The 112,636-nt window shown below is 71.3% G+C and carries 99 protein-coding genes and 1 riboswitch (2 of these 100 only partly in view); of the genes, 45 read left to right on the forward strand and 54 right to left on the reverse strand.

The annotated features are described in order from the left end of the window. Window positions 1–679, forward strand: partial view of a HAMP domain-containing sensor histidine kinase gene (locus tag ACTOQ3_RS28625; RefSeq protein WP_440086506.1) — the 3' portion only. It extends 380 nt beyond the left edge of the window; the window shows 679 of its 1,059 coding nt (coding positions 381–1,059); its start codon lies off the left edge, out of view; its stop codon occupies window positions 677–679. 29 nt (window positions 680–708) lie between these two features. On the opposite strand, the gene ACTOQ3_RS28630 is transcribed toward ACTOQ3_RS28625, so the two are convergent. Both ACTOQ3_RS28630 and ACTOQ3_RS28635 read right to left on the reverse strand, forming a co-directional pair. Then, a complete protein-coding gene (locus ACTOQ3_RS28630; RefSeq protein ID WP_440086507.1) occupies window positions 709–1,896 on the reverse strand; it encodes a DUF6716 putative glycosyltransferase in 1,188 nt (395 codons plus the stop codon). A 139-nt stretch (window positions 1,897–2,035) separates the two neighbouring features. Continuing rightward, window positions 2,036–3,076, reverse strand: coding sequence for a hypothetical protein (locus ACTOQ3_RS28635; protein WP_440086508.1), 1,041 nt, complete (start codon window positions 3,074–3,076; stop codon window positions 2,036–2,038). A 167-nt stretch (window positions 3,077–3,243) separates the two neighbouring features. Between ACTOQ3_RS28635 and ACTOQ3_RS28640 the strand changes: the two genes are divergently transcribed. The 9 genes from ACTOQ3_RS28640 (at window position 3,244) to ACTOQ3_RS28680 (ending at window position 13,522) form a co-directional block, all read left to right on the forward strand. Next, complete coding sequence (locus ACTOQ3_RS28640; RefSeq protein WP_440086509.1) at window positions 3,244–4,125, forward strand: oxidoreductase; 882 nt, start codon at window positions 3,244–3,246, stop codon at window positions 4,123–4,125. A gap of 15 nt (window positions 4,126–4,140) precedes the next feature. Continuing rightward, a complete protein-coding gene (locus tag ACTOQ3_RS28645) occupies window positions 4,141–4,719 on the forward strand; it encodes a TetR/AcrR family transcriptional regulator (protein ID WP_440086511.1) in 579 nt (192 codons plus the stop codon). A gap of 709 nt (window positions 4,720–5,428) precedes the next feature. After that, window positions 5,429–5,567, forward strand: a riboswitch (cyclic di-AMP (ydaO/yuaA leader). A gap of 18 nt (window positions 5,568–5,585) precedes the next feature. After that, on the forward strand, window positions 5,586–6,281 hold the full coding sequence (locus tag ACTOQ3_RS28650; RefSeq protein ID WP_440086512.1) for a CHAP domain-containing protein: 696 nt from the start codon (window positions 5,586–5,588) through the stop codon (window positions 6,279–6,281). Window positions 6,282–6,683: 402 nt separating this feature from the next. After that, window positions 6,684–8,036, forward strand: a complete 1,353-nt coding sequence (locus ACTOQ3_RS28655) for an ABC transporter substrate-binding protein (RefSeq protein ID WP_440086513.1) — start codon at window positions 6,684–6,686, stop codon at window positions 8,034–8,036. Window positions 8,037–8,119: 83 nt separating this feature from the next. Next, window positions 8,120–9,064 (forward strand): carbohydrate ABC transporter permease, encoded by a 945-nt coding sequence (locus tag ACTOQ3_RS28660; protein ID WP_440086514.1) that lies wholly within the window; start codon window positions 8,120–8,122, stop codon window positions 9,062–9,064. A gap of 95 nt (window positions 9,065–9,159) precedes the next feature. After that, complete coding sequence (locus ACTOQ3_RS28665; RefSeq protein ID WP_440086515.1) at window positions 9,160–9,966, forward strand: carbohydrate ABC transporter permease; 807 nt, start codon at window positions 9,160–9,162, stop codon at window positions 9,964–9,966. Continuing rightward, a complete protein-coding gene (locus ACTOQ3_RS28670) occupies window positions 9,963–11,387 on the forward strand; it encodes a GH1 family beta-glucosidase (RefSeq protein WP_440086516.1) in 1,425 nt (474 codons plus the stop codon). Before ACTOQ3_RS28665 ends, ACTOQ3_RS28670 begins: the two co-directional genes overlap by 4 nt. Before the next feature lie 34 nt (window positions 11,388–11,421). After that, complete coding sequence (locus ACTOQ3_RS28675; RefSeq protein WP_440086517.1) at window positions 11,422–12,429, forward strand: LacI family DNA-binding transcriptional regulator; 1,008 nt, start codon at window positions 11,422–11,424, stop codon at window positions 12,427–12,429. Between the two features lie 103 nt (window positions 12,430–12,532). Then, window positions 12,533–13,522, forward strand: coding sequence for a phosphotransferase family protein (locus ACTOQ3_RS28680; RefSeq protein WP_440086518.1), 990 nt, complete (start codon window positions 12,533–12,535; stop codon window positions 13,520–13,522). Between the two features lie 17 nt (window positions 13,523–13,539). On the opposite strand, the gene ACTOQ3_RS28685 is transcribed toward ACTOQ3_RS28680, so the two are convergent. Then, window positions 13,540–13,983 (reverse strand): YkvA family protein, encoded by a 444-nt coding sequence (locus ACTOQ3_RS28685; RefSeq protein ID WP_440086520.1) that lies wholly within the window; start codon window positions 13,981–13,983, stop codon window positions 13,540–13,542. A gap of 36 nt (window positions 13,984–14,019) precedes the next feature. Beyond that, window positions 14,020–14,628 (reverse strand): TetR/AcrR family transcriptional regulator, encoded by a 609-nt coding sequence (locus ACTOQ3_RS28690; protein ID WP_440086521.1) that lies wholly within the window; start codon window positions 14,626–14,628, stop codon window positions 14,020–14,022. A 226-nt stretch (window positions 14,629–14,854) separates the two neighbouring features. Here ACTOQ3_RS28690 and ACTOQ3_RS28695 point away from each other — a divergent pair, with 226 nt between their 5' ends. Continuing rightward, window positions 14,855–16,072 carry an FAD-dependent oxidoreductase gene (locus ACTOQ3_RS28695; RefSeq protein ID WP_440086522.1) on the forward strand — a complete coding sequence of 406 codons (1,218 nt, stop codon included), beginning with the start codon at window positions 14,855–14,857 and terminating at the stop codon, window positions 16,070–16,072. Between the two features lie 65 nt (window positions 16,073–16,137). Continuing rightward, the gene (locus tag ACTOQ3_RS28700) at window positions 16,138–17,469 is read left to right on the forward strand and encodes a class II 3-deoxy-7-phosphoheptulonate synthase (RefSeq protein ID WP_440086523.1); all 1,332 of its coding nucleotides are present in this window, start codon (window positions 16,138–16,140) and stop codon (window positions 17,467–17,469) included. Window positions 17,470–17,557: 88 nt separating this feature from the next. On the opposite strand, the gene trxA is transcribed toward ACTOQ3_RS28700, so the two are convergent. Then, complete coding sequence (gene trxA, locus ACTOQ3_RS28705; RefSeq protein WP_329083319.1) at window positions 17,558–17,929, reverse strand: thioredoxin; 372 nt, start codon at window positions 17,927–17,929, stop codon at window positions 17,558–17,560. Between the two features lie 408 nt (window positions 17,930–18,337). On the opposite strand from trxA, the gene ACTOQ3_RS28710 reads away from it, so the two are divergent. Next, the gene (locus ACTOQ3_RS28710; RefSeq protein WP_440086524.1) at window positions 18,338–20,536 is read left to right on the forward strand and encodes a fibronectin type III domain-containing protein; all 2,199 of its coding nucleotides are present in this window, start codon (window positions 18,338–18,340) and stop codon (window positions 20,534–20,536) included. 311 nt (window positions 20,537–20,847) lie between these two features. Continuing rightward, window positions 20,848–22,350, forward strand: coding sequence for a DUF1996 domain-containing protein (locus ACTOQ3_RS28715; protein WP_440086525.1), 1,503 nt, complete (start codon window positions 20,848–20,850; stop codon window positions 22,348–22,350). A gap of 168 nt (window positions 22,351–22,518) precedes the next feature. On the opposite strand, the gene ACTOQ3_RS28720 is transcribed toward ACTOQ3_RS28715, so the two are convergent. Continuing rightward, the gene (locus ACTOQ3_RS28720) at window positions 22,519–24,900 is read right to left on the reverse strand and encodes an ExeM/NucH family extracellular endonuclease (RefSeq protein ID WP_440086526.1); all 2,382 of its coding nucleotides are present in this window, start codon (window positions 24,898–24,900) and stop codon (window positions 22,519–22,521) included. Between the two features lie 162 nt (window positions 24,901–25,062). Here ACTOQ3_RS28720 and ACTOQ3_RS28725 point away from each other — a divergent pair, with 162 nt between their 5' ends. Next, entirely contained in the window at window positions 25,063–26,124 is a 1,062-nt protein-coding gene (locus tag ACTOQ3_RS28725) for a pentapeptide repeat-containing protein (RefSeq protein ID WP_440086527.1), read from the forward strand. Window positions 26,125–26,188: 64 nt separating this feature from the next. Here ACTOQ3_RS28725 and ACTOQ3_RS28730 read toward each other — a convergent pair whose 3' ends face one another. Continuing rightward, a complete protein-coding gene (locus tag ACTOQ3_RS28730) occupies window positions 26,189–27,025 on the reverse strand; it encodes an alpha/beta fold hydrolase (protein WP_440086528.1) in 837 nt (278 codons plus the stop codon). 166 nt (window positions 27,026–27,191) lie between these two features. Here ACTOQ3_RS28730 and ACTOQ3_RS28735 point away from each other — a divergent pair, with 166 nt between their 5' ends. Beyond that, window positions 27,192–27,881, forward strand: a complete 690-nt coding sequence (locus tag ACTOQ3_RS28735) for a permease prefix domain 1-containing protein (RefSeq protein WP_440086530.1) — start codon at window positions 27,192–27,194, stop codon at window positions 27,879–27,881. A gap of 38 nt (window positions 27,882–27,919) precedes the next feature. Here ACTOQ3_RS28735 and ACTOQ3_RS28740 read toward each other — a convergent pair whose 3' ends face one another. Next, window positions 27,920–28,249: a PadR family transcriptional regulator gene (locus ACTOQ3_RS28740; RefSeq protein ID WP_440086531.1), complete on the reverse strand. Its 330-nt coding sequence runs from the start codon at window positions 28,247–28,249 to the stop codon at window positions 27,920–27,922. A 166-nt stretch (window positions 28,250–28,415) separates the two neighbouring features. On the opposite strand from ACTOQ3_RS28740, the gene ACTOQ3_RS28745 reads away from it, so the two are divergent. The 5 genes from ACTOQ3_RS28745 (at window position 28,416) to ACTOQ3_RS28765 (ending at window position 34,357) form a co-directional block, all read left to right on the forward strand. Further along, on the forward strand, window positions 28,416–29,600 hold the full coding sequence (locus ACTOQ3_RS28745; RefSeq protein WP_440086533.1) for a cytochrome ubiquinol oxidase subunit I: 1,185 nt from the start codon (window positions 28,416–28,418) through the stop codon (window positions 29,598–29,600). Between the two features lie 9 nt (window positions 29,601–29,609). Beyond that, window positions 29,610–30,380, forward strand: a complete 771-nt coding sequence (locus ACTOQ3_RS28750) for a cytochrome d ubiquinol oxidase subunit II (RefSeq protein ID WP_440086534.1) — start codon at window positions 29,610–29,612, stop codon at window positions 30,378–30,380. 16 nt (window positions 30,381–30,396) lie between these two features. Next, window positions 30,397–32,136, forward strand: a complete 1,740-nt coding sequence (gene cydD / locus ACTOQ3_RS28755) for a thiol reductant ABC exporter subunit CydD (protein ID WP_440086535.1) — start codon at window positions 30,397–30,399, stop codon at window positions 32,134–32,136. Next, on the forward strand, window positions 32,133–33,956 hold the full coding sequence (gene cydC, locus ACTOQ3_RS28760) for a thiol reductant ABC exporter subunit CydC (RefSeq protein WP_440086536.1): 1,824 nt from the start codon (window positions 32,133–32,135) through the stop codon (window positions 33,954–33,956). Before cydD ends, cydC begins: the two co-directional genes overlap by 4 nt. Window positions 33,957–34,054: 98 nt before the next feature. Continuing rightward, complete coding sequence (locus ACTOQ3_RS28765; RefSeq protein ID WP_440086537.1) at window positions 34,055–34,357, forward strand: type II toxin-antitoxin system prevent-host-death family antitoxin; 303 nt, start codon at window positions 34,055–34,057, stop codon at window positions 34,355–34,357. A gap of 183 nt (window positions 34,358–34,540) precedes the next feature. On the opposite strand, the gene ACTOQ3_RS28770 is transcribed toward ACTOQ3_RS28765, so the two are convergent. Together ACTOQ3_RS28770 and ACTOQ3_RS28775 are read right to left on the reverse strand one after the other, a co-directional pair. Then, on the reverse strand, window positions 34,541–34,735 hold the full coding sequence (locus ACTOQ3_RS28770) for a DUF397 domain-containing protein (RefSeq protein ID WP_440086538.1): 195 nt from the start codon (window positions 34,733–34,735) through the stop codon (window positions 34,541–34,543). Next, window positions 34,726–35,550: a helix-turn-helix domain-containing protein gene (locus tag ACTOQ3_RS28775; protein ID WP_440086539.1), complete on the reverse strand. Its 825-nt coding sequence runs from the start codon at window positions 35,548–35,550 to the stop codon at window positions 34,726–34,728. The genes ACTOQ3_RS28770 and ACTOQ3_RS28775 overlap by 10 nt, the downstream gene beginning before the upstream one ends. A 177-nt stretch (window positions 35,551–35,727) precedes the next feature. Here ACTOQ3_RS28775 and ACTOQ3_RS28780 point away from each other — a divergent pair, with 177 nt between their 5' ends. Next, on the forward strand, window positions 35,728–36,057 hold the full coding sequence (locus ACTOQ3_RS28780; protein ID WP_440086540.1) for a hypothetical protein: 330 nt from the start codon (window positions 35,728–35,730) through the stop codon (window positions 36,055–36,057). Between the two features lie 1,132 nt (window positions 36,058–37,189). Here the strand turns inward: ACTOQ3_RS28780 and ACTOQ3_RS28785 are convergent. After that, complete coding sequence (locus tag ACTOQ3_RS28785; RefSeq protein ID WP_440086541.1) at window positions 37,190–38,590, reverse strand: family 43 glycosylhydrolase; 1,401 nt, start codon at window positions 38,588–38,590, stop codon at window positions 37,190–37,192. A gap of 574 nt (window positions 38,591–39,164) precedes the next feature. Between ACTOQ3_RS28785 and ACTOQ3_RS28790 the strand changes: the two genes are divergently transcribed. Further along, on the forward strand, window positions 39,165–40,628 hold the full coding sequence (locus tag ACTOQ3_RS28790; RefSeq protein WP_440086542.1) for an RICIN domain-containing protein: 1,464 nt from the start codon (window positions 39,165–39,167) through the stop codon (window positions 40,626–40,628). 181 nt (window positions 40,629–40,809) lie between these two features. On the opposite strand, the gene ACTOQ3_RS28795 is transcribed toward ACTOQ3_RS28790, so the two are convergent. Both ACTOQ3_RS28795 and ACTOQ3_RS28800 read right to left on the reverse strand, forming a co-directional pair. Continuing rightward, the gene (locus ACTOQ3_RS28795) at window positions 40,810–42,171 is read right to left on the reverse strand and encodes a S1C family serine protease (RefSeq protein ID WP_440086543.1); all 1,362 of its coding nucleotides are present in this window, start codon (window positions 42,169–42,171) and stop codon (window positions 40,810–40,812) included. 199 nt (window positions 42,172–42,370) lie between these two features. Continuing rightward, a complete protein-coding gene (locus ACTOQ3_RS28800) occupies window positions 42,371–43,480 on the reverse strand; it encodes an FAD-dependent oxidoreductase (RefSeq protein ID WP_440086544.1) in 1,110 nt (369 codons plus the stop codon). A 241-nt stretch (window positions 43,481–43,721) separates the two neighbouring features. On the opposite strand from ACTOQ3_RS28800, the gene ACTOQ3_RS28805 reads away from it, so the two are divergent. After that, window positions 43,722–44,192, forward strand: a complete 471-nt coding sequence (locus ACTOQ3_RS28805) for a MarR family winged helix-turn-helix transcriptional regulator (protein WP_440086545.1) — start codon at window positions 43,722–43,724, stop codon at window positions 44,190–44,192. 130 nt (window positions 44,193–44,322) lie between these two features. On the opposite strand, the gene ACTOQ3_RS28810 is transcribed toward ACTOQ3_RS28805, so the two are convergent. The 6 genes from ACTOQ3_RS28810 to ACTOQ3_RS28835 all read right to left on the reverse strand — a co-directional run bounded on the left by ACTOQ3_RS28810 (window position 44,323) and on the right by ACTOQ3_RS28835 (window position 52,266). After that, window positions 44,323–45,870: an acyl-CoA synthetase gene (locus ACTOQ3_RS28810; protein ID WP_440086546.1), complete on the reverse strand. Its 1,548-nt coding sequence runs from the start codon at window positions 45,868–45,870 to the stop codon at window positions 44,323–44,325. 226 nt (window positions 45,871–46,096) lie between these two features. Beyond that, window positions 46,097–46,693 (reverse strand): hypothetical protein, encoded by a 597-nt coding sequence (locus tag ACTOQ3_RS28815; RefSeq protein WP_440086547.1) that lies wholly within the window; start codon window positions 46,691–46,693, stop codon window positions 46,097–46,099. A gap of 169 nt (window positions 46,694–46,862) precedes the next feature. Continuing rightward, complete coding sequence (locus ACTOQ3_RS28820; protein WP_362683165.1) at window positions 46,863–47,519, reverse strand: methionine ABC transporter permease; 657 nt, start codon at window positions 47,517–47,519, stop codon at window positions 46,863–46,865. After that, window positions 47,516–48,478 carry a methionine ABC transporter ATP-binding protein gene (locus ACTOQ3_RS28825; protein ID WP_440086548.1) on the reverse strand — a complete coding sequence of 321 codons (963 nt, stop codon included), beginning with the start codon at window positions 48,476–48,478 and terminating at the stop codon, window positions 47,516–47,518. Before ACTOQ3_RS28825 ends, ACTOQ3_RS28820 begins: the two co-directional genes overlap by 4 nt. A gap of 341 nt (window positions 48,479–48,819) precedes the next feature. Continuing rightward, a complete protein-coding gene (gene lon / locus ACTOQ3_RS28830) occupies window positions 48,820–51,189 on the reverse strand; it encodes an endopeptidase La (protein WP_440086549.1) in 2,370 nt (789 codons plus the stop codon). A 273-nt stretch (window positions 51,190–51,462) separates the two neighbouring features. Further along, entirely contained in the window at window positions 51,463–52,266 is an 804-nt protein-coding gene (locus ACTOQ3_RS28835; RefSeq protein ID WP_440086550.1) for a cellulose binding domain-containing protein, read from the reverse strand. Between the two features lie 352 nt (window positions 52,267–52,618). Between ACTOQ3_RS28835 and ACTOQ3_RS28840 the strand changes: the two genes are divergently transcribed. After that, on the forward strand, window positions 52,619–53,968 hold the full coding sequence (locus ACTOQ3_RS28840) for a sensor histidine kinase (protein ID WP_440086551.1): 1,350 nt from the start codon (window positions 52,619–52,621) through the stop codon (window positions 53,966–53,968). A 49-nt stretch (window positions 53,969–54,017) separates the two neighbouring features. Beyond that, window positions 54,018–54,674, forward strand: coding sequence for a response regulator (locus tag ACTOQ3_RS28845; protein WP_440067077.1), 657 nt, complete (start codon window positions 54,018–54,020; stop codon window positions 54,672–54,674). A 133-nt stretch (window positions 54,675–54,807) separates the two neighbouring features. Here the strand turns inward: ACTOQ3_RS28845 and ACTOQ3_RS28850 are convergent, their stop codons facing one another. Beyond that, the gene (locus tag ACTOQ3_RS28850; RefSeq protein WP_440086552.1) at window positions 54,808–55,335 is read right to left on the reverse strand and encodes a GNAT family N-acetyltransferase; all 528 of its coding nucleotides are present in this window, start codon (window positions 55,333–55,335) and stop codon (window positions 54,808–54,810) included. Window positions 55,336–55,555: 220 nt separating this feature from the next. Between ACTOQ3_RS28850 and ACTOQ3_RS28855 the strand changes: the two genes are divergently transcribed. The 3 genes from ACTOQ3_RS28855 to ACTOQ3_RS28865 all read left to right on the forward strand — a co-directional run bounded on the left by ACTOQ3_RS28855 (window position 55,556) and on the right by ACTOQ3_RS28865 (window position 58,151). Then, the gene (locus ACTOQ3_RS28855) at window positions 55,556–56,296 is read left to right on the forward strand and encodes an alpha/beta hydrolase (protein WP_440086553.1); all 741 of its coding nucleotides are present in this window, start codon (window positions 55,556–55,558) and stop codon (window positions 56,294–56,296) included. Then, window positions 56,289–57,422 carry an acyltransferase family protein gene (locus ACTOQ3_RS28860; protein ID WP_440086554.1) on the forward strand — a complete coding sequence of 378 codons (1,134 nt, stop codon included), beginning with the start codon at window positions 56,289–56,291 and terminating at the stop codon, window positions 57,420–57,422. The genes ACTOQ3_RS28855 and ACTOQ3_RS28860 overlap by 8 nt, the downstream gene beginning before the upstream one ends. A 63-nt stretch (window positions 57,423–57,485) precedes the next feature. Beyond that, window positions 57,486–58,151 (forward strand): heme oxygenase (biliverdin-producing), encoded by a 666-nt coding sequence (locus tag ACTOQ3_RS28865; protein ID WP_440086555.1) that lies wholly within the window; start codon window positions 57,486–57,488, stop codon window positions 58,149–58,151. A gap of 166 nt (window positions 58,152–58,317) precedes the next feature. Here ACTOQ3_RS28865 and ACTOQ3_RS28870 read toward each other — a convergent pair whose 3' ends face one another. Together ACTOQ3_RS28870 and ACTOQ3_RS28875 are read right to left on the reverse strand one after the other, a co-directional pair. Beyond that, window positions 58,318–59,286 (reverse strand): virginiamycin B lyase family protein, encoded by a 969-nt coding sequence (locus ACTOQ3_RS28870; RefSeq protein WP_440086556.1) that lies wholly within the window; start codon window positions 59,284–59,286, stop codon window positions 58,318–58,320. Between the two features lie 551 nt (window positions 59,287–59,837). Continuing rightward, entirely contained in the window at window positions 59,838–60,419 is a 582-nt protein-coding gene (locus ACTOQ3_RS28875) for a hypothetical protein (protein WP_440086557.1), read from the reverse strand. A 491-nt stretch (window positions 60,420–60,910) separates the two neighbouring features. On the opposite strand from ACTOQ3_RS28875, the gene ACTOQ3_RS28880 reads away from it, so the two are divergent. Together ACTOQ3_RS28880 and ACTOQ3_RS28885 are read left to right on the forward strand one after the other, a co-directional pair. Continuing rightward, window positions 60,911–61,495 carry a hypothetical protein gene (locus ACTOQ3_RS28880; RefSeq protein WP_440086558.1) on the forward strand — a complete coding sequence of 195 codons (585 nt, stop codon included), beginning with the start codon at window positions 60,911–60,913 and terminating at the stop codon, window positions 61,493–61,495. Further along, complete coding sequence (locus ACTOQ3_RS28885) at window positions 61,488–62,561, forward strand: hypothetical protein (RefSeq protein WP_440086559.1); 1,074 nt, start codon at window positions 61,488–61,490, stop codon at window positions 62,559–62,561. Before ACTOQ3_RS28880 ends, ACTOQ3_RS28885 begins: the two co-directional genes overlap by 8 nt. Before the next feature lie 204 nt (window positions 62,562–62,765). Here ACTOQ3_RS28885 and ACTOQ3_RS28890 read toward each other — a convergent pair whose 3' ends face one another. Beyond that, a complete protein-coding gene (locus tag ACTOQ3_RS28890) occupies window positions 62,766–63,137 on the reverse strand; it encodes a DoxX family protein (RefSeq protein ID WP_440086560.1) in 372 nt (123 codons plus the stop codon). A 92-nt stretch (window positions 63,138–63,229) separates the two neighbouring features. Here ACTOQ3_RS28890 and ACTOQ3_RS28895 point away from each other — a divergent pair, with 92 nt between their 5' ends. Together ACTOQ3_RS28895 and ACTOQ3_RS28900 are read left to right on the forward strand one after the other, a co-directional pair. Further along, window positions 63,230–63,886, forward strand: a complete 657-nt coding sequence (locus ACTOQ3_RS28895; protein WP_440086561.1) for a TetR/AcrR family transcriptional regulator — start codon at window positions 63,230–63,232, stop codon at window positions 63,884–63,886. Window positions 63,887–63,939: 53 nt separating this feature from the next. Further along, a complete protein-coding gene (locus ACTOQ3_RS28900; protein WP_440086562.1) occupies window positions 63,940–64,566 on the forward strand; it encodes a TetR/AcrR family transcriptional regulator in 627 nt (208 codons plus the stop codon). Window positions 64,567–64,696: 130 nt separating this feature from the next. On the opposite strand, the gene ACTOQ3_RS28905 is transcribed toward ACTOQ3_RS28900, so the two are convergent. Beyond that, window positions 64,697–65,425 (reverse strand): hypothetical protein, encoded by a 729-nt coding sequence (locus tag ACTOQ3_RS28905; protein WP_440086563.1) that lies wholly within the window; start codon window positions 65,423–65,425, stop codon window positions 64,697–64,699. Between the two features lie 41 nt (window positions 65,426–65,466). Here ACTOQ3_RS28905 and ACTOQ3_RS28910 point away from each other — a divergent pair, with 41 nt between their 5' ends. Beyond that, entirely contained in the window at window positions 65,467–66,093 is a 627-nt protein-coding gene (locus ACTOQ3_RS28910) for a TetR/AcrR family transcriptional regulator (RefSeq protein ID WP_440086564.1), read from the forward strand. A gap of 167 nt (window positions 66,094–66,260) precedes the next feature. Here the strand turns inward: ACTOQ3_RS28910 and ACTOQ3_RS28915 are convergent, their stop codons facing one another. From ACTOQ3_RS28915 to ACTOQ3_RS28925, 3 genes are read right to left on the reverse strand one after another with little or no spacing between them, the layout of a single operon-like run. Further along, window positions 66,261–67,067: an STM4013/SEN3800 family hydrolase gene (locus tag ACTOQ3_RS28915; RefSeq protein WP_440086644.1), complete on the reverse strand. Its 807-nt coding sequence runs from the start codon at window positions 67,065–67,067 to the stop codon at window positions 66,261–66,263. Then, window positions 67,064–68,179: an STM4014 family protein gene (locus tag ACTOQ3_RS28920; protein ID WP_440086565.1), complete on the reverse strand. Its 1,116-nt coding sequence runs from the start codon at window positions 68,177–68,179 to the stop codon at window positions 67,064–67,066. Before ACTOQ3_RS28920 ends, ACTOQ3_RS28915 begins: the two co-directional genes overlap by 4 nt. Beyond that, a complete protein-coding gene (locus ACTOQ3_RS28925) occupies window positions 68,176–69,132 on the reverse strand; it encodes an STM4015 family protein (protein WP_440086566.1) in 957 nt (318 codons plus the stop codon). Before ACTOQ3_RS28925 ends, ACTOQ3_RS28920 begins: the two co-directional genes overlap by 4 nt. Window positions 69,133–69,363: 231 nt before the next feature. Between ACTOQ3_RS28925 and ACTOQ3_RS28930 the strand changes: the two genes are divergently transcribed. Further along, complete coding sequence (locus ACTOQ3_RS28930) at window positions 69,364–70,791, forward strand: MFS transporter (RefSeq protein ID WP_440086567.1); 1,428 nt, start codon at window positions 69,364–69,366, stop codon at window positions 70,789–70,791. Between the two features lie 3 nt (window positions 70,792–70,794). On the opposite strand, the gene ACTOQ3_RS28935 is transcribed toward ACTOQ3_RS28930, so the two are convergent. Continuing rightward, window positions 70,795–72,024, reverse strand: a complete 1,230-nt coding sequence (locus tag ACTOQ3_RS28935) for a cytochrome P450 (RefSeq protein WP_440086568.1) — start codon at window positions 72,022–72,024, stop codon at window positions 70,795–70,797. Window positions 72,025–72,119: 95 nt separating this feature from the next. Here ACTOQ3_RS28935 and ACTOQ3_RS28940 point away from each other — a divergent pair, with 95 nt between their 5' ends. Then, window positions 72,120–73,541, forward strand: coding sequence for an FG-GAP repeat protein (locus ACTOQ3_RS28940; protein ID WP_440086569.1), 1,422 nt, complete (start codon window positions 72,120–72,122; stop codon window positions 73,539–73,541). A 144-nt stretch (window positions 73,542–73,685) separates the two neighbouring features. Here the strand turns inward: ACTOQ3_RS28940 and ACTOQ3_RS28945 are convergent, their stop codons facing one another. Continuing rightward, window positions 73,686–74,432: a TetR/AcrR family transcriptional regulator gene (locus tag ACTOQ3_RS28945; protein ID WP_440086570.1), complete on the reverse strand. Its 747-nt coding sequence runs from the start codon at window positions 74,430–74,432 to the stop codon at window positions 73,686–73,688. A 93-nt stretch (window positions 74,433–74,525) separates the two neighbouring features. Here ACTOQ3_RS28945 and ACTOQ3_RS28950 point away from each other — a divergent pair, with 93 nt between their 5' ends. Together ACTOQ3_RS28950 and ACTOQ3_RS28955 are read left to right on the forward strand one after the other, a co-directional pair. Continuing rightward, window positions 74,526–75,626 (forward strand): amidohydrolase family protein, encoded by a 1,101-nt coding sequence (locus ACTOQ3_RS28950; RefSeq protein ID WP_440086571.1) that lies wholly within the window; start codon window positions 74,526–74,528, stop codon window positions 75,624–75,626. A 123-nt stretch (window positions 75,627–75,749) separates the two neighbouring features. Then, entirely contained in the window at window positions 75,750–76,964 is a 1,215-nt protein-coding gene (locus tag ACTOQ3_RS28955; RefSeq protein WP_440086572.1) for an ROK family protein, read from the forward strand. A 33-nt stretch (window positions 76,965–76,997) separates the two neighbouring features. Here ACTOQ3_RS28955 and ACTOQ3_RS28960 read toward each other — a convergent pair whose 3' ends face one another. The 3 genes from ACTOQ3_RS28960 to ACTOQ3_RS28970 form a co-directional block, all read right to left on the reverse strand. Next, window positions 76,998–77,537: a hypothetical protein gene (locus tag ACTOQ3_RS28960; protein WP_440086574.1), complete on the reverse strand. Its 540-nt coding sequence runs from the start codon at window positions 77,535–77,537 to the stop codon at window positions 76,998–77,000. Window positions 77,538–77,645: 108 nt separating this feature from the next. Then, entirely contained in the window at window positions 77,646–79,244 is a 1,599-nt protein-coding gene (locus ACTOQ3_RS28965) for an alkaline phosphatase D family protein (protein ID WP_440086575.1), read from the reverse strand. Between the two features lie 165 nt (window positions 79,245–79,409). Continuing rightward, window positions 79,410–80,243 (reverse strand): hypothetical protein, encoded by an 834-nt coding sequence (locus ACTOQ3_RS28970; RefSeq protein ID WP_440086577.1) that lies wholly within the window; start codon window positions 80,241–80,243, stop codon window positions 79,410–79,412. A gap of 248 nt (window positions 80,244–80,491) precedes the next feature. Here ACTOQ3_RS28970 and arfB point away from each other — a divergent pair, with 248 nt between their 5' ends. Beyond that, window positions 80,492–80,914 (forward strand): alternative ribosome rescue aminoacyl-tRNA hydrolase ArfB, encoded by a 423-nt coding sequence (gene arfB / locus ACTOQ3_RS28975; protein ID WP_440086578.1) that lies wholly within the window; start codon window positions 80,492–80,494, stop codon window positions 80,912–80,914. A 101-nt stretch (window positions 80,915–81,015) separates the two neighbouring features. Further along, window positions 81,016–81,459, forward strand: a complete 444-nt coding sequence (locus ACTOQ3_RS28980; protein ID WP_440086580.1) for an NUDIX hydrolase — start codon at window positions 81,016–81,018, stop codon at window positions 81,457–81,459. A gap of 69 nt (window positions 81,460–81,528) precedes the next feature. Here the strand turns inward: ACTOQ3_RS28980 and ACTOQ3_RS28985 are convergent, their stop codons facing one another. The 4 genes from ACTOQ3_RS28985 to ACTOQ3_RS29000 form a co-directional block, all read right to left on the reverse strand. After that, window positions 81,529–82,962 (reverse strand): glycosyltransferase family 39 protein, encoded by a 1,434-nt coding sequence (locus ACTOQ3_RS28985; RefSeq protein WP_440086582.1) that lies wholly within the window; start codon window positions 82,960–82,962, stop codon window positions 81,529–81,531. 75 nt (window positions 82,963–83,037) lie between these two features. Further along, window positions 83,038–83,610 carry a TIGR03086 family metal-binding protein gene (locus ACTOQ3_RS28990; protein ID WP_440086584.1) on the reverse strand — a complete coding sequence of 191 codons (573 nt, stop codon included), beginning with the start codon at window positions 83,608–83,610 and terminating at the stop codon, window positions 83,038–83,040. After that, complete coding sequence (locus ACTOQ3_RS28995) at window positions 83,597–84,079, reverse strand: SRPBCC domain-containing protein (protein ID WP_440086586.1); 483 nt, start codon at window positions 84,077–84,079, stop codon at window positions 83,597–83,599. The genes ACTOQ3_RS28990 and ACTOQ3_RS28995 overlap by 14 nt, the downstream gene beginning before the upstream one ends. After that, on the reverse strand, window positions 84,012–84,407 hold the full coding sequence (locus ACTOQ3_RS29000; RefSeq protein ID WP_440086588.1) for an ArsR/SmtB family transcription factor: 396 nt from the start codon (window positions 84,405–84,407) through the stop codon (window positions 84,012–84,014). The genes ACTOQ3_RS28995 and ACTOQ3_RS29000 overlap by 68 nt, the downstream gene beginning before the upstream one ends. A gap of 201 nt (window positions 84,408–84,608) precedes the next feature. Here ACTOQ3_RS29000 and ACTOQ3_RS29005 point away from each other — a divergent pair, with 201 nt between their 5' ends. Then, complete coding sequence (locus ACTOQ3_RS29005; RefSeq protein ID WP_440086590.1) at window positions 84,609–85,445, forward strand: MBL fold metallo-hydrolase; 837 nt, start codon at window positions 84,609–84,611, stop codon at window positions 85,443–85,445. A gap of 38 nt (window positions 85,446–85,483) precedes the next feature. Here ACTOQ3_RS29005 and ACTOQ3_RS29010 read toward each other — a convergent pair whose 3' ends face one another. From ACTOQ3_RS29010 to ACTOQ3_RS29020, 3 genes are all read right to left on the reverse strand, one after another. Continuing rightward, the gene (locus ACTOQ3_RS29010; protein WP_440086592.1) at window positions 85,484–86,116 is read right to left on the reverse strand and encodes a hypothetical protein; all 633 of its coding nucleotides are present in this window, start codon (window positions 86,114–86,116) and stop codon (window positions 85,484–85,486) included. A 114-nt stretch (window positions 86,117–86,230) separates the two neighbouring features. Continuing rightward, entirely contained in the window at window positions 86,231–87,013 is a 783-nt protein-coding gene (locus ACTOQ3_RS29015) for an HAD-IIA family hydrolase (protein WP_440086594.1), read from the reverse strand. 180 nt (window positions 87,014–87,193) lie between these two features. Continuing rightward, complete coding sequence (locus ACTOQ3_RS29020) at window positions 87,194–88,093, reverse strand: TIGR03619 family F420-dependent LLM class oxidoreductase (protein WP_440086595.1); 900 nt, start codon at window positions 88,091–88,093, stop codon at window positions 87,194–87,196. 57 nt (window positions 88,094–88,150) lie between these two features. On the opposite strand from ACTOQ3_RS29020, the gene ACTOQ3_RS29025 reads away from it, so the two are divergent. Together ACTOQ3_RS29025 and ACTOQ3_RS29030 are read left to right on the forward strand one after the other, a co-directional pair. Continuing rightward, window positions 88,151–89,116 (forward strand): phosphotransferase family protein, encoded by a 966-nt coding sequence (locus tag ACTOQ3_RS29025; RefSeq protein WP_440086596.1) that lies wholly within the window; start codon window positions 88,151–88,153, stop codon window positions 89,114–89,116. Between the two features lie 45 nt (window positions 89,117–89,161). After that, window positions 89,162–89,455 carry a zf-TFIIB domain-containing protein gene (locus ACTOQ3_RS29030; protein WP_362683315.1) on the forward strand — a complete coding sequence of 98 codons (294 nt, stop codon included), beginning with the start codon at window positions 89,162–89,164 and terminating at the stop codon, window positions 89,453–89,455. Between the two features lie 82 nt (window positions 89,456–89,537). On the opposite strand, the gene ACTOQ3_RS29035 is transcribed toward ACTOQ3_RS29030, so the two are convergent. The 15 genes from ACTOQ3_RS29035 to ACTOQ3_RS29105 form a co-directional block, all read right to left on the reverse strand. After that, window positions 89,538–90,515 carry a hypothetical protein gene (locus ACTOQ3_RS29035; protein ID WP_440086597.1) on the reverse strand — a complete coding sequence of 326 codons (978 nt, stop codon included), beginning with the start codon at window positions 90,513–90,515 and terminating at the stop codon, window positions 89,538–89,540. A gap of 268 nt (window positions 90,516–90,783) precedes the next feature. After that, window positions 90,784–92,235 carry a bifunctional phosphatase PAP2/diacylglycerol kinase family protein gene (locus tag ACTOQ3_RS29040; protein WP_440086598.1) on the reverse strand — a complete coding sequence of 484 codons (1,452 nt, stop codon included), beginning with the start codon at window positions 92,233–92,235 and terminating at the stop codon, window positions 90,784–90,786. A 264-nt stretch (window positions 92,236–92,499) separates the two neighbouring features. Beyond that, window positions 92,500–93,285 (reverse strand): polyphosphate kinase 2 family protein, encoded by a 786-nt coding sequence (locus ACTOQ3_RS29045; protein ID WP_440086599.1) that lies wholly within the window; start codon window positions 93,283–93,285, stop codon window positions 92,500–92,502. An 85-nt stretch (window positions 93,286–93,370) separates the two neighbouring features. Further along, window positions 93,371–95,389 carry a CehA/McbA family metallohydrolase gene (locus tag ACTOQ3_RS29050; RefSeq protein ID WP_440086600.1) on the reverse strand — a complete coding sequence of 673 codons (2,019 nt, stop codon included), beginning with the start codon at window positions 95,387–95,389 and terminating at the stop codon, window positions 93,371–93,373. Between the two features lie 190 nt (window positions 95,390–95,579). After that, window positions 95,580–96,191, reverse strand: a complete 612-nt coding sequence (locus ACTOQ3_RS29055; protein ID WP_440086601.1) for a GTP-binding protein — start codon at window positions 96,189–96,191, stop codon at window positions 95,580–95,582. Then, window positions 96,172–96,558, reverse strand: a complete 387-nt coding sequence (locus ACTOQ3_RS29060) for a DUF742 domain-containing protein (RefSeq protein ID WP_440067136.1) — start codon at window positions 96,556–96,558, stop codon at window positions 96,172–96,174. The genes ACTOQ3_RS29055 and ACTOQ3_RS29060 overlap by 20 nt, the downstream gene beginning before the upstream one ends. Further along, entirely contained in the window at window positions 96,555–97,016 is a 462-nt protein-coding gene (locus ACTOQ3_RS29065; protein ID WP_440086602.1) for a roadblock/LC7 domain-containing protein, read from the reverse strand. The genes ACTOQ3_RS29060 and ACTOQ3_RS29065 overlap by 4 nt, the downstream gene beginning before the upstream one ends. 99 nt (window positions 97,017–97,115) lie before the next feature. Beyond that, window positions 97,116–99,872, reverse strand: coding sequence for a nitrate- and nitrite sensing domain-containing protein (locus tag ACTOQ3_RS29070; protein ID WP_440086603.1), 2,757 nt, complete (start codon window positions 99,870–99,872; stop codon window positions 97,116–97,118). A gap of 212 nt (window positions 99,873–100,084) precedes the next feature. Beyond that, window positions 100,085–101,776, reverse strand: coding sequence for a prenyltransferase/squalene oxidase repeat-containing protein (locus ACTOQ3_RS29075; protein ID WP_440086604.1), 1,692 nt, complete (start codon window positions 101,774–101,776; stop codon window positions 100,085–100,087). After that, window positions 101,773–102,657, reverse strand: a complete 885-nt coding sequence (locus tag ACTOQ3_RS29080; protein ID WP_440086605.1) for a terpene synthase family protein — start codon at window positions 102,655–102,657, stop codon at window positions 101,773–101,775. Before ACTOQ3_RS29080 ends, ACTOQ3_RS29075 begins: the two co-directional genes overlap by 4 nt. Next, on the reverse strand, window positions 102,654–104,042 hold the full coding sequence (locus ACTOQ3_RS29085) for a cytochrome P450 (RefSeq protein WP_440086606.1): 1,389 nt from the start codon (window positions 104,040–104,042) through the stop codon (window positions 102,654–102,656). The genes ACTOQ3_RS29080 and ACTOQ3_RS29085 overlap by 4 nt, the downstream gene beginning before the upstream one ends. A 444-nt stretch (window positions 104,043–104,486) precedes the next feature. Further along, window positions 104,487–105,473 carry a methylmalonyl Co-A mutase-associated GTPase MeaB gene (gene meaB / locus ACTOQ3_RS29090; protein WP_440086608.1) on the reverse strand — a complete coding sequence of 329 codons (987 nt, stop codon included), beginning with the start codon at window positions 105,471–105,473 and terminating at the stop codon, window positions 104,487–104,489. Beyond that, window positions 105,457–107,640 (reverse strand): methylmalonyl-CoA mutase, encoded by a 2,184-nt coding sequence (gene scpA / locus ACTOQ3_RS29095; RefSeq protein ID WP_440086609.1) that lies wholly within the window; start codon window positions 107,638–107,640, stop codon window positions 105,457–105,459. Before scpA ends, meaB begins: the two co-directional genes overlap by 17 nt. Further along, window positions 107,637–109,529: a methylmalonyl-CoA mutase family protein gene (locus ACTOQ3_RS29100; RefSeq protein ID WP_440086610.1), complete on the reverse strand. Its 1,893-nt coding sequence runs from the start codon at window positions 109,527–109,529 to the stop codon at window positions 107,637–107,639. Before ACTOQ3_RS29100 ends, scpA begins: the two co-directional genes overlap by 4 nt. Before the next feature lie 10 nt (window positions 109,530–109,539). Next, the gene (locus tag ACTOQ3_RS29105; protein ID WP_440086611.1) at window positions 109,540–110,295 is read right to left on the reverse strand and encodes a TetR family transcriptional regulator; all 756 of its coding nucleotides are present in this window, start codon (window positions 110,293–110,295) and stop codon (window positions 109,540–109,542) included. A gap of 152 nt (window positions 110,296–110,447) precedes the next feature. Here ACTOQ3_RS29105 and ACTOQ3_RS29110 point away from each other — a divergent pair, with 152 nt between their 5' ends. Further along, entirely contained in the window at window positions 110,448–112,130 is a 1,683-nt protein-coding gene (locus ACTOQ3_RS29110; RefSeq protein WP_440086612.1) for an ABC transporter substrate-binding protein, read from the forward strand. Further along, a protein-coding gene (locus ACTOQ3_RS29115; RefSeq protein ID WP_440086613.1) for an ABC transporter permease crosses the window boundary here: on the forward strand, window positions 112,127–112,636 show its 5' portion. Its footprint extends 426 nt past the window's final position; 510 of the gene's 936 nt are visible here — the first part of the coding sequence; it begins with the start codon at window positions 112,127–112,129; the stop codon falls past the right edge of the window. The genes ACTOQ3_RS29110 and ACTOQ3_RS29115 overlap by 4 nt, the downstream gene beginning before the upstream one ends.

Genomic DNA, 112,636 nt, shown 5'->3' on the forward strand with positions numbered 1-112,636 from the left:
GCTGGAACAGGCCGCCGCGACGCAGTGGCGGCTGATCGACGAGACCAGCCACGAGCTGCGCGTGCCGCTGTCGGTCCTGATGACCAACGCCGAGGTGCTCCTCGACCACCCCGCGCCCACCGTCGAGATCTACCGGCGAGGGCTGCAACGCTCGCGGGAGGCGTCGGAACGGCTCCAGACGACGATCGACCACCTGCTGGTCGACGCCCGCGCGCGGGCCCGCGCCGTCGACCGGCGGCCGGCCGACCTGATGGTCCTGGTACGCGGCGTCGTCGAGCACGCCGGAGTGCTGGCGGCCGGGAAGGAGATCGGCCTGTCGGTCACCGGCCCGCCCACCGCCGTGTGCTCCGTCGACGAGCCCACCATGAGCCGCGCGATCTCCAACCTCGTCGACAACGCGATCAGGTACGCCCCGGCCGGATCGAGGGTGGAGATCGACGTCGAGGTCACCGGCGCCGAGGCCGCGGTGACCGTGACCGACCACGGCCCCGGCATCCCCGCCGGCGAACGCGAGCACGTCTTCCAGCGCTTCTGGCGCGGCCGGCGTGACGTCCCCGGCACCGGGCTCGGCCTGCCGATCGCCAGGCAGATCGCGCTGGCCCACGGCGGCGACCTCACGCTGGACCCTTCCCTGCCCGACGGTGACGGCTGCGCCTTCCGGCTCACCCTGCACCGCTGACCGGTTTCGAGGACGATCCCGGTCCGTGGCTAGCCGAGCGCCTTGAGGTAGCGGCGCATCCGGCGCTTGGCGCGGTAACCGACGCGCAGCACGTTCGGCGGGACCTCCACGCGCATGCGGGCGCGGCGGCGGGCCGCGGCGAACTCGGGGCCTTCGAGCAGGGAGCTCGCCGGGACCAGGCGCCCTGAGCGGGCCTGCCCGACCAGGGAGACCATCCGCGACACCCAGTCGCTCTCACCACCGGGGTGGAAGTAGTTGACCTTGCACCAGGCGTCGTCCGGGTCCAGGAAGCGCCCGGCGGAGAGGTCGTCGAGGGTGCCGAGCAGGCCGCTGTCCTCGAAGACCAGGTTGATCATCTCGGCGCTCACCCCGAAGTCCGACAGCACCAGGAGCGGCACCTTCTGGGCGATCGCCTCCAGCGCGGCGGTGGAGCTGACGGTGACGAACCCCGCCGCGTGGGCCAGGTGCTCGTGCATGGGCCCCACCGCGAAGCGCACGGCCTCGGCGCGCACCCGGCCCTCCGCGGCGAGCGACTGCCACAGGCGCTGGTAGTGGTGGCGCTCGTTGTGGGTCTGGCGCTCGGTGTCCAGGGCGCGGAGCTTGACGACGACGTCAAGGTCCGGCCGCCTCCCGGCCAGCTCGGCCAGGGCGAGCAGGATGCGCTCCCGCTCCTCCCTGCGCCTGGGCACCTTGGCCTGGGTGGCGAACACCACCCGGTCGCGCGGCCCGGTGACGGGGGTCTCCACGCCGTCGCGCAGGAACGGCAGCCGGGCCAGCCCGACCTGGCCGCCTCCGCCCAGCCTGCTGCCGATCTCGGAGAACTCCTCGACCTCCCGGCCGCTGTGCAGCACGAACAGGTCGCACCCGCTGCGGAACAGCCACGCCTTCTCGGTGGCCGGGACGGAGATGCCCGGCAGCCCCGAGACGAACACCGGCCGGGGCCGCAGCCCGGCCAGCACCTCGCCGACCAGCACGTCCACCACGGGTCCCGTACAGGCGACGAGCACCACGTCGGGCCTGAAACGCTCCGCGGTCCGGCGCAGCGCGCGGGCCGACAGCACGGGCGGGTCGGCCGCCGAGCCGGTGACGGCGGCGTGGATCTGCGCCGGCGACGGGGTGATGGGGGTGCGGATGACCGCAAGCTCCGTCTCGCAGCCCGAGGGCAGGTCCCTCAGCAGGCAGGCCGCCCACTTCAGGTAGGAGTCAGAGTCGGCCACGGCCAGGACCTTCAAAGAGAACCTCCGACGGGGAATCCCCGGTTTCGCGCGATTTCGTGGGTGAAGAGGATTCGTTCGTGGAGAGGCGGCACGGCGCGCGTCCCGCGAGCGGCGGGCCCGCCGTGCGCCGGCCGCGGGGTCATGGCCCGGTGACTCCCGAGTCGTGATGGGCGAACCTCGACAGGTGGGAGCGGAGCGAGGGAACCGCCTCGGCCGTCCACCACTCGTCGGGGACGTCCACCGTCTCCACGGCGACGCCCCGGGCCGAGAGCAGCACCCGCAGGGAGGTGACCGCGGTGGACGGCAGGCTCAGCACCCGCTGCTCGGCGGCGAGCCCGCGCAGGGTCATCTCGGCGGGGGTCCCGCCGTCGTAGACGGTGATCCCCGGCTGTTCCCCGACCCGGGCGAGGTCGTCGGGATCCTCGCGGCGGTGCGGGAAGTAGGCGACCGGACCGGCCGAGCCGAGCCCGGCCAGCCAGCTGAAGTAGCGGTCGCGGTGGATCAGGCCGTTGCGGACCAGGGAGGTGCCAAGGACGACGGTGCGCTCCTCGGGACGGGGCCCGCGCAGCGGCTGGGAGCGCAGCCAGGCGAAGTCGTGGGTGACCAGCTCGGCTCCCCCCGCGCGTACGGCCTTCGCCAGGTCGGGGGGCACGGGCAGCGCGGTGAAGATCGACAGCCGCCCCGAGCGGGCGGCGGCGCGCAGCCTGAGCCCGGCCGCCGCGCCGAGGACGGTCCTGAGCCTTCCGGCCTTCCCCCTGGCCCTCAGCAGGGGCGTTCCCATCCTGCCGGTGAGCAGTTCCAGGAGCCGGATGGTGGCGAGTCCGTCGTCGACGATCACGATCCGGCCCGGGAGGGCGGTGAGCCAGCGGAACTGGACCTTGCCGGAGAAGGCGTCGCCCACCACCCAGGTCTCGCCCCGGCGCGGCCGGGGCATGTCCGGCCTGGCCGCGGTGAGCTCCAGCCCTCTGGGCAGGGCGAGACGGCCCAGCTCGCGACCCGTCACGGCCAGCGGGCGGAGTTTCGCCCTGGGCACGAGATGGCTGCGGGCACCGAGCAGCCCGGCATGGTGGGCCTCCACCGCGCAGAGCATCTGCAGCGGGGACTCCACCCAGGCAACGGCCGAACCCTGTTCCCGCGCGTGGTCTCGGCCGTCCTCCACGCCGGGCGATGACCCGTTCACGACTGCCACAACCTAACCCGGCGGCCTTAAGCGCCCGGGAACTGCGGGTGAACAGCCGACCACGCGCGCTTGTGTGTGATCTTTCCGGCCTTTACCGTGGTGTACGGAACGGTTTCGTACACTTCGTGATCCAGCACAGATCCGTCGATCCGTAAGAGGAGCGAGCGATGTGGACAGCTGACGAGATCCCCGACCTGACCGGCTCCGTCGCGGTGGTCACCGGTGCGAGCGGCGGCATCGGCGTGCCGACGGCGCTCGAACTGGCCAGGCACGGCGCCCGGGTCGTCCTGACCGCGCGCGACGCGGACAGGGGCCGGGCCGCGCTCGACGCGGTCAGGGCGGCGGTGCCGGGGGCGGCGGCCGAGGTGAGGACACTCGACCTGGCCGACCTCGGCTCGGTGCGCGCGTTCGCCGAGACGGTCGACGGGCCGCTCGACCTGCTGGTCAACAACGCCGGGGTGGGTCCGATGCCCCGGCGGACCACCGCCGACGGTTTCGAGACCCAGTTCGGCGTCAACCACCTGGGGCACTTCGCGCTGACCGGGCTGCTCATGCCACGCCTGCTGGCCGCCCCCGCCGCCCGGGTGGTCACGGTCTCCAGCGACGCCCACTCCGTCGGCGCGATCGACTTCGACGACCTGGCTCTCGAGCGCCGGTACGGCAGGTTCTCCGCCTACGGCCGTTCCAAGCTGGCCAACCTGCTGTTCGCCCTGGAGCTGCAGCGCCGCGCCGACGCCTCGGGGGCCGCCCTGCTGAGCCTGGCGACCCACCCGGGCATGACGGCCACCGGCATCATGAAGCTGGGTGCCCTCACCCGCCCCCTCAGCGCCCTGATGCGCCTGGCGCTGCAGCCGCCCGCCAGGGGCGCCCTGCCGTCCCTGTACGCGGCGACCTCTCCCGAGGCGAGGGGCGGGCAGTACGTCGGGCCGGGGCCGAAGGTGCTGCGCCCCTCGCCGAAGGCGCTGGACGCGGTGGTGGCGGCCAGGCTCTGGGAGAGGTCGGAGGAGCTGACCGGCGTACGCTTCTGGGAGATCAGGCAGCACTCGTGAACCATCGGAGGCACCTTGCGTCTCGATCCCGCGCGGGAACGGGCGATCCTCGACGCGACTCTGGACCTGCTGTCCGAGGTCGGATACGACCGGATGTCCGTCGACCAGATCGCCAGGCGGGCCAGCGCCAGCAAGGCCACGATCTACCGTCGCTGGCAGGACAAGGAGGCGCTGGTCGTGGACCTGATCTGCAACCACCTTGAGATCGAGGTCGCGCCGCCGCCCGACACCGGGACGATGCGCGGGGATCTGATCGAGGTCGTGGACGGGTTCTGCCGGATCCTGGAGCGGAAGCACGCGATGATCTTCGGCCTGTTCCCCGCGCTCCTCACCTCCCCCGACCTGGCCGCCGCCCTGCGCGACAACGTGCCCCGTGCCGACATCACGGGCACCACCCCGCTGCTCGACCGCGCCAGGGAGCGCGGCGAGCTCCCGGGGCCGGTGGACGCGGTCGAGCTCAGGAAGGTCACCGAGGCGCTGGTGTGGTACCGGCTGTTCTTCACCGGAAAGCCGCTGGACCGGGAGTTCGTCGAGGAGACGGTCGACCGCTTCCTGCTTCCGCTGTTTCGCGCGTGGTCCGGCTCGGCGACCTGACCCCGGCGGGCGGCCCGCACCTCCCGGGAACGCGCTCCCCCGTCCCGCACGCCTTTACCTCCGCGGACGGCGAGGCCTCCTGGAAAGCGTGTTCCTTTACCTCTTATCTTTACCTTCGCGGGCGTCGGGCCCCTCCGAGCGCACGTTTCTTTACCCTTCGGGCGGCCAGGCCCGCCGACGGCCGGATCGCACCCATGCCCCATCGCTCTGAGCTGCGGAAACCTCGTCAGGCGCGGGTCGCGGACCTCTGGCTCCCGCGCGCCCTCTCCTGACCTTCCATGGGAGAACCCCTACCATCCGAATACTTTTTACTATCGAATGCCTGTTCGGAAACATAAGGACACGCCACCTTGGACCAGGGGGTTCGCCCGCACGTCATAGCACCCCCCGTCCGACGGCTCGCAGGCGGGTCCGGAAAACCGGGATCGCCGTGGGGGCAGGGGATCCCGGCCTCGGCGGGGCGTTCCCCCAGCCGCCGGAAGGAGACGCGGCCGGCGCGGCCTCACCCCGCTCCCGGGCCGGGCGGCACCCCGCAACACCGATCCGATTCGGACGTATTCCCAAGTCAGGGCAATATGTCCTACTTGTAATCGTCTGTCCGTCTGGCGTACCTTCGTCCTATTCATGGCGATTGCCTAGATCTATCCAGGTCTATGCATTGCCGTCACATTGCCCGACCGTGTCCCACCTGACGGAGACCTTCCGCCGGTGAGCACGGCCGCCGAATCCGCGAGGTCTGCGGAACCGGGGAACCACGTTCCTGGGGTGAATCAGCGCACCTGTGCGCCGTAGGGCACTTCCCAGCCCGAACCCGTCAGCTAACCCGGTAGGCGGAATGGAAGCGAAGCAAGGAGTCGAACCCCCGTATGGCTAAGCATCGCCTCATCTCCACCCCCCGCGCGGCATGCGCCGTCCTGGGCGCCTGTATCGCCCTGACGACCGGCACCACCGGCGTCGCCCTGGCCGACGGCCACGGCGTCGTGAACGCTCCGCCCGTCGACACCAAGGCGCAGACGTCCAAGGCCGCCAAAACCCCGCTCCAGACCGTGGCCGAGAGACTTCCCAAGGTCTCCGCGGCGAAGGTCCTGGACATCGCCTCCAAGCAGATCGGCATCCGCGAGAACGCCGAGGGCGGCGGGACCAAGTTCCACTCCTGGTACATGTCGAGCCCTCGCGCCAAGGAGACCCTCGCCCGCGACGGCGGCAACACCGTGTACGACTACGCCAACGCCCCCTGGTGCGCGATGTTCGTCTCCTGGGTCGGCGAGATGGCCGGCATCCGCCCCACGATGGGCTGGGACGCCTACACCGTAGCCCACGCCAAGTGGTTCAAGGACAACGGGCACTGGGGCACCATCCCCACCCCCGGCGCCGTCGTCTACTTCGACTGGGCCGGCGGCAAGAGCATCGACGGCATCGACCACGTCGGCTTCGTGAAGAAGGACAACGGGGACGGCACGATCACCACGATCGAGGGCAACACCGGCAACGGCGACGTCGAACAGCGCGTCCGGCCCGTCTCCCAGATCGTCGGCTACGGATACCCCGTCTACTCCGACTGACCCCGCGCCCGCCGCCCGCGCCCGCCTCCCCCGGCGGCGCGGGCGTCCCGGCCCCCCGCCGGTGAACGGCCGCCCGGTCCACCCGCCCCCGGGAGCGTTCCGCGTCCCCCACCCCGCACGGACACGAAATGCCCCGACTGTATGCCCGTGAGATGGGAGCGCTCCCAATCACCCTGATGAGGTGTTTGTGCATATTCGATGCCGATAGTCCTGCCTAAAACGACCGGATGTAACGGTTGAGTTTCGGCATATTGACGTCTCGGTTGCCTATCGTCCACTCTTCGTGGGAGCGCTCCCAAAGCACATTGAGGAACGACCTCGTCGCGAGGACCGCGTTTGTCGGGGACCGGCCCGCGATGTCGCCTCCCAATGATTCGGGCGACCACCTGAGAGGGGTCCGTAATGTTGAACAACAAGCGGCACGGCAAGCTGGCCGCCGTCGCGGTCATGGCGGCCACCGCCCTGGCCATCACTTCGTGCAGTTCCAGCGAGCCGTCCGCGCCCGCCGCGGGCACCGGTTCCGCCGCCGCTCCGGCCGAGCCGGTGACCATCACCGTGCACACCTTCGGCGGCGGCGAGAACTTCGGCTACGACAAGGCCGTGGAGACGTGGAACGCGGCGCACCCGAACATCCAGGTCAAGTACCAGAACCTGACCGACCGGTTCGAGGACGTCTACCTCCCGCAGCTGCTCCAGCGCCTGCAGGCGGGCAGCGGCGCCGCCGACATCATCGCCCTGGACGAGGGCGCGATGGGTCTCATGAAGGCCCGCCCGCAGTTCTTCACCGACCTGGCCGAGTACGGGCTGGACAGCCGCAAGGCCGACTTCCCCGCAGCGAAGTGGGACAACGGCATCAACGCCGACAACAAGCTCTTCGCCCTGGGCACGGACATCGGCGGCATGACCATGTGCTACCGCAAGGACCTGTTCGAGAAGGCGGGCCTGCCCACCGACCGCGAGGAGGTCGGCAAGCTCTGGCCGGACTGGAACGCCTTCAAGGCGATCGGCGAGAAGTTCAAGGCCGCCAACCCCGGCAAGACCGACCCCAAGTTCCTCGACGGCCCCAACACGCTCTACAACGTGATCCTGTCGCAGGAGGCGCCGAAGAACGGCAACGTCGCCTACTTCGACAAGAACAACCAGCTCATCATCGAGACCAACCCGGCCATCAAGACCTCCTTCGACACGGTGAAGAGCTTCAGCGAGGCGGGCCTGACCGCCAAGCTCGCCTCGTTCACCCCGCCGTGGAACGCCGCGATCAAGAAGGGCGCCTTCGCGACCATGGGCTGCCCGGCCTGGATGCTCGGCGTGGTCTCCGGCGCGGCCGGTGACAGCAACAAGGGCAAGTGGGACGTCGCGGCCGTGCCCGGCGGCGCGGGCAACTGGGGCGGCTCCTACCTGGCGATCCCCAAGCAGAGCAAGCACCCCAAGGAGGCCGCCGAGGTCCTGAACTACCTCACCGGCAAGGAGGGCCACGTCATGGCCTTCCAGGAGGCCGCGGCCTTCCCGAGCTCCCTCCCCGCGCAGCAGGACCCGGCGGTCGCCGACCTGAAGAACCCGTTCTTCAACGACGCGCCGACCGGCAAGATCTTCGGCGACTCGGTCAAGGACCTCCTGCCCGTCTTCCTCGGTGAGAAGCACGCCCAGGTCAAGACCTCGGTGGAGAAGGTGCTCGAGGGCATGGACCAGGGCTCGGTCAAGTACGACCAGGCCTGGACCAAGTTCCTCGAGGCCGGCGTCAAGGCAGCGGGCTGATCCCCGTACCGACCCGCATCGGCCCGGCTGCGGCGATCCCGCAGCCGGGCCGGTCGCCTGCCCCCGCTGAAAGGCTCTGATCGATGACACTGCACGTCGGCTCCCCGGCCGGGCCCCGCGGACCGAGTCGGGGCAATGGGTGGGCCCGGTTCGACCTCCGGGCGACCCCCTACTTCCTCGTATCCCCTTATTTTCTGCTTTTCGCCATCTTCGGCATCTTCCCGCTCGGCTACACCCTCTGGGTCTCCCTGCACGAGTGGGAGCTCGCCGGGGACAAGACCCTCGTCGGCCTCGAGAACTACATCGAGCTGATCACTGACGAGGCCTTCTGGAACGCGGTCTTCAACACCCTCGGCATGTTCGTCATGTCGACGATCCCGCAGCTCGTGCTGGCCCTCCTGCTGGCCAACGCGCTCAACAAGCGCATCCGGGGACGGCTCTTCTTCCGCCTCGGCGTGCTCCTGCCGCTGATCACCTCCGTCGTCGCCGTCGCGGTGGTCTTCACCCAGCTGTACGGGCGCGACTACGGCATGATCAACTGGTTCCTGAGCTTCTTCGGGGTCGACGCGATCAACTGGCAGAACGAGAAGTGGTCCTCCTGGATCGCGATCTCAACCATGATCGACTGGCGCTGGACCGGCTACAACGCGATCATCCTGCTGGCCGCCATGCAGACCATCCCCAAGGACCTCTACGAGGCCGCCGCCATCGACGGCGCCACGCCCAGGCGGCAGTTCTGGCAGATCACCATCCCGATGCTGCGCCCGACGATCGTCTTCGTCGTGTTCATCTCCACCATCGGCGGCCTGACGCTGTTCACCGAGCCGGTCATGTTCGACGGCAACCCGACGATGAGCGGCGGCGCCACCGGCCAGTACCAGACCGTGGCGATGTTCATCGTCAAGGAGGCGTTCCGCGACTTCGACTTCGGCTACGCCGCGGCCGCCTCATGGCTGCTGTTCGCGTTGATCCTGATCGGGACACTCATCAACTACTCCTTCACCCGCCGTATCGGGGGTTCCAAGTGACGGTCACCCAGATCCGGCGACCGCCGGCGCAGCACGCCCGGCGGCGGCCTTCCGGCCCGTCGGCCGCACGGAACCGCATCTGGGACGCCGGCCCCATGACGAAGGTCGTGCTGGCCTTCGCCCTCGTGCTGTCGGCGTTCCCCATCTACTACATGTTCATCATGGCCACCCGGACCAACGAGGAGGCCATCGACGTACCGCCGCCGCTGCTCCCCGGCGGCCACCTCGGTGAGAACATCGCGCGGCTGCTGTCCACCGAGGACGCCTACTTCATGACCGGTCTGATCAACTCGGCCATCGTCTCGGTCACCGTGACGGTCTCGGTCGTGCTGATCTCCACCCTGGCCGGCTTCGCCTTCGCGAAGCTGCGCTTCCGGGGCAGCAAGATCCTGCTGGGCCTGATCCTGGTGACGATGATGGTCCCGCTCCAGCAGATGGGCGTCGTGCCGCTGTACGAGCTCATGGTCACGCTCGGCTGGACCGGCCAGCTGAAGGCGGTGATCCTGCCCTTCCTGGTCAACGGCTTCGGGGTCTTCATGATGACCCAGTACGCCACCCAGGCGGTGCCGGACGAGCTGGTCGAGGCGGCCCGCGTCGACGGCGCCTCCACCATGCGCATCTACGTGAACGTCATCCTCCCCGCGCTCCGGCCGGGCATGGCGGTCCTCACGCTCCTGGTCTTCATGCAGACCTGGAACGAGTTCATGTGGCCGCTGATCGTGCTGAACCCGGACAACCCAGTGGTTCAGACGTCGATCGCGGCACTCAACCAGGCCCACGGAACCGACTACGTGATGCTGTTCACCGGCACCGCGGCGTCGGTCCTGCCGCTGTTCATCGTTTTCATCGCGTTCGGCCGCCAGATCGTCGGCGGACTCATGGAAGGTGCGGTCAAGGCGTGACGACGCAAGAGACGCGAATTCAGACCCCGGAACTGATCTTCCCGACGAACTTCGTCTGGGGCGCGGCCACCTCCGCCTACCAGATCGAGGGCGCGGTCTCGGAGGGTGGCCGAGGCCGCTCCATCTGGGACACCTTCGTCAAGCAGCCGGGACGGGTGGTGAACGGCGAGCACGCCGACATCGCCATCGACCACTACAACCGGTACCGGGACGACGTGCGGATGATGGCCGAGCTCGGCCTCGGCGCGTACCGGTTCTCCATCTCCTGGCCCCGGATCCAGCCCGACGGGCGTGGCACCGTCAACCAGGGGGGCATCGACTTCTACAGCCGCCTGGTCGACGAGCTCCTCTCCCGGGGCGTCGACCCGTGGGTGACGCTCTACCACTGGGACCTGCCCCAGCCCCTGGAAGACGCGGGCGGCTGGCCGGCACGGGACACGTCGAAGCGCTTCGCCGAGTACGCGGCGGCCGTGCACGACGCGCTGGGCGACCGGGTCCGCAACTGGAGCACGGTCAACGAGCCCTGGTGCTCGGCGTTCCTCGGGTACGCCTCGGGCGAGCACGCCCCCGGGCGGCGCGAGCCGGAAAAGGCCGTGCACGCCGCCCACCACCTCCTGCTCGCGCACGGCCTGGCCGCCCAGGCGATCCGGGCCCAGCGGCCGGAGACCGTCATCGGCGGCTGCGTCAACCTGTACGCGATCTCGCCCCAGACCTCCTCGGAGGCCGACCAGGACGCCGCCCGCCGCATCGACGGGCTGCAGAACCGCTTCTTCCTGGACGCCCTGCTCAAGGGCGAGTACCCGGCCGACGTCCTGGAGGACCTCGGCCGGCCGGAGGGGCTCGTCCACGACGGGGACATGGAGATCATCTCCACGCCGCTGGACAAGCTGCTGATCAACTACTACAGCCGCTTCACCGTCTCGGGCACCCCCGGCGGCGCCGCGTCGGCCGCGGCGGCGCCCACCGACACCGGGTCGCCCTGGGTCGGCAGCGAGCACGTGTCGTTCGTCGAGGGCGGGCGGCCCGTGACGGCGATGGGCTGGGAGATCGACCACTCGGGGCTGCTGGAGATCCTGCACCGGCTCGCCGCCGAGTACCCGCGCGTCCCGCTGGTCATCTCCGAGAACGGGGCGGCCTTCGACGACGTCGTGGGCCCCGACGGCGTCGTCCACGACCGCGAGCGGGTGGACTACCTCGACGCCCACCTGCGCACCTGCCACGCCGCGATCGAGGCGGGGATCCCGCTGGAGGGCTATTTCGCCTGGTCGCTGATGGACAACTTCGAGTGGGCGTGGGGGTACGGCAAGCGGTTCGGGCTGGTCCACGTCGACTACGAGACCCAGGTCAGAGTTCCCAAAGAGAGCGCTCTCTGGTATGCCGGGACCATCAGGCGTGGAGGCCTGAGCGGTCCGACAGAATAGGGGCCGGGAAATCCACCACTGGGGGCGTACACACATGAACGGCGACCGTCGTCCGACGCTCGAGGCGGTCGCGGCCCTGGCCGGTGTCGGCCGGGGCACGGTGTCGCGGGTCATCAACGGCTCGCCGAAGGTGAGCGAGAAGGCTCGCGACGCCGTGCTGCGGGCGATCCAGGAGCTGGGCTACGTGCCCAACCGGGCGGCCCGCGCGCTGGTCACCCGGCGCACCGACACCGTGGCGCTGGTGGTCTCGGAGTCGGAGCTGAGGGTCTTCGACGAGCCGTACTTCGCCGGGACCATCCGCGGCATCGGCTCGGCGCTGTCCGAGACCGGCCTGCAGCTGATCCTCGCGATGGCGCAGTCGGCGCAGGACCACGAGCGGCTGGAGCACTACCTGACCGGGCAGCACGTCGACGGGGTGTTGCTGATCTCCCTGCACGGCGCCGACCCGCTGCCGGGGCGGCTGGAGGCGATGGGCGTGCCGACCGTCATCGGCGGCCGCCCGGTCGGCCTCACCCCCTACAGCTACGTCGACGTCGACAACCGGGCCGGGGCCAGGCAGGCGGTCAAATACCTGCTGGCCAAGGGCCGCCGCCGGATCGCCACCATCGCCGGCCCCCAGGACATGGGCGTGGGCGTCGACCGGCTCGCGGGCTACCGCGACGCGCTGCTCGCGACCGGCGTGAGCGAGATGGTGACGTACGGCGACTTCAGCGAGGAGAGCGGGATGGCGGGGATGCGCAGGCTCCTCGCCGAGCACCGCGACCTGGACGCCGTCTTCACCGCCTCCGACCCGATGGCGCTGGGCGCGATGCGGGTGCTGCGCGAGGAGGGCAGGACGATCCCCGGCGACGTCGCGGTGATCGGCTTCGACGACTCCCCCGCCGGGGCGCACTCCTCCCCCGCCCTCACCAGCGTGCACCAGCCCACCGAGTCGATGGGCCGGCAGATGGCCCATCTGCTCGTCGCCCGCATCAACGGCGAGCAGCTGGAACAGCCGGTGGTGATACTGGACACCCACCTGATCGAGCGCGGGTCCGCCTGACCCGGCTCACCTTCGTCTCCTCACCTGGCTCACCCTTGCCCGGCGCGCCCCCTCCCGGTCGCGCCGTTCCCCCCAGCGGCACCGAGGCAGGACAAGGCAGGAAATGGACAGCAGGACGAAACGCCCGCTCGCGCCCGCGGAACTCGACGCGCTGGCGCGGCGGGCCCTGGGCGCCGGCCTCTCCTCCGCCACCGAGCTGACCGACGGCTTCGCCAACGCCGTGTGGCGGCTGGCCCTGCTGGACGGGCGCGAGGTGGTCCTGAAGCTGTCGCCGCCGCCCGAGCTGGAGCAGCTGCGCTACGAGCGCGACCTGCTGCGCACCGAGGCCATGGTCTACGACCTGGCGGGCCCCGCCGGGGTGCCGATCCCCGAGCTGCTGCGCGCCGGGTTCGACGACCCGGTGCTGGGCGGCGACTACCTGATCCTGTCCGCCCTCGACGGGGTGCCGTGGAACCGGGCGAAGCCGGCGGAGGCGGACCGGCGGGCCCTGCGCCGGGAGCTCGGCGGCCACCTGGCCCGGCTGAACGCGATCACCGGCGACGTCTACGGCTACCCGCACGCGGGCCTGACCGGCGACACCTGGCGGGAGGCGTTCCTGACGATGACCGGCGCGCTCCTGGCCGACGCCGGCCGCTACGCCACCCCGCTGCCGAGGCCGGTGCCCGAGATCGCGGCGGCGATCGAGTCGGGCGCGGGCGCGCTGGACGAGGTCGTGACCCCCCGCCTGGTCCATTTCGACGTGTGGCCGGGCAACGTCTTCCTGACCCGCGACGAGACGCCGCGCATCCAGGCGATCATCGACCACGAGCGGGCCTTCTGGGGCGACCCGCTGGCCGACTTCGTCACCCCCACGATCTTCGGCAGGCTGGACGAATCCGACCCGATCATCGCCGGATACCGCGAGGCGGGCGGCGTCGTGGAGTTCACCGGCCCCGCCCGCACCCGGATGGCCCTCTATCGCCTCTACCTCGCCCTGATCCTCCTGGTCGAGAACGGCCCCCGCCAGTACCCGGAGAAGGAGTACGCCTCTCTGCGCGACCGCTCCGCCGCCGCCGTGCTCGACGCCCTCGACGTGCTCTCGGCGGCGCCGTGACCTGAGCCGGTCGTCGGTCACCGCCCGCCGGGGCGGGGAGGCGCGGCTCCCGGCTGCGGGGACCCTCCGGCCAGGCGCAGGACGACGGCCAGCCCCTCCGGCGTGCCGGGCCAGTGCCCGGCCAGCGCGCCGGGACCGGCACGCCTGATGACCGAGCGCAGGACGAAGGCGACGATGATCGCGTCGTCGGCGTAGCCGAGCACCGGGATGAAGTCGGGGATCAGGTCGAGGGGCAGCGCCAGGTAGCCCAGCAGCAGCCACAGCCGCACCCGCACCCCGCGCGGCAGGCCGTCGTCGCGCGCGAGCCTGGCGACCAGGCGGAGCAGGTCGGGCAGCAGGCGCAACGTCTCGCCCAGCGCGCCGCCCCTGGGGCGCGCCATCACCAGGAAGGCGGCCAGGGCCAGCCAGAGCAGCAGCAGGCCGCCCACGATCCCCGCCGGCACCTTCCAGACCTCGGACACCTTCCCGGCCCTCCTCGTCCTCGCCGCCCTCCAGGTTCAGGGCGCCGAGGCACGCAACGCCGTCAGGGCCGCGTCCAGCGCCGCGCGCAGCGGCTTGATCGACTGCGTCGTCTGGGTGAGCAGCAGGCCTCCCTGGAGCGCCGCGAAGACCGCCAGGGTCAGCGCCTCGGGGTCGGCGTCGGCGCGCAGCAGGCCGGTGGCGCGCATGCGGGTGAGCCCCGCCCGCAGGTATCCGCACCAGCGGTCCATGTGCCCGGCCACCTCGGCGGCGCGCTCGGGATCACTGCCGATGAGCTCGCTCGCCATCGCCCCGATCGGGCAGCCCCAGTGCGGCTGCGAGCCGTAGTGCGCGAGGACGGCGTCACGCCACCCCTCCCACGCCTCCCAGGTGTCGAGCGTGTCCAGGAACGGTCTCTGCGCCTGGAGCACCCGCTCGGCCTGGAACGACGCGATCGCCGCGACCAGGTCGCGCTTTCCGTCCGGAAAGTAGTGGAACAGCTGGCTCTTGCTGGTCCCCGTCCCGGCCCGGATGTCGTCCAGGGTCGTGCCGCCGACCCCGCGGGCCAGGACCAGGTCGGCGGCGGTCTCGACGATGCGGGCGCGCGTGAGCGTCCCTTTGGCGGTGAACTTCGCCGGGGTCGACATGTCTACAGCATAGCCCCCTGGACCGCACGGTCCAATCTATTCGGCGGCCCTGCAGGCCGGACGCCGCCTTCGCCCGTCTTCCACGGTCTTGGAGCCGGAGGCTTCCCCCGAGGGGTCGCGTTCCGTCCTCGCACCCCGCGATCCGACACTGGACGAGGGGCGAATCGCCGGTGAACCTGTTCCCTTCCGCCGTATCCTGTGCCAGAATTTCACTGGGTGATGAATTATGAGACGGAACACATGCGTGATCGCCGGGGGCGGCCCGGCGGGGGCGATGCTCGCACTGCTGCTGGCCAGGGCAGGCGTCGAGGTGACGCTCATGGAGAAGCACAACGACTTCCTGCGCGACTTCAGGGGTGACACCATCCATCCCTCGACCCTGCAGGTCCTCGACGAGCTGGGCCTGGCCGAGGAGTTCCACCGGCTCCCGCACCGCAAGACGTACGGGATGGAGATCCACACCGACGACACCACGGTGCCGGTCGCCGATCTGAGGAAACTCAACGGCAAATACCAGTACATCGCCTTCGTCCCGCAGTGGGAGTTCCTCGACCTGCTGACCACCGCCGCCAAGCGGTATCCGAACTTCCGCCTCATCATGGAGGCCGAGGTGCACGGGGTGATCCGCGAGGGCGACGCGGTGCGCGGGGTGCGCTACCGGGACGCCTCGGGCGAGCACGAGCTGCGCGCGACGCTCACCGTGGCCGCCGACGGCCGTCACTCCGACGTGCGCCGGGCCGCCGGGCTCGTCCCCGTGGAGCACAGCGCCCCCATGGACGTGCTCTGGTTCCGGCTGCCGCGCGAGCCCGCCGATCCCGGGGTGACGTTCCTGCGGATATCCAACGGGCACCTGATGGTGGCGATCAATCGCGAGACCTACTGGCAGCTCGCCTACCTGATCCCCAAGGGCGGCTTCGAAACCCTGCGTTCCCAGGGGATCGAGGCGGTCCGCGAGCCGGTCGCCAGGCTCCTGCCCTTCCTCGGGGACCGGGTCGGGCAGCTGCGGGACTTCGAGGCGGTCAGCATGCTGTCGGTCGCGCTCAACCGACTGCGCCGCTGGCACCGCCCCGGCCTGCTGGTCATCGGCGACGCCGCGCACGCCATGTCGCCGATCTTCGGCGTCGGCATCAACCTGGCCGTACAGGACGCGGTCGCCGCCGCGAACCTGCTGGCCGCGCCGCTCGCCGCCGGGGCCGAGATCCCCGAATCACTGCTCGCGAGGGTCCAGCGGCGCCGCACCCCGCCCACCGCCGTCACCCAGTTCGCCCAGCGCGTCGTCCAGAGCCGGCTGATCCGGCCGGCGCTGAGCGAGCGCCCCGGGCCGGTACGGCTGCCGCGCGACATCTCCCGGCTTCCCCTGATCGGCTTCCTGGCCAGGCGTTTCGTCGGTCTGGGCGTCCTTCCGGAACATGTTTCCAGCCCGGTGAAATCTCACCAGGTATAAAGACCTTCTCACTACGTGGACAATCAGGTCTGTTCGAAGAGCCGCTTGCAATAGCCTGGTATGTCGTGAGCATCAACCTCGATTCCTGGCGGCGGCTGCCTGCGGCGCAGCAGCCCGAGTGGCCCGACCGCGGCGAGCTGGACAAGGTCGTCGGCGAGCTGAAGGGCCTCCCGCCCCTCGTCTTCGCGGGCGAGTGCGACAACCTCAAGGCGGACCTGGCGGCGGTGACGCGGGGCGAGGCCTTCGTCCTCCAGGGCGGAGACTGCGCCGAGACCTTCGGCGGCGCCACCGCCGACGACGTGCGCAACAAGCTCAAGACGCTGCTGCAGATGGCCATCGTGCTGACCTACGCGGCGAAGGTCCCCGTGGTGAAGATCGGCCGGATGGCCGGGCAGTTCGCCAAGCCGCGCTCGAAGAACTTCGAGACCCGCGACGGCGTCAAGCTGCCCGCCTACCGGGGCGACATGGTCAACGGCTTCGACTTCACCCCCGAGTCCCGCGTTCCCGACCCCTGGCGGCTGCTGCGGGCCTACCACTCCTCGGCGGTGACGCTCAACCTGATCCGCGCATTCACCAAGGGCGGCTACGCCGACCTGCGCCAGGTGCACGCCTGGAACCAGGACTTCGTGATCGAGTCCCCGGCCGGCAAGCGCTACGAGCAGCTCGCCCGCGAGATCGACCAGGCCCTGGCCTTCATGCGCGCCTGCGGCGTGGAGCCCGAGGAGTTCCACACCGTCGAGTTCTACTCCTCGCACGAGGCGCTGATCCTCGACTACGACCAGGCGCTCACCCGGATCGACTCGCGGACCGGCCGCCCGTACGACGTCTCGGCGCACATGGTCTGGATCGGCGAGCGCACCCGCCAGCTCGACGGTGCCCACGTGGAGTTCTTCGCCAGCATCCGCAACCCGATCGGCGTCAAGCTCGGCCCGACGACCAGCGCCGAGGACGCCCTCGCGCTGATCGAGAAGCTCAACCCGGACAACGAGGCCGGGCGCCTGACCTTCATCACCCGGATGGGCGCGTCGAAGATCCGCGAGCACCTCCCCGAGCTGGTGGAGAAGGTGACCGCGAGCGGCGCCCAGGTGGCGTGGATCTGCGACCCCATGCACGGCAACACCTTCGAGGCGCCCAGCGGCCACAAGACCCGCCGCCTGGACGACGTCCTGAACGAGGTGGCGGGCTTCTTCGAGGTGCACCGCGCGCTCGGCACCCATCCGGGCGGCGTCCACATCGAGTTCACCGGCGACGACGTCACCGAGTGCGTGGGCGGCGGCGCCGAGATCGTCGAGGACGACCTGGCCAGGCGCTACGAGACGGCCTGCGACCCGCGTCTCAACCGTGGCCAGTCGCTCGACCTGGCCTTCCGGGTGGCCGAGCTCTACCGCTCGGTCTGACCTTCCGGGCCACGGGCCCCGGTCATGCGAAAGCCCCGCGCCATCGGATTCCTCCCTCCGGCGGCGCGGGGCTTTCGCGATCCGGGCATCAGCCCTTCTGGGCGCCCAGCTCGTTGGCGAGCTCGGCGCGGATCGCCTCCATGTCGAGGGCGCGGACCTGGCCGATGAGGTCCTCGAGGGCGGGCTCGGGCAGCGCGCCCGGCTGGGCGAAGACGACGATGCCATCGCGGATGGCCATGATCGTCGGGATCGAGGTGATCTCGAATCCCTGCGCGAGCGCCTGCTCGGCCTCGGTGTCGATCTTGCCGAACTTGATGTCGGTGTGCTTCGCCGACGACTTCTCGAAAATCGGCCCGAAGGTGCGGCACGGTCCGCACCAGGCCGCCCAGAAGTCCAGCAGGACGATCCCCTCATCGGCGATGTCGTTGAAGTTCTTCTCGGTTACCTCGATGGTGGCCACCGGTGGCTCCTCCTGTCGTTCACGTCTGTACGGCTGGCATAACCACTTCCCTCCCCCGAGCATTCCATCCCGCCGTCCCGCCATGCCGCCGGGGTGCGGGGACCCGCCGGGCCGGTGGACGCCGCCGGGGGCGACGAGTCCGGGCGCCGCCCCCGTTCTCGATCCGGTCACCGGGCCTCCCGAGCACGGCGCGCCGCTCCGAAACTTTCTGAGCAACGGACCCCGCGGAGGGAAGCACGCCTTCTTTTCAGCTACTTTCCGAAAGTTTTACTGACGACATAGAGATATTTCCAGTTCAGGAACATAAGAAAAGATCGGCTTTCGAAATATTTCGGCACCTGTGTTGACGTCTTTCGGTCACGTTCCCAGACTGATCGCCAGCACCCCACCCCGGAAGGGAGAGCCCTGGTGATCATCGACTTGACCCGCTTCAAGATCCCCTCAAGGGTCGTCGCGCCGGCGGTGGCGGCGATGCTCTCGGTCACCGGGGCGGTGACGGTGACCTCCGCCGAGGCCACCGCCGCCCTCGCCACCACCGCGGCCGCCGCCGGAGTCGAGAACGAGGGTGCCGACTGCGCGGTGACCGGCCTGCCCGACGCGGGATCGCTGCCCACCGACTCCAGGCTCCCCGACCCCTTCAGGAAACTGAACGGTACGCGCATCTCCACCACGTCCGAGTGGCGGTGCCGGCGCGAGGAGATCAAGAAGCTGGCGGAGAAGTTCGTCTACGGCGAGAAGCCCGTGAAGCCGGCCACCGTCACGGGGACGGTCTCGAGCAGCGGCATCACCGTGAACGTGAGCCACAACGGCAGGAGCTCCAGCTTCTCCGCGGGTGTCTCGCTGCCGAGCGGGTCCGGCCCCTTCCCCGCGGTCGTCGTCCTGGGAGGATTCGGAGCGGACACGGCCGCCATCAGAGCGGCCGGTGCCGCGGTCATCACCTACGACCCCTACGCGGTCGGCCGGGAGGGCACGCCACGCAACAACAAACAGGGCGCCTTCTACAGCGTCTACGGCTCCTCGAGCAGCACGGGACTGCTCATGGCCTGGGCCTGGGGGGTGAGCCGGATCATCGACGTCATCGAGCAGTCCAACGGCGGCGTCCTCAGGGCCGACGCCACCGGCGTCACGGGATGCTCGCGGTTCGGAAAGGGCGCCTTCGTGGTCGGCGCGTTCGACCAGCGCATCGCGTTGACCATGCCGATCGAGTCGGGGAGCGCCGGCGTGCCCATCTTCCGCGGGATCCCCGGGGAAGGCGCCCAGAGCCTGAGCAGCGCCTACGGAGAGCAGCCCTGGCTGGGTGACGCGTTCGGCTCCTTCACCGGCAGCCCGGCACGGCTACCGGTGGACACCCACCAGATGGTGGCCATGGTCGCACCGCGCGGACTGTTCATCATGGACAACCCCCACATCGCCAATCTGGGCCCCAGATCCGCGAGCGTGGCGGCCCTGGGCGGAGCGGAGGTCTACAAGGCGCTCGGCGCGGGAGGCAACATCACCTACTGGTCCGACATCCAGGACGGCAGCCACTGCGCCAACCGGTCCGAGTGGAGGACCCCCTTGCAGCAGAACATCCAGAAGTTCCTGCTGAAGACGGGCAGCGCCCCCGGCGCGATGAGGATCTCGTCCAGGGCGTCCGGCAACCTGGCCGAGTGGAGGGACTGGCAGACTCCGGCCCTCGGCGATTCGGGCGACAGCACCCCGCCGAGCACGCCGGGCACCCCGGCCGCGTCCGGCGTGACCGCCACCGGCGCCACGCTGACCTGGGCCGTGTCCACCGACCAGGGCGGCTCGGGCCTGGCCGGCTACGACGTCCACCGCGAGCAGGGCGACACCGACCCGCGACTCGGGCAGTCCACCACCAACTCGATCACCCTCACCGGGCTGGCCGCGAACACCCGGTACCAGGTGTACGTGCGGGCGCGCGACGGCGCGGGCAACCTGTCCGGCGACTCGCAGCCGGTCACGTTCACCACGACCGCCGGCGGCGGTGACGACACCTCTCCGCCGACGGCCCCGGCCGGCCTGGCGGCCTCGGGGACCACGTCCACGGGCACGACCCTGAGCTGGACGGCCTCGACGGACGACACCGGCGTCTCCGGCTACGACATCCTGCGCGCGCCCGGCGCGAGCGGCGGCACGTTCACCCAGGCCGGCACCTCGGCCACGACCTCGTTCGCCGACACGGGCCTGACCCCGAGCACCACCTACCGCTACCAGGTCAGGGCACGGGACGCGGCGGGCAACACCTCGCCGGTCTCGAACACCGCGGAGGTCACCACCCGGCCCGGCACGTCCACCGGAGCCTGCACGGCCGTGCCGACCGTGCAGACCCAGTGGAGCACCGGGTACGTCATCCAGCCGTTGACCGTCACCAACACCGGCACCTCGGCGATCACCGGATGGACGGTCACCTTCACGCTGCCGGCCGGGCACACGATGACCGGCTCGTGGAACGGCACCGCCACCGTCAGCGGGCAGACCGTGACCGTCAGGAACGTCGGCCACAACGGCGCCCTCGCCCCCGGGGCGAGCACCGGCGGCGTCGGCTTCCAGGTGAGCCGCCCGAACGGCGACACCGCGCTCCCGTCCGGATACGCCTGCGCCTGACGGGCCGGCCCCGGCTCCTGCCCGACGGCCGGGCCCCGGCTCGCCCACCCCTCTCCCGGGTGGGCGAGCCGGGGCCCGGCGCGTTCGAGGGGCCGCCCGCCCGCCGGGAGGATCTCGGCGTTGACCTGCCCGTTCGAGGCGAGGGCGGCGGCCGCTCCCGAGATGCCCGGCGTGCGGGACAAGACGTCACGAGTTTCTCCGAAGTTTTCGTTATCCACTCGCGGCCCGCGGGTCTCCTGTGTAGCGGTGCTTGCGGGTGCCGCCAGAAGTCCCCTGCACGACTTCCCAACAGGACAAGGACTCCATTCACTATGAGCACAACCGCCTCGCGCGGCATCCGAGCCGGACGCGCGTCCGTCGGACGTCAGGTCCGCCGCCTGTCGCTGGCCGGTGTTCTCGTCGGCCTCCTGAGCACCTCCGCGGTGAGCGTCGCCTCCCCGGCCGCCGCGGCCGAGGTGCCCCTCTCGCAGGGCCGTAACGCCATCGCCTCCTCGGCGGAGCGCGGTGACCTGTCGGCCGCGGCCGCCGTCGACGGCAAGACCAGCACCCGCTGGGGCAGCAAGTTCAGCGACCCGCAGTGGCTCGCGGTCGACCTCGGCAAGTCCACCGCCATCAAGAAAATCGTCATCAACTGGGAGAACGCCTACGCCACGGCGTTCCAGATCCAGACCGCCTCCGGTGGCAACGGCCCCTGGAAGACGGTGTACGGCACCACGGCGGGCAAGGGCGGCGTCCAGACCATCAACCTGTCGGCCACCGGCCGGTTCGTGCGGCTGTACGCGACCAAGCGGTCCGGCCAGTACGGCGTCTCGCTGTGGGAGTTCCAGGTCTTCGGCACCGCCTCGGGCACCTCGAACCCGACCCCGACGCCGACGCCGACCACGAAGCCGAGCTCGACCCCGAAGCCGAGCTCGAGCTCGACGCCCAAGCCGACGTCCAGCGCTACCCCGACCACCACCGCGCCCGCCGGTGGCTGGGTGCCGGTGAACCAGGCCGCGTGGAAGAAGGCCCTGGACGCCTACAACAAGGTCGCACCCCAGCCGGTCCCCGCGGGAATCGTGAGAGTCCCCGAGTTCCACACCAACTGCGAGGTGGCCAACGAGGCCAAGGACGACCCGATCGTGCTGCCCGGCCTGGTCGGCGCCTCCCACCTGCACACCTTCTTCGGCCCGAAGGTGTCGGCGAACACCACGACGGAGGACCTGCTCAAGAGCACCACGACCTGCGACGCGCCTGGGGACAACAGCGCCTACTGGGCGCCGACCCTGCTGCGCAACGGTAAGCCGGTCCCGATGAAGAACTTCCGGGTGTACTACGGCTCCCGGCTCAAGGACCCGTCGGAGGTCGTGCCGTTCCCGCCGGGTCTGGTCGTGGTGCAGGGCGACGCGAAGCGGCAGGTGGCGACGCCGAAGGGTGCCTCCGGCCAGTTCTGGTGCGCCGGCAGCGCGGAGACCGGCCGTAGCGCCGACGGCAACTGGCCCGTCTGCGCACCGGGCGGCAACCTGATCTACCAGCTGACGTTCCAGGACTGCTGGGACGGCAAGCACATCGACTCGCCCGACCACAAGTCGCACATGGGGCCGGCCAAGAACGGCACGTGCTCCGGCGACTACCCGGTCGCGGTCCCCAACCTCTCGTTCATGCTCGGCTACGACTCGCTCGGCGGTGACGGCCTGGCGCTGTCGTCGGGCCTGCCGTCCTCGATCCACGGGGACTTCATGAACGCGTGGACGCCGGAGACGCTCGGCGCGCTCGTGAAGGTCTGTCTCAACGCGAAGGCCAAGTGCGGCACCACGCCGGGCTGGGGCCGCTGACCGATCCACGGCGCCACCTCGCATGACGTGCCGGTGATCCCGCCTTTCGCGGGGCCACCGGCACGGCACGCGTAGCCGTGAACATGACGGCTCTCTTCCTCGTACGACGCGTACCTCCGCGGGGCCGGCGGCCCCGCGGAGGTACGCGTCACCGCCCGGCGGCCCGGGTCAGCGCCTCCCGCCGGACAGGGTCAGCCCGATGACCACGGGGTCGTGGTCGGAGGAGCGGAAGGCGTCGGGCTCGTAGAGGCCCGGCGGGTTGAACTCGGTGTTGTAGTCGAGGATCCGGCTCTCGTCGGCGTTGATGTGCCAGATCGTCGCGCTGGTCACGCGCTTGAGCAGGTCCTTGCCGACCAGGGCGTGGTCCAGCTCGCCGACCAGGCCGTCGAAGAGGTAGCTGTAGCGCAGCGGCGCCGGGACGAACCTCTTGGTCACGCTGGTCAGGCCGGCGGCCTCCAGGGTGTCGATCGGGTCCTCCTCGCCGTAGGCGTTGAGGTCGCCGAGGACCAGCGGGTTGGCCAGGTCCAGGCTGTCGATCAGGCCCAGTGTCGCCTGTGCCTGGCGCACGCGCTCGCCGTTGTAGCAGCTCTGCCCGTCGCCCTGGTCGGCGTCCGGGCCCACGGCCTGCTCGTCGCAGCCCTTGGACTTGAAGTGGTTGACCAGCACGGTGAAGGGCTGGCCGCCCTGGACCCGGCGGAAGGTCTGGATCAGCGGGGGCCTGCGGAAGACCGGGTCGGTGGAGGAGAGGGCGGCCCCCACCGGCTGCACCCTGCCCGGCTTGTAGATCGCCGTCACGTGGATCAGGTCGGTGCCCGGGTAGGGGTGGGCGATCGCCGCGTAGGTGCCCGCGCCGACCTCGGCGTTGAGCGCGTCGACCAGGGCCTGCACCGCGGTCTGGCCGTTGTTCTGGACCTCCATCAGGCCGACGACGTCGGCGTTCATGCCCTTCAGCGCGGCGACCAGCTTGGCCAGCTGGCGCTGCTGCTCCGCGGCGTTGCTCGCGCCGCGCGAGCCGAGGGTGGTGAACCAGTTGAGCGTGTTGAAGCTGGCCACCTTGACGTTGCCGATGACCGGGAACGGCACGGGCAGGCGCGGGTTGGTCCGGAGAAAGTTGATCTTCTTGGTCGGCTGGAGCCGGTACTTGCCGAAGCCGTACCCCATCACGCCGGTGACGCCGAGCGCGGTGTCGCCCAGGCGGACGGTGCGCGGGTCGGTGTAGGGGATCGTCGCGGGGTTCTCCACCGAGGAGCCGTCGTCCACCAGCAGGGCGCGCCGCGCGTTCCTGGCGGCGTCCACGCCCGGCCGGTCGGTCGGCTGGAACAGGCGTCCCTCGGAGGCGACGGTGACCTCGCCGTAGCGGCCCAGGTTGTAGTGGTCGTTGAGGGTGAGCGGCTCGGGGAAGGTGACGAGCATGCTCTCGACGGGCTCGAAGGTCGTGCCCTCGGCGCGCGGCAGGTTCTGCTCGGCGGGCGCGACGGCGCCCTTTCCGCAGACGTCCACGGCGGTGACCGGCGACAGCTCGGTCCAGCCGTTGAACTCCACGGCCCTGCCGGTCACCAGGACGCGGTCGCCGACCTTGACGTCCTTGAAGGAGTCGCGGGCGAAGGCGAACAGGCCCTCGGAGGTGGCCGGGTCGGCGTCCGGGGTCGGGTCCTGCAGGAAGAAGCCGCCGAGCTGCGTGGTCGCCTGGAAGTCGGCGGTCACGACACCCTCGACGCGGACGTTCTGGCCCGCCAGCGGGCTGACGTCACCGCTGCCCTGCACCTGGGCGATCTGGTGGGTGGCCGGGGTCTCGCACGGCTCCCCCGTCGGAGTGGGCGTCGGGGTGGGGGTCGGGGTGGGCTCCACCGTCGGGGTCGGTGTGGGGGTGGGCGTCGGCTCGACGGCGCCGCAGGGCGCGGCGGCGGCGGCCCGGTTGCGCGGCGCCGGGGCCGCGGCCTCCACGTCGGTGCCGTTGACGTCGGTGTCGGCGCAGCCGTGCTCCTTGCGCAGGCCGGCCAGGGTGGCCGAGAGCGCGGGGGCGGCGGCGCCCTCGAAGTAGTTGGCGCCGCCGTACCCGACCAGGTCGGCGATGAGTGCCGTCTGCTCCGGCGCGCAGGGGGTGGAGCCGCCGTTGCACGCCAGCCCCTCGGCCGAGCGGACCAGGGCCGCCTTGCCCGCGGAGCCGCTCAGGTTGATCGTCCCGGTGGTGTCCGCGGCGGGCAGCGGGGAGCCGTTGGCGCCTCCGGCCAGCTGGACCAGGTGGTACTGGCCGGGCGCGAGGGTCCCCGCCAGGGGGACGACCGGGTTGGCGGCGAAGTTTCCCGTACCGGTGGCGCTCGCGTACTGGACGGACCAGCCGTCCAGGGCGACGGGCGCGGCGCTGCGGTTGAACAGCTCGACGTAGTCGTTGGCGAGCGGCGCTCCGGCGTTGCCGCCGCCGCCGTAGACCTGGCTGATGACGACGGTGCCCGGTTCCGCCAGGGCCGGGGCTGAGGCGAGGGCCGCGACGCCGGTGGTGGCGAGGCCGGCGGCGACGAGGGCGGCGAACGCCCGGGATAAAGCACGCATGAACCGGAGCGTAAGGCTCTGTGCATCGCAGAACACTCACATATAAGTGGATAGACGGTGAAATCCAGAATGTTGACACTTCATGTCTATCCAGCCTGGCCAGATATGGCTTTCCTTGACCTAGAAGTCGCTTGCCCCGGCGTCCGCGGGTATCACTTGGACATGAGAACTCTGGACGTGGGTTGGGTGACCTGCGCCGCCTCCCCGGAGTGCGCCGGATCCGCGCGGCAGCCGTACGGCCGGTGCCTGGCCCATCTGGACGCCGCCGAGCTCGACGAGGTCGTCCGCGGGCTCTCCCCCGGCTCCGCCGTCGACCTGCGGGCCACCGTCGTCGGCAGGGATCTGCTGGAGCGGATCCTCGGCGCGACCCGGGGGCGTCTGGGCCGGGCCCGGTTCGACTGGGCGACCTTTCCCGAGAGCGTGCGGTTCGGCGACATCGCCTTCGGCGGGGACGTCTCGTTCGACCACGCGCACTTCCGGTGCCTCGCCTCGTTCTTCGACGCCCGTTTCGCGCGCAACGTTTCCTTCCGGGAGGCCAGGTTCGACCGGGGGCTGTCCCTGCACGGTGTCGCCGTCACCGGGCACGCGGCCTTCGACCGGGTCTCCATCGACGGTGACGCGCTGTTCGGGGGCGCTCTCTTCAACCGGACCGCGTCGTTTGAATGCGCGGATTTCCATGGTTTTGTCACCTTTGACGGCACCGGCTTCGCGGGCGACGCGACCCTGAGAGGGTGCAGGTTCCGCCGTACGGTGTCCTTCCGCAAGACGAGTTTCGGCGGGCTGGCCGGGTTCGACGGGGCGCGTTTCTCGGCGGGCGGCTACCTGGCCCCGATCTCGGTCGGCCGCCACCTCACCCTCGCCGGGGCGTGGGCGGGCAAGGGCCTCGACGTGACCACGGGCGGATGCTCGGTGGACCTGCGGCGCCTGGAGGTCGGCGGGCGGCTGAACGTCCGGCTCGACGACGCCGAGGCCGACCTGGAGGGGGCGACCCTGCACGGCCCCGCCACGGTGCGGGGCCGGGACGGCGCCCGGGTGACCTCGCTGCACGAGGTGGACGCCGAGGAGCTGGAGCTCGCCGACCTGGACCTCAGCACCTGCCTCTTCACCGGCATCCGCCACCCCGAGGGGCTCAGGATGAGCGGCTGCGCGCTCGCCGTCGTCCCGCGCGGTGCCCGGCTGGGGCAGCGCTGGTGGTCCCTGTGGCGCGCCCCCGACCACGGATGAGACCTCCGCGCCGACCGGAGTGGTCCCGGGGGCGGCCCCGAAGGCGGTCCCGGGGGCGGTAAGACTAGGAGATCGCGCGGGTGCCCTCCCCCGGACCGGTCCCGGCCAGGAAGGCCGTGACGTCGGCGGCGAGCCGGCCGCTGCGGAAAACCCCCAGATGACCGAGGCCGGGATAGATGATCAGGCGGCCGTCGCGGACCCCCTCGGCGGTCTCCCGGAAAAGCTCGACAGGGTAGTCGAGGTCCCGCTCACCGCCCAGGACCAGGGTGGGGGCGACGACGTCGGCCAGCCGCCCGCCCAGGTCGAACCCGTCCTCCGCGCGGGCGAAGGCGAGCATGTCACGGGGGTCGCCGGGACGTACCAGCGGGTCCAGCAGCCATAGCAGCACCCTGGCCAGACCCCGCCCGGCGGGCGAGGCGGCGGCCGTGATCGCCTGGTGCTGCAGGCCGCGCCGCCCGGCGGCGACCTCCTCGGTGTAGCGGCGCTGGAGCCGCCTGACGTCCGGCGTGAGCCGGTGCGCCGCCCCGGCCACGACCAGCGCGCGCACCACGTCCGGGTGGTCGGCCGCCAGTTGCAGCGCCACCGAACCCCCCGACGACAGGCCCAGCACGTCGACCGGCCCGCCGAACTCCGCGTGGAGCGCCTCGGCGTGCCGGGCGGCGATGTCGGCCATGGTGGTTCCCGGAGCCATGCCGGGAGCGCGGCCCACGGCGTACAGCCGGAAGTGGCGGGCCAGCGGGGCCAGCACCCGCAGTTCCACACCGCGCGCCGGCCCGGCCGGGTTGGCGTGGACGGGGGTGAACCAGCGCAGCACGACGAGCGGCGGGCCGTCGCCGAGGGCGTAGTACGGCAGATCGTTGGCGAGCGTGCCCTCCCGCACCTTGAGGTCCCTGAATCTCACGACGAAACCCTCCCTCCCGCCGGTGTCGCTGAATTCGAGAGTATTCGCAGGTGGGCGCGGGTCGACTCGGGGTCTTCTCAGGGTCGTCCCCGATGCGCGGCTCCCGGCCGGGAGACCAGGATGGGAAACGCGTACCCTGGACGGGAATCGGGCGACTGGAGAGCACATGGCAGGCACCGGGGTCATCGAGGATTACGTGACCGGGCTCAGCCGCACTCTCAGGGGTCCTCGGAGACCGAAGCTCGACCTGATCACCGAGGCGCGCGACAGCCTGCTCGACACCGCCGAGGCGCTGGAGGGCGACGGCCTGAGGCGCGACGAGGCCGAGCGGGCCGCGGTCGAGGAGTTCGGGCCGATCCGCGAGATCGCGCCCGGTTACCAGGAGGAGCTGTCCAAATCGGCGGGCCGGAGGCTGGCCGTCCTGCTGTTCGTCGGCGTGCCGCTCACCGCGATCATGTGGAACGTGATCTGGAAGGTCTTTCCCACCGCCCCGACGGCGTACGAGCGCATGCCGGACTGGTTCATCCTGGTCGCCCGCGGCGTGGACGCGCTCCAGATGTTCATCGGCCTGGTCGGCGGGCTCGCGTTGCTCGCGCTGGGCCGGGGACTGCGCAGGATCAGACGGCCCCGGCTCGTCACCCGGGCCCTGGGCCTGTTCGTCTGGGCCATGCTGCCGGTCATGCTCGTATCGTGCGGGGCCCTGATGTTCGGCTCGCAGAGATCGGCCGGGTTCGGCGACTACCCGGCGGGGGCCGTCGCGTCGCTGGTGAGCTACGCGATCTGGTCCGTGCAGCTGTACTGCGCCTTCCGCTGCCTGAGCATCACCCGGCGCGAGCCCGCCGTCGCGACCGCCTGAGCCCGGTTACCGCCTGAGCCCGGCGGCTCCGGGAGGCGTCAGCGGTTGGTGCGCGGTTCCAGGACGCTGCCGATGGCTCCGGCGAACTCCCGCCAGGCGGAGCGTTCGCCGGCGAGGGCCGTGCGCCCCGAGGAGGTCAGCCGGTAGGTGCGCCGCCTGCGCCCGCTCACCGTGGCCCACTCGCTGGCCAGGTATCCCGCCTGCTCCAGCCGTCGCAGCGCCGGGTAGACGGTGCCCGTCGGCACGTTCAGCGCGCCGCCGCTGCGCGCCTGGAGCGCCTCGATGATCGCGTAGCCGTGCAGCGGCTCGTGCTCCAGCACGGAGAGCAGCAGGGCGTCCATGTGACCGCGGAGCGCGTCGGGGTTCACCCGGCCACCTCCGCCCGCCGGACGGATCCCGTGTCACCGCACCCGGCGGTTCGTTCGCTTCGCTCGCTCACGTCGTCAGCCTACCTCTCCTATAGACATACTACATGTAGGCCTTCTACATGTAGTATGTCTATAGGTAGACAAACACAACAATGGAGGTGAGACCGTGGACGTGCTCGACCTGGCCCGGACACAGTTCGCCGTGACAGGGAGCCTCCACTTCCTGTTCGTCGTACTGACCCTGGGCCTGGCCCCCCTGATCGCGATCATGCACACCCGCTACGCCGTCACCGGCAAGCCGGTCCACGAGCGGGTGACCCGCTTCTGGGGCCAGATCTACGTGATCAACTACGCGCTCGGGATTCTCACCGGGCTGGTGATGGAGTTCCAGTTCGGTATGAACTGGAGCGGTCTCTCGCACTACGCCGGGGACATCTTCGGCGCGCCGCTCGCGATCGAGACGCTCGGCGCGTTCTTCCTGGAGTCCACCTTCCTGGGCCTGTGGATCTTCGGCTGGCACCGGCTGCCGAAATGGTTCCACGTGGCGTGCATCTGGGTGGTGACGCTGACCGCCTACCTCTCCGCCTTCTGGATCATGGTGGCCAACTCGTTCCTGCAGAACCCGGCCGGAGCCGTGGAGCGCGACGGCCACCTGGTCCTGACCGACTTCGGCGCGCTCCTCACCAACCCGACGCTGACCATGGCGCTGCCGCACGTGCTCGGCGCGGGCCTGTGGACCGGCGGTTTCGTGGTGATGGGGGCCAGCGCGTACCAGCTGTTCCGGCGCACCGCCGAGCGGGAGTTCTTCACGAGCTCGCTCCGCACGGGAGTGATCACCTCGCTGGTCGGCTCGCTGCTCACGATCGGCTTCGGCTACGCCCAGTTCGGCGCGATCGGCGCGGTCCAGCCGGGCAAGTTCGACGACGGGGGCCTGGCCGGGCTGGGGCTCGGCTTCATGATCCTGATCGGCCAGCTGATCCAGCTCCTCATCCTGTTCGTACTGGCACCGACCGTGTACTGGCTGCCGCGCTGGCGCTGGACGCACCCCGTGCTGATGGCGATCACCCCGCTGCCGTTCGTGGCGGCGATCCTCGGCTGGCTGGCCAGGGAGTCCGGCAGGCAGCCCTGGCTGATCAACGGGAAGCTGACCGTCGCCGACGCCATGTCCCCCGGCCTCACCTCCGGGATGGTCACCGTCTCGCTCATCGCCTTCGGCGGCGTGCTCACCCTGCTCGCGGTGATCGACTACGTGCTGATCGCCCGTACCGTGCGGCGCGGGCCCGCCGCCGTCGCCCTCGGCGCGGACGCGCCGGCCGACCCCACCGAGCGCGCGCACGCGCTCAGCCACTAGGGAGAGACCGTGGACATCCTCTGGCTCGGCGTGTTCGCCCTCCTGCTGATCGGCTACTTCGCCCTGGAGGGCTTCGACATCGGCGTGGGCATGCTGCTGCCCGTCCTCGGCAGGACGCGGAAGGACCGGGACGAGATCGTCGCCGCCATGGCGCCGTTCATCCTGGCCAACGAGGTCTGGCTGGTGGCCGTGGCAGGCGTGCTGTTCGGCGTCTTCCCCTCGATCGAGGGGGACGTGCTGTTCGGCCTCTACCCGCTCGTGGTCTCCCTGCTGGTGTCGTGGATCGTCCGCGACGCCGGGCTCTGGTTCCGCCGCCGCGCCGACGGGAGCGCGTGGCGGTCGACCTGGGACTGGGCGATCGTCGTCGGCTCGTACGGCCTGGCGCTGAGCTGGGGCATGGCCCTGGTCGCGGTGGCCGGCGGCCTGACCGGTCCCGCGATCGGCCTGCCGGGACTGGCCGGTGGGCTGGTGGTGGCCGCGCTGCTCGCCTTCCACGGCTGGACGTTCGTCTCGTGGCGGCTGCCCGGGCGGGTGACCGGCGCGCGCCGCACCGGCCGGGCGCTCCTGCTCTCCGCGTGCGCCGCCGCGGCGCCCGTCGCGGTGCTGCTCGCCGTACTCGCCCCCTGGCTGCTCGACCGTACGGCACCCACCGGGACGCTAAGTGTGCTCAGTGTCATGATTCTTCCCTTCGCACCGGTCATGGTGGGTGCGCAAGTATGGGTATGGCGGACGTTCGGTCCCGGACGCGCCGCCTCCGATCGGGTTCCTTCGTTCTTCTGAGCTCTCTAGGGTTGGCATGCACAAGGATCTTGTACGGCTGGCACTGGGCGAGCGGGCCGTCCGCCGCCACCTGGCCGCGTGCCTGGCCGCCGCCGTCCTGACCGGGCTGCTCGTCCTCGTCCAGGCGGAGTTGCTCGCCGGAGTGCTGTCCGGGCGGTTCGCGGCCCCGGCCCTGATCCTGCTGGCGCTGGTCGTCGGCGTCCGGGCGCTGCTCACCCTGGGGCAGGGGATCGCCGCCGGGCGCATGACCACCGGGGTGAAGTCCGCCCTGCGGCACCGCCTGCTGGCGCGGGTGCGTGACCTGGGGCCCGTCAGGCCGGCCTCCCAGCGCTCGGGCGAGCTGGTGACGCTGACCGGCCGGGGTCTGGACGCCCTCGACCCCTACCTGACGGGCTACCTGCCCGCGGTGGCGGTCGCGGGCGTCGTGCCGGTCGCGGTGCTCGTCCGGCTGTTCGCCGCCGACCTGGCCAGCGCGGTGATCGTGCTGGTCACGCTGCCGCTCATCCCGATCTTCGGGGCGCTGGTCGGCATGCACACCAAGGCCGTGACGGAACGTCAGTGGAGAGCCCTTTCCCGCCTCGGCGGGCACTTCCTGGACGTGGTCAGGGGCCTTCCCACGCTGCGCGCCTTCGGCAGGGCCCGCTACCAGGCCGAGGTGATCCGGCGGGTGGCCGACGCCCACCGGGCCGCGACGATGCGCACGCTGCGGGTGGCGTTCCTGTCCTCGCTGGTGCTGGAGCTGGCCGCGTCGCTCTCGCTGGCCCTGGTGGCCGTCCCGGTGGGCCTGCGGCTGCTGTCCGGCTCCCTGGACCTGTCGGCCGCACTGCTGGTCCTGCTCCTGGCGCCGGAGGCGTACCTGCCGCTGCGCAACATGGGCGGCAGGTTCCACGCGGCGATGGAGGGCGTCGCCGCCGCCGACGAGGCGTTCGGCGTACTCGACGGCCAGGCGGAGTCGACAAAGGCGGAGGCACGGCTTCCGCACGACGAGCACGCGGGCACGCGTACGGCGACGGCGAGCACACCGGGGCGGGAACAGGGCCCAGGCAGGGCGCCGGAGATCCGGCTGGAGCACGTCACGGTGCGTTACCCGGACCGTGAGGAGGCCGCGCTGGAGGACGTGTCGCTGGTGATCGCGCCCGGTGAGCGGGTGGCCCTGGTCGGCGAGAGCGGAGCGGGCAAGAGCACCCTGCTCCACCTGCTGCTCGGCTTCGTCACCCCCTCGGAGGGCAGGGTCCTGGTCGACGGCGCCGAGATCGGCGATCACGACTCCTGGCGCGCGCGGCTGGCGTTCGTACCGCAGCGCCCGCATCTCTTCGCCACCTCGGTGGCCGACAACATCGGGCTCGGCGCCCCCGGCGCGACGATCGGCGAGATCAGGACCGCGGCGCGGGCCGCGCAGGCCGACGAGTTCGTCACGGCGCTGCCCGAGGGCTACGACACCGTGCTCGGCGAGCGGGGGACGAACCTGTCCGCCGGGCAGCGGCAGCGGGTCGCCCTGGCCCGCGCGTTCTGCCGCCCGGACGCCGGGCTGCTCCTGCTGGACGAGCCGACCGCGCGGCTCGACGGCCGCAGCGAGGGCGCGATCGTGAGCGCGACCCGGGACCTCGCCGAGGGCCGCACCGCCGTGATCGTCGCCCACCGGCCCGCGATGATCGACCTGGCCGACCGGGTGATCCGGATCGCCGACGGCCGGGTGGTGGCCGGGGACGCCGGGGGCAGAGCACCGGCGGGGACCCGAGAGGAGATCACCTCGTGACCGACGTCAGCGGGATCCCGGTGGGCCGGACGGGCGGGCGGCCGACGAGCGAGGCAGCCGGACGACCTGCGGACCACTCGGACGAGCGACCGGCGAGCCGCACGGACGGACGACCAGCAGGTCAGGCAGACGAGCGACCGACGGGCCGGACCGGAGGGCGGCTGGTCCTCGCCGCGGCGGGGGCGGCGGCGGCCGAGCTGGCCGGGCTCGGGCTGATCGGGTCCGCCGCGTGGCTCATCACCAGGGCCGCGGAGCAACCGCCGCTGGCGGCGCTGAGCGTGGCCATCGTCGGGGTGCGGGCGTTCGCGACGACCAAGGGCGTCTTCCGCTACGGGGAGCGCCTGGCCGGTCACGACGTGGCGCTGCGGGCCCAGGCGAGGACCAGGGAGCGGCTCTACCAGGCGCTCATTCCCACGGGATCGTCGAACAAGCGCGGAGCCGACCTGCTCAGCCGCATGGTCGACGACACCGACGCGGTACAGGACCTGCTGGTGCGCTGCCTGCTCCCGGCGGTCGCGGCGCTGGTCACCGGGGTGGCCGCGGTGGTGATCGGGCTGTTCCTGCTCCCCGTGGCGGCGCTGGCGCTCCTGGCCGGGCTGCTGGTGGCCGGGGTGCTGATCCCGGCGGGCACGGCCGCCGCCGCGCGGCGCTGGTCGGCGCGGATCGCCCCCGCGCGGGCGGACCTCGCGGCCCGGGTCGCCGACCTGGTGCACGGCGCGGCCGACCTGGCCGCCTACGGGGCGGACGGGCGGGCGCTGGCCGCCGCCGCCGAGACCGACGCCCGGCTGGCGGCGCTGGAGCGCAGGCAGGCGCGGGCGAACGCGATCGCCTCGGCCCTGGGCCTGCTCACCCAGGGACTCACCGTGGCGGCCGTCGTGCTGCTGGCGATGAACTCCGGGGCGGGTGCCGTGGCCACCGCGGTGCTCGCGCTGGTCTCGCTGGTGTCCTTCGAGCCGGTGCTGCCGATGGCCGCGGCCGGGGAGCGGCTGACCGGGGTGCTCGCCGCCCTGCGCCGCCTGCGGGAGGTGGGCGCGACCCCGCCGGCGGTGACCGAGCCGGCCGTTCCCGCCGCGGTCCCCGCCGGGCCGCCCACCGTCGAGATCGAGGACCTGGTGGTCCGGCACGACCCCGGCCTTCCCCCGGCCCTGGACGGCGTCAGCCTGACCCTCACCCCCGGCAGGCGCGTCGCCCTGGTCGGCCCCAGCGGAGCGGGCAAGAGCACCCTGCTGTCGGCCCTGATGCGCCTCGTCGAGCCCGAGTCGGGGACGATCCGGGTCGGCGGGGTGGACGTCCGGGAGCTGGCGGCCGACGACACCCGGCGGGTGATGACCGGGCTGACACAGGATCCGTACGTGTTCCAGACGTCGCTGCGGGACAACCTGCGGCTGGCGGGCCCGGAGGCCGGCGACGAGGAACTGGCCGGGGCGGTGCGGCGGGCGCGCCTGGACCGGTGGGTGGAGCGGACCGGCTGGGACGCGGTGCTCGGGGAGGACGGGCGCACGGTGTCCGGGGGCCAGCTGCAGCGGCTGGCACTGGCGCGGGCGCTGCTGCACGACCCTCCGGTGCTGCTGCTGGACGAGCCCGCCGAGGCCCTGGACGAGACGACGGCGGACGCGCTCATGGCCGACCTCCTGGACGCCACCCACGGCCGTACGACGCTGCTCGTCACGCACCGCCTGCGCGGGCTGGAGCCGATGGACGAGATCGTCGTACTGGAGAACGGCTCGGTGACGCAGCGGGGCACCCACGCGGAGCTGGTCTCCTCCCCCGGCTACTACCGCGACCTGTGGCGGTCGGAGGCCCTGACCGCCGGCCGTTGAGCGCCTGGCGTGGAGAGTCAGCACCGACCGAGCGGGTGGCGTTTGTCGCGGCATGTGATCTTGTGTTTTCGTACCCTGAGTCCAGAGAGGAGGTCTCCATGGGCGGATGGCAGCTTCGGGAGGCGAAGCAGCGCTTCAGTGAGGTCCTCCGGAGGGCGGTGAGCGAGGGTCCCCAGGTGGTCACCCGGCATGGGGAGGAGGTGGCCGTGGTCATCGACATCGCCGAGTACCGCCGTCTCAGGGGCGAGGCCCCCGACTTCGGACGGTTCCTTCTCGCCGCCCCCGACTGGGACGACGACATCGAGTTCCCCAGGAACCGGGACCTTCCCCGAGAGGTGAACGTCAAGGACTTCGAGGGGACGGGCGTGTCCGTGGTCAACCCCTTCGAGCCGCCGCACTGACGAGAGAATGCCGTGGCCCGGCGAGTGATCACATCCTGGTGTGTCGGTGCTCGGCGCCGGACGGGAAGCACTCGGGGTCGCCTGCCTCGCACGGAATGCCGTAACACCGAAAGGGCTCGCAAAGCGAGTTCGGCCGGCAACACCACGGCGAAAAGCCGGTCACCGCCCCGGAAGGGGAACAGCTTAGATCGTGTCCGCTTTCACCGAGGTGATGAAGTCGGCCCATGCCTCGGGGGTGAACGCCAGGGCGGGGCCGTCAGGGTTCTTACTGTCGCGGACAGCCACGATGCCGGGGAGGTTGGTGGCCACCTCGACGCAGTCGCCGCCGTTGCCGCCGCTGCGGCTGCTCTTGAACCACCGGGCGTCCGTCAGGTCCATGATCCCATCGCTTTCTCCATCAGAGCCACCGAGGCGGACTGCGACAGAGCGCACGCCCGGAGCGCGTCGAGCTGGGTCAACAGGGTCTCGATCTCGGTGGGACCGTTGACGATCTGACCTTCGGCTGCGGTTTCCAAATAAACTATATCGGGCGATCCTCTGAAGCTCGCGATCACGAAAGCCCCAGTCAGACCGGCATGCGCGCCCACGTCCAGCGGGATGACCTGGATGGTGATCCGGGGCCGCCGGACCAGTTCGAGAAGCTGCTCCAGCTGCTTGCGCATGACCTGCGGGCCACCGACCGGACGGATCAGCACGGCCTCGTCAAGGGTGGCCCAGAACATGGGCGGGTCAGGCTTGGTGAGGATCCGTTGCCGTTCCATGCGCGTGGCGACGAGTTCCTCCACCTGCTCGTCGGTGTCGCCTGGTCGTCCTGCCCGCAGAACCGCCCGCGCGTAGTCCTCGGTCTGGAGCAGTCCCGGCACGAGGACAGGCTGGAAGCTTCGCAGGGTCCGGGCCTCTCGCTCCAGCTCGACGAACGGCCGGAACCACACGGGGTAGACGTCTCTGCCGATCAGGGGCCACAGGCGGACGAGAGCACCATCGGCTTTCAGTACCTCGTCACACTTCGCCGCGAACTCCCTCGTCGGGGCACGCCTGGCCGTCTCGATGAGCCCGACGAGGGAGGTGGAGTAGGAGATCCTGCGCGCCAGTTCCTTCTGGCTCCATTGTGCTTGCTCCCGGTATTTGCGCAGTTCAGAACCCCAGTAAGCAAGAACGCTGGCATTCGCGTCCAGCTCGCTCGGTGAGGGCATCTGCACTCCCGTCCTTCAGGGCTCTACACGAATCGTTGAGGGTCCTACATGAGACGCAACTGAATGTGCGGATTTACCGTTGGAGGCGCACACCTACCGAACGTAGTCGCCCGGCGACACTCTGGGAAGGGGAATTCGACCACGCGCATCGACCGCACCGAGAGGAGACGGACAACGATGATCGCTCCCGCTCTGCTGACCGGAACGCCTGCCGTATACGCCGCTGACCAGCTGAGTAACGCGCTGGAACAGCGTGGGATAGCCGCTGACGTCCATGACGGCTACGGCGTCGCCCTGGTGTCGGTCTGGGTCGATCTTCTGGTCTGGACCGACGGCTTCGTCTACCGCTGGTGGACGGGACAGTTCTCGGGGCGAAGCCGCCGACGGCTCTACACGGCCTACACCGTGGACAACCCGGCCGCCGCCGCCCGCTGCGTCGCCCGCCGGTACGAGGAACTACAGCAGGGCCACCCGGTGTCGTCGCAGCTTCGTGGGGACCCGTTGTGATGCTGGTTGAGAAGTGCCTGAGTCCGCATGTGGCCATGGCGCACCGCGATCACACTCGGCTGCAGTGGCGGCCTCCGGATCGGATCGCTGATCGCGTAAGGCCGGTGAGCTGGACCTGTGTATGCCGCGCCACGGTCTACGAACTGTGCCAGGGCGGCGGGCAGGCGTTCATCCGGCGAACCGTTCAACTCGACCGCAAGCACGCGATCCACGAGACGTGCCGATGGTCTTTCCCCGAAGCTCGGGCGATCTGGGCGGCACTGCTGTCCGGTAGAGCCCGGTAGAACGGGCGTGGCGGCGCGTGCTTCGGAGGGACGGCGCCGCCACGCCTGCCAGGAGTCACCATGCAGGCTCCTGGCCCATTTCTTCCTCGCCCCCGACAGCTGCCAGATCGTGTGCCCGGCCGAGGGGTCAACTCCGTCTTCGCGCGTCCGTTTCCCACGACGTACACCGGTACCCCACGCCCAACAGGTACAGACGGAGTTGACACCGACCGAAGGGCACGAACACTCCGGCAGCGGGGGCGGGGAAATCACGGCCCGCAACCTGGCTCCTGATCGCGCTTATCAATGATCACTGCAAGACTGAATAATCACCTACTTTCAGGCAGGCAATCCCTCGGGAACCGCAGAAGCCCCTTGGCTTGAAAGTGATGTACGGCCCACCGTCGCTACCAGTCGGCTACCTTCTAGCCATCAGGCACAGCGGTAAGCATCAAGACAACGCACATCCGAGTCAGATCCTTACACACCAGACCTCTTGTCGACTACCCTAGGCAGATGAACCTTCAAGCGCAGATTGAGCTTATTACTAACCCTCAAGATTTAGATCTATCCGCAAATGATGCTGCACTCAAAGCCTTCACTAAGGAATTCACGCGGGCTCGAAAAAGATCATGGATTTGAAACTAAACCTAGGGCCGACCTTCCGGTCACCCTGTATATCATTTCCCTACCAATCCGTTGGCCATCTACTTGTCGCGAGAGTCCTCTAGCTTGCAGATCTGTATTTTTCCACGTCAAGGTTAGACATCTGCTCCTGCCATACAGTCCTGGCGATCCTCGCGCCAACCGGCGATCTCGAAAGAATGGTTGCCTGAACCAAGGTTCTCCGGATACTCCGTCGCGACGGCTCAGAGGCTGGGCACGATCGGGCGGATCGTGCCGTCGGTGTTGAACTCCATCCGGTCGACGGCCACCTCCCGGTTGGTGCCGTTCCCCGCCGGTACGGCGAACCGGTGGTAGGCGACGTACCAGGTGTCGGTGCCGGGCGCCCGGACGACCGAGTGGTGACCGGGGCCCTTGATCCCGGCCTCCAGCCGCTTCTGCAGCACGACGCCGCGCCTGGTCCACGGTCCCGTCGGGCTCGTCCCCGTGGCGTACGCCACCCGGTAGTCCTCGCTTCGGGTGTCGTTCTCCGACCACATGAGGTAGTAGATCCCGTTCCGCTTGAACACGAACGGCGCCTCGTTGTAGCCCGAGGGGGTGATCACGCGCACCTGCGCGGGATCGAAGGAGGTCATGTCGGCGTTCAGCGGCACGACGCGGGCGGCGCCCTGCCCCCAGTACAGGTAGGACCGGCCGTCGTCGTCGGTGAAGACCATCGGGTCGATCGCCTGGCCCGAATACTGGCCGGCGGCGACGAGCGGCCGGCCGAGCGCGTCGCGGAACGGGCCCGTGGGCGAGTCCGACACCGCGACCCCCAGCTGCTTGGCGGTGTTCCCGGAGGCCGCGCCGCCGCTGAAGTACAGGTAGTACCGGCCGCCCGCGGCCGCGACCGCGGGCGCCCAGGCCGAGTCGTCGGCCCACGACACATCCGGGCCGTGGTTCAGGACGACGCCGTGGTCGGTCCAGTTCACCATGTCGGCGGAGGAGAACGCCTTGTAGTACGTGCCGCCCCAGCCCGCGTAGCCGTCGGTCGTCGCGTACAGGTAGTAGCGGCCGCCCGCGGCGACGACGTGCGGGTCGGCGAACAGGCCGGGAATCACCGGGTTGCGGTTCGTCTTGGGCGCCCACGGCGCGACGATCTTGAACGAGCTGTCCGCGCGGAACCCCGCGGTGTCCTGGTAGGTGTCCAGCCAGAGCCCGAAGTCGCGGTGCCTGATCCGCCGGCCCGGATAGTTGTAGGAGGTCAGGGACGTCGAGCCGGCGACAGACCCGTCCACGGCACAGAACGTGGCGTCGGCGCGGAAGGTCGCGTCACCGGTGTTGGCGTCGACACGCAGCCGCCAGTCGTAATGCCGCAGGAACAGGCCGTTCTTGGTCTGGAAGGAGTAACACGACGGCGAGGCCAGACCGTTGACCACGGTGAACGTGGCGTCGAGCCTGGTCTGGGCCGGGCTCGCGGAGGTCACCGGGTCGAGGCGGCCGAGCGCGTCGGCGTGCCGGACGTAGTGGCCGGGGTAGTTGACCGCCTCCAGCGACCGGGCGCCGGTCGGCAGCGTCGCGGCGTACGCCGGAGAGGCCGTCGTCACCAGGACGGAACTCGCGAGTACGAGCGCGGCCGTCCCGGCCGCCCATCTGCCGACCGTCATACGGACCTCTTTCCGAGCGCTGAAATGTTATCGCTAACATTCATTGACGAAGAACCGCCGCGCGAGGGGGCGGGGGACGCCGATGCGCGTGGTGCACCATCCGCGGCCGCCGGGGGGCGGCAGGTCAGCGTCACATCAGTGTGTGCGCTCACATTCGATCGGTCAAGCCTGTCAGATCCGGCGAAGCCGCATTCCGGAACCCTCGCGGTGGATCTGTTGACATCCACGATGGCAACGTAAACACCCTGCGGAAACACAGCGGAAACATCGACGCGCCCTCATCGTCGCCGTCCCACGGGGTCCGCCCGTTTCCACGGGCCAACGCGAACCGTCGGCTGTTAGCGCTAACACAGCCGCATGCCATTCCGTTCCTCGCAGAAGGGTGCCTGTCGTGTCCCCGCGCCGAACGATTCTCGCGAGCGTCGCGTCACCGGCGACCGTACCGGGCCGCGTCGTCCCCCTTGCCGCCGAACGGCCCACGGCGGCGGCGAATCCGACCGGCCTCACCGGCTGCCGCCGGGCGCGTCCAGATCACCCACCAGGCCAGATCACGCATCAGGAGGTGTAGATCACCATGAGAACGAGCTTACGCAGGGCGATCGGCAGAACGATCGCCGCCGCCCTGCTCGTCGCCGGTGCCGTCATCGCCCAGCCGGTGGCGCCGTCCCAAGCCGCTCATACCGCCCAGGCCGCGCAGGTCACGATCACCAACGGGACGCAGTTCCGCGACACCGCCGGGAACCCGCTGCACGCACACGGGGGCGGGGTGCTGAAGGTGGACACGTACTACTACTGGTTCGGCGAGAACCGCAACGCCGACAACACCTTCCGCGCCGTCTCGGTCTACCGGTCCACCGACCTGCGGAACTGGGAGTTCCGGCGCGACGTCCTCACCCGCACGTCGAGCGCCGAGCTGAACGTCTCCAACATCGAACGACCGAAGGTCATCTACAACAGCTCCACCGGCCGCTACGTCATGTGGATGCACAAGGAGAACGGCGTCGACTACGGGCAGGCCCGCGCCGCCGTCGCCTCCTCCGCGACCGTGGACGGCGACTACACCTACCACGGCAGCTTCCGCCCCCTGGGCCAGCACATGTCCAGGGACATCACCCTCTACAACGACAACGGCATCGCGTACATGATCTCGGCCGCGAACGAGAACCGCGACCTGCACATCTACCGCCTCACCTCCGACTACCTGAACGTCAGCGCCCTGGTCGGCAACTTCTGGCCCGGTGGCACTCGCGAGGCCCCGGCCATGTTCAAGCGCGGCGGCACGTACTTCCTGCTGACGTCCGGGGCCACCGGATGGAGCCCGAACCAGGCCAGGTACGCGACGGCCTCCAGCGTCTCGGGCCCGTGGAGCGGGTGGACCAACGTCGGCGACGGCACGACGTTCGGCTCCCAGCCGGCGTACGTCCTGCCGGTGCAGGGCACCTCGACGACGAGCTACCTCTACCTGGGCGACCGGTGGGCCGGCGCGTGGGGCGGCCCGGTGAACGACTCCCAGTACGTGTGGCTGCCGATCACGTTCCCGTCCGCCACGAGCATGAGCCTGAGCTGGAGCCCGCAGGTCACCGTCGATACCGCCACCGGCGAGATCTCCGGTTCCGTCGCACCGGCGTACCGGATCACGGCCCGGCACAGCGGCAAGGTGATGGACGTCGTCAGCGCCTCCACGGCGAACAACGCCGAGGTGAAGCAGTATCCGTGGAACGGCGGCGGCAACCAGAGGTGGCAGTTCCAGGACACCGGCGACGGCTATCTCCGCCTGGTCGGCCAGCACAGCGGCAAGTGCCTCGACGTCGCCAACGCCTCGACCGCCGACGGCGCCAACGTCATCCAGTACACCTACGGCACCGGCACCAACCAGCAGTGGCAGTGGACCGCCACCGGCGGCTACCACCAGCTCAGGGCCCGCCACAGCGGCAAGTGCCTCAACGTGGCCAGCGCCTCGACCGCCGACGGCGCCGACATCCAGCAGTACGCCTGCGGCACCGGCACCAACCAGCAGTGGACCCGCACCCAGTCCTGATCACCCGCGCGACCGGAGAGCCCCTGACATCCTGCTCGCGAAGCGAGAGGCCGGCGTCTCGGAATCCCCGGACGGCGGGGCCCGCGGCACCGGGTCGTGGAAATGGGAACGCCGCCGGGGTCGTGGCCCATGGGCCACGACCCCGGCGGCGTTCCCGCCCCTGAGCCTTACGCGCCGGGACCTACTCGCCGGTCTTCTCGGCGAGGGTCACGGTGACGGTGCCGGGCTGCCCGTCGCGGACGTAGGCGATGGTCACCTGCTGGCCGGGCTTGAAGCCGCGGACGGCTCCGACCACGGTTGCCGCCTCGTCCACGGTCGTGTTGTTGATCTTGGTGATCAGGTCGCCCTGCTGGATGCCCGCCTTGGCCGCGGGGCTGCCCTCGGTGACCTGGCCGACCAGGGCGCCACCCGCGTCCCCGGTGGCGTCGGTCACGCTCACGCCCAGGAAGGCGTGGGAGACCTTGCCGCTCTCGATGAGCTGCTGGGCGACCTGGTTGGCGGTGGTGATGGGGATGGCGAAGCCGACACCGATGCTGCCCTCGCCGCCGTTGGTGGCGATGGCGGTGTTGATGCCCACCACCTCCCCGGCCGCGTTGACCAGCGCCCCTCCCGAGTTGCCGGGGTTGATCGCCGCGTCGGTCTGGATGGCGCCGCCGATGGTGGTGGCCCCGCCGCCCTGCTGCTGCCCGCCCCAGCCGGGCGGGAGCTGCTGCCGCCCCTGGTCACCGCCGACGGTGAGGGTACGGTTCAGCGCGCTGACGATCCCTGCGGTGACCGAGCCGGACAGGCCGAGCGGGCTGCCGATGGCGAGGACGGAGTCACCGACCTTCAGCCGGTCGCTGTCGCCGAGCGTGGCCTTGGTGAGGCCGGAGACGCCCTCCGCCTTGATGACCGCGAGGTCGGTGGCCGGATCAGTGCCGATGATCTTCGCGGTGGCGGACTTCCCGTCGCTGAACTTGACCGTCACCTGGCTGCCAGGACCCCCCTGGCCCCCGGCCTCCACCACGTGGTTGTTGGTCAGGATCAGGCCGTCGGCGGACAGCACCACCCCGGATCCCTCGCCCCCGCCGGCGGCGGTCCTGATCTCGATCGACACCACGGAGGGCTGGACGGCCTGGGCGATGTCGGCGACCGTGGTCGCGTTGCCGACCGGGCTGACCACCGGGCCGGCCGACGAGACCTGGGCGACGGCGCCGCTGTTGAGGCTCGTCGCGGCGAAGGCCCCCGCGACCCCGCCACCGACGGCCATGGCCGCCAGCGCGAGACCGGCACCTACCTTCTGCCCTGCGGTGAGCCGCCCCCGCTGCGGGGGGACCGCCCCCGGCCCCCCGTGTCCCCCGGGCCCCCCGGCCCCTCCGTACCCTCCGGGCGCCTCGGCGGCGAGCTGCTCCGGCACGGGGTGGATCAGCGTCGGCTGCGGTCCGGTGTCGGCGGCGCGGTAGGCGCCGGCGCGGGGCGGCACCTTGCCGAACTGGGTCCAGCCGTCGTTCCCGGGGGTCGCCGCGGCCGGTGTGTCCTGCTGCTCATTCCTGTTCGGGTCCATGTCTTCCCCCACGTCCTACGTCCCCCCGATCGAACGGGCGGAGGCCGGTGGTCACCGGCTACTGAAAACAATGCCCGACCGCGTATAAGACCTGGTTAAGAGCCTGATCGCGGTGATCGGGATCCTCTGACAACGGCTTTATCCGCCGTGCTCAGCGAGGGTCCCGATCATTCGAAATCACCGGGCGAACACTTCGCGGCTACTTCTCACCGACCCCGAAGACCTCCGCCTGGTTCTCGATCAGCAGGCCGCCACCCTTGATCTGCGCGACGGCGGGGCCGTCGAGGACGCCGTCCTGGCCGGGGAGCTGGCCCGAGCCGCGCTCGGGGCCGAGCGGCACCACGATGACGGGCGGCATCGGCTCGTAGGCCCCCACCTCTCCCTCGCCGGTGATCAGGGCGCGGATGTTCGCGGCGACGACCTCGGCCTGCATTCCCGCGTGCGCCGCCATCGGCGGGCCCAGGGTGGTGATGTCGCCGAGCGCGAAGACGCTGTCCTGCCCGACCAGCCGCAGCTCGGGGGTCACCTCGACGAGATGCCTCGCCGTGAGGGCGGGGGCCAGGTCGTCGGCGAGGTAGCCGGTGAGGGGCCTGACGCCGTGGCAGCGGTACCAGATGTCGGCGGTGACCTCCGTGCCCGCCTCGGTCGTCACGGTGAAGGGCGCGGCGGTGCCGGGCTCGGTCGCCGGCGCCTCGCGCAGCGGGCTGCCCAGCAGCAGCTCGATGCCGAGCTCGTCCAGCTGGCGGCGGAGCTCGACCCGCAGCTCGGGCTTGTACGGGCCGGGGAGGATGTCGTCGCCGATGTCGGCGACGGTGATGCGCTTGTCGGGCCAGACGGCCCTGATCTCTCCGGCGAGCTCCAGTCCCACCGGGCCCGCGCCCAGCAGCAGCACCCCGTCGGCCGCGGCGAGGGCCCGGTGCGAGGTCCGGTAGTGCTCGTGCGCGGCCTCGGTCTCGACGGCGTCGCTCTTGCCGGGGAACGGGTAGGAGGAGCCGGTCGCGAGCACGATGTAGTCGGCGGCGATCTCCTCGCCGGACCCGAGGACGACGCGCTTGGAGTCGACGCTGACGGCCCGGTCGCGGACCACCCGGCCCCGGGTGAGCAGGGTGTCGTACGGGAAGTAGATGCGCGGCAGCCAGGCCGGGTCCACCAGGGCCCGCAGCGCGGCGACGTTGTGCACGAAGGCGTCCTTGGGGTCGACGAGCACGACGTCGGCCACGTCGTCGAGCGCCTTGGCGACGCGGACGCCTCCGTAGCCTCCGCCGACCACGACGACGGTGGGCTGCCATGCGGGTGCGATATCGCTCATCACAGGTTCCCGATCTCTTTCTGGTTCGGAATCACGTTGGTCCGGCGCGGGCGGAGCCCGGACGGCCGTCGGCTGGATCCGGCCGCCTCGCGGTGGACACGTCGGCCGGAACGTCGAAAACGGGTCTGACCAGGCCGTACGTGCCGATGCGGCGCCCGGCATGTCGTTGACACTAACATATCGTTGAAGGGCGTCAACTATTTAGGTTCACCGATCATTCGGTCCGTGTTACGGTACGGGCATGGGAGTCGAGGACATCCGTGCGCCGAGGGCCGTGGACCGTCTCGGCATGCTTCTGGCCCGCCACGGCACCGTCACGAACATCCGCATGCGTCACGCACTCGGCGTGACCGGCCTGACCCCCAGGCACGCCGTCACGCTGATGAACCTCGAGGAGAGCGGCCCCATGGGCCAGCAGGCCCTCATCGAGGCGCTGGCGGTCGACCCCAGCGTGCTGGTGGCGATCCTCAACGATCTGGAACGTGACGGGCTCGCCGAGCGCCGCCGCGATCCCGCCGACCGGCGCCGCCACATCGTGGAGATGACCGCCGCGGGAGCGGACGCGCTCACCAAGGTGCAGGAGGCGCTCACGGCGCTGGAGCGAGAGCTGTGCTCCGGCCTCGACGAGGAGGAGATCGCCCAGCTCTACGGGCTCCTCAGCCGCATCAACACCTCGGCCGAGGAAGAGAAACAGGCCTGCGCCGAGGAATGACCGCCCGGGTTCCCGGCGACCGCCGCCGGCGGCCCCGGTTCCTCGCGGGCCGGCCCGTCACCGTACGCGACCCTCTCCCGTCGCGGCGATCCCGCCGATCAGGTGGACGCGGGCACCACCGCTGGACGGCTCAGGAGCCGGCGGGCCAGTACTCGTCGCGCAGGAGGCGCTTGTAGAGCTTTCCCGTGGGGTGCCTGGGCAGTTCCTCGCGGAAGTCGACCGACCGGGGACACTTGTAGAGCGCGAGCTGGGACCGGCAGTACTCGATCAGCTCGGCTTCCAGCCCCGGGCCCGCCAGGTCCATGGAGAGCGGCTGGACGACGGCCTTGACCTGCTCGCCCATCTCCTCGTCGGGAATGCCGAAGACGGCCACGTCCGCCACCTTCGGATGGACGGACAGGACGTTCTCGGCCTCCTGCGGGTAGACGTTGACCCCGCCAGAAATGATCATGTAGGAGCGGCGGTCGGTGAGGTAGAGGAAGCCCTCCTCGTCGAGATAGCCGATGTCGCCGAGGGTGGTCCAGCCCCGGCCCCGGGGGTCGCGCGAGGCCCGCGTCTTGTCCTCGTCGCCGTGGTAGACGAACTGGGGGCCGTCGGAGAAGTAGACGGTGCCGTGCTCGCGCGGCGGCAGCTCGTTGCCGTCCTCGTCGCAGATGTGGACGACGCCGAGCAGCGGGCGGCCGACCGTGCCCTTGTGACCGAGCCAGTCCTGGGAGCCGGCGTACAGGAAGCCGTTGCCCTCGGTCCCCGCGTAGTACTCGTGGACGATCGGGCCCCACCAGTCGATCATCCGTTCCTTGATGGGGACGGGGCAGGGGGCGGCGGCGTGGATCGCGCAGGTCAGCGACGACAGGTCGTAACGCGCGCGGGTCTCCTCGGGCAGCTTGAGCATCTTGATGAACATGGTCGGCACCCACTGTGAGTGGGTGACGCGGTACTTCTCGATGAGCGCGAGCGCCTGCTCGGGGTCGAACCTCTCCATCACGACGAGCGTGGCGCCCAGGCGCTGGAAGGTCATGCAGTAGCGCAGCGGAGCGGCGTGGTACAGCGGCGCCGGGGAGAGGTAGACGCTGTCGGCGGAGGGCGCGAACAGGAACTGGATGAGCTGCAGCAGCGGCCCGGGCGTGTCCAGCGGGGCCTGGGAGAGGGTGGGCTCGACACCCTTGGGCCGTCCGGTGGTACCCGAGGAGTAGAGCATGTCCACGCCCTGGCACTCGTCCTCGACCGGGGTGGCGGGGTGGGCCGCGACGGCCTTCTCGTACGAGTCGAAGCCCGGGGCCACGCCGTCCAGCATGAGCCTGAGCCCGACGCCCGGGGTACGGTCCGCGATGGAGACGGCCACGTCCGCGAGGGCGGCCGAGGAGATGAAGATCCGGGCCTCGCAGTTGTCGACGATGTAGGCGAGCTCGTCGGTCTTCAGCCGCGGGCTGATCGCGGTGTAGTACAGGCCGGAGCGGTGCGCGGCCCACGCGACCGCCAGGAACAGCGGGTGGTTCTCCAGCATGAAGGCGATGTGGTCACCCGGTCGCAGCCCGGCGGCGCGGAAGAGGTGGGCGAGGCGGTTGGACTCCTCGTCCAGCTCGCGGTAGGTGACGACCCGTCCGGAGCCCGCCATGATCACAGCGGGTTTGTCGGGCGAGACTGCTGCGATCGCTCCCGGGTGCATGAAACCGAACATTACTCGGTGAGAAGTTCGGTGAGAAGTGCCCGCACGCGGCTGGGCCGCGACCTCGCGTGAGGTCGCGGCCCAGGGGGTGCTCAGGCCTCGGGAGAGTCCTGGCCGGGTGGATCGGAGGTGGCCGTACCCGGGAGGGTCCCGGCCGGGTGGATCAGCGTGGTCGTACTCCTGGGAGCTCGGGCCGTGCGCAGCGCGGCCGTGTTCCGGGGAGCCTCGGCCGTGCGGATCAGGCGTGGCTGTAGACGTGCTCCCAGCCACTCTGGTAGCCGTTGGGGTGGCCGTGGTTGCCCCGGCTCACCTTGACGTAGATGTGCTCGGCGTCCGTGCCGGAGAAGGAGTAGAAGGCGGGCTTCTTGGAGCAGTTCTTGAAGCTCTTGAAGGTGGACGAGCCGTCGAAGCCCACGACCTTGAAGGTCTCCCACGCACAGAAGTGCTTGGGCTTGCTCCACCACTTGTGGTTGGTGAGCTTGCTACCGACGGTGTAGTGGTATTCGTGCTCCCACTTCCACGCGCGCTTCTTGAACCACTGCTTCACCCACTTGCACTTCTTTTCACCCTTGTGCCAGTAGCACTTCTTGACGATCTTGGAATACTTCTTCCAGTACCAGTGCTTCTGTGACTTCTTCTCCACGGCGACCTTGCCTTCGGCCTCCGCCTTCTCGTCACCGGAGTAGTACGGTCCCCAGGAGTCGACGAAGTAGGGGGTCGCGGCGGTGGCGGTCTGGACGGGGGTCGCGGTCTCGGCGTTGGCCATCGCCGGGGCGCCCGTGGCGAGCAGGGCGGCCATACCGGCGCCCAACAGGATTCGGCTGGCGAATCGCATTTCGAGGGGTTCCTCTCGGGAGTGAGGATTCTGACACACATGTTGTACGATGCGCCGATTGCCCCTGACTTTCACGTCACTTGAAACACCAGGCCACGCCAATGATCAAATCAGATTGCTTACCGGATAGATCATGAAATAGAATTAAATGATCAATGTGACAATCCGGTCAGTTACGCGCGAGACGGCGGGCGACGGTGTCGCCCAGGGTCTGCACGATCTGCACGACGGCGACCAGCACCACCACGGTGACGATCATGAGCGTGGTCTCGAAGCGCTGGTAGCCGTAGCGGATCGCCAGGTCCCCGAGTCCTCCCCCGCCGATCGCCCCGGCCATCGCCGAGTACGAGATCAGCGCGACCACGGTCACCGTGAGCCCCGCGACCAGGCCGGGCATCGCCTCGGGCAGCAGGACCTTGCCGACGATGGTCACGCGCCCGGCCCCCATGGCCTGGGCCGCCTGCACCTTGTCCCTGCCGACCTCGCGCAGCGCGGTCTCCACCAGCCGGGCGAAGAACGGCGCCGCGCCGAGCGTCAGCGGGACCACCGAGGCGATGGTGCCGATGGTCGTGCCGACGATCAGCCTGGTCAGCGGGAGAATCGCGATCATCAGCACGATGAAGGGCAGCGAGCGGCCGATGTTGACGACCAGCCCGAGCACCCGGTTGAGCGCGGGCGAGGGGAACAGCCCGCCCCGGTCGGTGGCGACCAGGGCCACCCCGAGCGGGAGGCCGAGGATCACCGTGAACAGGGTCGACCACAGGACCATCTGGACGGTCTGGCCGGTCGACTCCATCAGCAGCGGGAACATCTCTTCCCAGGTCATCGGGCCTCCTCGACGAGCAGGCCGCGTTCGGCCAGGTAGGTGAGCGCGGCGGCGCGCTCGTCACCGGTGACGAGCAGGCGCAACCGTCCGGTCGAGACGCCCGCCACCTCCTCCAGGGCTCCGCCGAGGATGTTGACGTCCACGTCGAACTTGCGGACCACCTGCGACACCACCGGCTCGTCGGCCTGCCCGGTGAAGGTGATCGTGACCTGGCCCGGCTCCGGCTCCGGCAGGGGGAACAGCTCCGCGGCGAGCCTGGAGCCGGGCCTGGAGATCAGTTCGGGGATGGTCCCCGACTCCTCGACCAGGCCGTCCCGCATGACGGCGACCGAGTCGCAGATCGACTTGACGACGTGCATCTCGTGGGTGATCAGCAGGATCGTCAGGCCGAGCTCGCGGTTGAGGCGCTTGAGCAGGGCCAGGATCGACTGCGTGGTACCGGGGTCGAGCGCCGAGGTGGCCTCGTCCGAGAGCAGTACCGGGGGGCTTCCGGCCAGCGCGCGGGCGATGCCGACCCGCTGCTTCTGCCCGCCCGACAGCTGCGCGGGGTGTGCCCCGGCCTTGTCGGCCAGTCCGACCAGCTCCAGCAGCTCGGCCGTACGCCTGACGCGCTCGGCCTTGGCCATCCCCATGACCTCCAGCGGGAAGGCGACGTTCCCGGCGACCGTGCGGGAGGAGAGCAGTGCGAAGTGCTGGTGGATCATCCCGATCCGCTGCCGGGCCCTGCGCAGGTCGCCCTCGCGCAGGGAGGTCAGCTCCTGGCCCGCCACCGAGACGGTGCCGGAGGTGGGTCGCTCCAGCAGGTTCACGCAGCGCAGCAGGGTGCTCTTGCCGGCGCCGCTCTGCCCGAGCACGCCGAATATCTCACCCTCGCGGACGTGGAGATCCACGCCGTCGACGGCGACCACCTCTCGGCCCCGATCCTGATAGACCTTCCGCAGGCCCGAAACATCGATCACAGCTGGTCCCCAACGTGCCCTTGCTTTGCCCTCATTCCCGACATGTTATGTGAAACCGATCACCGGTCACGAACGTCCGTCTCCGGCGGGACCCCCCGTGGCCGTACCCGGTCGATCCCGGCGACGCCTGGTCATCACCGGTACGGTGCGGGTGTTGAGCCCGTCGGCGTCGACCCGCTCCAGGAGCATCCACACCTCCCCCGCCTCGGACAGCCTGCGCCCGGCCCGCTGGGCCTGGACTTGATGATTCGTCCATTTATATTCGTTAAGCCCGTTCCGTACGAGAACGGCGACGGCCCGGCCTCTCCGGGGAGAGGGCGGGCCGTCGCGGGGAACACGGGTCAGGCGGCGGTGTGCTGGGCCACCTTGGCCGGGGTGAGCGCGATCTCCAGGACCTCGCGCACGTCGCTCACCGTGTGCACGGTGAGCTCGTCGCGGACGGCCTGCGGGACGTCGTCCAGGTCGGGCTCGTTGCGCGCCGGGATCAGCACGGTCGTGATGCCCGCCCGGTGGGCGGCCAGCAGCTTCTGCTTGACCCCGCCGATCGGGAGCACCCGGCCGGTGAGGGAGACCTCGCCGGTCATAGCCACGTCGGCGCGGACCTGACGGCCGGAGAGCAGCGAGGCCAGGGCCGTGATCAGGGTGACGCCCGCGGACGGGCCGTCCTTGGGAACGGCTCCGGCCGGGAAGTGGACGTGCACCGAGCGGTCCTTGAGGGAACCGACCGGCAGCTCCAGCTCCGCGCCCCGCGAGCGCAGGTAGGAGAGCGCGATCCGAGCCGACTCCTTCATGACGTCGCCGAGCTGGCCGGTCAGGGTCAGGCCGGTGTCGCCGGTCTCGGGATCGGCCAGGGACGCCTCCACGTAGAGGACGTCACCGCCCGCCCCGGTGACCGCCAGGCCGGTGGCCACGCCGGGCACCGCCGTACGCTGGCTGGACTCGGGAAGCGAGGACTCCGGCACGTTACGCGGGCGGCCCAGGTAGGGGACCAGGTCCTCCACCGTCACGGGCAGCTCGCTCTCGCCGAGCGCGACGTTGGCCGTCACCTTGCGCATGATCCTGGCGATCGAGCGCTCCAGGGACCGGACCCCGGCCTCCCTGGTGTACTCGCCGGCGAGCTTGCGCAGCGCGTCCTCGCCGACGGTGACGTCCTCCGCGGTGAGACCGGCCTTGTCGAGCTGGCGCGGGAGCAGGTGGTCGCGGGCGATGGCGACCTTCTCGTCCTCGGTGTAGCCGTCGAGCGTCACGATCTCCATGCGGTCCAGCAGCGGGCCGGGGATGGCCTCCAGCACGTTGGCGGTCGCCAGGAAGAGCACGTCGCTGAGGTCGAGCTCCACCTCCAGGTAGTGGTCGCGGAAGGTGTGGTTCTGCGCCGGGTCGAGCACCTCGAGCAGCGCGGCCGTCGGGTCGCCCCGGTAGTCGGAGCCGACCTTGTCGACCTCGTCGAGCAGCACGACCGGGTTCATCGAGCCGGCCTCGCGGATGGCCCGGACGATCCGGCCGGACTGGGCGCCGACGTAGGTGCGCCGGTGGCCGCGGATCTCGGCCTCGTCGCGCACGCCGCCGAGGGCGACGCGGACGAACTTGCGGCCCATGGCGCGGGCCACGGACTCGCCGAGGGAGGTCTTGCCGACTCCAGGGGGACCGGCCAGCGCCAGCACCGCGCCGCTGCGGCGCCCGCCGACCACGCCGAGGCCCTTCTCGGCCCTGCGCCCGCGGACGGCCAGGTACTCGATGATGCGGTCCTTGACGTCGTCGAGGCCGGTGTGGTCGGCGTCGAGGACGGCGCGGGCCGCGGCGATGTCGTACGAGTCCTCGGTCCGCTCGTTCCACGGGATGTCGAGGACGGTGTCGAGCCAGGTGCGGATCCAGCCGGTCTCGGGAGACTGGTCGGAGGTCCGCTCCAGCTTGTCGACCTCCTTGAGCGCGGCCTCGCGCACCTTCTCGGGCAGGTCGGCGGCCTCGACGCGGGAGCGGTAGTCCTCCTCCTCGGAGGAGGAGGTGTCGCCGTTCAGCTCGGCGAGCTCCTTGCGGACCGCGGCGAGCTGCTGGCGGAGCAGGAACTCTCGCTGCTGCTTCTCCATGCCCTCCTGGACGTCCTTGCGGATCGTCTCGGCCACGTCGAGCTCGGCCAGGTGCTCGCGGGACCACTCGACCAGCTTCTCCAAGCGGTCGGCCGGGTCGGCGGTCTGGAGGATCTCGGCCTTGCGCGGGGTGCTCAGCCAGGGGGCGTAACCGGAGTTGTCGGCGAGGATCGAGGGGTCGTCCATCTGGTTGACCGCGTCGACGACCTGCCACGCGCCCCGCTTCTGCAGGATCGTGGTGGCCAGCGCCTTGTACTCCTTGGCGAGCTCGTGGGCGCGCTCACCCGCCGCGACGGCGGGAATGCGGGTGGCCTGCACCCACAGGGCCGCGCCGGGGCCGGTCGTGCCGGTGCCCACGCGGACCCGGTCGACACCGCGCACCACGGCCGCGGGCTCGCCTCCGGGGAGCCTGCCCACCTGCTCGACGATCGCCCTCACGCCCACCGAGCCGTATCTGCCGTCGATCCGGGGAACGAGAAGGACCTCCGGCTTGTTGTCAGCGAGAGCCTGTGCCGCGTCGATCGCGGCCCGGACTTCGGTCTCCGACAGGTCAAGCGGGACCACCATGCCCGGCAGCACGACCTCGTCGTCGAGCGGCAGGACCGGGAGGATCAAGCTCTCACTCATGTGAACTCCAAGGGTTGAGTTATACACACTCAATTAATGGGAGCCTGAGAATGTTCCCGAGGTTGAGCGAGTTCGCTGTGAGCGATCGTAATCGTGTAATCAGCATTGCCCGGGTGGCCGGGCGAACCCCAGGTGGGCACATGTTTCAGGTCCGGACCGGGTGAAGGCGCACCCCCGCGGGGGTGCGCCTTCACCCGGTCCGGACCTCCGGTTCCGCCGTCGGACAGGCTCTGACCGTTCAGCGCGGGGATGTCATCGGGCCGGTCCCCTTCCTCACGCCTGGTCGCACGGGATCCCGTTGACCCGGAAGAGGGCCGGGGTGGGGTTGGCGCCCGTGTGGGTGCCCTGGAAGCCGATGACCAGGGACTGCCCGGGAGCGAGGTCCTTGTTCCAGGGCGGGCTCGCGGCCGTCACCGCGCTCTCGGTCTGCGACCAGGCGGCCGCCCAGCCCGAGGTCACCCGCTGTCCGGAGTCGGCGAAGGCGAACGTGAGCCGCCAGTTGACGAGGGGTGTGGAGCCGTTGTTGGAGATCCTGATGTTCGTGTTCATCCCGTTGCCCCACGTCCAGGAGCTGTACTTCACCTCGCAGGTGCCGGGCTCCGGGGGGAGGTCGTTGTAGATCGTGACGGCCGTCGTTCCGGACGGGGGGCTCACCTCACCCTTCGAGTCGACGGCCACGACGTACACGTGGTGGACCTCCGACGCGACGCCGCGCGGGGGGAACGGAAAGAAGATCGTCGTCTCGGTGACCGCGGGCTGGAGGGTGGCCAGCCGGACGGCCGTGCCGTTCTTGTTCTCGTACACGTAGTAGCAGGCGATGCCGTGCGGATCGGTGGAGGCGGTCCAGCTCAGGCGCACCATGGTGAGCGTGACGTTCACGACCGTCGGCGTTCCCGGCGCGGTCGGCGGGGTGCTGGAGGGCGCCGGAGTCTGCGGCGCCGTACGGCACGGGAGGGCGGGGGACGGAGAGGGCACCGGTGACGGTGCGGCCGTTGCGTTTCCGGCCGGCAGGAAGACGAGAGCGGCGGCCACCACTCCTCCGCCGACCCAACCGGCCAGCCATGTCGTTACCCGCATCGATGTGCCCCCTTCAGTGATCGGCCCTTCCAAGGAAAATCACACTCGGGACGGAACCGGTCAACGTCGCGCCACCACCATGGCCGGATGACCCTGGTGGACGGTGCCGGCCGATGAAACGTTCAGCGAAGGCGGGCGCACGGGGAATCATCTGGAAGAGAGCGAGGGCGTGGCCGTCCCCGCTCTCTTCGCGACTCCGCCCGGAAGGCGACCCGGCGTGTGAGGCGGCCGGCGACCCGGTCCGGGCACGGCCCGAGCCCACCGGACGGCACGGGTTCCCTCCCCGGTCGCATATCGGAGGTCACCCCCTGGTGGGATGCGGGCCACGGCCGAGCCGCCTACGCTGATCCGGGTGATCCCCAGCCCCGCGCGGCGGTTCCTCGCACGACATACGCGGCGGGCGTGGGAACCCGCCGTACGGCTGGCCCGCCCGCTCACCGAGGCGCTGGTGACCGGGGCCCCCGACCCGGCCCGTCCCCGATCACGCCGCCTCACCCGCCGCGTGCCGCGCGCCCTGGGGCTGCTGCCGTTCCGGACGATCGACCTGGTCCTGCTGGGCGACCTGGCACTGACCTTCGTCCTGTTCGGCGGCGGCCTGTCCTACCTCGAGACCGAGGCGGCCGCGGCGCGTTCCCCCCTCGACCAGCAGGGGCTCATGTTCGCGGCCCTGGCCTTCTCCCTGCCGCTCGCGCTGCGCGACCGGTGGCCGCTGGCCGCCTGGCGGTCGGCCTTCCTGCTCGTTCCCCTGGGGACGGTCGTATCGCGGCAGTTCCTCCACGAGGTCCCCTACACCGCGGCCGCCTCGATCATGTACGTACTCGTGGTCTACGCGGTCGCGGTCCGCTGCGAGCGGCACATCACCGTGGGCGTGTGGATCGTCTCGTTCCTCGCCGCCTGGATGATCCACCCCAACTCGACGGCCCTCGTCGTCGGCACGGTCTCGGTGACCGTCCTGTTCGGCTACAACGTGCGCGCCCGGCGGCTGGCCGCCGGGCTGCTGGCCCAGGAGGAACGGCGCAGCGAGCGGGCCCTCGCGGCCCAGGCCGCGCTGGAGGAGCGGGCCAGGATCGCCAGGGAGCTCCACGACGTCGTCGCCCACCACATGTCGGTGATCGCCATCCAGGCCGAGGCCGTCCCGCTGCAGGCGTCCGGGGACGCGCGGCGCCTCGAGGAGGGACTGAAGGAGATCCGCGCGCTCTCCCTCGCGGCCATGACCGAGATGCGCCGCGTGCTGGGCGTCCTCCGGGAGGGGGACGGGCACGCCGACACCGCGCCGCAGCCGGGCCTCGGCCGCCTGGAGGAGCTCGCCGACACCGCGCGCTCCGCCGGGCTCGTCGTGACGCTCAAACTCGTCGGTGACCTGGCCCGGCTCCCCACGGCGGTGAGCCTGTCCGCCTACCGGATCGCCCAGGAGTCGCTCAGCAACGCCATGCGGCACGCCCCCGGTTCCACCGTCTCGCTGAAGGTCGCCCGGTACGGCGCCGAGCTGCACGTCCAGGTGACGAACAGCGCCGGGCACCGCTCCCCCGAGCCCTCCGAGTCCCCCGAGTCCCCCGAGTCCCCCGATGAGCGGGGACACATGGGACACGGCCTGATCGGGATGAGGGAACGGGTGTCCGTGCTCGGCGGGAGGCTCTGGGTCGGTCCGACCGGGACGGGCTTCGCGGTAACCGCCATACTGCCGATCAGCGAGGACGCATGACCCCCTCCCCCGGCGCGCGCTCCGGGGGCTCCACGCTCGAGGAGATTCGATGACGACCCGGGTGCTCATCGCCGACGACCAGGGCATGGTACGGACCGGTTTCACGGTGTTCCTGAGCTCGCAGCCCGACATCGAGGTCGTCGGCGAGGCCGCCAACGGCGCCGAGGCCGTGGCGCGGGTGGCCGAGCTGCGGCCCGACGTGGTGCTGATGGACGTGCGGATGCCGGTGATGGACGGCCTCGCGGCGACACGGGAGATCATGAGGTCCGTCGATCCCGCGCCGAGGATCCTGATCCTGACGACGTTCGACCTCGACGACTACGTCTACGAGGCGCTGCGGGCCGGGGCGAGCGGGTTCCTGCTCAAGGACGCCTCGGCGCAGCAACTGGCCGAGGCGGTCCGGGTGGTGGCGGCCGGGGAGGCGCTGCTGGCCCCCTCGGTGACCAGGCGGCTGATCGCGGAGTTCGCCCGCATCGGCCCGAGCCGCCCGCGCGGGCGGCTGGACGACATCACCGAGCGCGAGACGGAGGTGCTCACCCTCATCGCGCGGGGCAGGTCCAACCAGGAGATCGCCGAGGAGCTCGTGCTGTCGGAGCAGACCGTCAAGACCCACGTCGGCCGGATCCTCGCGAAGCTGAACCTGCGCGACCGCGCCCAGGCGATCGTCCACGCCTACGAGACGGGCCTGGTCCGGCCGGGAGAGTGAACCTCGGAGGTGGCCCGTGGCCCGGGCCGGGACACCGGCGGGATCAAAGGAAGGTCGCGGATCCCCTGGTGTCGCCGTCTCCGCGGGCTTTCGAGCGAAACCGCCGACGTCCTGCCCCCTGAGGCGCTCGCCGCTACGGTCGCCCGAGCCGGTACAGGACGTGGGGGCGCAGCGGGTGACCTTCGGGCACCGCCGGATGGTCGAAGTCGCGGGCCGGGTCGCGGGTCATGCCCAGCCGCTCCATCACCGCGCGCGAACGCGCGTTGCGCACGGCCGTCATGGAGACGATCTCGTCCACCCCGGCCACCGCGAAGCCCTCGGCGACGGCCCGCCTGGCCGCCTCGGCGGCGTACCCGTGCCCCCAGGTGTGCCGGGCCAGCCGCCAGCCGACCTCCAGGACGGGGGTGAAGGGCGCCTCGAACCGCTGCCACGCCAGCCCGGTGAAACCGATGAACCGGCCCGTCTGCCCGACCTCCAGCGCCCAGAGCCCGTAGCCGTGCTCGTCGAAGGCCCGCTCGATCCTGTCGACCATGGCGTCGCTCTGCGACCTGGTCAGCGGGGCCGGGAAGTGCTCCATCACCTCGGGGTCGGCGTTCAGTGCGGCGAACGGCTCCCGGTCGTCATCCCGCCACCTGCGCATGACCAACCGCTCCGTCTCCATCCGCCGAGTTTATCGCCGGGCCCGTCGACGGCGGCGTCCCGCGGCCCGGGATCGGCCCGGGGACAGCCCCGCCCCGGCCCGGAAAGGGCCCGGAAGCGGCGCGGATCACCCCCCTCGCTCCCGAGGGGGACGGGGAAGGTGGCCACCTCGGGGTGACGCGGGTTACAGGCCGTGATTCCTAGCGTTCTGTTCGGTTCTTCAGACCGGACAGGAGGCTCCCATGTTCCGCCGCTCGCTCGCCGTGGCCGTCGCCGCGGCGCTCGCCTACGTGACGGTCCCGCCGCCCGCGGGCGACCGGGTGGTGCGGGTCTACGGCGACCTCGGCACGGCCGAGCACGTCGCGGTCGTCGTCCCCGGCTCCGACACCACGGCCGCCACCTTCGACGGCGGCAGGGCCAGGCCGTACAGCACGCCGGGGGGCGGGGCACGGGCGCTGCTGGCCGAGGCGCGGACACTGGATCCGGGAGCTAGGCTGGCGGTGGTCGCCTGGCTCGGCTACGACAGCCCGGCGACGCTCAGCCTCGGTGTGATGACCGGGGAGGCCGCGGAACGGGGTGCGGTGGAGTTGCGACGGTACGTCACCGGGGCGCTCAGGGGGAAACGGGTCAGCCTGCTGTGTCACAGTTACGGCTCGGTGGTGTGCGCCGGGGCCGTGCCCGGTTCCGGGGTCGCGGACACGGCCGTGTTCGGCAGCCCGGGGCTGGGCGTCTCGTCGGCCGCCGAGCTGGGCGGCACCCGGTTGTGGGCGGGCAGCGGCGCCCGCGACTGGATGCGCGAGGTGCCCAAGCTCAGGATCGGGCCGCTCGGCTTCGGTCCCGATCCCGCCGCCCCGGCCTTCGGCGCCCGCCTGTTCGGTACCGGCTCCGCCGGGCACAGCGAGTATCTCCGACCGGGCGGCGAGTCCCTGCGCAACCTGACCCTGATCGCGCTCGGCCGTGGCGGCGAGGTGTCCCGTGGCTAGTCTCGCGGCCGGGATCGAGGCGGCCACCCCCGAAGGCAGGGACCGGGGGGTCGACGCGCTGCGGGCGCTGGCGATCGTGGGCGTGGTGCTGGGGCACTGGCTGGTGACGGCGTGGGCACCGGGCGCGGCGGGGGCGGTTCACCTGTCCAGCCCGCTCGCCCACCTGCCGGGGTTCACGCCGCTGTCCTGGGTGTTCCAGACGCTGGCGGTGTTCTTCTTCGTCGGCGGCTACGCGGCGGCTCGCGGTTCACGCCGGGAGGCCGGTGGCGGCGCGTACCGGGCCGGAATCTGGGTGCGGGCCAGGGTGGGGAGGCTGCTGGGGCCGGCGGTGCCGCTGGTCCTGGTCTGGGCGGGGATCGCGGCGGGGATGGCGCTGCGCGGGACCTCGGCGGGAACGATCAGGGCGATGGTGGTCCCGGCGATCGGGCCGCTGTGGTTCCTGGCCGTCTTCGCCGCGCTGACCGCGGCCACTCCCCTCCTCCTGCGCGCGCACCCGGGCATCACGGCCGCCGTGGCGTTCGTCGTCGTGCTCGGGGTGGACCTGGCCAGGTTCGGGCTCGGCGCCCCCGCCTGGACCGGGTGGGCGAACCTGGCGGCCGGATGGCTGGTGCCGTACGCGCTGGGGATCGCCTGGGCGGGTGGGCTGCTCGGCTCGCGCCGGGTGGCGGCGGGCCTGCTGGCCGGCGGGGCGGCCGGGGCGGCGCTGCTGGTCGGCGGGGCCGGGTATCCGGCGAGCATGGTGGGCGTGACCGGGGACGCGGTCTCCAACCTCAGCCCGCCCAGCCTGGCCGTGGTCTGCTTCGGCCTCGCCCAGGTGGGGCTGGCGCTGCTCGTCCGCGCGCCGCTGGCCCGGATGATGCGGCGTCCCCGGCTGTGGGCGGTGGTCGCGCTGGCCAACCTGTCGGCGATGACGCTCTTCCTGTGGCACCAGAGCGCGGTGGTCGTGCTCGCCGTCGCCGCTCTGCGCTTCGGCGACGTGCCCGGCCTGCTGGCGGTGCCCGACGAACCGGTCTGGTTGTCGCACCGGCTGGGCTGGTTCCCGGTGTTCGCGGCCGTTCTGGCGCTCGTCTGGCTTCCCCGATCAACGCGCAGACGATTTAACGACAAGGTGTCGTCATCTGCTTGACGGGGTGCCGCGGCTTTTGTGACACTGCGTCATAATAAAAGGTTTCCTCGTCGCGGAGTGATCATGAGCGAATCGCCCTTCTCCGAAGTCCTCAGGAACGCCACCTGGGGTGATCACGAGTCCGCCGAGGACGAGAGCTACCTCAAGGCGCTGATGGCGGGCGACCTCAGCCCCGAGGCCTACGGCGAGATGGTCGCCCAGCACTACTTCGCCTACGTGGCCCTGGAGAGCGCCTCCCGCTCACTGGCCGCCGATCCCGTCGCGGCGCCGTTCGTCATTCCCGAGCTCTACCGGGAGGAGGCGCTGGTCCGCGACCTGGAGACGATCTACGGGTCCGGCTGGAGGTCCAGGATCGAGCCCTCCAAGCCGACCCTGACCCTGGTGGCCCGCATCAACCAGGTGGCCACCTGGCCGGGCGGTTACATCGCCCACCACTACACCCGTTACATGGGCGACCTGTCCGGCGGGCAGTTCATCCGGATGGAGCTGCAGAAGATCTACGGCTACCGGCCGGGCGGCGGCGTCGACTTCTACCTCTTCGACGGGATCGGCAGCCTGCCCCGCTTCAAGAACGAGTACCGGGCCCGGCTGGACGCGCTTCCCCTGAACGAGGCCGAGAAGGGACGGCTGATCCGCGAGACCAGGCTCGCGTACCTGCTCAACACCGAGGTCCTGGGCGAGCTCGGCCGGGTGGCCCGGTCCGTGTTCGCGGCGCCTTCGCGCGCTTGATGTCGTCGTTCTCCGCCCGGTATCTGTCGTGGTCAGCCCGCGCGGGGGCTGGTGGAGGCAGCTTTCCGGACGGCGCCGCCCCGGTCCGGAGGTTCGGACCGGGGCGGCTGCGGATGTGAGGTGTTGATCGTCGCTGGTGGATCTCGGTTTCCGTCGACCGGTGCGGTCAGATCGCCACGAGGGCGACGTTGTCGACGTAGTTCTCGGTGAGCCAGAGGTTGTTGTCGGGTCCGAGCGTGATGTCGAAGGGACCGGAGACGCTGGTCGGCAGCGGGTACTCGTTGATCGTTCCGGAGGTGGTGACGCTGGCGACGTTGTTGGCGCTCTGCTCGGTGAACCACAGATTGTTGTCCGAGCCGACGGTGATGCCCCACGCGAAGCTGTTGGGATCGGTGAGCGAGTACTCGGTGAAGGTGCCGGTGGTGGTGAGGTTGCTGACCTTGCCGTTGCCGTCGGTGTACCACAGGTTGCCGTCCGGGCCGGCGGTGATCCCGACGGGCATCGCGCCGGAGGACGGGACGGTGAACTCGGTGATCGTCCCGCTGGTGGTGATCTTCCCGATGTTGCCCGCCAGCGACTCGGTGAACCACAGGTTGCCGTCCGGGCCGGCGGTGATGCGCGTGGGATAGGAGCTCGAGGTGGGTATGGGGTACTCGGTGATCGTCCCGCTGGTGGTGATCTTCCCGATCTGGTTGGCCTCCGTCTCGACGAACCACAGGTTGTTGTCCGGGCCGACGGTGATGCCCCACGGATAGGCGTTCGCGGTGGGCAGGGAGTATTCGGTGATCGTCCCGCTGGTGGTGATCCGCCCGATCTTGTTGCCCACCGCCTCGGTGAACCACAGCGCGCCGTCCGGGCCGACGGTGATGTGCCCCGGCTCGGAGCCGCTGGTGGGGAGGGTGTATTCGATGAAGGTGCCCGTGGTGGCGAGACGCCCGATCTTGTTGCCGTAGTTCTCGGTGAACCACAGCGCGCCGTCCGGCCCGGACGTGATCCCGATGGGAGACGCCGGGCTCGTCGGTACCGACAGTTCACTGATCGCCGGTGCCTGGCGGTTCTCCGCCGCGAGCCGGGCCCGCGAGGCGAGGCGGGGTGCGGGCGGGAAGTGGCAGCGGATCCGCCGGTGCTGCGGCATCAGCTTGAGCTTGAGACAGAGCGTGACCCACGGGCGTGGGGGGTGTTGCGGACGATCCGGCGGGGCGGCGGAGGCGGACACCGACGCGGGGACGCTTACCGCCAGGGCCAGGGCCATGGCCACGAGCGAATACCCCAGGCGTCGAGAGCGATGACGCATGACATCCCTTCCACAGGACAGGAGACCGAAAAGGAACGCCGGTCGGCCGTTGGACGTATTCGAGCGGTCGAAGCCGCGGCGTCGAGCCGCCATGAGCGGGAATCGGCGTGAATGTCGTCAAAGACCCGATCCGGGCGGCGTTCGTCACCGCTGTCCGGTCCCGGCGATCCCACTATCTCCCGCGATCGCGGGCCGCCTTCGATCACCTGCGTTCGTGGCTGGTCATGAAAGTGCCAACTCCTCGCGGAGCCGCCCAGGGGTCCGCCGGATTTCGCGGGCGGCGACCTCGGCCCCGCCACGCCGAGGACATGTGGAGGGGAGACGTTCCTGGTGGAACGCCAGAACACATGGAAGGGGACGACTCTCGCGGGCGGCGGCGGAAAGGCCGGGGCTCAGGCGACCGAGTGGGTGATGACGCCGGTGTAGATACCCGCGGTGGCGGAGGCCGGGACGGTGATGACGAGCGTCGGCTGCCAGCTCGTGGAGGTGGGGAACGTCCCCTTGCGCCCCCGGAACGCGATCATCTGCGTGGTCAGGGGAACCTTGTCGGCCGCGCTGGCCTGGCCGGGGACGCGGCTGCCGCCACCGGAGGAGGCGACGGGCGGGCCGGACCAGTAGGCGATGTTGGCCTTGGAAATGGTCTGGGCCGGTGATCCGGCGAGGGTGAGATCAGTGGCCGACACGGTCGCCGTCCACGGGGGAATACCCACCCGGGAGTCGGCCACGGTCACCGTGCCCAGCGAGGCGCTGTAGTTGCCGCCCGTGCCGCCGGCGCCGAGGTTCGCCGAGTCGGGCAGGCTGATCGCCAGTGGATCGGCGCGCATCGCGACCATCGCGACCGCCGCGATTCCGGTGGCCGGAACCGAGGCCGCAGCCGCGGGCGCCGACGCGCCGAGGGCGAGCAGCAGGGGGAGCGACGCCGCCAGCGACAGGGGCGCCGGTGCGGCGAAGTCGTCCGCACGGGTCTTCCTCATGGCGATCCCTCTCACGTGTCTCGCGGGCGATGCGTGGGGCGCATCCATGTCGGTGGTGCGCGGAAAAACCGGTAGCAGCCTAGATCATCCCGTTCGGGCCAGGCCGGCCGGCTCCGTCCGTGGACGGCAAATCCGGCGCAAAGGCAGTGGTGCGAACGCCCGTAACGGGGCAAATGGACACGCCCACCGGGGTCGCGGCCGGAGAGCATCCAGGGTGCGTCGCGAGGCGGACGCGGTCGAAAAGGGCTGCCGGACGGGTTGCGCCCGCCCCGGGCGCCCGGCCGCCGCACCGGAACGGCTCGCGCGTATTCGACCCCCGCCGCACCCCGTCAGGCGGATCACCGGCCCGGAGATCACCGGAAGTGATCATATGATCGCCAAAAGTTTCCAGATGTCCTCTCGTCCGGTCATCCGGCGGCTGAACGTTGAGCAGTATGTGATCACCTAGGAACGGCCCGGGTGGGACGGTCGCGCGACGAAGGAGATCACCAGTGTCGAAAAGCCGTCTGGGCATCCCTCTGGCAGGCGCCGCCGGCGTGGTGGCGGCCACGGTGATGGTGGCCCTGCCCACCCGAGCCGGCACCTGCCCCCCCTCGACCACCTGCCCCACCACGGTGACCTTCACCGTGACCGCGGCGGGCGGGCTGGCGATCACCGTGCCCAACGGCCCGGTCAGCGTCGGAGGCGGCGCGCCGGGCGACCAGATCAGCGGGCCGCTCGGCGCGGTCACGGTGTCCGACAGTCGCGCCGCGCTCGACGCCACCTGGGTGGCGTCGGTGATCGCCGCGCCGACGGGTTTCACCACCGGCAACGAAACCGCCCCCGAGACCATCCCCGCCGGCGACGCCCGGTACTGGTCCGGCCCCGGGACCGCCACCACCGGTACCGGCAACTTCGTCCCCGGCCAGGCCAACGCGGCGGCCGCGCAGTCGCTGGACGTGTCGCGCACCGCCTTCAGCAAAACGACCGGCTCCGGCAACAACTCCGCCACCTGGAACCCGACCATCGTCATCAACATCCCCGCGCAAGCCGTGATCGGCACCTACACCGGCACGGTGAACCACTCCGTTGCCTAGCCCACCGCTGCGGCGGCCGCGCCACCGGCTCGTCTGCGCGACGCTGCTCGCCCTCCTGTCGCACGCGATGATCGGCGCTCCCGCGACCGCGGACGTGGGCCGGGATCGGGGGCGTCCGACCGGCGAGCCCGTCCTCGGCATCAGGCTGCTGGAGATTCCCGCCAACCGGATGGACGACCCGCGCTCGCACTTCTTCATCGTCGACCATGTCAACCCCGGCACCACCTTCACCCGCCGCCTGGAGGTCTACAGCACCTCACCCGAACCCCAGCACGTGAAGTTGTACGCGGCCGCCGCCGGCATCAAGGGCGGCCGCTTCACCTTCGCCCCGGGCCGGGCCGCCAACGAGCTGAGCTCGTGGATCACACTCAACCACGCCACGGTGAACCTGCCGGCGCACGGCAGGGTGCCGGTCAAGGCCACCGTCACCGTGCCGCCATGGGCGACTCAGGCGGAGCGGTACGCCGTCATCTGGGCAGAGGTGACCTCTCCCGAACCGGGCCCGGAGCGGAACATCGCACTGGTCAATCGCGTCGGGATCCGCGCCTATCTCGACGTCGGCCCGGGCGGGGAGCCGCCCTCGGACTTCCGGATCGGCGAGATAGTCCCCCAGCGAACCGACGACGGCCGACCGAAGATCGTCGCGGCCGTCGCCAACACCGGACAGCGCGCCCTCGACCTCGATGGACGGTTGTCGCTGTCGGAAGGGCCGAGTTCCCTGAGGGCCGGTCCCTTCCCCACCGACCGCGACACGACCCTGGCGCCCGGCGACCGTGGAGAGGTCACCGTGCTGCTGGGCGACGACCTCCCGGACGGGCCGTGGACGTTCCGCCTCACCCTCCACAGCGGACGCGTCGGGCACACGGCGACCGGAACGCTCACCTTCCCCGCCAAGCCCGGAACGTGGGGCCTGGCGGCCTCGATGGACTCCCCGCTGACGCTGATCCTCACGCTCGCCGGATCGGTCGCCCTCGTCGCCGCGGCACTCCTCCTCATCGGTTTTCGTCGTTTCCGCGCGCGCCGGCGGATTCCGAGCGCCGATCGTCTCCGCGGTGGCCTCACCTGACGGCACCCCGGCGGGACAGCCCCGGCGCTGTACCCGTTCGATCGACACGCACCACGACAACCATCCGGAGCTACGTTGCACTTGATCGCACGGACCCGGGTGAAGGGCCTGCATGCCGCGAACCACGGCTGCTTCCGCTTACGCCACCGAGCACGGCGGCTCCCAGCCCGGGAAGCCTCGAGCCGGGACTCCGGAGCCCGCCTCTCAGAAGGAGTAGGGACCGAAGCGGCCCCAGGCCACGAAGGCGGCCAGCACGAGAAGCACCACGTTGACCACGATCCCCGGGTACTCCTTGCGCCGGAGGTGCACGACGAGGGCGCCGATCATCGTGATCACCAGGGCCGCGGCGGCGATCGGGGTCAGGACGGGCAGGATGCCGGTGACGGCGGGCAGGATGAGGCCGACCCCCGCCAGCACTTCGAGGATCCCGATGATCCTGACCTGCCCGTCCGAGAAGTCCTCCACCCACGGCATCTGGCCCGACAGGTCCGCACGGGACTTGGTGGCCTTGGTGAGACCGGCGAAGAGGAAGGCCAGGGCGAGCAGGCCCTGCACGACCCAAAGGGCGATGTTCATGGTGTACTCCGAGAGAATAAGTGAAGGTAACCCTTCGCTTTGGGTCACCGTAGCATAACCGCAGGAAGGCCTTCACTTTGTAGAATCGGTTCATGGACGCGGGCAAAGGGCGGGGATTGCGCAGGGACGCCGAGATCAACCGGGAGCGGATCGTGGCGGCGGCGCGGGTCGCGTTCCGTGAGGGAGGGCTCGACGTGCCCCTGGAGGAGATCGCCCGCCGCGCGGAGGTGAACATCGCCACCCTCTACCGGCGCTTCCCCGACCGCGAGGCGCTCATCGAGGCGATCCTGGCCGACCGCATGGCCGAGTTCGTCGAGGCCGCCGAGGCGGCGGAGCTCGCCGGCGACCCGTGGGAGGGGTTCGCCGGGCTGGTCGAGCACATCTGCGGCATGCAGGCCGCCGACCAGGGGGTGACCGAAGGCCTCACCTCCTGCTTCTCCGGGGCGGCGCTGGAGTCGCAGCGGGCACGGGCGCTGGCGGCGATCGACCGGGTGATCGAGCGGGCCCGTCGCTCCGGGACGCTGCGCGCCGACTTCACCGGCCAGGACCTGATGTTGATCATGATGGCCAACGCCGGGGTGCTCGGCTCCACGCGCTGCGCCGCCCCGGAGGCGTGGCGGCGGCTGGTCGGCCTGATCCTCGACGCGTGCCGTACCGGCCGCGCCGGCCGGGCCGCCCCGCCGCTCCCCCCGGCTCCCAGCGCCGAGGACATGCACAACGCGATGCTCACGGCCCGCCCGCATCGCTGACCCCGCCCCGGGCTCCGCCTGACGAGGTGCCGGTGCTGTGCGACCATGGGGCCATGCCCCGGATTTCGGCCGCGACCATCGGCGAGCACCGCGTCCAGACCCAGGATCGCATCCTGCGGGCGGTCTCGCGTCTCTCCCGGGACCAGGGCATCGACGCCATCTCCATGACCGACGTGGCGAACGAAGCCGAGATCACCCGCACCGTCCTGTACAACTACTTCCCGGACAAGGCGGCGCTGCTGCTCGCCTTCACCGAGCGGGTGACGCACTACTTCATCGACAGCTACGAGCGGGAACTGCCCGGCCGGGCCTCGCCCGCCGAGCGGCTGCGGGTCTTCGTCAGGCTCCAGTTCGACGGGCTGCTCGCCCACCCCCATCCCGGTCCCGCCGACCTGTCGGCGGCGCTGGGCCCCGACGCCTACCAGCGCCTGGCCGACCACGTCGAGCCGATGCAGCGCATCCTGACGGGCATCATCGACAGCGGCGTGTCATCGGGCGACTTCCAGGCCCCCGACGTGGCCGCCGCCGCCCGGATCATCCTCGCCGTCATCGGCGCCGAGCGGGTCCCGCTGCTCGGCGGCGAGGTGACGCCCGAGGAGGCCGAGAAGATCGTCTCGGGTTTCGTGCTCCGCGGCCTGGGCTTCCAGGGCGTCCCGGACGAAATCCGAGCTCCGGCCTGAGCCCCGGCCCCCTCGAACCGCACGCGTACCGGCGTCTCCGGCCGTCCGGGCTCTCCGGGCACCGGGCCCTTCGGCGACTCCCGCCTCTTCGGTGGGGCGGCCCGTGCCCGGACGCCTCCGCATGGCGGCACTATCCGAGCCGGTCGGCGCTCGGACCACTCGCCGCGGGATCGCGATCCCGGTTCAGGCGAATCAGGGTGACGCCGTACGCGATGATCCAGACGACCCACATCAGCCAGCCGACGAGGCCCAGAAGACCGAGCGGTCCGGTGTGGTCGATGACCAGCGGGGTGAGGGTGGCCGAGCCGAACAGCAGCGCGGCCGAGACCAGCCCCACGGTGCCGTGCCACGGCCGGATGAGACCGGCGCGCAGGCCGGCGACGGACAGGCCGATCAGGGCGAGGGCCAGGAAGGTGCCGTTGAGGGTGAACAGCGCGTCGTGCAGCACCCACAGTCCCCCGGTCGCGGGACTGCGCCGCGCGGTCGTCGACGTGAGCGCGAGGCGGATCGCGATGACCGCGGCGAAGGTGACGTTCTGCAGGGCCAGGCCGGTGAACCCGAGCAGTGACCACGCTTCGTCCCGGCCGCGTTCGAAGCGCCGCAGCGCGGAGACCGCACCCGCGCCGAACAGCGTGGCCAGCAGCCAGGCGGCGGGAGTGAGCGCGGACGCGATGGCGACGACGTCGCCCCGGGTGCCGAAGAACGCGTCGACCTCGCCGATCTCGGCACCGGTGAGCGGCAGGCCGGCGGGCACCATTATCGCGTTGGCGAGGACGATCGTGCCGGCGAAGCCGAGCGCGGCGAGGCCGGTGATCCGGGAGAAGCCGAGGGCGGCTCCTCCCTGAGATTTACGCAACATATATTCATTATAAGCATCGTAAAGTCATTGGAGGGAAACCGGTGAGCGAAGAGCCGGACCGGCGCCGCTACGATTCGTTGCGCCGGGCGACGCAGGCACGGGAGACCCGGATGGAGATCGCCGGCGCCGCCCGCAGGCTGTTCGTGTCCCAGGGGTGGGCGGCGACGACCGTGCGGGAGGTCGCCCGCGAGGCGGGAGTCTCGGTGCCGACGGTCTACGCGGCGTACGGGAACAAGGCAGGGCTGACCCGGGCGCTGGCGGACGCGGCGGACCTGTCGGCCGACGTACCGCGGATGCTGGAGGCGCTGGAGGCCTCGGCGGCGGATCCCGAGCGCCAGCTCGCGGCGATGGCCGCCTACGACCGGCGGCTGTTCGAACGCGCCGGTGACGTCGTCGCGCTGGTCCGCGAGGCGGCCCGTACCGAGCCCGAGCTGGCGGCGGCCTACCGCGAGGGCCGCGGACAGGGTGACAAGACCCGTGAGCTGGTGTTCTCGTCCTGGCCCGACGGCGTCCTGCGACGCGGCCTGGACGTGCGCTCCGCCGTCGACGTCTACGCGGCCCTGTGCAACATCGACGTCTACACCACGCTCACCGTCGAACGCGGCTGGTCACCCGACCGCGTCGAACGGTGGTGGAGCGAGGCACTGGCCCGCGAACTCCTGCGCTGACATCCCCTCCGCGACGGCCCGGGGGGAGCCGGGCGGGGATCCGCTCCAGGATCCCCCCGGCGAAGACGTCGTGGAGGCCGGTCGTCTCCAGGTGCGCGTAGCCGATGTGGCGGTCGCGCATCGCCGCCGGACACACCGCCGTCCGCGGCCCCGGCCGGGACCCGCGCTCATCGCCATTGCCCCCGCTCCATCGTGAACTCCCCGTAGGGCACGGTCCAGACGACCTCGTGGCCGATCCTGTGCCCGGTGTACCCGTCTTCGCCGTAAGCGGTGCCGTGATCGGAACAGACGATCGCGAATCCCGGCCGCCGCTCGCTCATCAGCGCGAACAGCCTGCCGATGTGCCGGTCGACGTATTCGAGCGCGGCGGCCTGGCTCCGGCGGCTGTCGCCGTGCTCGCGGGTGGCCCCGGGCAGGTGGAACCAGTTGGGCTGGTGCAGCGCCGAGACGTTGACGAACAGGAAGACCGGCCGGTCGGCTCCCGCCACCGCCCGCTCCGCGCGGGCGATCTGCGCCTCGAACGAGGCGGGCGCGGTGACCCCGAACCCCGGCTCCCAGTGGCTCTCGGCGAACATCCCCGGCAGCGCGGACCCGAGCGGGGTCAGCTTGTTGAAGAACCCGACCCCTCCGACGCAGACCGTGTGGTAGCCCGCTCCCGCCAGCCCCGCGGGCAGGTCGGGGGCGTCGAACACCCAGGTGCCCGGGGCCGTGGTCTCGCTGCCGGGGAACGCGGCGGCGAACGGGCGGGGGTGCGGTCCCGGAGCGACGGGGGTCGGCAGGAAACCGGCGAGGATCGCGGCGTGCGCGGCGTAGGTGAAGCTTCCCGGGCTGTGGCGGCGCTCCCAGCGCCCGCCCGGCAGCGCCCGCGCCAGCGTGGGCAGCCGCCCGGCCGCCATCAGCTCCTCCGCCACGTCGTAACGGAGGGTGTCGAGCGTCACCAGCAGCAGGTCGTGGCTGCCCACCACCTCGTTCATGTCACGCACGGGGCCTCCCGTTCCCGCTCTCCCGCCGGGGCGTGCCGGGCGAGGATCGCGCGGACCTGGGCGCCGTAGGTGTCGAGGTCCTCGGCTCCGCCACCGGGCAGGCCCTCCAGCCGGGGAAGCAGGTCGCCGAACGCGTTGACCTCGGCCACCGCGAACTCCCGCCAGTCGACCCCGATCATCAGGTCGACCCCGACGGCCAGGCTTCCGGGGAAGCAGGCCGCCGCCCGCGCGCAGATCTCCAGGGCCCGCTCCCACCCCCGGGGGCCGAGCCCGGTCGTGACGGCGCCCAGATCACCCCGTACGCCACCGAGGTGGAGGTTGGTCATCGGCCCGCGGCCCGCGCGGACGACCGCGTGGGTGGGTGTGCCGTCCACGACGACCACCCTCAGGTCGATCGCGCGCCCGCCGAGGCTCGCCTTGGGAAACCAGCGCTCGACGTGGAGGCCGTCCCGGGCCAGCAGGTCGACGATCACCGCCAGATCGGGCTCGTCCTCGTAGCACCTGATCCGCAGGGAGTTGTGCAGCTCGCCGGAGGTCAACTCCGCCGAGGTCACCGCCCTGACCCGGCGGCCAGACGCGTGCAGGGCGATGATCCCGGAGGCCGACGAGCCGTGGGCCGGTTTGACGAACACCCGGCCCCAGCGGGCCTCTCCCATCCGCTCGCGCAGCTCGGCGTAGCCGCCGACCGGCCCGGCGAGGGCCGGCGGCACCGGCACCCCGGCCGCCGACAGCCTGGCGTGACAGCGCCGCTTGTCGAACATCACCGCCACGTCCTCGACGTCGGCGAGCAGCACGGCCCCCGGCGCCGCGGCCACGGCCCGGCGGACCCGGGCGGCCCCGGCGACGAACCCGGCGTGCCAGCGGGCGCCGCCGCCGATCCTGGACGGCTCGCCGGGGCCCCGCAGCAGCGCGTCCGCCTCGGCGTCCTCCCCCGGTGAGTCGATCCGTACGAGCGTCCCCGGCTCGATCCCGATCTCCTCGCCGCGCAGCACGGACGTCCACGGCACGACCGCGGGCTCGGCCAGCCCTTGCCGGGCGCAGGCGTCGGAGAACATGGTCACCCGCCGGTCGCCCGGCGTGCCGACGACGGTGAGGGCGGTCACTCGGCGACCGCGACGTAGCGCCACTCGCCGTCGGGCTCTTTCTGGTCGGACACGTCGAGCCGGACGCCGGAGCCGGAGAACGTCGTCGTGAGGCGCTCGACCATGGCGTCCGTCAGGTAGTGGTGGTGCAGGTCCAGGCGCTTGAGGTGGGTCAGGGGCTGCCCCGACAGCAGGGCCTCGGCGCCCTCGTCGGTGAGCACGCCCATCGACTGGGCGAGCGACTCCAGCCGGGCCACGACGGGGGCGACGGCGACGAGACCGGCCACCTCGTCCTGGATCTCGCTGTTCTGCAGCCCCAGGTGCCTGAGCGCGGGCAGCCTCTCACCGGACAGGATGTTCTCCAGGTCGGCGGCGGTGGTCTCGCCGCCGTACTCGCTCGTACCGAGCCAGGCCTCCAGGTGTTCGAGCGCGGGGAACTCGCTCATGCCGACCCCCCTGACCACGGAGGCGGGCAGCCCGCCCGCCTCGAAGCGCAGCACCCTGAGGTGCTCGTGCCCGACCGGCCGCAGCTCCAGCCCCGTCCCGCCCCGGACCTCCAGCCGCTCCAGCAGCGGGAAGGCCTCCAGCAGCGGCGTGACGTCGCTCTGCTGGATCCAGGAGATCTCGCACTCCTCCTGCGGCATCGCGGCGAAGAAGAGCGAGCGCAAGGCGGGGAAGCGCGTCGCGCTCTCCGCCAGCAGCCGGACGGGACCCGACGCGTCCTTCTCGTAGGCCTCGCCCCAGCCTCCGACGATGAGCGCCCTGACCTCGGTGGTGTCGACGGTCTCGGCGAAGCGCGCGAAGTGCTCCTCGAAGGTCTCCTTGGCGTCGTAGACGCGGACCGAGACGCGCCACGCCGCCTCGCCGGCCGGGGGGTGGGGGGCGCCGGGGGGACGCAGGCTCACGATGGGCAGGCCCGCGTAGTCTCCGCGGTAGAGGCCGTCGACGTCGTCGTTGAACTCGGTGTGGTCCATCGGAGACTCCCCGTCAGGCTCGACTGTGAAAGGACCGTCCTACCAGAGGCGCGCGACACTTCCGGCCGCACTCCAGGGATCGCTCCCCCGATTCTTCCCGGAGCGCTTCCCGGATCCTCCGTGATCATTCTGAAAGCGCTTCCAGAACCGATCACGGGATACTTCCGGGAGCGCCCCCGTGAGGCCGGACGCCGGTCGGACCGGTCCGCGAGGTCGGCGATGATGAACGGCATGGACACTGGTCACATCCGTTTCGCCTCCGTGAAGGGCCGCTGGGTCCTTCTCACCACCGTGCTCGGCTCCGGCATGGCCATGCTGGACGGCACGGTCGTCAATGTGGCCCTGCCCTCGCTCGGCGCCGATCTCGGCGCCGACATGGCCGGCCTGCAGTGGACGGTCAACGCCTACACTCTCACTCTGGCGGGCCTGATCCTGCTCGGCGGATCGCTCGGCGACCGGTACGGCAGGCGCAAGGTCTTCCTGATCGGCGTCGTCTGGTTCGCCCTCGCGTCGGCCCTGTGCGGCCTGGCGCCCAACGTGGAGACGCTGATCGCGGCCCGCGCCCTGCAGGGCATCGGCGGTGCGCTGCTCACCCCGGGATCCCTCGCCATCATCCAGGCCTCCTTCGACCGCGGGGACCGGCCCAGGGCGATCGGGGCGTGGTCGGGCCTGGGCGGGATGGCCGCGGCCATTGGCCCGCTGCTCGGCGGGTGGCTGGTGGAGACGGCCGGATGGCGCTGGGTGTTCCTGATCAACCTGCCGCTCGCGGCGCTCGTCGTGGCGGTCGCCGTACGGCACGTCCCGGAGAGCAGGAACTCCTCGGCAGGCGGGCGGTTCGACGTCCTGGGCGCGGTGCTGGCGGCGCTGGCGCTGGCCGGGATCACCTACGGCCTGATCGACCTGGAGATCGTCCCGGTCGCGGCGGGCGTGCTGCTGGGCGCCGCGTTCGTCTGGCTGGAGATCAGGCGCTCGCCCGAGGCGCTCGTACCGGTCGAGGTCTTCTCCTCGAAGGTGTTCACCGCGGTCAACGTCGTCACCTTCATCATGTACGCCGCGATGGGCGTGGTGTTCTTCCTCCTGGTCGTCCAGCTGCAGGTGTCGGCGGGCTTCTCCCCGCTGGTGGCCGGGACCTCGATGATCCCGGTGACGATCCTGATGCTGCTGCTGTCGTCGCGCGCGGGCGAGCTGGCCAAGCGCCTCGGGCCCCGGCTGCCGATGACGGGCGGCATCCTCGTCTGCGCCGGGGCCCTGCTGCTGATGTCGCGGATCGGCCCCGGCTCGTCGTACGTGGTGGACGTGCTGCTTCCGGCGACCCTGTTCGGGCTGGGCCTGTCTGCGGCGGTCGCGCCGCTCACCGCAACGGTGCTGGCCACCGCCGCCGAGCGCCACGCGGGGGTGGCCAGCGGCGTCAACAACGCCGTCGCCAGGACAGGCGGGCTGCTCGCGGTGGCCGCGATCCCCCCGCTGGCCGGGCTCACCGGCGACGCCTTCGGCTCCCCCGAGATCTTCACCGCCGGATTCCACACGACGATGCTGATCAGCGCGGCGATGCTGGGCGTCGCGGCGCTGATCACCTTTCTTACCATCCGGGAGAACGTGCTGGTCCAGGAGGAGACGAAGCTGGGCTGCCCGGTGACGACCCCCCAGCCGGGCAGGTGAACCTCAGAAGGTGAACGCCTGGCTCCGGACGCTGTTGTCGAAGTTGGACACCAGCAGCTCGGGCTCGCCGACCGAGCGGATCTCCGGCAGCCGGGTGAACAGCGCGCGGAACATCGCCTTGATCTCCTGCCTGGCGAGGTTGGCGCCCAGGCAGAAGTGCGGCCCGGGGCCGCCGAAGCCCACATGGGGCTTGGTGTCGCGGGTGATGTCGAACCGGTCGGCGTCGGGGAAGACCGTCTCGTCGCGGTTGGCCGAGCCGTAGAAGAGCACGACCTTGTCGCCCGCCTTCAGGTGCAGGCCGCGCAGGTCGTAGTCCTCGGTGACGGTGCGGCGGAACTGCATGATGGGCGAGACGTAGCGGACCATCTCCTCGATCGCGCCGCCGATGTGCGCGTCGAAGTCGCCGGCCAGCAGGCTCCGCTGCTCGGGGTTGTCGGTCAGCAGCTTGATGCCGTGCGCCATGGTGTTGCGGGCCGTCTCGTTGCCCGCCACGAGCAGCAGCGTGAAGAACGACCCCAGCTCGCGGTCGGTCAGCCTCTCGCCGTCGACGTTGGCGGTGACGAGCGCCGAGACGAGGTCCCCCCGCGGCGCCCCCGCGCGCTCCTTGCCCAGGTTGATCACCAGGCGCTGCAGGGCGAGCAGCGCGAGCGTGTTCTGGGCGGCCATCCTGACGGTGTGCGCCAGGCTGGGCCGCACGCCGGAGTACGCGGTGGAGATGTCGACGTGCTGGTGGACCTTGGCCCGCACGTCGTCGGGGACGCCCATCATGTCGCAGATGACGTGGATGGGCAGCTTGGCGGCCACCTGGCCGACGAAGTCACCGGGCCCCGAGACGATCACGTCGTCGACGATCCGCGCGCAGGCGGCGTCGATGTCGCCCTGCAGGTTGGCCAGCATCTTCGGGCTGAACGCGCGGGAGACGATGCGGCGCAGCCGGGCGTGCCGGGGGTCGTCCATGTTGACCATGGACTCGCCGAACACGTGCTTGACCCAGCCGGGCGGCTCGGGACTGGTCACTCCGGGCTCGCTGGAGAACACCTTGGCGTTGCGGCTGGCCTCCACCACGTCGGCGTGCCGGACCAGCGCGTAGAAACCCTTGCCCGAGCGGAGCAGCGGGACCCGCTTCTCCTCGAAGAACACCGGCTTGTCGAGATCCCGAAGCCGCGCGAACGCCTCATGCCGCTCCTTGAGCGGCCGCCGCCAGAATCCCAGGTCGGCCAGGTCGATTTCCATGTCGTCAATCCTGGCATGTTCTTTATGCGTACCGGCCACGTGGATTTCATGTCCCGGTGGGCCGCGTGTCCGAATCACCGGAAACCATGACAGGTATGAGAGCCTCGCTCCTCACCTCCGCGGTCCTCGCATTCCTGCTGGTCCCCGCCTCCCCCTTCCCGGCCCACGCCTCGGCCGCCGCCTGCTCCGGCGTCCCCTCCGACTTCGACGGCGACGGGCGGGCCGATCTCGCGGTCGCCGCTCCCTACACCCGCTCCGGCGGCCACGCCCGCGCGGGATCGGTCACCGTGCTGTACGGCATGCGCACCGCCGGGAAGCTGACCCAGGACGACCCCGGGGTGCCCGGCGAGGCCGAGACCGGGGACTCGTTCGGCTCGGCGCTGGCGACCGGCGACTTCGACGGCGACCGCTGCGCCGACCTGGCCGTGGGCGTCTCCGAGGAGGACCGCTCCCGGCCGGGAGAGGACGGCGACGGCGCCGTGCAGCTGTTCCACGGCTCGCCCGGCGGCCTGCGGCCCGGCAGGCTGATCGACGCCGCGGACCTGGGCCGCGAGCGCGAGCCTGGGCGGTTCGGTGCCGCGCTCGCGGCGGGGGACCTGGACGGCGACGGCGACGACGAGCTGGTGATCGGCGCTCCCGGGCTGGGCGGCGGCGCGGTCGGGGTGTACGGCCTCAAAGGGCGCAAGCCGCACATGATCACGCAGGAGACCGGCTGGGTGGGGCAGCGCGAACGCGAGACCGACCAGTTCGGCGCGGTGCTCGCCACCGGGGACTTCGACGGGAACGGCCGCGCCGAGATCGCCGTGGGCGCGCCCGCGGACACGCTGCTGAAGAACGGTCAGGGCTCGGTCACCGTCCTCGACGTCCGGCGCCGCAGGGCGACCGCGCTCACCCAGGACAGCCCCGGGATCGGCGGCCTCGCCGAGGTCTGGGACTTCTTCGGCACCGCCCTGACCACCGGCGACTTCGACGCCGACGGCCGCGACGACCTGGCGATCGGCGTGCCGGGCGAGGGGCTCAGCGACAACCAGCGGGCGATGGACTACGGCGACGGCACCGTGCACGTCGTCTACGGCTCCCGCTCGGGACTGCGTACGGCGGGCTCCGAGTCCTGGTCGCAGCGCTCCCTGAAGGGAGAGCCGCGCTACTTCGACCGCTTCGGCGCCGCCCTCGCCGCCGGGGACTTCAACGGCGACGGCGACGACGAGCTGGCGATCGGGGTGCCGGGCGAGAACGCCGTCCAGGTGCTCGCGGGGACCCGCTCCGGCGGCCTCACCAAGAACCACAACCTGCTGGTCACCGGTGAGGGCGGCGACTTCGGCGGGGCCCTGGCCACCGTCGCGGGCCGCGGCCTGGTCGTCGCCGCCCCGGGCGACGGCAGGCTCACCCTGCTGCGCGGGACCGTGCGGAAGGGCTCCTACCCGGGCATCCGCCCGTCGTCGGCGCGGTCCCTGGCCGGCGCCCCCAAGGAGACCCTGTTCGGCTACGCCTTCGCGGGCCCGCCCTCCCCGCGGTAGGCACCGGCCTCTCCAGCGGTGGAGACCGGAGCGGTAGCCCTGCCTGCGACGGCTCGCTGACCTCGATGGCCGTTCGGTCGTCGCTCGGCCCTCGGGGGCGCGCCGGGGTGATGCCCTCGGCGAGAACGCGCGAGGAACGGCGTCTCAGCCGTCGGCGGCGAGGCGGTCCAGCCACTCGGTCAGCAGATGCTGTTCCGCGCTGCTGAGGATCGTCTGTTCGGGCAGCGCGGCGCGCAGGGCGCGGGCCGCGCCGGACGGGCCCGAGTCCTGTACGGCGGGCTCCCGGGTGGTCACGGCGGCGATCATGGATTCCCGGAGGGCGGTCAGCAGGGCCGGGTCGCGCCGGTCTTCGGGCAGGGTCAGCCAGGTGAGCACGGCACCGCGCGCCGTGGCGTGGATGAGCGTGACCGCGAGTTCCTCGTCGACGCGGAGCCAGCCGCCGACGGCGAGGCGCCGGATACGGCCCATCAGGATCTCCATGCCGGCCTTGAAGGCGGCCGACGTCTCTTTCGCGGGCTCGCTGTACATCAGCGTGTACAGGGCGGGATTGGCCAGGCCGAACTCGACCGCCAGGTCCCAGCCGGCCCTCAGGTCCTCGACGGGATGCCGCGGCTCCGGGTCGATGTGCTTGGTCTTGAGAAACGTGGCGAAGCCGTGCTCGGCCACCGCGTCGAGCAGCCCGTCCTTGTCGCCGAAGAGGCGGTAGATGGCCGGTGGTTGCACTCCGGCCGCGACCGCGACCGCGCGAGTGGTGACCGCGTCGCGCCCCTCGCGCGCCAGCAGGCCGGCGGCGGCCTCGATGATCCGCTGCCGGAGCTGCTCGCGGCCCAGGGCCGCGGTGTCGGATCCGGTGGCGGCCACGCCGTCCCCGCCTTGTGAACTCGATGCCATTTTCCAACGATACCGCACTAGTGGTTCCATCGATAATTCCGGTGATACGGTAAAAATGATTCCAATGGAAACATCAGGATGAAGGGGCATGGAATGCCGGACAAGATCAAGATCGTGGCACTCGAGGAACACGTCGCCCTGCCCTCACTGCTCGACGCGTGGGCCAGGGCGGGTGTGCCGCAAATCCCGCAGCTCGGCTTCGGCGACGAGCCCTTCGCGCGGCGGCTGCGGGACGTCGGACAGGCGCGTCTCGCCGACATGGACGACCAGGGCATCGATGTCGCGGTCCTGTCCCCGGCCTCGCCGGGCGTGCAGAACCTCGCGCCCGAAGACGCCGTCGGCGTGGCCCGCGAGGTCAACGACACGCTGGCCGAGATCGTCGCCGGGCGACCCGACCGTTTCCAGGCCTTCGCCGCCATCCCCACCGCGGCGCCCGAGGCCGCCGCGGCCGAGCTGGAACGCGCGGTGACCCGGCTCGGCCTCCCCGGTGCGATGCTGTACGGCCGCACGGGGGACAAACTGGCCGACGCCCCGGAGTTCGACGACCTGTACGCCACGGCCGAGCGCCTCCGGGTGCCGCTGCACTTCCATCCCCAGACGCCGGTCCCCGAGGTCCTCAAGGCCTACTACTCGGGCTTCGACGCCGGAGCCGGGCCGGCCCGCGGTATCGGGATGGGACTCGCGACGGCGGGCCTGGGCTGGTACTACGACCTGGGTGTCCAGTATCTACGGATGATCTTCTCCGGCGTCTTCGACCGGCACCCCGGATTGCAGGTGATCGCAGGACACTGGGGCGAGGTCGTCCTGTTCTACCTCGACCACATCGGGGTCATGGCGCACAACGCCAAGCTGGAGCGCCCGCTCGCCGACTACTTCACGCGGAACTTCTGGGTCTGCGGCAGCGGCACGGTCAGCGAGCGCTACATGAGATGGACGTCGGAGGTCGTCGGAACCGAGCGCATGATGTACTCGACCGACTACCCCTACACCTTCGGGACCCGGCCCGGCGGATTCCCCTTCCTCGACACCGCCGGCGGGGTCGCCCGCTCGTTCCTCGAACAGGCACCCTTCACCCACGAGGAGAAGGCCGCGATCGGGTCCGGCAACTGGGAGAAACTGACCGGGCACGTCACGGCGGTCACGGCGCGCGGCGAGCACGACCCGGCTCGGCAGTCCGCCTCGACCAGCCGCTGACCACAACGATCGGCCGAGGCGCGTGGGGAGAGGCTCGGACCGGCCTGATCGACATGAGCCTCCACCACCGGCGGAAGGAGATCGCCGGCCGCTTGATTCACGTCGCTACCTAAGATGATGGGCATGTTCGACGTACAGCAGAGGACCGTTCGCGATCTACGCCGGGGGAATCGGGCGATCGTGCTGCGCGCCCTCTACTTCGAGGGACCCGCCAGCCGCCAGGAGCTGAGCGAGACCATCGGGCTCAGCCCCGCCACCGTGAGCAACGTGACGGGCGACCTGCTCGCGAGCGGGATCATCGTCGAGGCCGGTCTGGCGGACTCCGACGGGGGCAGGCCCCGGGTGCTGCTGCGGGTCAACACCACCCACGGCTACGCCGTCGGCGTCGACGTCGGCGAGACGCACGTGCGCGTCGAACTCTTCGACCTGGACATGAACCGGCAGGCCAAGGCCGAGTACCCGCTGCGCCCCGCCGGGCACGACGTCGACCAGGTCGTCCGCCACATCCTCGCGGGCATCGACGTGGTCCTCGGCGAGAGCGGCGTGCCCAGGGAGCGGGTGCTCGGCGTGGGGGTGGGGGTTCCGGGAGTCGTCGAGACGGGGCCCGACGCCCTGATCCACGCCCCGACCTTCGGGTGGGACGCGGTCCCGCTCGGCAGGCTGCTACGGGCGGGCACCGACCTGCCGCTCTTCGTGGACAACGGCGCCACGTCGATGGGACAGGCCGAGTTGTGGTTCGGCGTCGGGCGCAGGGCCAGGCACGCCGTGGTGGTGCTGATCGGCTCGGGGGTCGGGGCGAGCATCATCACCGACGGGGCCACCTACCTGGGGGCCAACAGCAGCGCCGGCGAGTGGGGTCACACGAAGATCATGATCGGCGGGCACCGGTGCCGCTGCGGCGGGGAGGGCTGCCTGGAGGCGTACGTGGGGGCCAGGGGCATCCTGGAACGCGCCGGGGTCTGGACGGAGGCCGTCGACGAGCAGGCCGAGCTGGCCGCGCTGGTGGCCGCGGGCTCCCCGGTCATCGACGAGACCGTCACCTACCTGGGCGTGGGGCTGGCCAACCTGATCAACCTGTTCAACCCCGAGCGGATCATCATCGGCGGCTGGGCCGGCGTGCTGCTCGGCGAGCACCTGCTGACGAGGATCAGGAAGGTCGTCGCGGACAACTGCCTGGCGCAGCCGTACAAGACGGTCTCCATCGGCCTGGGCCGCCTCGGCGTCGACTCGGTGGCGCTGGGCGCCGCCACCCTCGTGATCGAGGATCTCCTGCAGGCGAACCCGGTCGCGAGGCCGAACGGCGTCTCCCCGCGCCCCCGGAACCGGGCCGGGATCTGACCCCGGCTCCCGGGACGGGGGGCGGGCCCGGGGTCAGCGGATGCGCGTGCTGGCCTTGATCTTGCGGCCGATCTCCTTGCGGAGCTTGCGGATGTCGGCGTCCGCGTCGGACGTGGCGATCACGCCGAACGTGGCGGTGGCGGTGCCCCGGCGCGAGCCGGCCCAGGCCCGGATCCGCACGGTCGTCGAGTCGCCCCGGTCGAGGGAGGTGATCCAGCAGGACAGGCTGCGGCCCTTGACGGAGCATTTGACGCTGCGCGGCTTGGAGATCACCCGGATCTTGCGGAAGCGTTTCGAGAAGTCCCCGACGAGCGCCACGTAGTGCTGGCCGCGGGCCTTCCTGTTGCGGACCTTGACGGAGTAGACGAGGGATCCGCCCCGGTGGACGTGCTTGGGAAAGGTGATCACGTACCCGAAGTCGGAGGACGCCGCGGCGGCGGGCGCGACCGCGGGTGCGGCGGATGAAGCGGATAAGGCGGATCCGGCGGCTGTCGCGGGGGTCGGGGAGAGGAGGGTGCCGCCCAGCGCCGCGGCGAGTGCCGCGGCGGTGAGCCTCGTGGCGAGGGGACTCATAAGCGGCATCATCCAATAAATCTTCCAGAATTCCTCTCACGTTTCAGGTCAGGGCCGCCTGTCCGCCGGGACGTTTCAGGTCTGGGTCGCGCGCCCCGGCGACTCGTTTCAGGTCAGGGCCGCGTGCCCCGACGGCACGGTGAACCGGGCGCCGGTCTTGGCGGGGGCGCCGCGTCTGCTGATGTAGTCGAGCGTGCGGAAGTCGGCGTGCAGTTCCTCCGGGGTGACCCGGCAGACGATGTAGCCGCGCCGCTGGTCGAGGTAGGAGATGTGCGGGTTCTCCGCGACCGTCTCGGCGATCCGGCCCTCGTCCCGGTAGCCGTCGCCGTCGCTGGCGATCGAGGAGGTGACGAGTTCCACCGCCACGCGGGGCGAGTCGGGGTCGTCGAAGTCGAGCCTGAGGTCCGCCGCGTGGTGCATGTGCGCGTCACCGGTCAGCACGACCGGGTTGGAGGCGCCCGAGTCGCGGAAACCGGTCAGCAGGCGGGTGCGCTCGGCGGCGTAGCCGTCCCAGGAGTCCATGTTGACCTCGGTGCCCGGCCCGACCTTGGAGTCGCGCTGGGCCATCAGGATCTGCTGGCCGACCAGGTTCCAGCGGGCGTCCGAGCTCTCGAGGCCGTCCAGCAGCCAGCGCCGCTGGTCCTCGCCGAGCAGGGTACGGCCGGTCGCGAGCCGGTCGTCGCAACCGGACCTGAGCCCGTCCTCGCACGCCTGGTCGTCGCGGAACTGCCGGGTGTCGAGCAGGTGGAAACGGGCCAGCGGTCCCCAGTCGACCCGGCGGTGGACCCGCATCGACGCCCCGCCGGGCACGCTCGTCCTGCGCAGCGGCATGTTCTCGTAGTACGCCTGGAAGGCGTTGGCCCTGCGCCGGGCGAACGCCGGGGCGCCGGAGCTGGAGACGTCCCCCGCCCAGTTGTTCTCGATCTCGTGGTCGTCGAAGGCCACCAGCCACGGTGCGACCGCGTGTGCCGCCTGCAGGTCGGGGTCGCTCTTGTACTGCGCGTGGCGCATCCGGTAGTCGGCCAGCGTGGCGCACTTGCCCCCGGTGTGCTGCCGGACGCTCCCGCCCAGCGCCGTGTATCCCTGGGGGGCGTACTCGTACATGTAGTCGCCCAGGTGCACGACCAGCTCCGGGTCCTGCTCGGCCAGCCTCCGGTACGCCGTGTAGAAGCCGTGCTCGTAGTGGGCGCAGGCGGCGACGGCGAAGGTCAGCGAGGACGTTGAGGACGCTGAGGACACAGCAGACACGGCGGACACGGCGGACATGGCGGACGGGGCCGTACGGGTGCGTCCGGTCGGCGACAGGTGGCCTTCGGCGCGGAAGCGGTAGAAGTACTCCCGGCCGGGCTCCAGCCCGTCGATCTCGACGTGGACGCTGTGCGCCCGCTTCCAGCGCGCGCTCTCGGTGCCCTCGCGGACCACCTTGGAGAACCGCTCGTCGGTGGCGAGCTGCCATTCGACGTCCACGTCCCTGACCGGCATGCCACCCCGGCCGTTCGAGCCGAGCGGGTCGAGGGCGAGCCTGGTCCACAGCACGACGCCGTCCTGCGACGGGTCGCCGGAGGCGATGCCGAGGGTGAACGGGTCACGGGCGAGGGTCCGGGAGGGAATCCGGGAGGGGCCGAGCCCCGCCCCGGTCAGCAACAGGCCGCCCACACCCGCGGCGGCGACGGAAAGGAACACTCTGCGTGACGGCTTCTGCTCCACGCCATCAGTGCATCCGCTCCAGCTTTCCTCGCCGTGGCCTGCGAATCAAGGCGAGATGAACAGCCGCCGCACAGACGAGTTCCTTACCCACGGTGATTGAACAACGGCCGACCTCCGGGCGACATCACGGCGAAGGACCGGCCTCCCGCCGGTGACCGCGGCGGGTCAGCTCAGGTAGGGCTTGAGGTGCGGGGTGAGGGCGCCGCAGCCCAGGTATTTCTCCACGGTGTGGAAGTCGATCCAGTCGAGATCGACCAGGGCCTCCTGGTCCACCCCGGTGAAGCAGGCCCTCAGGCCCGGCGGGATCGCCGCGATGTCGTCCTTGTCGGCGATGTTGACCCACCGCTTGACCTTGCGGGGGCGCTCGCCCCAGCCGTTGACCGGGGCGGGCATCAGGCGCTCGAAGATCACGTTGCGCATGCCGAGCGGGCTGCCGAGGGTGATCAGCAGGTCGACCTCCAGGTCGGGGTTGGCCCAGAGCGTCTCGTACGTCACCACGCTGCCCAGCGAGTGCGCGATCACCACCTTGGGGCGGTTCCGCCTGATCACCTCGGCCACGGCCGCCCGGCACTTCGCGCGCGTCTCACCCCCGGCGGCCAGGTAGGCGGCGACCTCGGGGCAGAAGAACGCGGCGAAGTCGGCGGCGTTGACCTCCAGCCGGTCCAGCAGCCAGCCGGTCATCCGGTGCAGGGCGCCGGTCAGCCCCTCCCCCACCGTGTCGAGCTGCTTGGCCCAGGCGACGAAGACCTCCTGGGCGCCGACGTCCATGCTCCGCACGGCGCGCACGGAGTCGTTCTTGCTCTCGCCCAGCAGGTGGGCGTAGTAGGCGATCTCGGTGACGTAGCGCTCCTTGGCGTGCGGCCTGCCGCCGGTCAGGCCCTTGTGCAGGTAGCGGTCCCACTTGTCGCGCATCGCGAGGGCGGCGCCGCTGACCGAGTTACCCGCGTCGCGGTAGTAGCGGTACTTGCCGATACCGTGCACGCCGACGATCGTGTCCATGCGCCCCCGCCTCCTGCTTCGGATGCCCTGCCATCGCGGATGTTTGACCGCATGTGCCTTCGGGCAGATGTGTGCCCCCGGGCAACTGTGGCGGAAGGGAACCCCACGCCACAAGGCCGATACGGCTCCGGCCGCGACTCGAAAATCATCAATTGGCACCAAAGCGGGCATAAAACCATTTGATCCACGCTCATGACTCCTCGGTACCCTGGAGACACGCACACCCCCGTGAGAAGGAAGTCACCGCCATGCCCGGTCCGCTCCAGATCAGCGGCTCGGTCTCGGTCCCCGAGGCCGAGCTCGGCTGGCGGTTCTCCCGCTCCTCCGGCCCCGGCGGCCAGGGGGTCAACACCACCGACAGCCGGGTCGAGCTCAGCTTCGACCTGGCCGCCACCGAGACGCTGGGCCCCGTCTTCAAGGCCCGCGCCCTCGAACGCCTCGGTTCCCGCCTGGTGAACGGGGTGATCACCATCGCCGCCTCGGAGTTCCGCTCCCAGCTGCGCAACCGCGAGGCCGCCGAGATGCGCCTGGCCCAGATCCTGCGCGAGGCGATCGCCCCGCCGCCCAAGAAGCGCCGCCCGACCAAACCGAGCAGGGGCGCGGTCGAGCGGCGGATCGCCGCCAAGAAGCAGCGTTCCGACCTCAAGCGGCTGCGCAGGGACCACCACTAGAGCCTCGTTTCCACCCCCCGGGGGGCCCGTGCCGTACGGAAATCCCGGATCCCCGGGCCCGGATGAGGGTCGTGCCGCCGGAGCGGTGACACAATGGCCCCATGTCTGCCGTGCCGAGCGTCCGCGCCGTTCTCCTCGACGACGACCAGCTGGTGGTGTTCCGGCGCACGGTTCCCGGCAAGGAGCTCTACTGGTCCATTCCCGGCGGCCACGTCGAGCCCGAGGACGCCTCCCTGGAGCACACCCTGCACCGCGAGGTCATGGAGGAGCTGGGCGCCGTCGTCTCCGGTGTCACCCCGCTGACCACCCTGGAGTGCCTGCGCGACGAGGGGGTCAAGACCCAGCACGTCTACGGCTGCCGCCTGGTCTCGATGGACCCCGCGCTGCGCTGCGGCCCGGAGTTCGACGACCCGGCCCGCGGCGAGTACGAGGTGGTGCGGCTCCCGCTCGACCCGGCCGAGATCTCCGCCATCAACATCGTCCCCCCGGAACTCGGCGCCTACCTCGCCGGCGCGGTCACCCGCCTGCCCGCTCTGATCGCCTGACCCTCGGCGCCCGGAGTCCCCGAGGTCCCCGAAGTCCCCGGAGGCCTCGGAGGCCGGGATTCCTCGGGATCAGCGCCGCTTGCGGACGTAGAGGCCGAACCACGAGTAGCCGAAGTCCTCGGTGGACTCCAGGGTGAAGTCGCGGTTGGCCATCAGGGCCAGATAGCGCTCGTCGTCCTCCACGAAGTCCCTGCTCTTGTGCTTCCTGCCGCCGGTGACCAGCCAGACGCGCTCGACACCTTCCAGCGCGGCCGTGAACTGCGCGGCGGTCCTCGGCGTGCGCCGGCCGGGAGCGTGGGTGAGGTCGCGCAGGTTCCGGTACGCGTCCTCGTACACGGCGGCGAACAGACGCCTGTTCTCCCCCACGTAGAGCACGGCGTCGCCGGGACGCTGCCTGGCCAGCAGCGTGGCCGCCATGTCGCGCAGGTTGTCGGGCCGCCTGTCCGGCTCGCGGATCGTCAGGTGCGTCGGGACGGTCAGCGCGGCGACGAGGACCAGCCCGATCCAGCCCAGGGCCCGGGGCCGTAGGGCGCTCAGGCCCGCTCCCGCCAGCAGCGCCATCGCGGGGACGGCGAAGAGCACGTATCTCGGGTTGAAGACGGGATGGACGATGGAGATCGCCATGGACACGAACGGCAGCAGCGCCCAGGGCAGCGCGACCGCCGTCAGCCGCCCGCCGGCGAACGTCCCGAGGAGCATGAGGGCGACCAGGAGCAGCGCCACCCCCACGGTGCCCGCCACCTCCTCGCCGAACCAGGCGACGTCGGTGAGCTTCGACGGCTTCAACCACGACAGCTGTGCCTCGCGCTGACCGGCGGCCAGGAGCGCGAGCGGGGCGATCCCGGCCACGGCCACGGCCAGCGCCCCGGCGAACCGCGCCACATCGGGCCGGGACGGCGACGGCGCGCGGTACCGGCACAGCAGCACCGTCACCACGTGCGCGAGGACCAGGAGCAGCGCGTAGACGTGGAACCAGCCGAGCAGCACCAGGCAGGCCCCGTAGGCCAGATACCACCGGCGGCCCGATCGCCGCGTCGCCTCGACCAGCACCCAGGTGGCCAGGACGGCCACCGCCGTCACGATCGCGTAGCTGCGCACCTCCTGGGCGTACCGGCTCACCATCGGCAGCGCGACGTAGAGCAGTCCGGCGAGAAGGCCCGCTCCCGGGGTGGCGAGCCTCCTGCCCAGGACCGTGATGCCGTACGCGGCGGCGGCCGTGGCGACGACCGAGGGCAGGCGCATGGCCAGCTCGCCGGTCGAGAACGCGGCGACCGGCCGGAGCAGGAGGTAGTAGAGCGCGTGCACCCGGTCGATGCTGTCGAGCAGGTGCCACAGGTCGCCGATGGGCATCGCGGCGGCCAGCGTGCTGACCGACTCGTCGCGCCAGAACGAGGGCGTGGTGATGCCCCAGAGCCCGATCAGCATCGCCGCCACCGCCGGTACCGCCTCCGGCAGGCGGGACCGCTCACGGGGCCGGGCCCGGTCTTTTTCCGCAACACCCATCACATCGCGCTATTTCACACCATGAACGCGACCGATGCGACGGCACGGCGCGGCGTCAGGACCACCGGCCCGATCTCACCGCGCCGACCAGAACGGGTCCCGGCCGATGAAACCCAGCAGCCTGGTCTGGACGTCCGCGTCGCCGGGCACCTCGACTCGGGCGCCGTACTGGCCGGAGGAGCGGATGGCCTGCTCCATCTGCTCCATCTCGCCGAGGAGCCGGGCGCAGAGATCGAGGTCCAGCCGGTCGTCCTGGCCGGTGGCCCGGGAGAGGTCCCAGGTGTGCATGAAAACGTCGGCGGTGTAGAAGCGGTCGATCGCGCTCTCCAGAGGCAGGCGGCCGATGTGCCGGTTGGTGAGCTCCCGGTGCGCCGTCTCCGGATCGTCCAGCACCGCCTGCACGCCGTCGCGGTGAACCTGCCACGCGACGACCGGGTTCTCGTCCACCGACGGTCCGCGGGGCAGGTCGATGCCGGCACCGGAGGCGAGGAACCCGGGGAACCATCCGGTCAGGTGCCGCACGACGTCGCGAGCGGTCCAGCCGTCGACCGGGGACGGCGCGTCCCAGGACCTGGTACCGCGGACCCGGTCCGTGAACAGCCCGGCGACCTGCCGGTGCCGCTCCGCCGGGCGGTCAGACAGCGCCATCGACGGCCATCCTCTCCAGCTTCGCGTACCCCTCCTCGACACCGACCTCCATGCCGGAGCGCAGCCACGCGTCGCGGCCTTCGAAGCTGTCGACCAGCGACTGTGTCCGCAGCCGCGTACGGCCGTCGCCCAGGTCCTCCAACCACAACGTCGTCAGCATGACTCCGTCGGGTTCGCCCTCGAACGTGAAGGTCTGCACGATACGGTCCGGCCGCACCTCGTGGAAGCAGCCGTGGAACCCGTACTCCGCGCCGTCGTGCGCCGAGACGTACCGCCAGCTGCCGCCGGTGGAGGCGTCCCAGTGCTCGATCCGGACGGCCGTGGCGTCGGGCCCCACCCACTGGGCGAACACCACGGGATCGGTGTGGGCACGGAAGAGCTGCCCGGGCGTCGCCACGAAGTCACGCGTCATCCGGATGACCGGCAGCCTCGGGTCGGCTTCGATGACCGTCTGTGCGGTCCTGTTCATGCTCGTCTCCCTTCATCGCCTTCAGGACGGCGTCAAGGCGGCGGTAGCGCCGCTCGGCGCGGGCCCGGTAGCGCTCGATCCAGGTGTCCATCAGGTCGAAGACCTGGGCTTCCAGGTGCACTGAACGGGGCTGCGGCCCCCGCGGCCGGCTGACGAGCCCGGCGTCCTCGAGCACCCGCAGGTGCTTGTAGACGGCCTGCAGCGTCATCCGGTACGGCTCGGCCAGCTGGCTCACGGTCGCGTCGCCCTCCGAGAGCCGGGCCACCATGTCGCGCCGGGTCGGATCCGCGAGGGCGGCGAAGACCTGGGACAGCGCGTCCGTGGTCATCGATCCTCCCAGTTTCAACCCAATGGTTTAAAGGACGGTAGACCGTAGATCACCCCCTCGTCAACCTCCTGGTTGAAAGTCCTGCTCACTGCCGTACGCCGGCTGTGGCTCATACACTTCGCCCATAGTGCTTGCAATCTGCCACCGCCAGGTACTACCTTCTCGAAAGCGGTTGCAAACCACAAGCGGAAGGAACCACCCGTGCTGAGGCAGGTCGCGGAGGGTGTGCTGGTCCACGAGAGCGAGTTCTGCCAGAGCAACGCCGTCGTCGTGCACGGCCGGGCCGGCGTGTTGCTCATCGACCCAGGGGTGCAGGACCACGAAATGGCCTGCCTCGCGGACGACCTGTCCGATTCGGGCCAGACCGTTGCGGCAGGCTTCTCGACGCATCCGGATTGGGATCACCTGCTCTGGCACCCCCGGCTCGGCGCGGCCCCTCGTTACGGCACGGCCCGCTGCGCGGCCACCGTCCGGGATCAGCTGTCCGACCCGGGTGCGAAGGACGACATCGCCGCCCACCTGCTCGAGACGGAGATCGCGGGGCAGGTCCCGCTGGACCTGCTCGGCCTCATCACCGCCCTGCCCGCCGAGACGGCGCGGATTCCATGGGACGGCCCTCGAGTCCGGATCATCGAGCATCAGGCGCACGCACCGGGCCACGCGGCGCTGTTCATCGAAGAACGCGGGGTTCTCGTCGCCGGCGACATGCTCTCCGATGTCCTGGTCCCGATGCTCGACCTGAACGACACCGCCGACCCGATCGAGGACTACCTCGCGGCGCTGCGGCTGCTGGAGGGCGTGGCGGGCGACGTCGATGTCGTCGTCCCCGGCCACGGGTCGGTCGGCGGAGCCGATCAGGTACGCGCACGGATCGAGCGGGATCGGGCGTACGTGCTCGCCCTGCGCGAGGGCGATGTTCCCGATGACCCTCGGGTCGGCCCGTCGGCCAAGCCCGGCTGGGAGTGGGTGAGCGATGTGCACGACGGGCAGGCCCAGCGCCTCGCCCGGAGAGGCGAGCGCGACAGGACGCCCGGCTAGGTACTGTTCCGTGGCTCAGATGATCCACGGAACAGGTCCTAGCCGCGGCGATCCTCCATCTCCCACAGGTGGTCGACGACGTGCCAGGCGATCCGGCGGGCGGCGTAGCGGACGGGCCAGCCGCCGGGGACCGGCGGGCTGCCGTCGGAGGGCCGGGACAGCACCTCGACGAGGTCGGCGCGCATCGCCACCAGGGCCGAGGGCTCGCGGATGGGCTTGTAGCGGACCCCGATCTTGCGAGCGTAGGCGCGCTCGGCGTTGACGACGTGGGCGGCCATCTTGTCGCGGTCCCTGCCACCGCCGCGCGGGCCCTTGCGCAACTCCTCCGGCGAGGTGGCGGTGGTCTCGGCGAAGAGCTCCCAGGCCGCCCCGAGCAGCGCGACGGTCCGGCCCGCCTCGGCCTCGTCCACCGGCTCGGCGTCGAGCGAGGGAATCGCCTCGATGGCCCCGAAGTCCGTGGTGGTGCCGCCCTTGGCCCGCTCCACCACCACCGGGTCCTCGGGCTCGAAGGCCAGTCCGGCCCGCTCCGCGACCACCCGGTAGCGCGGCGCGTACGTCATCAGCGCCTCCAGCGCCGCCTCCTCGGATCCGCCGATCCGGCACCACCCCGGCCACTCCACCGAGCAGGCGAAGACCTTCTTCTGGCCGATCTCCAGGTAAACACGTGTCATGGGCGACAGCGTGGCACCCATACCTGACAGTCCGCGGCAGGTACGTCCCCGGGGAACCCGGGAACGTACCTGCCAAGGTCTTGAGGTGACACCTCCCGCCAGGCGGGAGACGCCCTAGTCGATCAAGTCGATCAGGTCGGCGACCGAGTCGACCACCATGGACGGGCGGAACGGGTAGCGATCGATCTGGTCCCTGCTGACGACCCCGCTGAGCACCAGGATCGTGTGCAGCCCGGCCTCCATGCCGGAGACGATGTCGGTGTCCATCCGGTCACCGATCATCGCGGTGCTCTCACTGTGGCCGTCGATGGCCCGCAGCGCGCTGCGCATCATCATCGGGTTGGGCTTGCCCACGAAGTAGGGCTCCACCCCGGTCGCCTTGGTGATCATCGCGGCGACCGCGCCGCAGGCGGGCAGCGACCCCTCGTTCGACGGGCCGACCGGGTCGGGGTTGGTGGCGATGAACCGGGCACCGCCCTCGATGAGCCGGATCGCCCGGGTGATCTGGGTGAAGCTGTACGTGCGGGTCTCGCCGAGGACCACGTAGTCGGGGGCGATGTCGGTCAGGACGTAGCCGATCTCGTGCAGGGCGGTGGTCAGCCCCGCCTCCCCCACCACGTACGCCGAGCCGCCGGGACGCTGGCCGTCCAGGAACCTGGCCGTGGCCAGCGCGGAGGTCCAGATCGACTCCGGCGGGATCTCCAGTCCGGCCGCGCGCAGCCGTACGGCCAGGTCGCGCGGGGTGTATATCGAGTTGTTGGTCAGCACCAGGAACCGCTTGCCCGACTCGCGCAGGCGTCGGATGAACTCGTCGGCACCGGGCACCGGGTGTCCTTCGTGGACGAGGACCCCGTCCATGTCCGACAGCCAGCACTCGATCGGCTTGCGCTCGTCCACCGTTCTCCTCTGTTCCCGCCGGGTACGTACCGGAACAAGGATGACAGGGCCGGTTCGGTCACGTGCCATCAGACCCGTACATCCACGGGGAAGGCCGGCCGGGCGGAGCCTCCGGCGCACCGCGTGGCCCGCCGGGTCCGTTCGCCGGCCGCCTCCCGGCACCTCGAAGCGCACGCCCGATCAGGGCGCGAGCGCCTCCAGTGCCGCCTCCGCCCTGCGCATCGACTCCCCGGGGTCGGCGTCGGGCGACCCGATCTCCGGGTCGAAGTTGAGGTCGTGGAAGACGTCGGTGACCCCCCTGGCCGCGAGCTCGTCGACGTCGCGCCGGATCTCCTCGAACGAGCCGGTCAGCGGTTCGCGCCCGGCCGCTCCCGGGGGGCGGACGCGGGTGACGCCCCGGGTGACGAAGCGCAGCGCCTCGGGGTCGCGCCCGGCGGCGCGAGCCGCCTCCTTGACGACGGAGATCTTCTCGCCGATGCCGTCGAGGTCCTCGCGGCTCGAACTGATCCAGCCGTCCGCCAGCCGCCCCGCGCGTCTCAGCGCCACCTCGGCGGCACCGCCCAGCAGGATCGGCGGCACGACGGACGGTCGGGGATCCTGCTGCACCGGGGGCAGCTCGTAGAACTCGCCCTCGTGCTCCACGGTCTCCTCCGTCCACAGGCGCCGCAGCAGCGGGACGTACTCCTCCGCACGCCGCCCGCGCCGCTCGAACGACACCCCGGAGGCGGCGAACTCCTCGGGCAGCCACCCCAGGCCGAGTCCCGCGTCCAGCCGCCCGCCGGAGACCGCCTGCAGGCTCGCGAGCTGCTTGGCCATCAGCGCGGGCGAGGCGAACGGCATGTTGAGCACCGCCACTCCCAGCCGGACGCGGCTCGTCAGGCCCGCCAGGTAGGCGAGCGTGACCACCGGGTCGTGCACGCTGCGGTAGGTCGGGCCCATGGCGTGGCCCCGCGGGTGGAGCAGGCGCTGGAAGGTCCACAGCTCGTGGTAGCCGAGCTCCTCGGCGCCCCGGGCGATCCGCGCCATGTTCTCCGGCGTCGCCCAGGACCCCGACACCGGCACCGCGAAACCGATCCTCATACCTCGCACTTTAGGCCGCCGGTCGGCGGGACGGGCGACCGGTGGTTCACTTGCCGGATGGACAGCGAGGACCTGATCGACGAACTGCGCCGGATCGGCGCCCGATACGGCGGCGCGCCCGGCACGGTGCTGCCGACCAGGCCGGACGTGATCATCGTGCGGGCCGGTTCCGTCGTGGTCAAGGCGCACGCGCCGGGGGCGGAGCGGGAACCGCTGGTGGAGCGGATGCGGGCCACCGCGCACCCGGCACTGCGCGGGATCATGCTCGAACCGGTGACCGAGGAGGTCATGACCGCCGGGGACCGGCTGGTCACCGTCTGGCCGGCCGGGACGCCGGTGGACCACGCGGATCCGGACGCGGCGCCCTGGGAGGCGGCCGGGCGGCTGCTCGCGCGGCTGCACGCCGTACCGGTGCGGGCGCTGCCCCCGCTGCGGGCCGCGGGGGGACCGGCGCGGGTGGCCTCGACCGTCGCCCGCCTGGGCGACCGCTCCGCCGCCGAGGTGGCGGTGCGCCGGGCCTTCACCTGCCTGCCCGTCCCGTCCGCGCCCGGCACGAACCCGCCCGGCGCGGCTCCCGGCGGCTCCTCCGGTACGGCTCCCGGCGGCTCCTCCGGTGCCGCTTCCGGCGGCCTGACCCACGGCGACTGGCACATGGGCCAGATGGTCCGCGCGCCGGACGAGTGGATCCTCATCGACATCGACGACCTGGGCGTCGGAGACCAGGCCTGGGACCTGTCCAGGCCCGCCGCCTGGTTCGCGGCCGGACTGCTGGAGCCCGAGGTGTGGCACCGCTTCCTGGAGGCCTACCGCGCCGCGGGCGGGGTCGCCGTCCCGCGGGACGGCGACCCGTGGGGACGGCTGGAGATCCCGGCGCAGGCGATGACCGTGCAGCTCGCGGCGGCGGCGGTGGCCGCCGCGGGACGGGAGGGGCGTCCGCTGGACGAGGTGGAGGAGGTCCTGGTCGAGTCCTGCCTGAGGATTGTCCGGCATCGAAGCGCCTGCCATAGTGTGCCCACGCAGTAGGTTGTGGTTACTCGGTTACCACGCCAGAACAAGGAGACCAGCCAGATGCAGTGTCCCAAGTGTCGGGGCGCCATGCGCACCTATGAGCGCAACGGCGTTCACATCGACCAGTGTGAGAGCTGTCGCGGAATCTTCCTGGACTACGGCGAGCTCGAGACGCTGACCCGCATGGAGAGCCAGTGGTCGCAGCAGTCCCACGCAGCTCCGCCGCCGCCGCCCCCGCCGCCCGTGCACGGCGCTCCCGGCTACGGCGCTCCCGCCTGGGGTGCACAGCACCACGGCGGCCACTACGGCCACCACCGCCAGCGCAGCTGGGTCGGGATGCTCTTCTCGACCTGATCGGCCGAGGTGACACCGGGACCGCGACCTCGTCACGAGGTCGCGGTCTTCGCGTTCCCGGCGCCTCCGGGAAGGCGGCGCGTCAGGTGGGGAAGTCGCCCGGCTTGACCTTCTTGGGCTTCACGGTGCCGCCGGTCACGGCGTGCAGGGTGATCGTCCAGTCGGTCCAGCGGATCTGGGTCGCGGTGTGGACGGTCCTGAACCGCACGGACTTGCCGAACTGCTCGAAGGCGCACGAGCGGGTGAAGGTGCGCGCCTTCGCGTCCCAGTCCTGGCCGAGGGTGTAGTAGATCTTGTAGCTGCCGTCCCGCACACCCCGGATCTTGAAGTTCGACTTCCTGCGGACGTACACGGTGACGGCCTTCTTCTTGCCGCGCACCAGGACGACGACGGCGTCCTGCCTGGTGCCGTTGCGCAGTTCGAGGTAGGCGCGGCCCGTTCGCCCCTCGGAGGCGATGAACCTGCCGTTGGACAGCCGGCGGTCGCGCTTCTTGGCCGCCTTGACCGGGATGACGCTCGCCGGATACCCGCTCAGCGTCTTGGCGACGTCTTCCACGTCGGACAGCTGGTCCGCCTCGGCCATGCCGGTCAGCACGGCCGGGCCGGTGCACACCCGCTGCTCCTCGGCGTCCTGGCGGGCGGTGTCGAAAGAGGTCCGCAGCCGTCCCAGAGCCTCGACGTAGCTGTCGTGCTGGGCCTTCACCTCCGCGGGAGGTGCCAGCGCGGACAGCCGGGTCACCGCGCCCTCCACCGCGCCGGAGGTCTTCTGCAACTGCTTGCCGAGGGTCTTCAGCCCGCCGGTCGCGGCCAGCTTCTTCACCGCGTCGCGCACCGGGCCGCGCGCCTCCTCCAGCTCGGCCCGGTACTCGTCGGGCGTCAGCGTCACGGCGGCGGGCGAGCCGGTGGGGGGTGAGGAGATCCGGTCACCGGATCCCTGTCCCGTTCCCACCGTGCCGCCCGCGGTGGCCGGGCCGACCACGGGGTCGCCCGGAGACGGGGTGCAGGCGGTGAGGGCCACCAGGGTGACCACGGCACAGGCGAGCAATCGGGGGGTAGTCACCTGCACAACTATCGCCGGATCGATCACTGGGCGTCAAACAGTGCCCGGGAATCGGCAATCTCTGACAGCGCCCCCCTCCCGGTCCGCGGACAGCCACCGGGTGATGCCGATCGACTCCAGGAACGGCAGGTCGTGGCCGGCGACGACGAGCGCGCCCCGCTTCCCGGGCCGGTGCGCGCGGTCGCCCCGCGACGGCGGGCGGCCCCGCCGACGGCGGCGCGGTCACGGCCGGGTCCCGGCCGGCCGTGGCCGGGACGCCGTCCGGAGGTCAGCCGGCCGGCCGGATCACGAGGAGCGACCGCGGGCGCTTGGTGAACTCCACCTCGCCCGTGACCGTGAACGTCTCGCCGTCGCGTGCCAGCCGCAGCTTTCCCGAGGGCGCGGAGACGCGCAGCGTGTCGGCCTGCCACTGCTGGTAGTGGCGTGACAGCTTCACCCGTCCCGCCAGGAGGCTGAGGAACACCCGCAGCCGGGGCAGCCGGTCGGCGGCGGCGAGCACGCGGATGTCCAGCAGGCCGTCCTCCAGGCGCTGCCGCCTGGAGGGGGCTCCGCCGCGCGCCTCGTAGCGGCAGTTGCCCACGAAGACCATCCAGACGCGCCGGGGGACCCCGTCCACGACGAGATCCACGGGTTGCGCGCCCCCTGGGCCGAGCACCTCGGCCATGGCCCAGAACAGCGCGGGCCACTTGCCGATCCGGCCCTGCCGCCGCTCCCTGCGCTCCACCAGCGCCGGGTAGACGCCCACGCTGGCGGTGTTGACGAACGTCCGGCCCGCGACCTCGCCGACGTCGACGGCCACGAGGTCGCCGCTGTGGTAGGCCGTCACGGCCTCCTCGGGGGTCTCCACCCCGAGCGCGCGGGCGAACCGGCCGTGGGCGCTCGCGGGCACGACGAGCAGCGGGGTCGCCCCGCCCGCCGTCTCCTGGGCCGCCAGGTTGACCACGGTGTCTCCCCCGGCCACCGCGAGCACCTTGGCCCGCGAGGCGGCGTCCCGCACGGCGGCCCCGAGGTCGGCGCCCGGCGCCACCTCGACGACCTCGGCCCGTGGGAGGGCCTCGCGCAGCGCCTCGGCCGTTCCCGCGACGGCGTCGGCGGAGCCGTCGACCACGGCGACCGTCCCCTCGCCCTCCGGGTCGAGCCGCGCGGACGGCGCCGTGAGGGCGGCGCGCGCCTGCCCCGCCTCGCCGGCGTCGGGCCAGATGCGACGGGTGATCAGCCCCGCCGCCACACCGATCCCGGCTCCGGCGAGCACGTCGCCGGGATAGTGCACGCCGGTGTAGACGCGGGAGAAGCAGACGGCCGCCGCGAGGAGCGCGACGGGGACCGCGACCACGCGGGGCGCCTCCAGCGCCACGGCCGCGGCGAAGGCGCCGGCCGTGGCGGAGTGGCCCGAGGGGAACGACGCCGATGCGGGCATCTTGATCAGCCGGGCGAGCGGGAGCCCCTCGGCCGACGGCCTGTTCCTGCGGAAGGCCTGCTTGCCGACCAGGTTGACCAGCGGGCTGGCGAGGCTGACCGCGAGCAGCCCCCTGGTCGCGGCCCGGCGCAGCGGCCGCCGCCCGCTGACCGCCAGCGCCCCCGCCACCCCGGCCCACAGGAGCGAGTTGTCGGCCGCGCGCGACAGCGCGGGCACGACGCGTTCGAGACCGGGCAACCTGGCGCCCGCCACCATGGCGAACACCCGCCGGTCCAGCCTGCTCAGCCGCGAGCCCAACCGCATGCGCCGCACCTTCCTGCGATGAAGAGAAGCAATGACGAACAGCAACGACCAACTGCCACGACGAACCGCTCACGACGGACGAAAGGACAGCCATTCGATTCTGCCGCGTGCCCCCGTGCCCGGGGCGTTTCCGCCGCTCCCATACTTCTCGGCGGAACGGCGCGGACGACACCGACGGCGACAGCGACACCAACGGCGACACCGACAGCGACAGCAACGGCGACACCGACGACGGGGACCACCGCGACGACGGCGACGGCCTCGCTACTCGCCGGCGGCGCCGCCCGTCGGGGAGGAGATCACCGGCTCGTGGCCCCTGACGGCGAGTTCAGCCTCGATCGCGGCGCAGACGGTCTCCGCGACCGTGACGCGGGCCAGGCGCTTGTCGTCGCCGGGGACCACGTGCCAGGGCGCCTTCGGGTGGTCGGTGCGGGCGAGCATCTCCTCCACCGCGACCTCGTACCGCGGGCGCTTCTCGCGGTTGCGCCAGTCCTCGTCGGTGAGCTTCCACGCCCGCAGCGGGTCGCCGGCCCGATCCCGGAAGCGCCTGAGCTGCTCCTCCTCGGAGACGTGCATCCAGAACTTGACCATGATCATGCCCTCGGCGGCGAGGGTCCGCTCGAACTCCACGATCTCCCCGTACGCGCGGGACCACTGCTCCTCGGTGGCGAAGCCCTCGACCCGCTCCACCAGCACCCGGCCGTACCAGGAGCGGTCGAGCACGGCCATCCCGCCCCAGCCGGGCAGGACCGGCCAGAACCTCCACAGGAAGTGGTGGCGCTTCTCGTCGTAGGTCGGCGCGGCGAACTGGGCGACGCGGACGTGGCGCGGGTCCAGCGGGCGCACCAGCCGCTTGATCGCCCCTCCCTTGCCCGAGGCGTCCCAGCCCTCGAAGACCACGCACAGCGGCGGGCCGATGCGCTGCTCGCCGACCTGGCCGCCGAGCGTGAGCCGCAGGTGGAGCAGGCGGTCCAGGGCGGCGTCGAGACGCTCGGAGGCGTCCTTCTTGGTGAGCTTCTGCGACAGGTCGACCTCAGACAGGCGGTTCATACCGACAAGCCTCGCATGTCCCGGCCCGCGAGCGGTCCGGGCGGGCGGTCCAGGCGGGCGATCCGTGTCCCGCCGCCGCGCGCCGTCAGGCCAGGCGGTCCCGGTAGACCTCCCTGGCCCGGCCGATCAGGGCGAGGTGGTCGGCGAGCTGCCCGCCGGTCTCGAAGGTGCCCTCCTTCCGCAGCAGCGTCTCCAGGGCGTCCAGCCATTCCAGGCACCAGCCGACGTCCTCGGCCCTGGCCACGTGACGGCCGTCCACGTCGAGGTAGACCGGGCTGGTGTGGGCGTACACCTCGCCGGTGAACGACCGCTCGTGCGGTCCGCCGGTGGCGAGGGCGACGACGTAGGTGGGGTCGCCGGCGACCAGTTCGGCGGTCAGCTCGCCGGGCGGCCCCTCGGCCAGCACGCCGTCCGCGGTGCGGATCTCCAGCCGTTCCACCTCCGGGCCGACCGACCGGACGGTGATCGTGACCCGCTCCCCCGGTGACAGGTCCAGGGTGGCCCCGGGGCCGTGGCCCGCGACCGACAGCTCCAGCCAGGGCCCCGTGGTGCCGAAGGTACGGCCCCGCCTGACCGCCTCGGCGAACGACGCGGCGGTCAGCGGCCCGTCCACCCGGGCGTAGACACGCGCCCAGCCGGGCGGGTTGGACTGGTTCCCCCGCCGCGCGAAGGAGACCATCGCGTCGGTGCCCGCGGTGACCGCGACGCGGTTGCCCGCTCCGATCAGGCGCCGGTAGACGGCGGCGGTCGCGGTGATCGACGTCTGGCTGAGCACGTCCAGGGTGTCGACGAGGCCGAGCGCCGCGTCGGCGACGATCTCCCGGGAGGAGCAGTTGCGCCCCCACCGCAGTGCCTTGTCGGGTCCGTCCATGTCGCTGAACGGGTTGTGGAAGGGGTGGCTGTAGCCGGTGACGGCCCCCAGGCCGCGGAGCTCCTCGCAGGCGACACTGTTGGGCGGCCAGTCGGCGGTGCCGAGGAAACCGGTGTGGAAGCGCGAGGGCGGGGCCGAGACGCCGAACGCGTAGAGGTGGCCGAGCAGGTCGTTGCGGTACTCGACGCCGATCCTCGCCACGTGGGAGGCGTCGGACCAGGGCAGGTCCCGCCCGGCCCAGTGCTCGAGCGCCTCGGAGTCGTAGACCCGCTCGGAGGAGACGTTCCCGGCGACCAGGTTGAGGACGTGCAGGTCCTCGCCGTGCTGCATGATCCCCGCGAGTCCGGACGTGCCGACCATGTCGCCCGCCCAGTTGAGGTGGACGTGCATGTCCCCGCCGTACCAGCCCAGGGCGGCCGCGTCGTAGAGCCGCTCCGGGGTCAGCTCGACGAGGGTCTCCCCGTCCGGCGCGGGGGTAACCGTGACCTGCGCCGAGCCGTACTCCATGCCCCTGGACACCCGCACGGTCAGCGTCTCGGCCGGGACGTCCAGGACCAGGTCGTCCCCGTGGAAGTAGGGCATCACGTGGTAGTCGTGCCGGTCGGGGGCTCCCTCGGGGTACCAGCCCTGGCCGTGCTCGCCGTACACGCTCCACTTGCACGGGAAGCCCGCGCGCACCCGGAGGCGGGCCGCGGGGGCGGGGCGGGTCAGCGGCGACAGGTCGACCGGTACGCCGTCGGCGACCACCTCGCTCCGGCTCGTGATCTTGATGAGCCGGGCGCCGCCGGGTCCGACCACGTGCGCCCGCCCGTCCGCCAGCACGGTGACCGGACCGGACCTGCTGGAGTCGAGCAGCAGCGTCGTGCGCAGGGGCCTGCCGTCCAGCACGGCCTGCGCCCGTGCCCGCAGCGCGACTCCCCCGTCGGTGAGGCGGAGCGCGGCGAGGTTGCCGAGCACCCGGCCCGCGAGGACGCCGCGGACGACCTCGTCCATGTCCAGCTCGTCGAGACGGTCCCTGAGCTCCTCGAACGGCACCTCGGGATAGCGGGTGCCGAGCATGCCGTAACAGACTTCCCAGAAGCTCGTCGTGCCCATCAGGTAGGCGTCGGTGGCCATGGACCTGACGTAGAAGATGGGATCCTCGCCCCAGGTGACCCCGTGCTCGTCCAGCAGCGCCCGGTACTCTCCGAGCGCCCGCGCGACTGTGTGAGGAATGGTCGGATCGTCACACATAGGTCTCCCCGCACGGTAGGACGCAGGTGATCGCCGCTATCGTGACACGCCGGATACGGGGTGTTGTCGCAAGGCGTCCGGCGGTGAGGGATTCGTCCCTACCGGAGGGATAAAAACGCTCCCGGGGCGGTGATGATCCGCCCCGGAAGGGCCCGTCGCGTCCGCGGGCCGCTGCCCGTCCCGCGGGAGGTCAGGCGCCCGACGGCTGGGACGTCGTGCCCAGCCGCATCCGCATCGCGTGCTCGACGAGGGTGATGAGCACCTCCTTGCCCGACTCCCGCTGCCTGGCGTCGCACAGCACGATCGGGATGTCCTCGTGCAGGGTCAGCCCGAGCCTGACCTCGTCGAGCTCGTAGCGGCGGGCCCCGTCGAAGCAGTTGACCGCGACGATGAAGGGCGTCTCGCGCCGCTCGAAGTAGTCGAGCGAGGGGAAGCAGTCGGCCAGCCTCCGGGTGTCGGCGAGGACCACCGCGCCCAGCGCGCCCAGCGCCAGCTCGTCCCAGAGGAACCAGAAGCGCTCCTGGCCGGGCGTGCCGAACAGGTAGAGGCGGTAGTCGTCGCCGATGGTGATGCGGCCGAAGTCCATCGCGACCGTGGTGGTCTTCTTGGTCTCCACGCCCGACAGGTCGTCGACGCCGATACCCCGGTCGCTCAGGGTCTCCTCGGTGCGCAGCGGCTCTATCTCCGAGACCGCGCCGACCAGCGTGGTCTTGCCCGCGCCGAACCCACCGGCGACCAGGATCTTGATCGCCTTGGGCAGCTTCACGCGCCCGGCGTCGCGACTAGAGCGCACGGAGTCCATCGAGCACCGCCCTGTACAGCCTCTCGTCGTGCATGTCCGTCTCCGAATGCGGTTCTTGCATGGCGATGAATCCCTGGTCGAGCAGGTCGCTGAGCAGGACACGGACCGTGCCTGCCGGAAGGTTTGTGTGGGCCGCGATCTCCGCGACCGACTGGGCCTGCCGGCAGAGCCGGACGATGGCCAGGCACTCCGGGTCCAGCCCCGGTTCCCTCGACGAGACCTGCCGGATGGTCACCACCAGGGTGATGAGGTCGAACCGGCCGCGGCTCGGTTCGGTCCTGCCCCGCGTCAGGACGTACGGCCTGACGATCGGCCCCGCCTCGTCGCCGACCCACTGGGTGTCGGGCTGCTCGTCGAAGATGCTCATCGTGTGCCGTCGCCTCTGAAGGAGTCGGCCCTGAGGGAGTCGGCCCTGAAGGAGGACTCGGCCGTCCTGGTGGGCGAGGTGAGGTACTGCCCCACGCGGGTGACGAGCATGGCCATCTCGTAGGCCACCAGGCCGACGTCGGCCTCGGCGCTGCAGAACACCGCCAGGCAGGCTCCCTGCCCGGCGGCGGTGACGATCAGGTACGCCGTCCGCATCTCGATGATGGTCTGGCGCATCGGCCCGCCACCGACCCGGTCGCTCACCCCGCGGCCCAGGCTCTGGATCGCCGACCCGACGGCGGCCAGGTGCTCGGCGTCGGCCGGGGAGAATCCCGCCGACGCGGCCAGCAACAGGCCGTCGGTGGAGAACACGATTCCGTGCTGAGCTTCCTCCACCCGCGAGACCAGGTCGTCCAGCAACCAGGCCAGGTCCGTGAAGGATCCTGTTCCCTGCACCACTCGTTGTCCTCTCCTTCTGCCTTCCGACGTCACGTCGCCGGTTCCCGGCGGCTCATCGGCGCCTGCCTGGCACGCGCGATTTGAGATCGTTCACTGGGGTCACACGGCGGGCCCGCCCTCGTCCGCGGGATCGCCGTCGCGATCGAGCAACTGGGCGGCGTCGTCGCGGCCTCGGCGCGTACCGGCCTGGAAGGACGACATGGCCGCGCGGATCATCTCCGGCGAGCGCTCGGCGGCGTCGTCGGCCGGGGGCGGCGGCGCGGGCTCGTCCTCCTGCAGGGGGGCGGCGAGGTGGGTCTGCGGAACGCGCCTCGGCAGGCCACCCGGGGTGTGACTGCTGTCGGGCGGGGGCAGCACGGGCGGCAGCGACGTCCCGGAGCCGCCCGGACGCCCGTGGGCGCCGGAGTCGTCGGGCCCCGCGCCGGGAGCACCCGGCGAGGCGGGGGATCCGGGGCTCGTGAAATCGGGCAACCGGCCGGGTGCCCCGGTCTCGGGCATCTGCCTGAGTGCCGAGGGATCGGCGAAGCGGCCGGGAAACGTCGGATCGGTGAAACCCTCCGCGGGCGCCGGGCCCGCGGAATGCCGTCCGGAGGGCGTCTGGTCGGCCCGGCCTGCCGGAAGGCCCGGATCCGTGGAACGGCCGGTGTGCGGCGGGGTGAAGAAACTGCCGGGGTCGGCGAAGCCGCCGGAGGACGCCTGGTCGGCGAGAAGGCCGGAGGGCGCGGGGCCCGCCGGATGCGACCTGCCGTTGGCGGGCGGCGACGGCTCCCACGCCTCGGCCCCGGTGCCGGGAACGTGCTCGCTGATGACCTCTCCCTCCGCCCCTGCGGCCCGCACGGGGCCGCCGGTGATGCCCAACGGGTCGCCCACCCTGCCGCGGACCGCGGCGACCGCGGAGGTGGCGCCGTTCATCTCCTTGCCGCTCGCCGGGCGTGCCTGCGGCACGCCGACCCCGACGGAGGGGCCCGGGTCCTCCTCACTGATCAGTTCCTGCGGGATGAGGACGACGACGGTCGTGCCCCCGTACGGGGAGGACTTGAAGGTCACCCGGATGTCGTGCCGTTCGGCCAGGCGGCTGACGACGTACAGGCCGAGGCGGGCGTTGCCGGAGAGCTTGAGCTCCGGGGGGTTGGCGATCCGCTCGTTGGCGTCCGCGATGTCCGCGGGACTCATGCCCAGGCCGCGGTCCTCGATCTCCAGCGCGTAGCCGTGCGCCACCGGGTATCCGCCGACCTGCACCGTCGTGTAGGGCGGGGAGAAGGAGGCGGCGTTCTCGACGAGCTCGGCGATCAGGTGGATGACGTCGCTCACCGCCCGGCCGTCCAGCGAGACCTCCCCCAGGGGCATCACGTCGACCCGGGTGTAGTCCTCGATCTCGGCGAGGGAGCCGCGGACCACGTCGATCATCGGGACCGCGTCGCGCCAGGCGCGGCCCGGCGCCGCGCCGGAGAGCACGAGGAGGTTCTCCGCGTAGCGCCGCATGCGGGTCGCCAGGTGGTCGAGCCGGAACAGGTCGCGCAGCTCCTGCGGATCGTTCTCTCGCCGCTCCATGACGTCGAGCACGCTCAGCTGGCGGTGCACGAGCGACTGGGTGCGGCGGGCGAGGTTGCGCAGGATGTCGGCGATGTCGCGGCGCAGCTGGGCCTGCTCCGCGGCGACCTTGATGGCGGTCCGCTGCACGGCGTTGAACGCCTGGCCGACCTGCCCGATCTGGTCGTCTCCGAACTTGAGGGGAGGCGCCTCCGCCGCGACGTCCACCACCTGCCCGTGACCGATCCGCTCGACCACGGCGGGCAGCCGCTCGTTGGCGAGCTCCCAGGCGGCGGCCCGCAGCTTCTCCAGCTGCTGGACCAGGGCGCGGGCCGTGGTGATGGCCAGGACGACCGAGGCGATGACGGCCACGAGTCCCAGGCCGCCGGCCAGCGCGAGCCGTACGATGACGCCGGCGGCGACCGGGCCCGACCGCTCGACCACGCCGCTGCCGGCCGCGAGCACGGCCTGCGTGAACTTGGTCTGCGCGGGCTGGGCGTCGGAGCTCCACCGCGTGACGTCGATCACTCCGGCCTGCACCACGTTCGGGTCCTCGATCAGCTGGTCCTCCATGGCGCGCAGCCGGACGAACTGATCGCCGGCGACCAGCCGCCGGTAGGCCTCCTGGTCGGCGGCGGGCAGCTCGGCCACCGCCTGGTCGGTGACGAAGCGCCGCGTGCCGACCATCTGCGTGAACCTGACCTGCTCGCCGTCGGCGAACCGGCCCGCCGTCAGGGCGCCCATCACCAGGGCGTCCTCCTGGGCCAGCATGTCCCGGGCCCGGTTCATCCCGATGAGCGTGCGGGTGTCCTTGGCGAGTTCCTCGTCGTCCAGCGTCGCCAGCGAGTCGTAGACGCGGAAGATCGAGTCGACGATGGCGGTGAACTCGGTGGCCGCCCAGGTCCGGTTGACCCGGCCGGCGTCGATCGCCTTGCGCGCGGCGGGCAGGTCGTCCATCAGCTCGCGGGTCTCGCCGAGCCGGCGCTCGAGAGCGGGACTTCCCAGCAGCCGCACCCCGCTGCCGCCGGTGAGCTTCCGGAAGTGCGCGTCGGCGGCGTCGGTGCGCTTGCGCTGGGCGGCCATCGCCTCGCGCCGCTGGCGTTCCGCGCCGGCCGATCCCAGGGTGATCGCGGTCAGCCGCCGCTCGGCCTGCAGCTCGACGATGAGCCGCTCGCTCGGGTCGGCGACCTCGGTGTTGAGGGTCGCCACGCCCAGCATGTTCAGACCGTCACGGACCGTCACCCATGCCGTGAACGCCCAGAGCGCGGTGAGCGACACCAGAAGTGCCGTGACCTTGGTCCGCAAGCTCGCGTTACGCAAGCGCATGGTATCCACCCCGGGAAGGAGAAAGAAAATAGCCGGCATTTTTCATGGCGGTTGACACATACCGGTCAAACAGGTCAAACGGTCGCCACATCGCGGGGGTCAGCGAGACACCCCACATCACACCCGCCGAACCATAGCAATGTCACTAAAAACCCTCAAGACGGACAGAGTGGATACACCCTTGTGTCCTGTTTTGAATTCACGGTCAATTCTCAATACGAGTCATCCTCGGGAATGTCGAGCGCGCCTCGCGCCAGGTGCAGCGCGCCCAGAACGGCCGCCCTGACGATCGCGACCGGCAGATACAGGTCCTTGTCCACCCAGAGCGACGGCGCCTCGTCGTCACGGGCGGCCAGCAGATGGCGGTACCCGCGCTCCACGGCCTCCCGCCACCGCTCCTCCCGCGCCGTGCCGGCCAGCAGCAGGGTCTGCAGCGCGTAGGCGGTCTCCTCCGCGGTGCCTCCCCACCGGCCCCACGACCCGTCCCGGCGCTGGGTGCCGAGCACCCAGTCCACGGCACCGCCCACCGCGCCCGCCGACCTCCCGCCGCCGAACTCGCGCAGCGCGATCGCGCAGCAGGCCGTGGCGTAGTACGGCGAGACGTGCCAGCGGTCCGTCCAGCTGCCGTCCGCCTCCTGGCGGTCACGCAACCAGGCCGCCAGCTTGGCGACGACGGCCGCGTGGCGGGGCTCTCCCCCGCACCGGCGCAGGTACTCACCGAAGGCGTCGAGCACGTGCGCGTTGGTCGTCGGGGACATCCCCTCCTCCCCGCGCCAGGTGCAGAAATGGGTCTCCAGCTCGAACGGCCACAGCCCCTCCGGCTCGCGCGGCTCGCCGAGCAGCGCCAGCGCGTACAGGGCGACGGAGGTGGTGTCGGCGTCGGCGGGCAGGCCCGGGCCCGTGGCGACCCCGTCGGGACCGAGCCCGTCCCGCAGGCTCGCGACCAGCTCCGGCGGTACGTCCACCGGGATTCCCGCACGCCGCAGCCAGCTCAGCGTCCAGCCGCGCTCGAACACGGTGACGGGGAGGGTGCACGGCACCGGCCCGCCCGTGGAGGCCACCACGGCCTCCAGGTACCGCCGTACGGCGCCCTCGTCCCCGGCCCTCCGCGCGGCGCGGTCCCCGAAGGCGGAGGCGTCCGCGGTTTCGGGGCCGTCCGCGCCCCCGGAGGCGTCCACGGCTCCGGGCCGGGAAAGCGCGGCCAGCCAGGCGGCGCTCGCCCCCGGGGAGGCACCGGCGGCCGCCATCCCGCCGGGCATCGGCGTGGGGAGGATCCCGGAGGCGGCCGTCGCCTCCGGGCCCGCGACCTCGAGGGCGTGGACCAGTTTCTGCGGGACCGCCGCACCCGACATCAGCCACGCCCTGACGGCCGCCAGCTTGGCGCCGCCCATGCCCGGGGGCGGTTCAGGACCCTCCCCGCCGAGGTGCCCGTCGATCAGGGCGAGCAGGGACGACACGATGAGCTCGATCGCGGGCGTGTCCGGCGGCCAGGTGGCCGGGAAGGACCAGTTCCGGACGGCCTCCAGCCCGCGGTCGGCGGCCTTGGCCAGGAGGGCGGGATCGGCGGCGGTGTCGCGGCCGAGCTCGGCCAGCAGTGCCTCCACCGCGCTCAGGGTGGGGACGAGGGCGTGGTCACCGGACGAGGACCAGCGGCCGTCCGGCCGCTGGGTGGCGAGCAGGTACCCGACCCGCTCGGCGTGCCCGGCCAGCCAGGGCGCCAGGCTCACCACCCGGCCGGTCTCGTACGGCGAGGCGGACACCTGGCCCCAGGGCTCGGCCAGCAGCCCGGCGACCAGTTCGCGCGCCTCGGCGGCCGCGTCGATCCCGGCGTGGTCCTCCACCCCGATCCCGGCGCCGGCTCTCGTGCCGGGTTCCGTGGTGGCGAGCAGGCCGTCGACGCTCACAAATCCCCCCAGTAGTCACCGACCTGGTAGAAGCCCGCGCAGAAGTCCATCTGCCGTTCCATGTAGCCCGCCAGCTCCGGATGGGCGGCCCGCAGGGGGGCGACCAGTTCCCGGCTCCGGGCCGCGAGCCCGGCGATCCGCCGCTCCACCTCGGCGCGGTCCAGGCCGAGCAGCAGGACGTTGAGATCTCCCCAGGCGACGTCCCGCTCGTAGGTGCCCAGGTCGTTCAGGAGGCGGATGACCCGTTGCACGGCCCAGCCCGCCTCGCGCAGCGCGCCGATGTCCGCGACCGCGCCGGAGCCCGTGACATGGATCCAGTGGGCGGCGAACACGTAGGAGAAGCCGAGGTTGTCGGCGTTGCCGAGATACTCCTCGTAGGTCGGCGTGACCTTGTCGGTCTTCCAGCGCCACTCCGTGAGCATCCCGTCCAGCATGCGCTTCAGCTCGTCGCGCCAGACCGGGCCGAGCTCGGGGAAGGCGGGCGAGGACGCGAGCTCGTCGCGGATGTCGCCGAGCATGCGGGTGAGGTCGTCACCGGGGACCGGCGGGGCGCCGCCGGCCACGTCCAGGCACCGCCGGGCGATGTCCTCCACCTCGGACGACGAGGTGGCGACGTAGTCGACGAGCCAGTCCAGGCCGAACGCCCACAGGGAGACCTTGTTCGCCGTCCGCAACTGCCCGGCGTCGAACCAGGGGCCGCCGAACGCCATGGCGAGCGAGAGCGTGCTGTACAGGGCCGCGTCGAACGGCTTGGCGGAGAACAGGCCGGGATAGGTCTCCGCCCACTCCCGCATGTCCCGCTGGGACCGCCCGGCGCGGGCGCAGATCGCCCCGGCCTCCCTGGCGTCCGGCCGGACGCCGGGATCGGGCCGGCGCGTCATCGCAGGGCCCCGCTCCGGTCGCGGCCGTTGAAGGACACGCCCAGCGCGACCTTCTGCCGGGGGCGCAGCGAGGCGGCCCAGCCGGTGTCGAACGGCCCGGGGGTGCGCACCGACATCCGGAACCGGCTGAGGATGCTCGCGACCACGAGCGGCGCCTCGACGTAGAACAGGGGCTCGCCCAGGCACCTGTGCGGGCCGCCGCCGAAGGGGAAGTAGGAGTACCGGTGCCTGCGCTCCTCGCTCTCCGACCGCCCGGGCGCGAACCGCTCGGGGTCGAACTCGTCCGGGCGCTCCCAGAACTCCTCCAGCCGCTGGGTGGCGTACGGGGTGACCAGCACCGAGGATCCGGCCTTGATCCGCACGCCGCCGATCTCCGCGTCCTCCATCACCCTGCGGGGCAGGAACCAGCCCGCCGGGTACAGGCGGAGGGTCTCCTGCAGGACCATGCGCGTGTAGACGAGGCGGGGGATGTCCTCGGGCACGGCCGGTCCCTCGCCGACCACCTCGTCGATCTCCGCCTGGAGCCTGGTCGCCACGTCCGGGTGCTCCTCCAGCAGCAGCCACAGCCAGGTGAGGACCATCGCGGTGGTCTCCGAGGACGCGGCGTACACGCTGACCAGCGCGTCGCGGATCTGCTTCTCGGTGAGCCTGTCACCGTTCTCGTCCACGGACCGGCAGAGCACGGAGATGACGTCGACGTTGTCGTCGGGGTTCGCCATCGCCTTTCTCACAATGGGGAACACCACGTCGTCGATCGATTCGACGGCCTTCAGAAAGGTCCGGTCGCCGGGGATCCGCATGAAATACGGCATGAACGGCATGAGAATTCGATAGACGAGCGAATAGGACGCCTGTTCGAAGGCGGGGATGATGCGTTCCCCGTCCTCCCGGTTCAGCTTGTCCCCGAACAGCACCCGGTTGACGATGTAGCTGAGGATCCGGGACATCTCCGTGGCCGCGTCGAAGTCGCGTCCCGACCGGACGTACTCGTCCCACTCCTCGACACGCCCGGCGACGCGCCTGGACACCTCGTCGGCGATCGTGGCGATGTACCGCGTGGTGAACAGCGGCTGCAGGACCTTCCGGCTGTTCTGCCAGTGCTCGCCGTCGCTCATGATGCTGTGCCCGAAGAGCCGTTCCAGGGGGCGCCAGAACATCCCCAGACGCTGGTGCTTGGTCCATTCGAGACGCATCACCTTCTGGACGTGGTCGGGATGGGTGACCAGGTAGGGACGGAAGGGCCCCAGCTCCAGCCGGAGGACCTCCCCCCTGGACTCGCGCGCGAACTCGGCGAGCGCGCCCGCCGGTTCGCGAAGCAGCTTCGGCAGGGCCCGGTGCATCGGAACGGATCTCGCCCGGCGGCCGGTACGGGCGCGCACGTCCATGGACATAGGTAAACGTCTCCCACCTCGCGTGACGTGAATTCGCGCAGCACGAGACAACCGCCCGCACGGGTGAGTGCGGCGGTGTTCGGAAACGGGACATCCCACCTGTCCCGCGCCCGCCCGGGGCGTGGATGAGGACTGGTCAACCGACAGGTCAGAGGCCGATCGGCCGGCAATCCAGGGACGCTCCGGACCTCCTCGCCTGTCTCATTCTGTGTTTTACACGCTAAAGCGCATCACATCACAACATTAGTTAATCTTCGCACGAAGTATCACATGACCCACCAGAAGTGATCAAGGTCATATAGAATATAAATCTTGCCACTTTCGGACACACGACTTGTTAACATGCGCTTAACACCGGCGCTTTAACGGCGGATCAGGAGCCGATCGCGCGACGACCAGAAGTTACCCGGAGTGACCGCGGGCTCGCGCTCGGAGCCGTCAGCCGTCCTTGGCGAAGGCCGTGAGGACGCGGTCGGCGGCCAGCGACGGGGTGAGGGCACCCTCCTGGACCTCGCGCTCCACCTCGGCGACGATCGCCGCGACCTCGGGGTGCTCGCGCAGCCGGGTGAGCAGCCTGTCGGTGATCAGGGCCCAGGTCCAGCGGACCTGCTGGCGGCGACGGCGCTCGGCGAGCTCCCCCGAGGCCTCCAGGGCGTCGCGGTGCCGGACGACCTCCCCCCAGAGCTCGTCCAGCCCGTTGCCGGTCAGCCCGCTGCAGGTGAGCACCGGGGGCGTCCGCTCCGCGCCCAGCAGGCGGAGCGCTCCGGCGAGCTCTCTCGCGGCCTTGCGCGCGTCCAGCTCGTGGGGGCTGCCCTCGGACCCGTCGGCCTTGTTGATCGCGATCACGTCGGCCAGCTCCAGCACGCCCTTCTTGATGCCCTGGAGCTGGTCGCCCGTCCTGGCCAGGGTGAGCAGCAGGAAGGTGTCGACCATGTCGGCCACCGCGGTCTCGGACTGGCCGACCCCGACGGTCTCCACCAGGACGACGTCGTACCCGGCCGCCTCCACCACGACCATCGCCTCGCGGGTCGCCCTGGTGACCCCGCCCAGGGTGCCCGAGGTGGGCGAGGGGCGGATGAAGGCGTCCGGATCGACCGCCAGGCGGGCCATCCTGGTCTTGTCGCCCAGGATGCTCCCGCCCGTACGCGTCGAGGACGGGTCGACGGCCAGCACCGCCACCCGGTGGCCCTGCCCGGTCAGCCGGGTGCCGAGGGCGTCGATGAACGTGGACTTCCCGACGCCGGGCACGCCGGTGATACCGACCCTGCGCGCCGCGCCGCCGAGCGGGGTCAGCTCGGCCAGCAGCCGCTGGGCCAGGTCCCTGTGGTCGGCTCGGGAGGACTCCACCAGCGTGATCGCCCGCGCGATCCACGCCACGGACCCCTCCTTCACCCCCTGGACGTAGTCGTCAAGAGTGCGCGTCATGGCCCAGCCGGGTGAGCAGGTCCGCCAGCAGCCCCCGGGCGGCGTCGGCGATCACGGTGCCGGGCGGGAAGATCGCGCTCGCGCCCGCCGCGCGCAGCGCGTCGAAGTCGCCCGGCGGGATGACCCCTCCGACCACGATCATGATGTCGTCGGCACCCAGCGCGGCCAGCGCCTCGCGGAGCGCGGGCACGAGCGTGAGGTGCCCGGCGGCCAGCGAGTTCACGCCGACCACGTGCACGTCGGCCTCGACCGCCTGGCGGGCGACCTCGTCGGGCGTCTGGAACAGCGGGCCGACGTCCACGTCGAAGCCGAGGTCGGCGAAGGCCGTGGCGATCACCTTCTGGCCCCGGTCATGGCCGTCCTGGCCCATCTTCGCCACCAGGATGCGGGGGCGGCGGCCCTCCAGGCGCTCGAACTCGGCGCAGGCCGCGCGGACTCCGTCCACGCCCGATCCCACCTCCTCGCGATAGACACCGGTGATCGTACGGATCTGCGCCGCGTGCCGCCCGAACACCCGCTCCAGCGCGTCGGAGATCTCCCCGACCGTGGCCATCGCGCGGGCCGCCTCGATCGACAGCGCGAGGAGGTTCCCGTCGCTCGCGGCGCCCTTTGTCAACGCTGTGAGCGCTTCCTCCACCCGGTCGGGGTCGCGTTCCTCGCGCAGGCGGCGCAGCTTCTCCAGCTGCTGGGCGCGTACCGAGGTGTTGTCGACCTTCAGCACGTCGATGGGCTCGTCGATGTCCAGCCGGTACTTGTTGATCCCGATGACCGGCTGGCGCCCGGAGTCGATGCGCGCCTGCGTGCGGGCGGCGGCCTCCTCGATGCGCAGCTTCGGCAGTCCCTGGTCGATCGCCCTGGCCATGCCCCCGGCGGCCTCGACCTCCTCGATGTGGCCCCAGGCCCTGGTCGCCAGCTCGTGGGTGAGCCGCTCGACGTAGTAGGAGCCGCCCCAGGGGTCGATCACCCGGCAGGTGCCCGACTCCTGCTGGAGCAGCAGCTGGGTGTTGCGGGCGATCCGCGCGGAGAAGTCGGTGGGCAGGGCGAGGGCCTCGTCGAGGGCGTTGGTGTGCAGCGACTGGGTGTGGCCCTGGGTGGCGGCCATCGCCTCGACGCAGGTGCGGACGACGTTGTTGTAGACGTCCTGGGCGGTGAGCGACCAGCCGGAGGTCTGCGAGTGGGTCCGCAGCGAGAGCGACTTGGGGTTCTTCGCCCCGAACCCGGACACCAGCCGCGCCCAGAGCAGTCGCGCCGCCCGCAGCTTGGCGACCTCCATGAAGAAGTTCATGCCGATGCACCAGAAGAACGACAGGCGTGGCGCGAAGGCGTCGATGTCCAGGCCCGTCTCGACACCCGCCCGCAGGTACTCCACCCCGTCGGCGAGGGTGTAGGCGAGCTCCAGGTCGCAGGTGGCCCCGGCCTCCTGGATGTGGTACCCGGAGATCGAGATCGAGTTGAACTTCGGCATCCTCTCGCTGGTGTACGCGAAGATGTCGGAGATGATCCGCATCGAGGGGCCCGGCGGGTAGATGTAGGTGTTGCGGACCATGAACTCCTTGAGGATGTCGTTCTGGATGGTCCCGGCGAGCTGCTCGGGGGCCACCCCCTGCTCCTCCGCGGCCACGACGTAGAGCGCGAGCACCGGGAGCACCGCGCCGTTCATGGTCATCGACACGCTCATCCTGTCGAGGGGGATCCCGTCGAACAGCTGCCGCATGTCGTAGATGGAGTCGATGGCCACGCCCGCCATGCCGACGTCCCCGGCCACCCTCGGGTGGTCGGAGTCGTAGCCCCGGTGGGTGGCCAGGTCGAAGGCGACCGACAGGCCCTTCTGCCCGGCGGCCAGGTTGCGCCGGTAGAAGGCGTTGGACTCGGCCGCGGTGGAGAATCCGGCGTACTGGCGGATGGTCCACGGCTGGTTGACGTACATGGTCGGGTACGGGCCGCGCAGGAACGGGGCCGCGCCGGGGTAGGTGTCCGGGAAGTCGAGCCCGGCCAGGTCGGCGGCGGTGTAGAGCGGCTTGACGCCGATCCCCTCCGGCGTCTCCCACACCAGCTCCCCGGGATCGCTCCCGGTGGCCTCCCGCACCGATCGCGCCCAGGCCTCCAGGCCGGGATCCGGGGCCGCCGGCCGGGTGCCGAGCTCGATGCCGGAGAAGTCGGGAATCATCGGGCCACCCCCAGGTCCTCGAAAGTCGTCCTGAGCACGCCGAGCGCGTCACACCCCGCGTAGAGGTTGGCGTCCACGCCCTCGAACTCTCCCTTCCCCGCCAGCCAGACCTTTACCGCCCCCGCGCCCCTCAGCGCGGCGGCCACCGCCTCGGCGTGCCCGGCGTACAGCCGGTCGCTGGAGCACAGGCACGCGACCTTCGCGCCGCCGGCGGCGAACGCGGCGGCGATCTCGCCGGGATCCGTGACGGCGCCGCCGGTCACGGTGGCGATGCCGCCGGCCTGGAACAGGTTGGCCGCGAACGACGCCCTCGCGGTGTGCGCGGCCACCGGCCCGATGGTCGCCAGGAAGACCTTCGGGCGGGTCTTCTGGGCGTCGGCCAGGTCGCGCAGCGCCTCGAACTCCTGCGCGTAGTGCACCCCGGCGCTCCCGGCGGCCGCCTCTGCGGGCCTGGGCCGCCTGCTCAGGGGTTTCTCGGCCAGATCGGGGAACTCGCTGACGCCGGTGATCGGGTCGCGGCGCCTGGCGATGCCTGCCGCGCGCCGCTCCCAGGTGGCGGCGAGCCGTCCCGCGACGAACCCGGAGGCGAGGGCGTCGGCCATGCCCCCGCCGCCCCCGGCGCGCTCGATCTCCTGGAACCACGTCCAGGCCCGGCCCGCGAGGTCCTCGGTGAGCCGCTCCACGTAGAAGGAGCCCCCGGCCGGGTCGATCACCCGGGCGACCCCGGCCTCCTCCACGAGCAGCGACTGGGTGTTGCGCGCGATGCGGCGGGCGAAGGCGTCCGGCAGGCCGAGCCGGGCGTCGAAGGGCTGCACGGTCACCGCGTCGGCCCCGCCGGTCCCGGCCGCGAAGCAGGCGAGCGTGGTGCGGAGCATGTTCACCCACGGGTCGCGGGCGGTCATCATGGCCGAGCTGGTCACCGCGTGCTGCCGCTGCGCCGCGCCGGGGGCCCCGGAGACACCGCACACCTCGGCGACGCGGGCCCAGAGCCTGCGGGCGGCCCGGAGCTTGGCGATGGTGAGGAACTGGTCGGCGGTGGCGGCGTACCGGAACTCCAGCTGCCCGAACGCCTGCTCCATCGTCAGGCCGGCGCCGACCAGGGTCCGCAGCGCGGCGACCCCGGCGGCGACGGAGCAGCCGAGTTCCTCCGCGTCGCCGCCCCCCGACTCGTGGTACGGGGTGGCGTCCACGACGACCGCCCTGAGCCCCGGGTGGTCCCTGACGCAGCGGCGGGCCAGCTCGATCGCGGTCCGAGCGTCGGCGAGGGCGTCGGCGCCCAGGTTCCCGGTGAGCGTCACCGATCCGCCGCCGGGCGCGCGGCCGGCGGCGCCGGAGGCCGTCCCCGGCTCACCGCCGGACACCGTCCCCGCCCCGCCTGACGCGCCGGCCGCGCCGGCCGCATCACCAGGGGGCGCTTGGACCCCCCGCTCACCGGCCAGCGCGAAGAGCACCTCGGCCGCCTCGCGGGTGCGCTTGCCCGCGTCGAGCGTGACCGAGATCAGATCCAGGTAGACCCGCTCCAGGGCGCGGGGCAGGTCCTCGGGGGCGAGGGTGAGCCACAGCGAGGTGACGCCGTTCTCCAGATCCGCCAGGATCGCCTCCGGATCGGGCACCTCGTGGCGCTGCCGCACCTCCCAGCCCCCCTCGGGGCGGGAACCGCGGACGTAGGGGGCGGCTCCGGGAAGGCCCGGGTCGCCGGGCAGGTCGGACGCGTCGTAGATCGGTGCGATCGTCACACCGTCATGGGTGGTGGAGGCCAGCTCCTCCTCAGGGGAGCCGGTCTCGACACCGGACTTACGCAACACCCCGAGCGCCAGCTCCCGCCACCGGTCACGGGTGACCGGTGGGAACTCGGCGGCCGATCGAGGTTCCTCAGGCGGCACCGTCATGCACCGGATACTAGGCGCCGTCCCGCCGGGCGCCTCCCCCGGGTTCGTGACGGATACCGATTGTGGGGTCGATAGGGGGAGTTCGTGGATCGTTCCGAACGGGGCCACGCGGGAGGGCGGGGCCGGCGGGCGACGCCGGGGAGTCCTTGCCGAGCAGCCTGAGGTATCCGTACGAGAAGGCGACGAGCACGTCGACCACCTCTTCCAGGTCGGGGTAGCGCCCGTCGATGTGGCCGATCGCCATCGCGTCGCTCAGCGCGCCGATCCCGTCGGCGACCATCTCCAGGCGGCGCCGGTCGCTCTCGCGGCCGGCCGGGAAGCCGAACGAGGCCAGGTCCGCGACCAGGTGCGCCCGGTAGGCGGCCGCGCTCTCGACGGCGAACTCGTGGAACGGCGACGAGGGGTCGTGCCGGGCGCGCAGGCCCAGGCGGAACAGCGCGGGGTGCCGGCAGATGGCCTCCAGCGGTATCCGGAAGGTCTCGCGGTGGCGCTCCCTGTCGCTGGGGGCCTCGCGCGCCCGGCGCCGCGCCTCGCGCATCGCCCCCCGCAGACGCTCCCCCACCCGGTCGCCGAGCGCCCGCAGCAGTTCCTGCCTGTCCTTGAAGTGCACGTAGAAACTGGACTGGGCGATCCCCGCCGCCCGGGCGACCTTGACCGTGGTCAGGCCCGCCTCCCCCTCCTCGTCGAGGATGGCGAACGCGGCGCGCATGAGGCGGCGCCTGGTCAGGTCCTTGGCCTCGCTCCTGGTCAGGGGTGTGCTCGTCACTGCCGCCTCGCTTCCCGTTCACCGATAAGCCTACCGGCGAGCTTCCACGGACATCCGGCGCGAACAATCGCCTCCAAGGCCTTGTGCGATTTTTCACCGATAGTACTATCGGTGAAATTGCTCTCGGGGGGCTCTACCGGGAGGAGACGTACGTGAAGCGTCTGACGGTTTCCACGGCGTTGCTCGCCTCGCTGGCGCTGGGGCCGGCCCTGGCGCTGGCCGGGTGCAGCGGCGAGCGGCCCGTCGCGCCCTCCGACGGTGCAGCCGGTGCAGCCGGAGCCGCCGGGACCTCTGGCGGGGCGGGCGGGGCGACCGGGGCCTCGCCGGTGCGCGGCGGGCGTCTGGTCTACGGTCTCGGCGCCGACGCGGCGGGCTTCAACCCCGTGACCGACCAGTTCGCGGCCGTGAGCTACAGCATGGCCGGGACGATCATCGAGACCCTGGTGGGGGTGACCGCCACCGGCGAGTGGAGACCCGTGCTGGCCGAGTCGCTCACCCCCAGCAGGAACGCCGACGAGTGGACGATCAAGGTGCGCCCGGGGATCACCTTCTCCACCGGCGAACCTCTGGACGGCAAGACGGTCAAGGCCAATCTGGAGGCGCAGAAGGCGTCCCCGCTGACCAGCGCGGCGTTCACGCCCGTCGGCTCCTTCGAGCTGGTCGACCCTATGACGGTGAAGGTGAAGCTGACGGGCCCCTGGGTGGCCTTCCCCTACCACCTCGCCGCGCAGATCGGGATGGTGGTCCCCGCGTCCTCCCTGGCCGGCCCCGAGGCGGCCAGCCGCAGGCCGGTGGGGACCGGGCCGTTCGTGTTCAAGGAGTACACGCCGGGCAGCCGCATGGTCGTCACCAGGAATCCCACCTACTGGCGCAAGGGGCTGCCCTACCTCGACGAGATCGAGTTCCGCGTCCTGCCCGACACCCAGACCCGGGCGCAGACCCTGGAGGCGGGCGGGATCGACGCGATGGGCACCACCCGCGACGACGACATCCTCAAGTTCGGCGCCCTCAAGGACGCGTACACGGTCAGGCGGGCCTCGGGCATGTCGGTGCCCGAGTACATGTTCATGCTGAACACCGCCGCGCCGCCCTTCGACGACCTGCGCCTGCGCCGGGCGCTGGCCCACGCCACCGACCGGGCGGCGGTCATCTCCACGCTGCGCGGCGGGCTGACCAAGGAGGCCGACGGCCCCTGGTCGAAGGACTCCGGGTGGTACGCCCCCGGGGGCGACTACCCCGCCTACGACCTGGACAGGGCGAAGGCGCTGATCGGCGAGGTCGAGGCGGAGAAGGGACAGATCTCCTTCGAGGTGATCACACCGCCCGACCCCAACACCATGCAGGGCATAGAGCTGGCCCAGGACATGTGGCGCAAGGCCGGGGTGGAGGTGCGGATCAGGCAGGTCGACCAGGCGGACCTGGTGAACCGGGCCGTGACCGGCGACTTCCAGGCCACCGTGTGGACGCAGTTCTCCGCCTCCGACCCCGACGGCGAGTACGTCTGGATGCACCAGAACCACGCCGGGCCCGTCGGGAGCATCTCCCTGAACTTCAGCCGCCTCAAGGACCTCCGGCTCAGCCAGGCCCTCGACACCGGCAGGAGCAACCCCCAGGACGACGTCCGCAAGCAGGCCTACGCCACGGTCCAGCAGCGATTGCGCGAGCTCGTCCCCTACGTCTTCGTCGACCACCTCGACACCGGGGCGGTGATCGCGAAGACCAAGGTCGGCGGCATCGGTGAGCACCTCCTGCCCGACGGCGACAAGGGCGTGCCGCTGACCGGCGCCCCCATCCCCTACCACCCGTTCTCGCAGGTCTGGGTCGGCCACCCGTGATCTGGGCCCGGCCGGCCCGGCTGGTGCTGGTACTGCTCGTCGTCACCTTCCTGTCGTACGCGCTGCTCGACCTGCTGCCGGGCGACCCGACCACGCAGATCCTGGGCCTGTCGGCGAGCGAGGAGGCGCGGGAGCGGCTCCGGGCGGAGCTGAGCCTCGACGAGCCGCTGATGGTCCGCTACCTGGACTGGCTCGGCGGCCTGGTCACCGGCGACATGGGGACCTCCGCCATCACGAGCGTCCCGGTCGCCGAGGCCCTCGCCGAGCGGCTGCCCGTCACCCTGGAGCTGCTGGTGGCCGCGCAGCTGATCGCGCTCGGGCTCGCCGTGCCCGTCGGGGTCGCGGCGGCCCGCCGGGCGGGCCGGACGCTCGACCAGGCGCTCACCGCGCTGAGCTTCGGCCTGCTGTCGACCCCGGTGTTCGTCCTGGGCGTGGTGCTGATCCTGGTGTTCGCCGTCGAACTCCGGGTGCTTCCCGCGACCGGCTGGACCCCGATCTCGCTCGAC

Origin of the sequence: Streptosporangium sp. LJ11 (assembly GCF_051918945.1) — a bacterium.
In the GTDB taxonomy this organism is placed as follows: domain Bacteria; phylum Actinomycetota; class Actinomycetes; order Streptosporangiales; family Streptosporangiaceae; genus Streptosporangium.

What these genes read in the sequence shown, in the direction of transcription:
- ACTOQ3_RS29040 (WP_440086598.1), bottom strand. Translation starts at nt 92,235, where the DNA reads ATGCGGTTGGGCTCGCGGCTGAGCAGGCTGGACCGGCGGGTGTTCGCC.
- ACTOQ3_RS29045 (WP_440086599.1), bottom strand. Translation starts at nt 93,285, where the DNA reads ATGAACCGCCTGTCTGAGGTCGACCTGTCGCAGAAGCTCACCAAGAAG.
- ACTOQ3_RS28855 (WP_440086553.1), top strand. Translation starts at nt 55,556, where the DNA reads ATGTTCCGCCGCTCGCTCGCCGTGGCCGTCGCCGCGGCGCTCGCCTAC.
- arfB (WP_440086578.1), top strand. Translation starts at nt 80,492, where the DNA reads ATGCCCGGTCCGCTCCAGATCAGCGGCTCGGTCTCGGTCCCCGAGGCC.
- ACTOQ3_RS29025 (WP_440086596.1), top strand. Translation starts at nt 88,151, where the DNA reads ATGGACAGCGAGGACCTGATCGACGAACTGCGCCGGATCGGCGCCCGA.
- ACTOQ3_RS28775 (WP_440086539.1), bottom strand. Translation starts at nt 35,550, where the DNA reads ATGCCCTCACCGAGCGAGCTGGACGCGAATGCCAGCGTTCTTGCTTAC.
- ACTOQ3_RS28890 (WP_440086560.1), bottom strand. Translation starts at nt 63,137, where the DNA reads ATGAACATCGCCCTTTGGGTCGTGCAGGGCCTGCTCGCCCTGGCCTTC.
- ACTOQ3_RS28970 (WP_440086577.1), bottom strand. Translation starts at nt 80,243, where the DNA reads ATGGACACGATCGTCGGCGTGCACGGTATCGGCAAGTACCGCTACTAC.
- ACTOQ3_RS28925 (WP_440086566.1), bottom strand. Translation starts at nt 69,132, where the DNA reads ATGGACCACACCGAGTTCAACGACGACGTCGACGGCCTCTACCGCGGA.
- ACTOQ3_RS28865 (WP_440086555.1), top strand. Translation starts at nt 57,486, where the DNA reads ATGAGCGAATCGCCCTTCTCCGAAGTCCTCAGGAACGCCACCTGGGGT.
- ACTOQ3_RS29055 (WP_440086601.1), bottom strand. Translation starts at nt 96,191, where the DNA reads ATGGACTCCGTGCGCTCTAGTCGCGACGCCGGGCGCGTGAAGCTGCCC.
- ACTOQ3_RS28875 (WP_440086557.1), bottom strand. Translation starts at nt 60,419, where the DNA reads ATGAGGAAGACCCGTGCGGACGACTTCGCCGCACCGGCGCCCCTGTCG.
- ACTOQ3_RS28960 (WP_440086574.1), bottom strand. Translation starts at nt 77,537, where the DNA reads ATGAGTCCCCTCGCCACGAGGCTCACCGCCGCGGCACTCGCCGCGGCG.
- cydD (WP_440086535.1), top strand. Translation starts at nt 30,397, where the DNA reads ATGCACAAGGATCTTGTACGGCTGGCACTGGGCGAGCGGGCCGTCCGC.
- ACTOQ3_RS28820 (WP_362683165.1), bottom strand. Translation starts at nt 47,519, where the DNA reads ATGACCTGGGAAGAGATGTTCCCGCTGCTGATGGAGTCGACCGGCCAG.
- ACTOQ3_RS28995 (WP_440086586.1), bottom strand. Translation starts at nt 84,079, where the DNA reads ATGAACAGGACCGCACAGACGGTCATCGAAGCCGACCCGAGGCTGCCG.
- ACTOQ3_RS28935 (WP_440086568.1), bottom strand. Translation starts at nt 72,024, where the DNA reads ATGGAAATCGACCTGGCCGACCTGGGATTCTGGCGGCGGCCGCTCAAG.
- ACTOQ3_RS28665 (WP_440086515.1), top strand. Translation starts at nt 9,160, where the DNA reads ATGACGAAGGTCGTGCTGGCCTTCGCCCTCGTGCTGTCGGCGTTCCCC.
- ACTOQ3_RS28695 (WP_440086522.1), top strand. Translation starts at nt 14,855, where the DNA reads ATGAGACGGAACACATGCGTGATCGCCGGGGGCGGCCCGGCGGGGGCG.
- ACTOQ3_RS28815 (WP_440086547.1), bottom strand. Translation starts at nt 46,693, where the DNA reads ATGCGATTCGCCAGCCGAATCCTGTTGGGCGCCGGTATGGCCGCCCTG.
- ACTOQ3_RS28940 (WP_440086569.1), top strand. Translation starts at nt 72,120, where the DNA reads ATGAGAGCCTCGCTCCTCACCTCCGCGGTCCTCGCATTCCTGCTGGTC.
- ACTOQ3_RS28725 (WP_440086527.1), top strand. Translation starts at nt 25,063, where the DNA reads ATGAGAACTCTGGACGTGGGTTGGGTGACCTGCGCCGCCTCCCCGGAG.
- ACTOQ3_RS28765 (WP_440086537.1), top strand. Translation starts at nt 34,055, where the DNA reads ATGGGCGGATGGCAGCTTCGGGAGGCGAAGCAGCGCTTCAGTGAGGTC.
- ACTOQ3_RS29020 (WP_440086595.1), bottom strand. Translation starts at nt 88,093, where the DNA reads ATGAGGATCGGTTTCGCGGTGCCGGTGTCGGGGTCCTGGGCGACGCCG.
- lon (WP_440086549.1), bottom strand. Translation starts at nt 51,189, where the DNA reads ATGAGTGAGAGCTTGATCCTCCCGGTCCTGCCGCTCGACGACGAGGTC.
- ACTOQ3_RS28990 (WP_440086584.1), bottom strand. Translation starts at nt 83,610, where the DNA reads ATGGCGCTGTCTGACCGCCCGGCGGAGCGGCACCGGCAGGTCGCCGGG.
- ACTOQ3_RS29000 (WP_440086588.1), bottom strand. Translation starts at nt 84,407, where the DNA reads ATGACCACGGACGCGCTGTCCCAGGTCTTCGCCGCCCTCGCGGATCCG.
- ACTOQ3_RS29030 (WP_362683315.1), top strand. Translation starts at nt 89,162, where the DNA reads ATGCAGTGTCCCAAGTGTCGGGGCGCCATGCGCACCTATGAGCGCAAC.
- ACTOQ3_RS28790 (WP_440086542.1), top strand. Translation starts at nt 39,165, where the DNA reads ATGAGAACGAGCTTACGCAGGGCGATCGGCAGAACGATCGCCGCCGCC.
- ACTOQ3_RS28785 (WP_440086541.1), bottom strand. Translation starts at nt 38,590, where the DNA reads ATGACGGTCGGCAGATGGGCGGCCGGGACGGCCGCGCTCGTACTCGCG.
- ACTOQ3_RS28895 (WP_440086561.1), top strand. Translation starts at nt 63,230, where the DNA reads ATGGACGCGGGCAAAGGGCGGGGATTGCGCAGGGACGCCGAGATCAAC.
- ACTOQ3_RS28945 (WP_440086570.1), bottom strand. Translation starts at nt 74,432, where the DNA reads ATGGCATCGAGTTCACAAGGCGGGGACGGCGTGGCCGCCACCGGATCC.
- ACTOQ3_RS28770 (WP_440086538.1), bottom strand. Translation starts at nt 34,735, where the DNA reads ATGGACCTGACGGACGCCCGGTGGTTCAAGAGCAGCCGCAGCGGCGGC.
- ACTOQ3_RS28680 (WP_440086518.1), top strand. Translation starts at nt 12,533, where the DNA reads ATGGACAGCAGGACGAAACGCCCGCTCGCGCCCGCGGAACTCGACGCG.
- ACTOQ3_RS28845 (WP_440067077.1), top strand. Translation starts at nt 54,018, where the DNA reads ATGACGACCCGGGTGCTCATCGCCGACGACCAGGGCATGGTACGGACC.
- ACTOQ3_RS28805 (WP_440086545.1), top strand. Translation starts at nt 43,722, where the DNA reads ATGGGAGTCGAGGACATCCGTGCGCCGAGGGCCGTGGACCGTCTCGGC.
- ACTOQ3_RS28950 (WP_440086571.1), top strand. Translation starts at nt 74,526, where the DNA reads ATGCCGGACAAGATCAAGATCGTGGCACTCGAGGAACACGTCGCCCTG.
- meaB (WP_440086608.1), bottom strand. Translation starts at nt 105,473, where the DNA reads ATGACGCGCACTCTTGACGACTACGTCCAGGGGGTGAAGGAGGGGTCC.
- ACTOQ3_RS29085 (WP_440086606.1), bottom strand. Translation starts at nt 104,042, where the DNA reads ATGGACGTGCGCGCCCGTACCGGCCGCCGGGCGAGATCCGTTCCGATG.
- ACTOQ3_RS28715 (WP_440086525.1), top strand. Translation starts at nt 20,848, where the DNA reads ATGAGCACAACCGCCTCGCGCGGCATCCGAGCCGGACGCGCGTCCGTC.
- ACTOQ3_RS28650 (WP_440086512.1), top strand. Translation starts at nt 5,586, where the DNA reads ATGGCTAAGCATCGCCTCATCTCCACCCCCCGCGCGGCATGCGCCGTC.
- ACTOQ3_RS29070 (WP_440086603.1), bottom strand. Translation starts at nt 99,872, where the DNA reads ATGCGCTTGCGTAACGCGAGCTTGCGGACCAAGGTCACGGCACTTCTG.
- ACTOQ3_RS28870 (WP_440086556.1), bottom strand. Translation starts at nt 59,286, where the DNA reads ATGCCGCAGCACCGGCGGATCCGCTGCCACTTCCCGCCCGCACCCCGC.
- ACTOQ3_RS28810 (WP_440086546.1), bottom strand. Translation starts at nt 45,870, where the DNA reads ATGTTCGGTTTCATGCACCCGGGAGCGATCGCAGCAGTCTCGCCCGAC.
- ACTOQ3_RS28905 (WP_440086563.1), bottom strand. Translation starts at nt 65,425, where the DNA reads ATGTTGCGTAAATCTCAGGGAGGAGCCGCCCTCGGCTTCTCCCGGATC.
- ACTOQ3_RS28655 (WP_440086513.1), top strand. Translation starts at nt 6,684, where the DNA reads ATGTTGAACAACAAGCGGCACGGCAAGCTGGCCGCCGTCGCGGTCATG.
- ACTOQ3_RS29080 (WP_440086605.1), bottom strand. Translation starts at nt 102,657, where the DNA reads ATGACGCGCCGGCCCGATCCCGGCGTCCGGCCGGACGCCAGGGAGGCC.
- ACTOQ3_RS29050 (WP_440086600.1), bottom strand. Translation starts at nt 95,389, where the DNA reads ATGTGTGACGATCCGACCATTCCTCACACAGTCGCGCGGGCGCTCGGA.
- ACTOQ3_RS29060 (WP_440067136.1), bottom strand. Translation starts at nt 96,558, where the DNA reads ATGAGCATCTTCGACGAGCAGCCCGACACCCAGTGGGTCGGCGACGAG.
- ACTOQ3_RS29100 (WP_440086610.1), bottom strand. Translation starts at nt 109,529, where the DNA reads ATGACGGTGCCGCCTGAGGAACCTCGATCGGCCGCCGAGTTCCCACCG.
- ACTOQ3_RS28735 (WP_440086530.1), top strand. Translation starts at nt 27,192, where the DNA reads ATGGCAGGCACCGGGGTCATCGAGGATTACGTGACCGGGCTCAGCCGC.
- ACTOQ3_RS28795 (WP_440086543.1), bottom strand. Translation starts at nt 42,171, where the DNA reads ATGGACCCGAACAGGAATGAGCAGCAGGACACACCGGCCGCGGCGACC.
- ACTOQ3_RS28980 (WP_440086580.1), top strand. Translation starts at nt 81,016, where the DNA reads ATGTCTGCCGTGCCGAGCGTCCGCGCCGTTCTCCTCGACGACGACCAG.
- ACTOQ3_RS28690 (WP_440086521.1), bottom strand. Translation starts at nt 14,628, where the DNA reads ATGTCGACCCCGGCGAAGTTCACCGCCAAAGGGACGCTCACGCGCGCC.
- ACTOQ3_RS29010 (WP_440086592.1), bottom strand. Translation starts at nt 86,116, where the DNA reads ATGACACGTGTTTACCTGGAGATCGGCCAGAAGAAGGTCTTCGCCTGC.
- ACTOQ3_RS28835 (WP_440086550.1), bottom strand. Translation starts at nt 52,266, where the DNA reads ATGCGGGTAACGACATGGCTGGCCGGTTGGGTCGGCGGAGGAGTGGTG.
- ACTOQ3_RS28640 (WP_440086509.1), top strand. Translation starts at nt 3,244, where the DNA reads ATGTGGACAGCTGACGAGATCCCCGACCTGACCGGCTCCGTCGCGGTG.
- ACTOQ3_RS28900 (WP_440086562.1), top strand. Translation starts at nt 63,940, where the DNA reads ATGCCCCGGATTTCGGCCGCGACCATCGGCGAGCACCGCGTCCAGACC.
- ACTOQ3_RS28985 (WP_440086582.1), bottom strand. Translation starts at nt 82,962, where the DNA reads ATGGGTGTTGCGGAAAAAGACCGGGCCCGGCCCCGTGAGCGGTCCCGC.
- ACTOQ3_RS28660 (WP_440086514.1), top strand. Translation starts at nt 8,120, where the DNA reads ATGACACTGCACGTCGGCTCCCCGGCCGGGCCCCGCGGACCGAGTCGG.
- ACTOQ3_RS28780 (WP_440086540.1), top strand. Translation starts at nt 35,728, where the DNA reads ATGATCGCTCCCGCTCTGCTGACCGGAACGCCTGCCGTATACGCCGCT.
- ACTOQ3_RS28800 (WP_440086544.1), bottom strand. Translation starts at nt 43,480, where the DNA reads ATGAGCGATATCGCACCCGCATGGCAGCCCACCGTCGTCGTGGTCGGC.
- ACTOQ3_RS28675 (WP_440086517.1), top strand. Translation starts at nt 11,422, where the DNA reads ATGAACGGCGACCGTCGTCCGACGCTCGAGGCGGTCGCGGCCCTGGCC.
- ACTOQ3_RS28930 (WP_440086567.1), top strand. Translation starts at nt 69,364, where the DNA reads ATGGACACTGGTCACATCCGTTTCGCCTCCGTGAAGGGCCGCTGGGTC.
- scpA (WP_440086609.1), bottom strand. Translation starts at nt 107,640, where the DNA reads ATGATTCCCGACTTCTCCGGCATCGAGCTCGGCACCCGGCCGGCGGCC.
- ACTOQ3_RS28720 (WP_440086526.1), bottom strand. Translation starts at nt 24,900, where the DNA reads ATGCGTGCTTTATCCCGGGCGTTCGCCGCCCTCGTCGCCGCCGGCCTC.
- ACTOQ3_RS28955 (WP_440086572.1), top strand. Translation starts at nt 75,750, where the DNA reads ATGTTCGACGTACAGCAGAGGACCGTTCGCGATCTACGCCGGGGGAAT.
- ACTOQ3_RS28850 (WP_440086552.1), bottom strand. Translation starts at nt 55,335, where the DNA reads ATGGAGACGGAGCGGTTGGTCATGCGCAGGTGGCGGGATGACGACCGG.
- ACTOQ3_RS28915 (WP_440086644.1), bottom strand. Translation starts at nt 67,067, where the DNA reads ATGAACGAGGTGGTGGGCAGCCACGACCTGCTGCTGGTGACGCTCGAC.